We start from the raw sequence: 113,544 nt of genomic DNA, 5'->3' as shown, positions 1-113,544 counted from the left end.
GGGCCGTCCCTGGAGCGCCCCTTGGGACGCCCCGTCGCGGCACCGGCCTCCGTATGCCCTATGTTCGATGCGAACATTCGGCGATGAAGTGATGTGTGGGGCGTGCGGAGGAACCCTCACGGACTTCACCACCCGGGTACAGCAGGACCGCACGCTGGCCATCAAGGCGCGGACCGTGGAGATGAGCGGGCTGGTCACGCCCGTTCCGGGAGGCGGGAGCTGGGACCTGACCCGGATCATCATCTCGTGCTGCGCCGCCGACGCGCAGTCCGTGAAGGTGCGGATCTACGGCAGCAGCATCCCCGCCGCCAACACCTGGGTGTCGGTCACGGGCAACTGGCATCCCGGCGGGAAGCTGGGCACGAAGTCGGCGCCGGTCGCGCTGGACGCCCAGACCGTGAAGAAGATCCAGCGCCCGTCCAACGGCTATCAGGACGCGCTGCCGTTCCCTTCGGCCTGAAGGCCGGCCACCGCCTCGACGCCGGCCGCCGCCCGTCGGCCGCGCCCCACCTGGGTGCGGACCGCGCCGATGCTCGCCGCGATGACGAGGGCGATGGCGGCCGCCTGGGTGACGGTCAGGGCCTGGTCGAGGATGAGGAAGCCGGCGGTGGCGGCGATGGCCGGTTCCAGGCTCATGAGGACGGCGAAGGTGTGCGCGGGAAGGCGGCGCAGGGCGAGGAGTTCGAGGGTGTAGGGCAGGACGGAGGAGAGCACCGCGACCGACGAGCCCAGGACGACGGTGGTCGGGTCGAGGAGCTTGGTGCCGGCCTCGGCGATGCCCAGCGGCAGGAAGAGCAGGGCCGCGACCGCCATGGCCAGGGCCAGACCGTCGGCCTGCGGGAAGCGGCGGCCGGTACGGGCGCTGAAGACTATGTAGGCGGCCCACATGGCACCGGCACCCAGGGCGAAGGCGACACCTGTGGGGTCGAGATCGCTGAAGCCTCCGCCGCCGAGGAGGAAGACACCGGCCAGGGCGAGTCCGGCCCACACCGCGTTGACGGCGCGCCGGGAGGCCAGCACGGACAGGGCGAGCGGGCCCAGCACTTCGAGGGTGACGGCAGGGCCCAGTGGGATGCGGTCGACGGCCTCGTAGAAGAGGCCGTTCATCGCGCCCATGGTGATACCGAAGACGATCACCGTCCCCCAGTCGGTGCGGGAGTGGCCGCGCAGCCGGGGCCGACAGACCACGAGCAGGACGACTGCGGCCGCGAGTAGCCGCAGGGTCACCACGCCGAGCGCGCCCGCCCTGGGCATCAGGGTGACCGCGAGGGCACCGCCGAACTGCACGGAAATCCCGCCGGCCAGCACCAGACCGACGGGACCGAGCGAGCCGAGGCGACTGCCCGGCCCGCCTGCGGGTGCGGGTGCGGGCGCGGACACGACTGTGGAGGTGGGTGCCGGCTGCGAGGTGCTGGGGGTGGTCACGGGCGGTCCAGAGAGCTCGTTGTTCATTGCGGTGCACTGCTCAGTCCAGGGTAATGGACTTGGACAGGCACGTGAACCCCTTATGGAACTGTCCTGACCGCCGGCCGCCCGCACACCCGCCTTGCCGCCGGTCGCGGCCAATGAGGTCCGGCGATGGACCGCCGGGCCTCTTTTCCGCCGGTCCCCCCGGGGAGCCGGGGGACCGGACCCCGCAGCCGGGCCCCGCCGCCGAACTGACGGTCGGCCGCCCATGTCCGCGGGCTCAGATGCCGGGCCAGGGCTGGCCGGCTTATGAAGCGCGGCGGGCCATGTACACGTCGAACGCCTTGTGGAGCAGTTTGTTGAGCGGGAAGTCCCACTCCCCCAGGTACTCGACGGCCTCCCCGCCGGCGCCGACCTTGAAACGGAGCAGCCCCAGCAGGTGGTTGGACTCCTCCAGGGTGTCGGTGATGCCTCTGAAGTCGTATACCGCGGCGCCGAGTTCGTGGGCGTCGCACATCATCCGCCACTGGATGGCGTTGTTGGGCTGGACCTCGCGCCTGCGGCTGGTGGAGGCGCCGTAGGAGTACCAGATGTGCTCGCCGACGGTGAGCATGGTCGCGGCGGCGAGGACGTCGCCCTCGTGGTGGGCGAGGTAGAGGCGCATACGGTCGGGGTGTTCGGAGGTGAGGGCGGTCCACATGCGCTGGAAGTAGGAGAGGGGGCGCGCGATGAAGCGGTCACGTTCGGCGGTCTCGGCGTACAGCGTGTAGAAGGCGGGCAGGTCCTCGTATCCACCGCGGACGACCTTGACGCCCGCCTTTTCGGCCTTCTTCACGTTGCGCCGCCACTGCTGATTGAGCCCGCGCTGGATATCGTCCAACGCCCTTCCGGCGAACGGCACTTGGAACACATACCGGGGCTGTCCGGCCGCGAACCCGTCCTCCCCGCCCGCCTCCGCCTGCCGCCACCCCATCCGGCGCAGCCGTTCGGCGAGTTCGAGGGCACGGGGTTCCTCGGAGGTCGCCTCGGCGTCCCGCAGCCGCCGCGCCGCCGGATCCGCGATGGCCTCTTTCACCGCGTCCGCACTCCACCGTCGTACGACGACAGGCGGCCCCATCTTCACCGCGAACGCCCCGCGCCCCTTCAGATGGGCCAGCAGCGGATCGAGCCAGCGCTCCAGCCCGGGGTCGTGCCAGTCGATGACCGGCCCCTCCGGCAGATAGGCGAGATACCGCTTCACCTTGGGCAGCGCCCGCAACAACACCAGCCCGACCCCGACAACCCGCCCCTCCCCGTCGAACCAGCCCAGACTCTCCGCCCGCCAGTCGGGCTTCGCATCCCCCCAGGACGGCAACTGCATATGGCTGACGGACGGCCGGGAACCGACGAAGGCGAGATGCTCGGCACGGGTGATGGGCTGAAGGCGAAGGACTGCTGTCATCGGCGGGAACTCCTCGGCTGCGGGACCGGTCATTACGTCAAGGACAACAGACGCACCCCCAGCGGTTGTCTCCCCCACGCCGCCCGAGGACCGCGTGTCACGGAAACGCTCACCGCCGCTCCGGGGCGGTCAGCTCGGGCCACCGCGCCCGCCGACGGGCCGCCTTCTCCTCGCAGCCGAAGGTGCTAGGCCTCGCTCGCTTCGGAAGGTCCCTCGGGCCGCCTGGCGACGAAGGATCCGAGGCCGACCTCAGCACGGACAAGCCCCTCCGCCTTGAGGTGGGCCAACGCCTTCTGGGCCGTCGACGACGCAATCCCGAACTCCGCAGACAGTTCTACGACCGAGGGCACACGGGCACCCACCGGATACTCACCGTCAGCGATACGGCTGGTGATGACTGCAGCGACCTGGCGCCAGACAGGTCGGGTTCGGTCGAGCTGGGGAGTCATGCGGTTGACGCTAAAACTCTGCGGTAGACCGCGCGACCGCGGTAGACTGCGGTAGACCGCGACCACAAGACCCCCGCGACGGGTGGAGCCGTCCGGGGGCGCGGCCACCAGCTGACCTGAACGGAGCTGATGACATGACGGACTTTATCGGCCGCCTTATCACCTGGGTGAGGCTCCTGCCGGCTGGACGAGTAGCGCACCCCGCGCAACCGCCCAGCCTGTCGCCCACCATCCCTCCCCCGCCGGGGAATGCCCTTGTTCTTCCCTGTCTCCGAAGGCCGTACGGCCTCGACGCCGACACTCCGCTCGACGGTGCGGCCACCCGGTCCGTACGCCCGTACCTCACCGCCCACGAACAGCGCCGGCGAGCCCTGGCCGCGGGCGCCCTGAGGCTGGACGTGAGCGGCTCCTACTGGATTCACGGGGCGGAGGTCGCCTGATGAGACCGGCAGCCGAACCGCCGGAATCGCCCGAACCACCTCACGACCCACGCCTGCTGCCCTGGTCCGGCCCTGAGGGCAAGCCCTGCTTCCTGATCACCGACGATCACGGCGGACCCTTGTCCCGCCTGGCCGACGCGACGGAATCAATCCAGCTCGGCATGGGCACCCAACTTCTCGCCCACGCCCGTGACATGCTTCCGGACAGTCCGCGCGGCGACCTCCGCTTCCTCGCCGAACGTCTGGCGGAAGCGCTCCAGGACGCACTCAGGATCGCCGAAAGCCGCGGTCAACGGCTGAGCCGGCTGAACTGAAGGTGAGGGGCCACGGCTGCCGGGGCCCTTCACCTCCGTTCAGGGGGAGGTCGGCGGTGGGGAACGCTGCTGCCCTTCCCCGTAGCACTGGGGAAGTCGCTCCGCCACCGCGTCGTCGGGGGGCCGGCGGTGGCGGAGGTCATCCGGCATGGATGAGCCGAGCCCGCTGCTACGGAATCTCGGTGGCCACCGCCCTCCCGTCCCTCGGCCCGAACACCGCCAACGCCTCCGTATCGGTCACCCGGGAGTTGAGGTAGCAGTCCGCCCACTCCGCGATGTCCGGATACCCGCACTCGGCACGGAGCCGGGCCACCGCCGCCGGGATGTCGTACGACGTCAGGCGCAGGTCGGTCCCGGGGCCCAGGAGGCACCAGTGGGCGCCCGGACGGCCGTAGGGCATGCCCACACTGCCAGGGTTGACGACCAGGCGGCCGTGGGCGAGGCGGGTGAACGGCATATGGGTGTGGCCGCAGACGACTGCTGTGATGTCGGGGCCGACGCCGGCGAATACCTCCGCCCAGCGGTCCAGAGGGGAGTCGACCAGGACGATCTCCTCGTCGTCGCGGGGTGTCGCGTGGCAGAACAGGACCCGGCCCATGCCTCGAATCGTGAGGGTGGCCGTCTTGGGGAGGGCGGCGAGGAAGTCGACCTGGTCGTCGGTGAGCGCGTTCGCCGCGAACGGGCCTATCGGATCCGGGATTTGGGTGCGCCCGCCCCGGCGGTACTCGACCAACTCCCGGTCCGCGTTTCCCGACAGCCACAGCACCCGGTCGCCCAGTTCGCGCAACGCGTCGATCACCTGGCCTGGTTGCGGACCCGCCGTGATGTCGCCGGTGAGGACGATGCGGTCAGCCGTGGACACGTCCGGTTCCGCGAGGACCGCCTCCAGCGCCGGTAACACCCCGTGGATGTCGGAGAGAACCGCCACCCGGTTCAACGCAGCCTCGCGCACAGTCACTTCCCGTCCCCCTCCAACCCCTCCGCCAGTACCTCCGCCAGATGCCTCCCCCGTACCCCCGCCAGTTGCTCCAGCTGGGTGCGGCAGGAGAAGCCGTCCGCCAGGACCACCGCGTCGGGTTCCGCCTCCCGTACGGCCGGCAGCAACTGTTCCTCCGCGCAGGCCCTCGACACCTCGAAGTGGCCTTTTTCGAAGCCGAAGTTGCCGGCCAGGCCGCAGCAGCCGCCGGTCAGGTCGCCGGTGAGGGCGGCGGCCTTGCGGAGGCGGCGGTCGGCGGCGTCGCCCAGTACCGCGTGCTGGTGGCAGTGGGTCTGGCCGGTGACCGGGCGGTTCAGGTGGGGTGGGTTCCAGTCGGGGGCCAGGCGTTCCAGGGCCTCCGCGAAGGTGACCACGGCTCCGGCCAGGCGGGCTGCGCGCGGCTCGTCCGGGAGGAGTTCCGGCAGGTCCGCGCGGAGGGCCGCCGCGCAGCTGGGTTCCAGGACCACGAACAGGGGCGCGTCCCCCGTCTCCGGGGCCAGGAACGGCTCCAGCAGATCCAGGGTGCGGCGCAGCACCGCGCGGGCGCGGTCCAGTTGGCCCGTCGAGAGGTACGTCAGTCCGCAGCAGGCGCGGGAGGAGCGGCCGAGTCGGCTGGGGAACAGGCCGGACCGCCGCGGCTTCCGGTCTCGCGTCGGCAGCTCCAGGACTCCGACTCCCGCCGCTTCCAGCACCCGTACGGCGGCCCGGCCCACGGACGGTGACAGGTACTCGGTGAAGGTGTCCGGCCAGAGGAAGGCCCTGGGAGCCGGGGAGTCCGGGCGGTGACCCGCCCGCGCGTCCGCCGTCCGGCCGGGCAGGCGCCCTCGGTGCCGGCGTCGCTGCCACCGGCTGAAGGGTTCCCTCGCCAGGCGCGGGATGCGCCGCTCCGGTGCGATGCCGCCCAGGCGTTTGGCCAGCGCCGCCAGCGGCCCTACCGAGGCGAGCGCGTTGGCGGCCCACGCCGTGCGGGTGCGGGCCGTCAGCTCCAGCCACCTCGGCAGCCAGCCCATGCTGTAGTGCGACGAAGGCCGGCGGCGGCCCTCGTAGTGGTGGTGCAGGAACTCCGCCTTGTACGTCGCCATGTCCACCCCCACCGGGCAGTCCGACCGGCAGCCCTTGCAGGACAGGCACAGGTCCAGCGCGTCGCGGACCTCCGTCGAACGCCAGCCGTCCGTCACCAGCTCGCCCGCCAGCATCTCGTGCAGCAGCCGGGCCCGGCCGCGCGTCGAGTGCTCCTCCTCGCCCGTCGCCCGGAAGGACGGGCACATCACGGATGAGCCGGACACGGCAGGGGTACGGCACTTCGCCACGCCAACGCAGCGGCGGACCGCCGCCGAGAAGTCGCCGTTGTCGGAGGGGTAGGCGAAGGCCACCGGCAGCGGCTCGCGGGGGAGGACCGCGAAGCGGAGGTTCGTGTCCAGGGGGGCAGGCCTCACCAGCATGCCGGGGTTCAGCAGGTCGTCCGGATCCCAGATTCCCTTCGTAGTCTCGAACAACGCCACCATCTCCGGGCCGTACATCCTCGGCAGCAGTTCCGCCCGCGCCTGGCCGTCCCCGTGCTCCCCGGAGAGCGAGCCGCCGTGGGCGACGACGAGGTCGGCCAGCTCCTCCGAGAAGCGGCGGAAGCGGGCCACGCCCGCCTCGCTGAGCAGGTCGAAGTCGATACGGACGTGGATGCAGCCGTCGCCGAAGTGCCCGTACGGGGTGCCGCGCAGGCCGTGGGCCGACAGCAGGCGTCTGAAGTCCCGCAGGTACGCGCCCAGTCGGGCCGGCGGTACCGCGCAGTCCTCCCAGCCGGGCCAGGCCTCGCTGCCGTCCGGCATCCGTGTCGCCGTACCGGAGGCGTCCTCACGGATGCGCCAGAGGGCGCGCTGCCGGGCCGGGTCGGTGACGACCAGCGCGTCGAGGACGTCCGCCGCGCGGACGATCGACTCCGCACGCGCGCGTGCCTCCGCGGCCGATTCCGCGCCCGTCTCGACGAACAGCCAGGCGCCGCCGCGCGGAAGTCCGGCCGGGGACCGCACCAGGTCGGCGGCCATGCCCTCCACCGTCAGCGGGGCGGAGGCGAGGAGACCGGCCGCCGCCTCCGCGGCCGCGCTCTCGTCGGCGTACCCCAGCACCGCCAGCGCAAGCGCGCGGGGTGACCCGACTAGGCGGACGGTCGCCTCCGTGAGGATCCCCAGCGTGCCCTCGCTCCCGCAGAAGGAACGGGCCACGTCCGCGCCCTTCTCGGGCAGCAGCGCGTCCAGGGCGTACCCGGAGATACGGCGGGGCAGGTCCGGGAAGCCGGTGCGCAGGCGGCCCAGATCCCCGGCCACCAGCTCGCGCAGGCCCTCCGGTGCGCCGGCCCAGTCCTGTCCCAGCCGCAGCCGCTTCCCGCGCGCCGTGATGACGTCCAGTTCCCGGACGCTGTCCGCCGTCGTGCCCCAGGCCACGCTGTGCGATCCGCACGAGTTGTTGCCGATCATCCCGCCGAGCGTGCAGCGGCCGTGTGTGGAGGGGTCCGGGCCGAAGCGCAGACCGTGCGGGGCGGCGGCCTCCTGGAGGCGGTCCAGGACCAGCCCCGGCTGGACGACGGCCATACGGGTGGACGGGTCCAGGCCGAGCAGGCGGTTCATGTGGCGGGTGAAGTCAAGGACCACGCCCGTGCCCGTCGCCTGTCCCGCGATCGACGTGCCCCCGCCCCGGGCGACCACCGGCACCCCGTGGGCGCGGCACACCTCCAGAACGGCCGCGACGTCGTCCGCGTCCCGAGGGGCCACCACCCCCACCGGGACCCGCCGGTAGTTGGACGCGTCCATGGTGACCAGCGCCCGCGACGTGGTGTCGAACCCCACCTCGCCCCGGACGGCCCTGCGCAGCTCAGCCTCCAGATCGACCATGCCTCCCAGTCTGCCCGCCACCACCGACAGCGACGCGGACGGCTGTGGAACCGTCCCCACGGCCCTCGACTCGCGCCCCCACCGCCCTCGCCTCACGCCCCACCGCCCCGTCCCGCGGCACCGCACCCGCCCGTCTCACCCGACGGACTACATTTCGACCACGTTTCCCCCAACGACTACGCTCGCCCCGTGGCTGACATCCAGATCCCCGCTGACATCAAGCCCGCCGACGGACGCTTCGGCGCGGGCCCCTCCAAGGTGCGGACGGAGGCGCTGGACGCGCTCGCCGCCACCGGCACCTCTCTCATGGGCACCTCCCACCGCCAGGCCCCGGTGAAGAACCTGGTCGGCCAGGTCCGCGAGGGCATCAGCGCCCTGTTCTCCCTCCCGGACGGCTACGAGGTCGTCCTCGGCAACGGCGGTTCCACCGCCTTCTGGGACATCGCCACCCACGGTCTGATCGACGGCAAGTCGCAGCACCTGAACTTCGGTGAGTTCTCGTCCAAGTTCGCCAAGGCCGCCAAGCTCGCCCCCTGGCTGGCCGAACCCACCGTCATCGCCTCCGACCCGGGCAGCCACCCGGAGCCGCGGGCCGAGGCCGGCGTGGACGCCTACGCCTTCACGCACAACGAGACGTCGACCGGTGTCGCCATGCCGATCGAGCGGGTCGCCGGGGCCGACGAGGGCGCGCTCGTGCTCGTCGACGCCACCTCCGGCGCGGGCGGCCTCCCCGTCGACGTCACCGAGACCGACGTCTACTACTTCGCCCCGCAGAAGTCCTTCGCCTCCGACGGCGGCCTGTGGATCGGCCTCTTCTCCCCGGCCGCGATCGAGCGCGCCGAGCGCATCCACGCGAGCGGCCGTCACGTGCCGGAGTTCTTCAGCCTCCCCACGGCGATCGACAACTCCCGCAAGAACCAGACGTACAACACCCCGGCCCTCGCCACCCTCTTCCTGCTCAACCAGCAGCTGGAGTGGCTGAACGGCCAGGGCGGCCTCGCCTGGTCGACGGCCCGTACGAAGGACTCCTCGACCCGCCTGTACAGCTGGGCCGAGGAGAGCAAGTACGCCACCCCGTTCGTCGCCGACCCGGCCCAGCGCTCCCAGGTCATCGGCACGATCGACTTCGCCGACGAGATCGACGCGGCCGCCGTCGCCAAGGTGCTGCGCGCCAACGGCGTCGTCGACACCGAGCCCTACCGCAAGCTCGGCCGCAACCAGCTCCGCGTCGCGATGTTCCCGGCGATCGACCCGGCCGACGTCGAGGCGCTGACGAAGTGCGTCGACTACGTGATCGAGAAGCTCTGACTCCCCGGCGGCTACGACCGTGAAGGGCGCCCGGTGCACTGACTAGCACCGGGCGCCCTTCTGACACCGTCATTACGTCAGGACGTACGACGCTTCCGGTCCGTCCTCTCAGGTCGTGGGAGTGTCGACCGTGGCGGTGATGGAGTTGATCTCGCCGGCGGAGGTGACGGTGACCGAGACCGTGACGGGCTGGACCGGGTTCGGCGGGACGACCGGGTTGGGCGGGACGACGGGGGAGATCAGCAGGAAGGAAGGGCGGACCTTGAGGGTCGTGGTCGCCCCCGCCGAGAAGGGCAGGTCGTCCCTTTGCGCGCCGACGAGGTCGTATGCCTCGCCACTCGGGTCGCCGGTGCCGGTGGTGTAGTCCAGGCTGCTGACGATCTGGGCGGTGCCGCCGCCGGCGGCGTCGGGGACGGTGACGACGGTGACGTCGAGGGTGCCCCGGATGCGGACCTTCTCGCCGGGACCGGCGAAGGTGCCGCTGATCGGCAGGCTGACCGAACGGATCTGCGGGACGGCGGAGGCTGCGTCCCGGACCGTTCGAGTGGACTCGGCGGTGGCGGTCGCGGGGACGGCGGTCGCGGGGACGGTCAGGCCCAGGGCGGCCGTGACCAGGCAGACGTTCCCGGCCAGGCGCAGGGCGGTGCGGCGCATCGGTACTCCCATTCCGTGAGGCGGGACCCGGTCGCCTGTTGCCACTTCCGTCCCGCGGGACGCTTCCCAGCCTGCACGGACCGGCGCCCGGCCGCCCCGCCGGTGACCCGGATGGGTGAAGCGGGGCGGCGGATCAGTGCCGGCGGGTGGGGGTGCGCCGCAGCCGCCGCAGCCCGAAGAGGGCGAGTACGGCGACGCCGACGGCGATGGCGCCGACCTTGACCCCGCCGCTCGCGGCACCGCCGCTCCCCCCGCCGGCGGCCGAACTCCCGCTGCCGGACGGCGACTTGCCAGCTGCCCCGCCCGGCACGTCCTGGGCCTGCACCGGGCTGTCGGAGCCCTCGCTGCCGTACATCAGCCTGGTCCCGTCGGCGGAGTAGCTGACCGACTCGCCCTGCTTCTGGAGCGGCACGTTGAGCCGGCCCTTCCGCTTGATCTCGCCGCCGTTCCAGTCGTAGTAGATGCCGCCGAAGTAGCCGCGCACGGCGAGCTGCCCGCCGTCGGGCGAGAAGGCGGCGTCGGTGGCCCAGAGGTCGACGGTGGCGACGGGTTTGAAGATGTTGGTGCCGGAGGAGGACAAGGTCGCCGGGCCCTCGTAGAGATGCCCGCCGTCCTCCTTCTTGTCGATGATGTACACGCGCCCGGTCCTGGGATGGACGATGAGCGACTCCGCGTTCCGGGCGCCGTTCGAGTACTTGACGACGTACTGCGTGGCCCGGACGGTCTGGTCGACGAGCTTCGCGGGCTCGGGCAGCCGGTAGATCCACACGTACGGCCAGCTGCCGTCGAGGTTGTCGCCGATGTCACCGACGTAGATCTGGTTGTCGGGGCCGATGGAGATGGCCTCGACGTCACGGGGCCTGCCGACGCCACTGAGCGTGACCGTCGCGACGGTCTTCCCGGTCGCGCTGTCCACGGCGTAGATGTAGGGGCCGTCGTCGCTGTCGTTGTGGGTCCAGTAGATGCCGGGGTGCAGGTGGGAGGCGGCGAGACCGCTGGACTCGGTGATGCGCGGATCCTTGATCGTGAACCCTTCGTCGCCGGTGCCGTCGGCGGCGGAGGCGGGGGCGGAGGCGAAAGCCCCCGTGAGCAGGAGCCCGGCGAGAAGGGCTCCGGCGGGGAGGGCGAGCGATCGTCGGCGCATGGGCCCAAGCCTGCCATCCCGCCCCGTGTTCCCCTACGGGGGACGTGGCCGTCCTCACACCCCGCCGGTCCCCCTGATCGTCCATCATGAGCGGATGCTCAGGTTCATGCCCGTCGGGGACTCGGTGACCATCGGCAGCGCGGGCGAACACACATGGCGGTATCGCATGTGGCAGCACCTGTGCGCGACCTACGGCGGCCCGTTCACGCTGGTCGGCCCGCGCGAGACGCTGTACGACAAACTCGCCGAGGCACCCACGTCGTACGCCTACGCCGACCCCGCTTTCCCCCGGGCCCATCTGGCCGGCTGGGGCGAGGGCTGGCTGCACATGGCCCCGCTGATCGGGGAGGCGGTACGGGCTCACCGGGCCGACGTCCTGCTGGTCTCCCTCGGCCTGATCGACCTGGGCTTCTACACGAACGCGGAGCAGACGGCGGCGAACGCGCGGTCCTTCGTCGCGGCCGCACGGGAGGCCAACCCGCGCATCCGCATGGCGGTGCTGCCGGTGATACCGAACACCAGGGCCGCGTCGGACGCCCAGTTCGCGGAACAGGTGAACCTCTTCAACGAGTTGCTGGCGAAGGCGGTCGCCGACCTGGACGAGCCGCGCTCACCGCTCCTGCTGGCCTCGCCCCCGCGGTCGTACGACATCGACACCGACACCTACGACGGCACCCACCCCAACGCGAACGGCGAACACCGGATCGCCGAGGCGTTCGCCGAGGCGATGTGGCAGGGGTGGGACCTGGGCGAGGAGTACGGGGCCGGGGCGGATTGACCGGATCCGAGCGTTCCCCGGTCACCGTGCGTATCGTTGAACCGCGCGGTTGTGCACATACGGAGGCAGCCGGGGAGGAGCGCCAGGATGACCGTCCTCGAAGACAGGATCGCGATGGCCGAGAGCGACGACGAGATCACGCTCGACGAGATGTTCGAGCGGATCGAGAAGATGCCCGCCCCCGAGGGATACAAGGTCGAGATCGTCGAGGGGACCGTCTTCATGTCGCCGCAGCGGGACACCCACTGGGAGATCATCCTGGACATCGTCGAGCAGTTGCGGACCAAGTACCCCCGGAAGCGGGTCAAGTCCGACGTACGCATCGACTACCCGGGACATCTCAACGGGTTCGCGTCGGACGTGACGGTGATGGCCGAAGGCGCCGCCAGGACCGAGAAAGGGCTCTGGCGTCACCAGGACGTCGAGTTCGTCGCCGAGGTCATCTCCAAGGGCACCGCGGCCAACGACTACGGCCCCAAGAAGACCGCCTACGCGGTCGCCGAGGTCCCCGTCTACCTGATCGCCGACCCCTACCAGCGTCGCTGCCACGTCTACACCAACCCCAAGGGCGACGACTACGCGACCGAGACGAAGGTCGACTTCGGCGACGACATGGACCTCACGGCGACGGTCGTCGGCCTCACGCTGAAGACCGACGAGTTCCCCACCGACTAGGACCTGTCCCGCATGCCCCAGCCCTCGGCCTGCCCGGACGTCAATCCCGAGCTGGTCGCCGAACCTCGCGGCCAGGGCGGTCGACCGGGGCACTTGCCTAGAGCGCACTCCACGCCGTTGGCTGGGTGACCATGAAGTACACGCAGCTCGGACGTACCGGACTCAAGGTCAGCCGACTCGTCCTCGGCACCATGAACTTCGGCCCGCAGACCGACGAGGCCGACAGTCACGCGATCATGGACGCGGCGCTGGCCGCCGGCATCAACTTCTTCGACACCGCCAATGTGTACGGGTTTGGTGAGAACAAGGGGCGGACCGAGGAGATCATCGGCAATTGGTTCGCCAAGAGCGCCGCGCACCGCGACAAGGTCGTGCTCGCCACCAAGGTGTACGGCAACATGGCCGGCGACGGCGAGGCCTGGCCCAACCACGACAAGCTGTCCGCGCTTAACATCCGGCGCGCGGTCGACGCCAGCCTGAAGCGGCTGCAGACCGACTACATCGACGTCTACCAGTTCCACCACATCGACCGCCGGACTCCCTTCGAGGAGATCTGGCAGGCGATCGACACCCTCGTCACGCAGGGCAAGATCCTGTACGCCGGGTCCTCCAACTTCCCCGGCTACAAGATCGCCCAGGCGAACGAGATCGCCGCGCGCCGCCACGGCACCATCGGTCTCGTCAGCGAGCAGTGCCTCTACAACCTCGCCGAGCGGCGCGCCGAGATGGAGGTCATCCCGGCCGCTCAGGACTACGGCCTCGGGGTCATCCCCTGGTCGCCGCTGCAGGGCGGGCTGCTCGGCGGTGTGATCAAGAAGGAGGTGCAGGGTGGGCGCCGGGCCGGTGGCCGGGCCGCCGACTCCCTCGCCAACACCGCCGTCCGGGCCCAGATCCAGGCCTACGAGGACCTGCTCGACAAGCACGGGGTGGAGCCGGGCGAGGCCGCGCTGGCCTGGCTGCTGACGCGTCCGGGGGTGACGGGTCCGATCGTCGGCCCGCGCACCGGCGAGCAGCTGGAGTCGGCGCTCAGGGCCGTGGAGCTGGAGCTGAGCGAGGAGTTGCTGGAGGGGCTGGACGAGGTCTTCCCGGGCCCGGGTCCTTCTCCGGAGGCCTTCGCCTGGTAGCCGACGCCGACGTCAGGGGCAGCGCCCCGTAAGGGGCGCGGGGAACCGCGCGACCGGTCACGTTCGGCCCCCGGCCGGCGTCACACGGCCGGCCGCGGTTCCCCGGCCGCCCCTCATCTCATCGCCGACGCCACCGCGACCACGACGAACAACAGCACAAGCGCACCGGCCATGATCCGGTTCCGGGTCTTCGGGTCCACGGCAAGGAGCCTAACCGGCCGCCCCGAGCCCCCAGCGGCCGACCACCTCGTACCGCGGCTGCTCCCCCGGCACCCCCGACGTCGGCAGGTTGCTGCGCACCAGTGCCAGCTCCCCCACCGTCCAGGTCCGGCTCGCGAACTCCGCGAGCAGCGCGACATACGGCCGGACGTCGAACTCGTCCCGGCTGCGGGCCACCGTCAGGTGGGCCTTGTAGCGGCGGTGCTCCCCCATCGGTACGCCCGCCTTCCGGGCCGCCGCCTCCGCGCGGTCGGCCAGCAGGCGGAGGGTCTCCAGGTCGCCGTCGGCGCCCGCCCACAGGGCCCGGCCGTGGCCGAACTGGCCGCCGCCCGCAACGGACAGGCGGAAGGGCGGCGTGCGACGGGCCGCGCGGGCCAGCCGGTCCGACAGGTCCGGTACGGCCCCGTCGTCGACCTCTCCGTAGAACGCGAGGGTGTAGTGCCAGCCGGGGCGGCCGGTCCAGCGCAGCGCCTGCGCGCCCGGCAGTTCGCGCAACCGGTCGACCTCGGCGGCGAGTTCGGCGGCCACCTCGGGCGGGGGCAGCACGGCTGCGAAGAGTCTCATGCGGACCACCCTGCCATCATGGGGAGGTGGAGATCACCATCAGAGAAGGCGGGCCCGACGACCTTCCCGCGATACTCGGCATGCTCGACAGCTGTGTGGAGTGGCTGGTGGGCCAGGGGCGGACCGAGCAGTGGGGGACCACCCCGCTGTCGGAGCACGAGAAGACGGTGGAGTCGGTCGTCCACTGCATGGGCAAGGGCGTGACGTACATCGCCGAGGCCGACGGGGTACCGGCCGCCACGCTCACGCTCACCGACGCGCCCGGCGCTCATCTGTCGCATCTCCCGCCGCCCGGTGAGCCCGAGCGGTACATCCACTGGCTGGCCTCCGACCGCCGGTTCAGGGGGCATGGCGTCGGCAGCACCCTGCTGGCGCACGCGGCCGAGGAGGCCCGGCGGGCCGGGGTGTCGCTGCTGCGGGTGGACTGCTACGCGGGGGCCGACGGCAAGCTCGTCCGCTACTACGAGGGCAACGGCTTCCTCCGCACCGACACCTACACGTTCCAGACCGACTGGCCGGGACAGGTACTGGCCCGGAGGCTGTGATCCTCCGGGCCGGCCGTGTCGTGCGGTCTCAGGCCGCCGGTGCGAGCTGTTCCTGTGTCTCTCTCGGTACGAACCGCACCCGCGGGTGGCCGCCGTGCCAGCCGACTGCCAGACGCAGGTTGCCGACGCGGGCCAGGACGAGGCCGATCACCACGGCCGCCGCGGCGGCGATGGCGCCGCCCACCGCGAGGCCGGCGCGGACGCCGTACGCGTCCGTGATCCAGCCGGCGATGGGTGCGCCGACCGGGGAGCCGCCGAGGAAGACCATCATGTAGAGGGCCATCACGCGGCCGCGCATGGCCGGGTCGGTGCCCATCTGGATGCTGGTGTTGGCGGTGACGTTGACCGTCATGCCGAACATGCCGATCGGGATCATGAGCAGGGCGAACAGCCAGAGGGAGGGGGCGGTCGCGGCCACCAGCTCCAGCGCGCCGAAGGCTGCCGCCGCCGCGATCATCACCCGCAGCTTGGCCGTGCCGCGTCTGGCCGCGAGCAGGGCTCCGGCCAGGGAGCCGACCGCCATCAGGGTGTTGAAGAGGCTGTAGGAGCCGGCACCCGCGTGGAAGACGTCGTCCGCGAAGGCCGAGAGGTAGACGGGGAAGTTGAAGCCGAAGGTGCCGATGAAGCCGACCAGGATGATCGTCCACGTCAGGTCGGGGCGGCCGGCCACATAGTGGAGGCCCTCCCGCAGCTGGCCCTTTCCCTTCGGTGTGCGCTTGACGGCGTACAGCTCACGCGCCCGCATCAGCAGCAGACCGGCGATCGGGGCGACGAAGGACAGGCCGTTGAAGAGGAAGGCGTAGCCGGTGCCCACGCCGGTGATCATCAGGCCGGCGACCGCCGGGCCGACCAGGCGGGCCGACTGGAAGTTCGCGGAGTTCAGGCTGACCGCGTTCTGCAGCTGGGCGGGGCCGACCATCTCGGAGACGAACGACTGGCGGGCCGGGTTGTCGACGACCGTGGCGAGGCCGACGGCGAAGGCGGCGAGGTAGACGTGCCAGACGTGGACATGGCCGGAGAGGGTCAGCAGCGCGAGCGCGATGCCGGTGAGGGCCATGGACATCTGGGTGACGAGGAGTGCGCGCCGCTTGTTCAGGCGGTCGACGAGGACCCCACCGTAGAGGCCGAAGAGCAGCATCGGCAGGAACTGCAGGGCGGTGGTGACGCCGACGGCGGTCGCGGAGCCGGTGAGGCTGAGGACCAGCCAGTCCTGGGCGATGCGCTGCATCCAGGTGCCGATGTTCGAGACGACCTGGCCCGCGAAGAACAGGCGGTAGTTCCTGACCTTCAGCGAGCTGAACATCGAGGACCTGTGGGATGCGGGGATAGTAGGGACGGTCGGTGCGGGGGCGGAAGGTGCTCCGGGTCCCGAACTCAAGTGCGTTCGCCTCCTCGTTCTCTGGCTCGTTCGCCCAGGGGGCGCTTCCCGCCGGTGTCGGGAGACACCGGCGCGCCCCTTCGGCTCACTCGCGGTGTTAAGGGCTCTTACAGGTGTGCAAGCTTCTCGAGGACGGGGGCGGCGGCGCGGAGTTTCGCCCACTCGTCCTCGTCGAGGCCGTCGACGAGGCCGGCCAGGAACGCGTTGCGCTTGCGGCGGCTCTCCTCGAGCATCGTCTCGGCCTGCTCGGTCTTGGTGACGACCTTCTGGCGCCGGTCCTCGGGGTGCGGCTCCAGACGGACCAGTCCCTTGGCTTCGAGCAGCGCCACGATGCGGGTCATCGAAGGCGGCTGCACATGCTCCTTGCGGGCCAGCTCACCGGGGGTGGCCTGGCCGCAGTTGGAGAGGGTGCCCAGCACCGACATCTCGGTGGGGCTCAGTGACTCGTCGACCCGCTGGTGCTTCAGCCGTCGCGAGAGTCGCATCACGGCGGAGCGGAGGGAGTTCACGGCGGCAACGTCGTCGCCATGGTTAAGGTCCGGCATGTCTTTAGAGTAACTCATTACCCTAACTAAAGACCACCCGGACGCGCCAATGTGCCCGTGAGCCCGGCCACTGAACCCCTTCGTCACCCTTACGGGTGAGCCCAATCCGGAAAGTGACGCATCGGGCGCACGGATGTGGCGCCCTCGTAGGCATGGGGACCAGTGTGCTCAGCCTGCGGATAGACAAAGAGCTGCTCGACCGGCTCCGGCACCATGCGGCCAAAAGGGGAATGAGCGTCCAGGACTACGTGGTCCGGACGCTCATTCGCAACGACTTCGACGAGCGGTTCTCGGCCGCCGTCGAGGAGACGGAGAGGTTCTACGGCGATCAGGTCAAGGTCACATGAGATCCCGGCCCTATCAGGATCAGGATCAGGTGAGACCCAGCGCCGGCATCAGGTAGTAGAAGGTGAACACCGCCGCGACCGCGTACATCGCGACCGGGATCTCCTTCGCCCGGCCGGCGGCCAGCCGCAGCACGACGAAGGTGATGAAGCCCATGCCGATGCCGTTCGTGATCGAGTAGGTGAACGGCATCATCATCATGGTCACGAAGGCCGGGATCGCGAGGGTGTAGTCGGCCCAGTCGATCTCCTTGATCGAACCGGCCAGGATCAGGAAGCCCACCGCGAGCAGCGCCGGGGTGGCCGCCTGGGACGGGACCATCGTGGCGACGGGCGTCAGGAACAGCGCCACGGCGAACAGCGCGCCGGTGACGACGTTGGCGAAGCCGGTGCGCGCGCCCTCGCCGACGCCGGCCGTCGACTCCACGAAGCAGGTGGTGGCGGAGGAGGAGCTGGCACCGCCGACGGCGACCGCGACACCGTCGATGAAGAGGACCTTGTTGATGCCCGGCATATAGCCCTGGGCGTCGGTCAGCTTGGCCTCGTCGCTGACACCCATGATCGTGCCCATGGCGTCGAAGAAGCAGGACAGCAGGACGGTGAAGACGAAGAGGATGCCGGTCAGCACACCGACCTTGTCGAAGCCGCCGAAGAGGCTGACCTTGCCGAGCAGGCCGAAGTCCGGGGGCGAGACGGGGTTGCCCGGCCACTTCGGGGTGGTCAGACCCCAGGACGTCACATGGGCGACGGCGTTGATGATCAGCGCGAGCACGGTCATCGCGACGATCGAGATCAGGATCGCGCCGGAGACCTTGCGGACGATCAGCGCGAGGGTCAGCAGCGAGCCGAGCACGAAGACCAGGACCGGCCAGCCGTCGAGATGACCGTCGGTGCCGAGCTGGAGCGGGACGGTGGTCTGGGCGGCGTCCGGGACACGGCTGACGAAGCCGGAGTCCACGAGACCGATCAGCATGATGAACAGGCCGATACCGATCGAGATCGCCTTGCGCAGGCTGTAGGGCACGGCGCTCATCACGCGCTCCCGCAGACCGCTGGCGACCAGCAGCATCACGATGAAGCCGGCCAGGACCACCATGCCCATCGCGTCCGGCCAGGACATCCGGGGCGCCAGTTGGAGGGCGACGACGGAGTTCACGCCGAGACCGGCGGCGAGCGCGATCGGGACGTTGCCGATGACACCCATGAGCAGGGTGGTGAAGGCGGCGGTGACGACGGTGGCCGTGACCAGCTGGCCGTGGTCCAGCTGGTGGCCGTACATGTCCTTCGCGCTGCCGAGGATGATCGGGTTCAGCACGATGATGTAGGCCATGGCGAAGAACGTGGCGAAGCCGCCGCGCACCTCGCGGGCGAGGGTGCTGCCCCGCTCGGAGATCTTGAAGTAGCGGTCGAGCGCGCCGTACGCGGGGTTGGCACCCGGCTGTTCGGGGGCGGGGGCCTGAGTGGAAGCCGGGGTTGACATTGGAGGTTCCTACGAGCAGAAGTGGCCAGACACAAACGGTTTCAGTATGAACGTATGAGGCCCGGATCGCTATCTCCGCGCGTAGACCCGGGTGGTCCCACGGCTCGGCGGCGTGCCTCGTAAGCTGTGCCCATGGCGAAGTGGACCCCCAAGCACGAGGCGCCGGAGCCCCTGGAGGGCCCCGTCCTACCGACCGTCGTCGGCGGCACGATCGTCTGGTTCGTCCTCTTCCTGGTCCAGCTCCCCTTCTACGGCTGGTACGCCGACCACGGGCACACCTGGTGGGTGTGGACCTGCCTGGCCGGCGGCGGTCTCGGGCTGATCGGCGTCTGGTACGTGAAGAGGCGGGACGCGGCCATCAAACGAGCGGAAGCGGCCCGCGCCCTCTAGGCCCTGTGCAGGGCGCCAAGGGGCCGCTGTACGACCAGGGCACGACCTCCCTCCTCCCCAGGTCGGATCTTCCGGGCACTCGGCAGGTGAACGTGCAAATCCGCACGTACCGTCGAACGTATGACGCACATCGACGCGGGCGCCGAACTCGACCCCGTGCATCCGGTCCCGCTGCCGGCCCCGGCCAGGACGAGCGGGCTGACCACCGCCGAGGTCGCGGAGCGGATCGCGCGCGGCCAGGTGAACGACATACCGGTGCGCAGCAGCCGCTCGCTCGGCGAGATCGTGCGCGCGAACGTCTTCACCCGGTTCAACGCGATCATCGGTGTGCTGTGGGTGATCATGCTTGTCGTGGCGCCCATCCAGGACAGCCTGTTCGGCTTCGTGATCCTCGCCAACACGGGCATCGGCATCGTCCAGGAGTGGCGGGCGAAGAAGACGCTGGACTCGCTCGCGGTGATCGGCGAGGCGCGGCCGACCGTGCGCCGCGACGGGGCCGCGGTGGAAGTGGGCACGAGCGAGATCGTGCTCGACGACCTCCTGGAGGTAGGGCCCGGCGACAAGATCGTCGTGGACGGGGTGTGTGCCGAGGCCGACAGCCTGGAGATCGACGAGTCACTGCTCACCGGTGAGGCCGATCCGGTCGTCAAACGCCCCGGGGACCAGGTGATGTCGGGGAGTTTCGTGGTGGCCGGCGGTGGCGCGTTCGCGGCGACGAAGGTCGGCCGGGAGGCCTACGCGGCTCGGCTGGCCGAGGAGGCCTCCCGCTTCACGCTCGTCCACTCCGAGTTGCGCACCGGTATCTCGACCATCCTCAAGTACGTGACCTGGATGATGGTCCCCGCCGCGATCGGCCTGGTCGCCACCCAGCTCGTCGTGAAGAACAACGGCATCAAGGACGCCGTCGCCCGCACGGTCGGCGGCGTCGTCCCGATGGTCCCCGAGGGGCTGGTCCTGCTCACCTCCGTCGCCTTCGCGATCGGCGTGATCCGGCTGGGCCGCCGACAGGTCCTGGTCCAGGAACTCCCCGCGATCGAGGGTCTCGCCCGCGTCGACACCGTCTGCCTCGACAAGACCGGCACGCTCACGGAGGGCGGCATGGACGTCACCGAGCTGCGGGCGCTGGACGGCTTCGACGAGACGTACGTACGCAAGGTGCTGGGCTCGCTCGGCGAGTCGGATCCCCGCCCGAACGCCTCCCTCCAGGCGATCATCCACGCCTACCCCGACAGCGAGGACTGGCGGTGCGTCGAGTCGCTGCCCTTCTCCTCAGCCCGCAAGTACAGCGGGGCGACCTTCAGCGAGGGCGACGGGGAGCTGAGCACCTGGCTGCTGGGGGCGCCGGACGTGCTGCTCGCTCCGGACAACCCGGCTTTGGCCGAAACCGTACGCCTCAACGAGCAGGGCCTGCGGGTGCTGCTGCTGGCCCGCGCCCGCCGGGACCTCGACGACCCGGAGGTGGCGAAGGGCGCCGGGCCGACCGCCCTGGTGGTCCTGGAGCAGCGGCTCCGCCCGGACGCGGCGGACACCCTGCGCTACTTCGCCGACCAGGACGTCCGGGCGAAGGTGATCTCCGGCGACAACGCGGTGTCCGTCGGTGCCGTGGCCGCGAAGCTCGGTCTGAACGGTACGACGGTGGACGCACGCCACCTGCCCGCCGGGCGCGGCGAGATGGCCGACGCCCTCGACGAGGGCACCGTCTTCGGCCGGGTCACCCCGCAGCAGAAGCGGGACATGGTGGGGGCGCTGCAGTCACGCGGGCACACGGTCGCGATGACCGGGGACGGCGTGAACGACGTACTCGCCCTGAAGGACGCCGACATCGGTGTCTCGATGGGCTCGGGCTCCGAGGCCACCCGGGCGGTCGCGCAGATCGTCCTCCTCGACAACAGCTTCGCCACGCTGCCCTCGGTGGTGGCCGAGGGGCGGCGGGTGATCGGCAACATCACCCGGGTCGCCACCCTGTTCCTGGTCAAGACGGTCTACTCGGTCCTGCTCGCGGTGCTCGTGGTCTGCTGGCAGGTCGAATACCCCTTCCTGCCCAGGCACCTGACCCTGCTGTCCACCCTCACCATCGGCATCCCCGCCTTCTTCCTGGCTCTCGCCCCCAACAAGGAACGGGCCAGGCCCCACTTCGTCCGCCATGTGATGCGCTACTCGATCCCGGGCGGGGTGCTGGCCGGCGCCGCGACCTTCGTGACGTATCTGCTCGCCCGTCACTACTACACGGGCCCGGGCTCGCTGGACGCGGAGACCAGCGCGGCGACGCTCACGCTGTTCCTGATCTCGATGTGGCTCCTGGCGATCATCGCCCGCCCCTACACCTGGTGGCGGGTTGCCCTGGTGGCCTCGATGGGCGTCGCCTTCGTGTTCGTACTCGCAGTTCCGGCACTGCAGAGCTTCTTCGCGCTGAAGCTGGTGGGCGAAGTGATGCCGTGGACCGCGGTGGGCGTGGCGGTGGTGGCGTCGGCGATGCTGGAGTTCCTGTGGAAGTGGGTCGAGCGCCGCTTCCCGGTGTGATGCGGTTGCGGGGGACTGCGAGGGCCGCTGAAGGACGGCCGCCCCACCGGTGGGACACCGGTGGGGCGGCCGCTCGGTTCCGGTGGGACTACTGCACGTCGACGTAGTCGCCCGTGGCGCTGACCGCCGGGGTCGTCGAGGTGCCCGCGAAGGAGTAGCGGTAGTAGCCGTCGACCGTCGCCGTGGTGGTCGTCTTCAGGGCGCCCGTGGAGGACGACTTGATGGTCTTCAGCGTGGTGTAGGTGCTGGAGCTCTTCTTGCGGAACTGCAGCTTGACCGACTGGCTGCCGTAGCCGCCGTACTTGTGGGTGTCCCAGTTGGCGCGGGTCAGGGTGCCGGTGACCGTGACGGTCTTACCCTTCTTGACCGGCTCGGGGGTGGCGTTGACCGTCAGCTTGGCGGCGCGCAGGACCTTGGTGGTGCCCAGGTCGCCCTGCCACTTGATGGGGCCGTTCTTGTCGGCGGCGAGACCGCCGACCTTCCAGGAGCCGGCCTCGGAGTTGGCCAGGTCCCAGTCCCCGTTGACCGTGAAGATCAGGCTGGCCTTGCAGTTGAGGACGGTCGTGGAGGCGGCGGTGCAGGTGCCCGGGTCCTCGGAGATGAACATGTCGCTCGGCGACGTGATCGAGGTGCCGCGGTAGATGACCGGGCCGGTCTGGAAGGTGCTGGCGCTCAGGCTCGACGGGTGCGTCACGGTGTACGTCACCGAGAAAGACGCCTTGGTCGTGCCGACGACCATGCTGCTGCCCTTGTTGACCTTCATGTTGGAGAAGGTGACGTTCGGCGAGCTGCCGGCGGCGTGCGCGGCCGGGGCGACGAACGCGGAGAGGGCCAGGGCGCCGGAGACGGCGGCCACGGTGGCACGAATGTGCATGGATTCCCCAGTGGGAACAGTGGGCGCGGGGCCCAAGTGATCTAGGGAGTCTGTTGACTCGGGTGATCAGATCCACGAGGGGTGGGAGTGGTTGTACGCGTGAGACGTAATCCGGTCAGATTTTGATTCCTTTGCAACCGGATTACGTCCCCATGGGATTACTCCACGGCCGGAGTGGTGCCGGGACTGCTACTTCACGTCGACGTAGTCACCCGTCGCGTTGACCGCCGGGGTCGTGGAGGTACCCGCGAAGGAGTAGCGGTAGTAGCCGTCCACCGTGGCCTTGGTGGTCGTCTTCAGCGTGCCGGTCGAGGACGTCTTGATGGTCTTCAGCGTGGTGTAGGTGCTGGAGCCCTTCTTGCGGAACTGCAGCCGCACGGACTGGGTGGCGTAGCCGTGGTACTTGCCGTCGTCCCAGTTGGCGCGGGACAGCTTGCCGGTGACCGTGACGGTCTTGCCCTTCTTCACCGGCTCCGGGGCGGCGTTGACCGTCAGCCTGGACAGGCGCTGCACCTGGGTGCTGCCGAGGGCGCCCTGGTCGGCGTACCCGACCTTGGTGATGTCGAAGTCGTCGCTGGCCGGGTCCTGGCCGTTGTACGCGATGGCCAGGGCACCTGCGTGCCAGAGGCCGGCGTCGGAGTTGGACAGCTCACCGTCTCCCGGGTAGATGTCGATGTTCCCCTTGCAACTGGCGGTGGTCGCCGAGGTCACCGTGCACTTCGCCGGGTTGTCGCCGATCAGGAAGTTGGCCGGGTCGGTGTAGGAGCCCTTGTAGATGTAGGCGCCCGAGAAGAAGTCGGCGGCGGTGACGTCCACGTCGGCGGCGTGCGTCAGCGTGTAGGTGACCGACGTCGCGACGTGGGCGGTCGTACCGACCTTGACCGCCTTGGCGATCTTCACGTTGGAGAAGGTGACGTCCATGGCGTACGGAGCGACGTCCGCCGCGGTGGTGGCAGTGAAAGCGGTCTTGCCGGACGTCGAGTGAGCGGCCGCGAAGAGCTTCGCGGCGTCCGTACCGAAAGACGAGCCGCCGGCGGCCTGCGCCGCGGGCATGGCGAAAGCGGAGAGGGCCAGGGCGCCGGAGACGGCAGCCACAGTGGCGCGTATACGCATGCGTTCCCCCATGAAAGTGATCGGGGAGTCTGTTGACTCGCCCGATCAGATCCATGGATGGGGGGAAAGGTTGTGCGAGATTCGAAAGTTGTGTGACGAACTTTCATGGGCATGGTTGCCGTCTTACTGGTGCCCAGACCAAGCCCACGGACGGAACCCGGAAGGTGACCCCATGAGATACCTCGTCGCCCGCTACGCCAAGGACGAGGACACCCCCGAGTCGGTCACCGACGTCTCGTCCGTGGGCGCCGACGCCTTCGCCGGGCTGCTGGCGATGCCGGCGGACCGGCTCACCGACGTGTATCCGCTGGGACCGGAGCACGTGGCCGGTTTCCACCGTCTGACCGGCATGGCGCTCGACCTGGACCGCTTCGAGTACTTCCTGGAAATGGAAGCGGACTGACCGGCCTGACCGGTGATGGCCCGGGCACCTGCGGGGGACCCGGGTCATTCTCATTCGCCTCTCAGTCGAACCAGCGGTCCCGCGCCAGCTCCTCCGTCCGCGACGGGTCCTCCAGCAGGGCCGCCACCTCGAAGCGGCGCGGCCACTGGCCGGCCGCCCAGGCGAGGCCGGCGGCTACGCCCTCCAGGGTGGCTGCGTGCAGGACGCCGTCTGCGGTGAGCCGCCAGTCGATCTCGACGCCGTCGACCACCAGCTCCTCGTGTTCGACGTACGTCTCCGGGGTGCGCGGGCCGAGCAGGACGTGGACCGGTTCGGGGACCTCGTGTTCCGTGCCCTCCGAGTCGACCGACCCCGTCACCGACTCGCTCAGCCGCCGTACCTGGAACAGTTCGGCCAGTTCGGCGGCGCGCGCGGGCCGTACCGGAAGCAGCGGGACACCGGTCGTGAACGGCAGCAGGTCCGGCGAGTCGACGACCACCGCGTCCGCCGCGTCCACGACCTCCACCCGGCCGTCGATCACGGCCCGGAGTTCGTCGGGCAGGGTCACCTGCTCGGGGTCCAGCTCCGCCAACGCGCTGTAGAGGGCATGCAGTTGGGTGCCGCTGACCTGCCGGTCGGGGTCGGCGAGGCGGTCCAGGAGTTCGGCCGCGCCGCCCGGCTCGTCGAGGAGGGCGGCGACCGAGGTCCGCACCCCCAGCGCCCGCAGCACCTGCTCGTCCTCGAAGCCGGTCGCGTCGGCCTCCTCGTAGAGGCCGCGCAGCAGCGGGTCGCCGCCGGAGGCCAGCAGGCCGGCGGGGCGGCGGCCGTCGAGGACCGGGTGGCCGCGCAGCCACCACGCCGTGTACGGCCGTACGACCTCGTGCGTGCCGTCCGGCAGCAGGATGCGCACCGGCTGGGTGAGGGCGTCCCGCAGGGGCGGCTGGGCGAGCAGGGCGAGGGCCTCGGGCCAGTGGTCCTCGTCGACGAGGTCGAGGTCGCGGACGGCGATCAGCTCGGTGGCGACCGGGGGGACGGGCGTGTCCGGGAAGCGGTCGAGGATGTCCTCGCACCAGACGTCGACGGCGTCAAGGAGGCCGGCGTCATCAGGTTCCGCGAAGTCGCCTTCGCGCGGCTCCAGTTCGTCGGGGTCCAGGACGACGTCGGTGGCGCGGACGAGGGCGAAGTTCGCGAGCACTCCGCAGGCGGCCAACGGCTGTTCGCCCCACTTCTCCGCCAATTCGGCGTCCACAGAAGCCAGTTCGTCCTCGCGGATCACCCGGGCGAACGGGCTGCCCGGGAAGACGAGTTCACCGGCGGGGGCCGGCTCGCCGTCCTCGTCGGGCAGGGCGAGCGCGCCCAGCCACGGCTCGTCGCCGGGTTCCAGGCCCGCGTCCCGCACCAGGGCGAGGACCGTGTCCGCCAACTCCTCGGCGTCCGGGGCGTCCTCCTCCCAGTTCACGCCTCCCTCGTCGTCCAGGGAGGCGGCCACGGCAGCCCGCACCTGCGGGGTGGTGAGGACCGCGCGCGGGGTCGCGGGGAGGGCGCCGAGCTTCTCCAGGAGGGGGTGGGCGGCGTCCTGGTGGACGACCTTGAGGCCGAGCCGGGCGAGGACCTCGGGGTCGATGGCCGCGTCCGGGGTGGGGATCAGGACCTGGCGCGGACCGATGGTGGTCCGTCCTCCCCCAGTGCCGAAAGCCTGGGAGGTGCCCCCAGCCAGCGGCACGGGCAGGCCCGACAGCCGTTCCGGGTCGACGCCCGCGAGGCTGTCGTACAGCCGCCACCACCAGTCCAGGTCCTTCTCCAGCCCGGCCAGCCGGTCGATCGCGTCGGCGAGCGGAAGGCGGGCGACGGACAGCGTCCGCAGTTCGACCCGGCGCTCGAGGCCGGCGGGCAGGAGTGTGGGCAGCACCTCGGCGAGGACCCGCACCGTGTCGGCGCCCGCCCCCTCCACGATCTCGGCGTCACGCGGACGCAGCGCCTCGGGAAGTTCGCTGTCGTCGCCGCCCTCGACGGCGGGCGGCAGGAACGCGGTGCGCGGCAGCCGTTCCAGGATCGCCTGGCGCAGTGCGCCGTCCAGTTCCCCCTTGCCGAGCGGGCCGGGCACCAGATGGATGATCCCCTCCCCCACCGGCCGCCAGTGGGCGAGGAGTTCGGCGTACGCGTCGGCCGCGCGCTGCACCAGGAAGTCGGTGAGCGGGCCGGGGGCGGTGTGCCGGCGGGTGGTGTCGAGGGGGAAGGACGCGATGAGGAGGGCGGGGACGCCGAGAGGCTCGTCGCTGGGGGTGGGGGCGTGCAGGACGCCGGCGGTGCGGGGGCGGTCGGGAGCACCCGCGGCGTCCGTGGGCACGGCCCAGGTCAGCGACCAGTGCGGGCGCAGCCGCTCCTCCACCGGACGGTCGGCGAGCAGTGCCGGGGTGAGCGGGCCGTGCGCGGAGACGGTACGCCAGCGGGTCGTACCCTCCTGGGAGTCGTCCACGACGGTGAGCGCGCCGTCGGTGCCGCGGCGCAGGGTACGCACGGTGTCGCCGGTCTCGATCACGACCTCTTCCAGACCAGGCAGGGCGAGGAGCAGGGCGTCGTCGACGGCGTCGAGGAGACGCTCGGCGAGATCGGTGGCCGCCGTGTCCCTGAGCGGCAGGATGACGACCGTGTCGTACGGGTCGGGGGCGGTGCCCTCGGCGGCGAACGGGAGCCGGAGCAGCGGCACATGGCCGTCCCGCCGGCGGATCTCGTCCCCGAGCCCCGCGCTGTGCCCGGCACTCTCCTCGGCCAGTTCCCGGGCCTCGGCGAGCGACCAGCGCACCCCGCCGTGCCGCCCGACCACCGCCGGCTCGTCCGTCACCGCCAGCACGGCGGCGAAGCCGACGCCGAACCGCCCGACGGCACTGTCGGTCTCCTCCCGCTTCGCGGAGGCGCGCAGGGTGGACAGGGACTCGACGCCGGCCGCGTCCAGCGGGGCGCCGGTGTTGGCGGCGAACAGGACACCGTCGCGGAGGGTGAGGCGGAACCGGCCGGGGACACCGGCCCGGGCGGCCGCGTCGGCCGCGTTCTGGGCGAGCTCGACGACGAGCCGGTCCCGGTAGCCGCCGAGGACCAGGTCCTCCTCGGCGTTGGCGTCCTCACGGAACCGGGCGGGGCTGGTGGCCCAGGCGTCGAGGACACCGCGGCGCAGGCGGGCGGTGCCGAAGGGGTCGGCGCCCTCGGCGGCGGGCCGCACGAACTTGCTCACGTTCACTCTCCTCGTCGACGTGAGGACGAAGGTACCGCGCGCCGGGCGCGCACCCGCCCGCCCACCCGACCCGATCAACCGAGAAGCGGACACCCGGCCCCCCGGCCCGATTGTCGGCCGGGGCCCCCTGTCGTACCTTGACGGGCAGGAATCGGGCGTGTCGGCGCCCAGGCGCGGATGCCGGAAACCGACAACACCATCGGCATCGATCTCGGCCTCACTCACTTCACGGTCCTGTCCGACGGCACGAAGATCCACTCCCCGCGCTTTTTGCGGCGCGCGGAGAAGAAGCTGAAGAAGGCCCAAAGGGAGCTGTCCCGCAAGCAGAAGGGATCAAAGAACCGCGCCAAGGCCCGTCTCAAGGTCGCCCGCGCCCACGCCAAGGTGGCCGACGCACGCCGCGAGTTCCACCACCAGCTCTCCACGAAGCTGATCTCCGAGAACCAAGGGATCGCCGTGGAGGACCTGTCGGTGGCGGGACTGGCCCGCACCAAGCTGGCCAAGTCCGTCCATGACGCCGGTTGGTCGTCGTTCGTGAACATGCTGGAGTACAAGGCCGCCCGGTACGGCCGCACCCTGGTGAAGATCGGCCGGTTCACACCGACCTCCCAGACCTGTTCCACCTGCGGTGCCGTGGACGGACCCAAACCCCTGAAGGTGCGGGAATGGACCTGTGCTGCCTGCGGCACCGTCCACGACCGGGACACCAACGCCGCGATCAACGTCAAACGGGCCGCCGGACTGGCGGTATCGGCCTGCGGAGCGCCGGTAAGACCAGGAGCAATCCCGGCACAGCGTGAAGAAACAGGAAGCCACGGATTCCCGACCGAACCCTGTGCCGCGTAGCGGCACAGCAACCAGTCGAGAAGGCCAGAATCCTCGCCCTTCAGGGCGAGGAGCATGTCAAGAGTGCCCCAGCTCCGCCGACGTCTCGTCCTCCGTCGCCGGTACCGAGCCGGAGTCGGAGGCGGGGCGGAGCGGGAAGGGGTCGACGCGGGTCTCGTCGATCACCGGGGGTGCCACCGCCGGGGGCTTCGGCATGACCGCGGCCTCCGAGTGGCCGCCGCAGCCGTAGGAGAAGGAGACGACCCGGCCGTCGGCCGGGGAGAACTCGTTGGCGCAGACGCCGAAGGCCTGGCCCAGGGAGCCGCCGATGGGGGTGAGGAAGCCGCAGCTGACGCAGGTCGCGGGGGCCGCCTGGGCCATCGGGGTCTTGGCGCCGAACGACTCCTCCCAGCGGTCGGCGGCGATGTGCAGGCCGTAGCGGGACAGGACGCGGGCGCGGCGCATGCCGAGTTCCTCGGCGACCGAGGCGATCGTGCCCCGGGAGGGGACGGTGGGAAGGTGCGCGGGCGTGCCCGCGGTGACCTCGGCGTCCTCCGCCTCCGCCAGCTCCTCCATCTCCTCCGAGACCGGGGAGTTCGGCTCCGGCCCGTCCTCGCCGGTGTAGCCGGGCTCCAGGCGCAGGTCCTCGGCCTCGGTGGGGAGCAGGTCGCCGGGGCCCATGTCGCCGGGGCGCAGCCGCTCGCTCCACGGCACCCACTCGGGGGCGAGGAGGGCGTCGGAGCCGGGGAGGAGGACCACCTCGTCCAGCGTGACGAGCTTGGCGCGGGAGGCGCGGGCCACCGTCACCGCCCAGCGCCAGCCGCGGTACCCGAGTTCCTTGCACTCGAAGAAGTGCGTGACGACGCGGTCGCCGTCCGCCACCGCTCCGGCGTGCTCGCCGACCACTCCGGGTGCGGCGGCCTCCTCGGCGGCGGTCCGGGCGAGGTCGACCGCCTCGGCGCACAGACGGTCGGGGGTGCGGCTTCGCGTTGTCGCTGCGCTCACAGGTATCGCTTCTCTCCTACGCCGTCTCACGAGTGCGGCTGCCTCCGGCGGTGGGGCGGACGGAGCGGACCTGTGGGCCGCATCGACGTCCGCGTCCGATCGCTCTCGGGCGCACCTCTGCCATCCATTGTGCTTTATGGCTGAGATAGGCACGCTACCCCGTCGCCGGTGGTGGGGGACAGTCCGGCACGGAGCCTGCGCGGCGGCGGGGCCGAAGGCGGTGGGTGGTGCCGGGTCGGGTCCGTCGGCCGGTGCGGGTGAGTGGGGCCGGGCGCGCCCACGCGGCGGAGCCGCAAACGATACGGCCCCGCGCCCCTGAGGGGCGCTTCCCGGCCGCGCCTTCCCGGCGGCTCCCGGCGGCTCCCGGCCGGCGCCGGTAAGCACTCGTGCCCTCTCCGACTCGCTCGGTCGCAAAGTGCACTAGGAACAGTCGTCTCAGGGCACTATGAACGACGTGGCAACCGCGAAGTCCCCCCAACGTGCCCTCGGGGTCGGTAGCGGTGCGGGCCGGATGCGCGGTGCCGTCCGCTCGGTCGGGCGTGCCCTGCACTTGCCGGTGACCGGTACCGCCCGGGGTATCCGCAAGGCCACGCACGCGCACGGCGCCGGTGAGTCCGGCCTCGGCAAGCTGATCGAACTGCACGCGGTCAACGGCGCGGGGGACGTGATGATCACCGTCGCCCTCGCCTCCACCGTGTTCTTCTCCGTACCCACCGACGAGGCCCGGGGGCGGGTCGCGCTCTACCTCGCCATCACCATGGCGCCCTTCACCGTGCTCGCTCCGGTCATCGGCCCGCTGCTGGACCGGCTTCCGCACGGCAGGCGCGCCGCGATGGCCGGCGCGATGCTCGCCCGGGCGCTGCTCGCGCTGATCATCTCGGGGGCGGTGGCGAGCGGCAGCCTGGAGCTGTATCCGGCCGCGCTCGGGGTGCTGGTCGCGTCGAAGGCGTACGGAGTGGTGCGCAGTGCCGTCGTGCCCCGGCTGCTGCCGCCCCGGTTCTCGCTGGTGAAGGCCAATTCGCGCGTCACCCTCGCCGGGCTGCTCGCCACCGGTGTGGCCGCCCCGATCGGGGCCGGGCTGCACGCCATCGGTGACCCGTGGCCGCTCTACGGCGCCTTCGTGATCTTCGTGGCCGGGACGTTTCTCTCCTTCTCCCTCCCCCCGAAGGTCGACTCGGCCAAGGGCGAGGACGTGGCGCTGCTCGCCGCCGACGAGGAGCATCTGCACGGCCCGCTCCGGAAAGGGGCGAAGCGGCCGGGGCTGCGGACGGTGGGGCCCGCCGTCACCCACGCGCTCGGCGCGAACGCGGCCCTGCGCTGTCTCTCCGGCTTCCTGATCTTCTTCCTGGCCTTCCTGCTCCGCGAGCACCCGCTGACCGGCGAGAGCGCGGCGGTGTCGCTGGGCATAGTGGGCGTCGCGGCGGGCGCGGGCAACGCGCTCGGTACGGCGGTGGGGGCCTGGCTGCGCTCCCGGACCCCGGAGATCATCATCGTGACGGTGGTGGCCGTGGTGCTGGGGACGGCGATCGTCGCGGCCCTGTTCTTCGGCGCCTTCCTGGTGGCCGTCCTCGCCGCGGTGGCCGGATTCGCGCAGGCGCTGGCCAAGCTGTGCCTGGACGCGCTGATCCAGCGGGACGTGCCGGAGCAGGTGCGCACCTCGGCGTTCGCCCGCTCGGAGACGCTGCTCCAGATGGCCTGGGTGTTCGGCGGCGCGGTGGGCATCGTGATGCCGCTGAACGGCACCCTGGGCCTGGTGGTGGCCGCCGTGATCGTGGCGGCCGGCTGGCTGACCACGCTGCGCGGCCTGCTGAGCTCGGCCCGGCACGGCACCCGTACCCGGCCGAGAGTGGCCTGAGGGAGGCGGCCGGCGTAACGAACCGGGCACGCCGTACCCCACATGGGGAGAGGGCCGAGAGCTCCCGATAGCCTTCGGCCATGACCACGCTGCAATCCCGCTCGCGACGCCGCCGCGTCGTCGCCGCCGCCGGCGCCGTTTCCGCCGGACTGCTCGTCCTGTCGGCCTGTGACAAGCCGTCGCCGATCGCCACGATCACCGTCGGTACGAACTCGGTCAACTCCGAAGCCACCTGCTACAACGACGGCAAGCCCCTGAACACGGCCTCCCTCGCGAACTGTCTGAAGGACACCGGGATCAAGTCCATCAAGGTGGATCCGGACGAAACCGTCCGCTTCGGCGTGGACCCGAAGATCGCCGACAACGGCTGGACGATCCTGATGAACGGTCAGGCGCTCACCGACTCCAGCACCAAGACCTACCGCACCATCCCGGGCAGCGTGTTCTTCAACGCCCAGTACGGCGCCTCCGGCAACTCGACCCTGGTCTCCATCAAGGAGGGCGACAAGTCGGTGCTGGGTCTGTGGTCCTTCAAGCTCAAGAAGGACGCCTGACCACGTCCGCCGCACGCATCCTCGTAGCCACCGCGGTCCCGGCCGAACGGGACGCGGTGGCCCGGGCGTTCGCGGACGGTACGACCGTGGTGCGGCTGCCCGGCTCGGCCCTGCTACACCGCACCGGCGAGGGGTACGACCTCCTCGCCGCCGGGGTCGGCCCGGCCCTCGCCGCGGCCGGCACCGCGACCGCCCTCACCGCCGCCGCCCTCGACGGCCGGCCCTACGCCCTGGTCGTCTCCGCCGGGATCGGCGGCGGTTTCCAGCCGGAGGCCCCCGTGGGCTCCCTGGTCGTCGCAGACGAGATCACCGCGGCGGACCTGGGCGCCGAGACGGCCGGCGGGTTCATGCCGGTCACCGAACTGGGCTTCGGGACCGTCAGCCACCGTCCGCCGGATCCACTCGTACGAGTCACCGCAGGGGCGACCGGAGCGCGCCCCGGCGCGGTACTCACCGTGTCCACCGTGACCGGAACCGCCGCCCGCGCGGCCGAGCTGCGCGCCCGGCACCCGCACGCCCTCGCCGAGGCCATGGAAGGCTTCGGCGTGGCCGAGGCGGCCGCCGGGCACGGCGTACCCGTGCTGGAGATACGCGCGGTCTCCAATCCCGTCGGCCCCCGCGACCGCGCCGCCTGGCGCATCGCGGACGCCCTGGCCGCCCTGACGGAAGCCTTCGGGAAGCTCGCGCCTGCTTTGGAGAGTTGGAACCCACATGACCAGTGACCTTCTGCGGATCGCGTTCTCGCCCTGCCCGAACGACACCTTCGTCTTCGACGCCGTCGCCCACGGCCGCGTCCCGGGCGCGCCCGCCCTCGACGTGACCTTCGCGGACATCGACATCACCAACGGCATGGCCGAGCGCGGCGAGTCGGACGTGCTGAAGGTGTCGTACGCCGTGCTGCCGTACGTCCTCGACGAGTACGCGCTGCTGCCCTGCGGGGGCGCGCTGGGCCGGGGCTGCGGGCCGCTGGTGCTGACCCGGGAGGCCGGGGTGGACCTGACCGGCCGGACCGTCGCCGTACCGAGCGAGAAGTCGACGGCGTATCTGCTGTTCCGGCTGTGGGCCGCGGACACGCTGTCGGACGGCGGGGTCGGCGAGATCGTGGTCATGCCGTTCCACGAGATCATGCCGGCCGTGCGGGACGGGAAGGTCGACGCGGGGCTCGTGATCCACGAGGCGCGCTTCACCTACCAGAACTATGGGCTGCACAAGCTCGCCGACATGGGCGAGCACTGGGAGGACACGACGGGCCTGCCGATCCCGCTCGGCGCGATCATCGCGAAGCGCTCGCTGGGCGCGGAGACGCTCACACGTCTCGCCGACGCGATCCATACGTCCGTCCACACGGCCTGGGACGACCCCGAGGCCTCCCGGCCGTATGTGATGGCGCACGCCCAGGAGATGGACCCGGCCGTCGCCGACCAGCACATCGGGCTCTACGTCAACGAGTTCACCTCGGAACTCGGCGAGGACGGCTACGCGGCGGTACGCGGACTGCTCACGCGGGCGGCGGCCGAGGGACTCGTCCCGCCCCTCGGTCCGCACGCACTCGATTTCCCGTAAATGCACTTACCGGACTTGCACGCTCACGCGACTTGTCCGTCTCTTACATGTTTACACGTCAAGCTGGTCGGCGACCGCGCGCAGCAGCCCGGCGATCTTCGCGCCGGCGGCCTTGTCCGGGTAACGGCCGCGCTCCAGCATCGGCGTGATGTTTTCGAGCAGGGTCGTCAGGTCCTGCACGATCGAGGCCAGCTCGTCCGGCTTCTTGCGCTGGGCGGCGGCGACCGACGGGGTGGGGTCGAGCAGGACCACCGAGAGTGCCTGGTCACCGCGTTGACCGGCGACGACGCCGAACTCCACGCGCTGTCCCGGCTTGAGTGCGTCGACCCCGTCGGGGAGAACCGAGGAATGGACGAAGACGTCACCGCCGTCGTCGCGGGAGAGAAAGCCGAAGCCCTTCTCGCTGTTGAACCACTTGACCTTGCCGGTAGGCACGTCTGTCCTCGTCCTCGTATCTCGTCGGAAACTGCTCTGGAAACTTCTGAATGCAACAGCTCTGGAACGGCTCTTGATAGCACTCGGGCGGGTCGACCATGACCCGCCGGTACCAAGGCTAATGGTCTTCGGGCGCGTGACAAGACGTCGCCCGGTTGTTCCTTCGGGCAGGGAACTACCCTGGTCGAGTGCGTGACAAAACCCAAGCGAATTCCGCCGCGCCCGGTGACCGACTGATCCGCGCCGGTGCCGTGGTCTTCTTCATCGGTACGGTGGCCACTCTCGTCACCGTGATACCGCTGTTCCTCGGTGCGAAGCCTTTTCCGACCTACATGTACGTACTGAGCATGCTCATGGGCGTCGGCTTCCTGGTCGCGGGCGCCGGAGTGCTCCAGTCGATCGCGGCGGGGCGCCGTCAGGCGCGGGAGGCGTCCTCCAGGTAGCCGGCCAGCCAGGCGGGCAGCTCGGTGAGGTCGCCGAGCACCACGTCGGCGCCGGCCGCGCGCAGCTCCTCGGCATCGCAGGGCCCGGTGGCCACGGCCACCGACAGGGCTCCCGCCCTACGAGCGCCGCGGACGTCTCCGACGTGGTCGCCGACGTACACGCCGGCGCCGTGCTCGCGCAGCGCCTCGGCCTTCTGCTCGGCCCACAGGTCTCCGACGACCGCGTCGGGGACTATGCCGAGGTGGCCGAGGTGCAGCTTCGCGTTGGGCTCGTACTTGGCGGTGACCACGACGGCCCTGCCCCCGGCGTCCCGGACGGCGGCGATCGCCTCCCGCGCTCCCGGCATGGCGGGCGTCGCCGCGATGGCGATCTCCGGATACATGGTCCGGTACAGATCACTCACCTCCGCGATCCGCTCGGCCGGAAACCAGTGGATCAGCTCGTCGGCGAGGGGCGGTCCCAGCCGGGTGATCGCCAGATCGGCGTCGATGTACGCCCCGGTCCGCTCCGCGAGCGCCAGATAGCAGGCGTGGATGCCGGGCCGGGAGTCGATGAGGGTCATGTCGAGATCGAAGCCGACGGTGAGGGCGCGAGAAGTCATATGGGCCATTGTGCCCGGGCGGCCGCGGGCCGGTGGGGGCCGTTCGCACAGTTCCCCGCGCCCCAAGAAGGTGGTCCCACCTGAAGGGGCGCGGGCTGCGTCGACTTGCGGCTCCGCCGCGTGGGCGCGACACGCCCCGACGCAGCCGCAGCCGCAGCCGCCCGACGGCGGACCGCGGCGCCCCCTACCGCGATCTCTGTGACCGCCACACCAGATAAAGCGCCGACGCCACCGCCGCCCCCCGCACCACCCAGGGCCAGGTCTCGCCGATCGCGTCGCTCATGTGTCCCTGGGCGATCGGGGCGCCCCACCGGCCGGCGGTCCGGCCCCACAGCCACACCACCCCGGCCGCCACGGACAGCCCGGGTACCCACATCACGGCCAGCTTGGTCTCGGTCGGGGTGAGGCGTCGGGAGCCGTAGGCGATGAGCCAGCCGAGGAGCAGCGCGAACCAGTTGCCGAGCACCGCGCCCACGACCAGCCCGGCCGCGGCGAGCAGCAGGAGGGGGTTGCTCCAGCCGGCCGCGGGACGGGGCACCACGCGGAGGCGGCGGCGGGCGGGCGGCACGGTCTCCTCCGCCTTCGCGGCCGGTACGACGGCCTCCCCGGCCTCCTCCGGCTCCTCCTTCCGCAGCCGCGGCTTCCTGAGCATCTCCGGGATCTCCACGCCGCCCACGAACCCGGGCACCGTGTCCCCGTCCCCGAACGGGCTGCTGTCCACCCGCCACCAGTCGGGCGGCGTCGGACCGTCCCCGGCGCCGTCCGGCTCGGCGGGCCGGGGACGCGGTACGACGCGACGCAGGTCCTCGGTCCCGGCGGGCGGCCCGGACTCCCGCTGGGCGGGAACCGCGGCCGCCGGCGGCGGTGGCGCGGTGTCCGTCGTACCCCCCGCCGCCTCGACGACCTCGTCGGGCGTGCCCAGCCGGTCCAGGATGCGCCGTACGGCGGCGGGGCTGTCGACGGTCGTCTTCGCCCGGTGCCGGTCGATCTCGTTGCGCAGCCCTGACACCAGCCGCATGCGGTCGGCCGACGACAACTGGCGCTGGTGCGCGATGTCACCGACGCGGCTCAGATACTCGTAGACGACCTGATCGCTCTCGATACCCACGAAGTCCCCTCCGGGGCCGCTGCGTCGGATACCCCGTCGGAACGACGGTAGCGCAGGCCAGGGCTCACGTCGGCCGGCACACCAGCGGGTAACGCGTCTCCGAGCAGGGCCGGTTGCCGTACTCGCGCAGGATGTCCTTGCCGCCCTGGTCGGTGAGGTAGCGCAGGAAGGCCGCGGCGACGGAGCCGGCGGGCGGATCGCCGAAGGTGTAGGCGTACTCGGTCTGCCAGTACGGGTAGGTGCCGTGCTCGACGCCTTCGAGGGTGGGCGGCATGTCGCCGATGTTCAGCTTGACCAGGTCGGCGGAGGTGACACTGGCCGCCTCGCTGTAGCCGAGGGCGCCGCGCTGCGCGGCCGTGGTGTCCAGCATGGTGCCGGTGCCGTCGACCTCGCAGACGCCGGGCCTGGTCGGGTCCAGGGCCGCGCAGTCGCCGTTCGCGGCGCCCGGCACGTGCCGGCCCGCCAGGACGCGCTCTTCGAGGGCGTTGCGGGTGCCGGAGTCGGAGTAGCGGTTGACGAGGTGGATGGGGAGGTCGGCGCCGCCCACCACGGACCAGTTGGTGATCTTCCTGGCGTAGATGTCGCGGATCTGCTGGAGGGAGAGGTTGCTGACGTGCGCGTCCTTGTTCGCGACGAGGGAGAACAGGGAGTAGACCACCGGCCGCGGCAGATCCTCGGGGTGGCCCTTGCCGGCCGGGCCGTCGGTGAAGGCGATGTGGTCGCCGAGCCCCTCGTTGCCGGAGATCCCGGCGTGTTTGCCGGCCTTCTCCAGCGTGGTGAGTCCCGCCCCGCTGCCCCGGAACGAGCCGTCGCTGACGGGGATGGCGGCGCCCTTGGCCGAGCACAGCCTGGCGTACTCCTTCGCCGCCGCCCTCACCGCCGGCTCGAAGGCGGTCGAGCCCGACAGGTGCAGGGTGCCGCCGACGCAGTCCAGCGGCGCGGGCCTGGCGGGGAAGAACAGGGTGATGCTTGCCTGGAGCACGACCGCCGCCGCCAGCAGGGCCATACCGGCCAGCGCCGCCCCGGAGGCGAAGATGTGGCCCTCGGTGTGCGCCAGCTTGAGCCGGGCCAGCCAGCGCAGCCAGGCGAAGGAGTGGTCCATGTCCCCGGTGACCGCGGCCTGGAACTCCGGCTCCGGGAAGGGCGCGTGCGAGCTCCCGCCCCGGCGCTCCAGCACCGCCAGCACCTTGTAGTGGGCGCCGGGGTTCAGCGTCACCTTGGGCAGCCGGATGACACCGGTGCCGTCCTCCCAGTCCTTACCGAAGCCGTCGGTCTCCTGGGTCCTGCCGTCGCGGGTGGTGACGAAGAAGTGCCGGAGCGGGGGCTGGCTGAGTTCGGTGACCGCCATGCCGACGACCCGGCGGTCCCGGAACGTCACCCGGATGCCGGTCTTGTCCTCGGGCGGGGTCAGATAGTCGCCGGGGACGATCTCCCGCCAGCCGGCGTTCTCGATCCGCACCAGCACGAACGACGGCTCCACCAGTTCGTGGCCGTCGTCGCGCATCCGCGCCAGCACGTCGGCGCTCGGCGCGTGCGCGGTGTCCGTGGCCAGGGTGTCCATCTGGAGGCGGTAGCCGAGCCGCTTGCGGCGGATGACGACGAACTCCCAGAAGAAGGCCAGTACCGGGATCGCGACGCTGACGATCGCGACGAGGTTGTTGAAATCGAGTTCGGCACCGAACGCTCTCATGACCACATCCCCCGAATCCCCATGGCCGGGCGCATAGTTGACTTCCCGCGGTGGCCAGGGAGCCCAGGGTGGCGAGTGCGTGGCGAGTGTTGCCGGAACTGCCGTGATCCTCCTGCCGAAGTTCATGCGGGGGACATCTGCGCAACGTTCCGTTCTCCCTGTGGCTGCCCTCTACACAGAAGCGGCCCCGGGACAGTGATCCCGGTCCCCGCCCCGCACCCGCTACCGTGGGTCGGATGAGCAACCCGGCCACCCCGCCGCGTTCCCTCGCGGAGGCGCTTCGCGCCAGGGACGACGCCTCCCTGGCCGTACTGCTGCGCGCCCGCCCCGACCTCATCACCCCCGTTCCCACCGACCTCACCCAGCTGGCCACCCGGGCCGGCACCCGCGCCTCGGTACTGCGCGCCCTGGAGCGCCTGGACCGCTTCGCCCTGCAGACCGCGGAGGCGCTCGCCGTGGCCGGCGACCCGGCGACGTACCCGGAACTGCTGGGCCTGCTGGCCGGGGACGGCGGGGACCCGCTGGTCGCCGCCGCCCTGCCCCGCGCCCTCGGCGTGCTCCGCGACCAGGCGCTGGTGTGGGGCGACGACGACCGGCTGCGGCTGGTGCGGACCGCGCGCGAGGTGCTCGCCCCGTCCCCGCAGTACCCCTCGCCGACCGGGCTGGGCCCGACCGTGCGGGAGGCCACTTCGGGCATGTCGCCGGGCCGGATCCAGGAGATCGTCACCACCGCCGGACTGCCCTCGACGCACGACTCGGTGTCCGCGGTGGACGCGCTCAGCAAGCTGTTCGGCCACCGGAAGAAGATGGCGAAGCTGCTCGCCGCCGCACCCCCCGAGTCCCGCGAGGTCCTCTCCCGGCTCGTCTGGGGGCCGCCGTACGGCCACGTCACCCCCGAACCGGCCGCCCATCTGCGCTGGCTCCTCGACCGCGGCCTGCTGCTGCCGACCGGGCCGGGCACGGTCGTCCTGCCCCGCGAGGTCGCCCTGCATCTGCGCGAGGGCCGGGCGCACCGCGAGCCGGAGCCGGTGCCGCCCGCGGTCGAGCCGGCGGCCACACACCGTCCACAGGTTGTGGACGCGACGGCGGCCGGACAGGCGTACACCGCCCTCGCGACCGTCGAGGAACTGCTGAAGGACTGGGACGAGGGCGGCCCCGCCGTGCTGCGGGCCGGCGGGCTCAGCGTCCGGGATCTGAAGCGGACGGCCGTGGCCCTGGACCTGCCCGAGCCGATCGCCGCCTTCTGGGTGGAGCTGGCGTACGCGGCCGGCCTGCTCGCCACCGACGACGAGGCAGACGAACGCTACGCGGCCACCCCCGCCTACGACGAGTGGCTGGAGCGCCCCCCGGCCGAACGCTGGACCCAGCTCGCACAGGCCTGGCTCACCGCGACCCGCACCGCCGGCCTGGTCGGCGGCCGGGACGCCAAGGACCGCGCCCTGTCGGCGCTCGGCCCCGGCCTCGACCGCTCGGCCGCGCCCGCGGTACGGCACCGGGTGCTGTCCCTGCTGGCCGGGCTCCCGGAGGGCACCGCACCGGCCGCCGGTTCGCTGCTGGCCCGGCTGCGCTGGGAACGCCCGCTGCGCGGCCCGCAGCAACGCGACGACGATCTGCGCGGCCGGCTGGCCCGCTGGACCCTGTCGGAGGCCGAGCTGCTCGGCGTGACGGGACGCGGGGCGCTGTCGGCGCACGGCAGGGCGCTGCTCGGCGCGCCACCGGTGGAGGCGGACAAGGAGCAGGAGTCCTCCGGCCCCGGCGACAAGCTCCCCGTGCACCACCACCGCCCCGCCGAGCTCGAACCCCTCTCCCCGCCCGGACAGGCCGTCGCGGCCGCGGCCGCCGGCCGTCTCCTCGCTCCACTCCTGCCCGAGCCCCTGGACCATGTGCTGCTCCAGGCCGACCTGACGGCGGTCGCCCCCGGCCCGCTGCACCGCCCGCTCGCCGAAGCGCTGGACGTACTCGCCGACGTCGAGTCGAAGGGCGGCGCGACGGTCTACCGCTTCACGCCCGCCTCGGTCCGCCGCGCCCTGGACGCCGGCCGCACCGCCACCGATCTGCACGCCTTTCTCGCCACCCACTCCCGTACGCCGGTCCCGCAGCCGCTCGCGTACCTGATCGACGACGTGGCCCGCAGGCACGGCCATCTGCGGGTGGGGGCTGCCTCGGCGTACGTCCGCTGCGACGACGACACCGTCCTGAACGAGATCATGGCCGACAAGCGGGCCGCCGCCCTGCGCCTGCGCCGGCTGGCCCCGACCGTGCTCGCCACCCAGGCCGACCCGGCCACCCTCCTGGAAGGCCTGCGCGCGATGGGCTACGCGCCCGCCGCCGAGTCCGCCGAGGGCGACGTCCTGATCACCCGCGCGCACGCCCACCGCACGCCGCCGCGCACCGCCCCGGCGCCGGTCCCGGACGGCCCGCCGCCGCCGGACGGCACCCTCCTCTCCGCCGCGATCCGTGCGGTCCGCGCCGGCGACCTGGCCGCCACCACCCCGCGCAAGCCCACCGGCACCGCCGTCAACGGCGGCGAACTCCCGCGCACCGCCCCCGCCGAGACCCTCGCCACCATGCAGGCCGCCGTCCTCACCGGCGGCACCCTCTGGATCGGCTACGTCAACGCCGAGGGCACCGCCAGCCAGCGCGTCATCGCCCCGATCCGCGTCGAGGGCGGCTTCGTCACGGCGTACGACCACACGGCCGACGAGGTACGCACCTACCCCCTGCACCGGGTGACGGGGGTGGCGGAACTCGCGGAGGAGTAACAGGAGTGGGAGGTGTGGGAGGAATAGCGGAGCGGGCGGCTAGCAGTCCCGCACCTGTGCCTCCGCCGGCAAGCCGAAGTGGGCGCGGGCCACGGTCTCCAGCCCGGTGGACTCCATCTCCTGGTCGAGGCGGGACTCGGTGTGGCGGCTGAAGTGGCTTTCCGTCCACTCGCCGTAGCCCGCGCCGTCCGGCGGCTCCTCCTGCGAGACGACGCGGTAGCCGCCGCTCGCCGAGTCCCGCTCCAGCCGCACCACCTGCGGTATCTGCGCGCCGCCGCACTCCACCAGGGTGCCGGCGCGCACGCCGTACTCCAGGCACAGGGTGTTGACACCGGCCCGCACCTGGCCCCCGCTCTCCGCCAGCTCCAGGGCCTCCGCCCGGCAGAACCACCGCGACCTGAGAGCGGGCTCGCTCTCCCCGGGCCCGGTGCCGGAGGTTTGCGCCACGAGCCGGGCCTCTATCGCGGGGCGAACCTTCGCCCACAGACCGCCGTCCACGCTGACCGATCCGCTTGCCCACACCCCGGTCACCACCAGCACCGCCACCGCCCCGGCGCCTGGCCCCCAGATACGTACGGACGTCACCCCACCCCTCCTCACCGAGCCGCGCGCGCTGCGTTGCTCCCCCTGGACATGACACCCGAAACGGACCCAAGGTTGTACGGGACGGTCATGTACGCCCCGAAAGCCGGGCGCGGGCGGTGCGCGTTCCGTGGAGCGGCGCATGTGATCGCCCGCGCATGAGGCAGACTGGAACTTTGGCCCATGACGATGGCCGCCATGGCGATGGCCGCATGGGCCGAAGGGAAAGGGTGCGCGCGTGAATGGTCCGCTGATCGTCCAGTCCGACAAGACGCTGCTCCTGGAAGTCGACCATGAGCGGGCCGACGACTGCCGTCGGGCGATCGCGCCCTTCGCCGAGCTGGAGCGGGCACCCGAGCACATCCACACCTACCGGGTGACCCCGCTGGGGCTGTGGAACGCGCGGGCGGCCGGGCATGACGCCGAGCAGGTCGTGGACGCGCTGGTGGAGTACAGCCGCTACCCGGTACCGCACGCGCTGCTGGTCGACATCGCCGAGACGATGGACCGGTACGGCCGGCTGACGCTCTCCAAGCACCCGGCGCACGGGCTGGTGCTCACCACCACCGACCGGCCGGTCCTTGAGGAGATCCTGCGCTCCAAGCGGATCATCCCGCTGGTCGGCGCCCGGATCGACCCGGACACCGTCGCCGTGCACCCCTCCGAGCGCGGGCAGATCAAGCAGACGCTGCTGAAGCTGGGCTGGCCCGCCGAGGACCTCGCCGGATACGTGGACGGCGAGGCGCACCCGATCGAGCTCGCCGAGGACGGCTGGGCGCTGCGGCCGTACCAGAAGCAGGCCGTGGAGAACTTCTGGCACGGCGGCAGCGGTGTCGTCGTCCTGCCCTGTGGGGCGGGGAAGACGCTGGTCGGTGCCGGGTCCATGGCACAGGCCAAGTCGACGACCCTGATCCTCGTCACCAACACCGTCTCCGCGCGACAGTGGAAGCACGAACTGGTGAAGCGGACGAGTCTCACCGAGGACGAGATCGGGGAGTACAGCGGGACGCGGAAGGAGATCCGGCCCGTCACGATCGCCACGTACCAGGTACTCACGACCAAGCGGAAGGGCGTCTACCCGCACCTGGAACTCTTCGACTCCCGCGACTGGGGTCTGATCGTCTACGACGAGGTCCATCTGCTGCCGGCTCCTGTCTTCAAGTTCACCGCCGATCTGCAGGCGCGCCGGCGGCTGGGGCTGACGGCCACCCTCGTGCGCGAGGACGGCCGGGAATCGGACGTGTTCTCTCTCATCGGGCCCAAGCGCTTCGACGCCCCGTGGAAGGAGATCGAGGCGCAGGGCTATATCGCGCCCGCCGACTGTGTCGAGGTGCGGGTGAACCTCACGGACTCGGAGCGGCTGGCGTACGCCACCGCCGAGACCGAGGAGAAGTACCGCTTCTGTGCGACCACCGCGACCAAACGGAAGGTCACGGAGGCGCTGGTCCGCCGCTTCGCGGGGCAGCAGATCCTTGTCATCGGCCAGTACATCGACCAACTCGACGAGCTCGGCGAGCACTTGAACGCCCCCGTCATCAAGGGCGAGACCTCCAACGCCCAGCGCGAGAGGCTCTTCGACGCCTTCCGTGAGGGCGAGATCAGCGTGCTGGTCGTGTCGAAGGTCGCCAACTTCTCCATCGACCTGCCGGAGGCGACGGTCGCCATCCAGGTGTCGGGCACCTTCGGCTCCCGCCAGGAGGAGGCCCAGCGCCTCGGCCGGGTGCTCCGCCCCAAGGCCGACGGACACCAGGCCCATTTCTACTCCGTCGTCGCCCGCGACACCCTCGACCAGGACTTCGCCGCCCACCGGCAGCGCTTCCTGGCCGAGCAGGGCTACGCCTACCGCATCATGGACGCGGACGAGATCCTCGCGGAAGGCGCGGCGGACGCGGAGGGCTGAGGATCCGGCAGGGCGCGGCTGTGCCGTCGTAGGGCGACGGCCGCGCCCGCCAGCAGCGCCAGCCCCAGGAGGGCGTACGGCGACGCGAACGGCTGTTGCCACCACGGCAGGTGCAGATCGAGGTCGCCCTGGTGGGGCAGCAGCCACATCGTGCGGGCCGTGAAGAGAGCGGCCGCGGTGAGCGCGAGGGCCGTTCGGGCCTCTGCCAGGAGCACCGCCAGCAGCGGGACGCACCACACCCAGTGATGGGACCAGCTGATCGGGCTGATCAGCAGCGCCGTGAACGCGGTGATCAGGATGCCCCAGCGGTCCCCGAGGTTTCCATGATCTCCATGGCCGCGGCGGGTGCGGGTCGCGAGCCACAGGCCCGTCGCCGCGAGCGCGGTCGCCGGGAGCGCCCAGGCCAGGCCCGGTGCCTCGGTGGCCGACACCCTTGCGATCAGGCCCTGGAGAGACTGGTTGTCGACGATCCAGGCCTTGCCGACCCGGCCCGGCTCGAACAGGCGCCGCGTCCAGAAGTCCACGGTGGCCGAGGGGAGGAGAAGGGCGCCCAGCAGTGCGGTAGCGGCGAAGGACGCCGTCGCGGTGGCCGCCTCCTTTCTGCGTGCGGTGAGGAACAGGTAGGCGATGAAGATCGCCGGGGTGAGTTTGATGCCCGTCGCGATGCCCAGGGCCAGGCCCTTGGCGCGGGCGCCGGGCGGGCGGGTGAGGTCCCAGAGGACCAGGCAGGCGATCGCCAGGTTGATCTGGCCGAAGAGGAGTGTCTGGAAGACCGGCTCCAGCCAGAGGGCGAGTGCGGTGGCCGTGCAGAGCACGGGGAGGGGTGGTGCCGTGCGGCCGGCCAGCCGGGCGGAGAGGGCGACGAGCCAGGCGAGGAGGAGCGCGTTGCCCGCGAGGAACGCCACCTTCAGGGCCGGGACGGGGATCCAGGTCGTCGGGACGAACAGGACCGCCGCGAAGGGCGGATACGTCGCCGGCAGCCGCCACTCGGTGACCGTGAAGCCGTACAGATCGGCGCCGTGGACCACGGCCTCGCCCTCGGCCCGGTAGACCACCAGATCGGCCATCGGGGCGCGGAGCAAGACGCAGAGGGCGGTGAACGAGGAAAGGGAGACTGCCAGGAGGGAGATGGACAGGAGAGGGATTGGTAGGAGGGAGGATGATGTCACCGTCCGGTTCGGCACGGAGGTGACCTTATGTCGTTACCTGCGGCGTATGCCCGCTTCCTCGCCGTACTCGCCGAGTATGACGACGCTGAACGCCGCGCTGACGAAGACCTTGATCGCGCGGAGGGCGTCGCCCAGGCGGTGATGGGGGGCTCCGTCCACGGCCGTCGCGCCCGGTGGACGGCTGGGGGTTGGTGTGATGGTTGCTGCGCTCATGCCTCAATAGTGGAACTTCGGGCATAAGGACGGCATCGGTCCACGGGTCCAATTTCCGGCATCCGCCGGTCCACCCGCGGATGGACCCGCCCCCCTACCTCCGCCCGACCCTCTCGGTGACGCTCCCCCTAGGGGATGTGGCACAGCCGGCGCCGCTCGGCGCGCCGCGGGAAATCCATTGGCCTTCCCCGCCCCCGCCTCACTAGACTCTCCGCTCTTGCCCGCCTCCTTTCCCGGAGTGCCGCCGCCCGGACGGAAACCGGTCGGCTGGTCGCCACCCGTGCGCCACCCACACCTGAGCGCCATCCACTCGCAGGCCTTCGGAGGCACCCCCTTGTCCACGCCCGCCCACGACCCGCTCGACACCCCGCTCGCGGACCCCCTCTCCCGCGAGCGCTCCCACCTCGCCGAATCCCGTGCCGCCCTGCGCGCCATGCGCGAGGACGTCGAGTCGCTGGACATCAGCGACGTCACCGCGAACTGGGTCAACGCCGAGGTCCTGGCCCGCCAGATCGACGAGCGCATCAAGGCGCTGGCCGACCTCAGCGACACCCCGCTCTTCTTCGGCCGTCTCGACTACCTGCACGCCCCCGGCGCCGACCAGGCCGAGGGCGCCGACGGGGAGCGTTTCTACATCGGGCGCCGGCACGTCCACGACCACGACGGCGACCCGATGGTCATCGACTGGCGTGCGCCGGTCTCGCAGCCGTTCTACCGGTCGTCCAAGAAGGACCCGATGGACGTCGCGCTGCGCCGCCGCTTCGGATACACCGGCGGCGAGCTCACGGCGTACGAGGACGAGCACCTGTCCGACCCCGCCGAGGCGGCCCGGACCAGCAAGTTGCTGCAGCAGGAGATCGAGCGCCCGCGCGTCGGCCCGATGCGCGACATCGTCGCGACCATCCAGCCCGAGCAGGACGAGATCGTGCGCAGCGGGCTGGGCGGGACGGTGTGCGTGCAGGGCGGCCCGGGGACCGGGAAGACGGCCGTCGGCCTGCACCGGGTCGCCTACCTGCTCTACGCCCACCGGGATCGGCTGGCCCGCACCGGCACCCTGGTCATCGGCCCGAACCGCTCCTTCCTCCACTACATCGAGCAGGTGCTCCCCGCGCTGGGCGAGTTGACGGTCCGGCAGGCGACCGTGGACGACCTGGTGGCGAACGGCGTCGACGTGCGCGGCACCGACACCGCGGCCGCCGCGGTCATCAAGGGCGACGCGCGGATGGCGGAGGTGCTGCGCAGGGCCCTCTACGCGCATGTCACGATGCCCACCGAACCGGTCGTGGTGGTACGCGGCTCCCGGCGCTGGCGCGTCCCGGCGTACGAACTGGAGACCATCGTCCGCGAGTTGCTGGACCGCGACATCCGGTACGGCGCCGCTCGCGAGGCCCTCCCGCAGCGCATCGCACACGCCGTGCTGGTCCAGATGGAGCGCTCGGGCGAGGCGCCGGACGACCGGGTGCAGGATGCGGTGGCCCGCAACGCGGCGGTGAAGGCGGCCGTCAAACGGATGTGGCCGCCGGTCGACCCGGCGAAGCTCGTCCTGCGCCTGCTCACGGACGCGGACTTCCTCGCGGTGCACGCGGACGGGGTCCTCACCGGCGACGAGCAGAAGACGATCGTGTGGGCGAAGCCCGTGCGCAGCGTCAAGTCGGCCAGGTGGTCGCCGGCGGACGCCGTACTGATCGACGAGACGACGGATCTGGTCCAGCGGACGCACTCGCTCGGCCATGTGGTCCTCGACGAGGCGCAGGACCTGTCCCCCATGCAGTACCGCGCGGTCGGCCGCCGCTGCACCACCGGCTCGGCGACCGTCCTCGGCGACCTGGCGCAGGGCACCACGCCCTGGGCGACCAGGAGTTGGGACGAGGCCCTGTCCCACCTCGGCAAGAGGGACGGCCTGATCGAGGAGCTGACGGCGGGTTTCCGCGTCCCGACGGACGTCATCACGTACGCCTCCCGGCTCCTCCCGCACATCGCCCCCGGCCTCACCCCGGTGGCGTCGGTCCGTGAGAATCCGGGCTTCTTCGATCTCCGGGAGATCGCCGGTACGGCCGAAGTCGTCGCGGCCTGTGCGGAGTTGCTGCGCAACGAGGGTTCGACCGGCCTGATCGCGGCGGACGCCCGGATCCCGGCGCTCGCGGAGGCCCTGACGACGGCGGGCATCGGCTATCTGGCGCCCGGCGAGGAGACGACGGCGCAGACCCGTCTCACCCTGGTCCCGGCGTCACTCGCGAAGGGCCTGGAGTACGACTACGTGGTACTGGACGAGCCGCGGGCGGTCGTGGACGGCGAACCCGACGAACGCACGGGCCTGCGCCGCCTCTATGTCGCCCTCACCCGAGCCGTCTCCGGCCTGATCGTGACACACACGGCACCGCTGCCGCCTCAGCTGGCCGACTGAGCCAGCTCGCGGAAGTAGCCGCGCAGGGTGCGCGGTTCGTGCCTGAGGACCGCGCGGAGGACCAGGGAGTTCCCGCCGGGGAAGCCATGGGTGTCGTAATGGCGCATCATCCGTACGAGCCCGTCCCGCTCCGGTCCCTCGGGCATCCGGGCCGCCCACTCCTCCAGCGGGATCACCTCCGCGCGGACGGGCCACCCCAGTTCCTCGCTCGCGATCGCCGCCATCTCGACCCGGTCGACCATGCCGGGGGCGCACAACTCGAAGGTGCCGTAGGAAAGTCGGTCGCCGGCCATGGCGAGGGCGGCGGCCTCGGCGACCCGCGCCGCCTCCACCATGGCGACCCCCGTGTCCTTGGCCGCTTACCCGGGCAGCGCCTGCACGACGTCCAGGGCCCGGCGCCAGTCCCGGACCGCCTCCTCCGACACGGGCCCTTCCCAGCCGGCCGGCCGCGCCGCGCCGCCGATATGGAACGCGTCGAGCCCGGCCGCCCGCAGCTCCGGCAGATGATCGAGCCGCAGCCCTCCCCCCACCAGGATCGTCTGCCCGTACCCCGGCTCGCCGCCCCGCCGGGCCTCCTCCAGCAGAGTGGGCAGGCCCTCGTCCACGCCCGTCGCCGCGCCCGCGGTGAGGTAGGTGTCGAGGCCCGGAAGGTCGGCGAGCTGCTTGCGCAGCGCGTCGCGGTCGGCGGCGCGGTCGATGGCCCGGTGGAAGGTCCAGCGGCAGCCCGTCAGCTCGGCCACCACGCGCTCCACGGCAGCGAGGTCCACATCCCCGTCCGCGCCGAGGAACCCGAGCACGAACTGGTCGGCCCCGGCCGCCCGCAGCTCCCCGGCCACCCCCACCAGGCGGTCGACGTCCCCCGCCGCGAACCCGTCCGCCAGCCGCAGCATCACGCGCAGGTCGATGTCGACGGCGGCCCGGATCTCGGTGAAGGTCCGGGGCGGCGGGGTGAGCCCGTCGGCCGCCATGTCGGTGACCAGTTCGAGGCGGTCCGCGCCTCCGGCCTGGGCGGCGACAGCGTCCTCGGCGTCGAGGGCGATCACCTCCAGGACTGCACGCGTGCTCATAGGGCCCCTTCCGTGGTGTTCCCCGGGTACCCCCGCACGGCCGGCCGACCGGCCCGACCGGCCGACCGCAGGAGGTCTAGTCCAATCCCAAGGGTACGGGGGGACCGTATACGGCCGCGAGACCGCCCCCGGCCGCTCACCCGAACAGATTCAGCTCCTTCGCCTCCGCCCCCGTCAGCTCGTACGACGCCCCGTCGAGCGCCCGCCCGGTGTACAGCCGTACAAGGGTCGCCGCGTCGCCGATGAAACGGGCCGGCGTCCGTGTCCCGCTCATCGCCCCCAGTTGCAGCGGCTCGTCCACGTCGTCCAGGTCGGCATGCACCCGCAGACGCCCCCGGTCCCGGGTGACCCGGCCCAGCAGTGAGAGCGCGTACGGCCGGCCCACGCCGGCGTAGGCCCCGGGCACCCCCAGGGAGTCACGGACGTCACCGGCGTGCACCCACTCGCCGAAGGCGATCCCGTCCATGCGCCCGTCGGCCTGCCCCGCGATCACCTCGCCGGCCTCGGTCATCCCGCGCTCCAGCTCGTCGAGGACCCGCGCGTTGGTCCACTCGGCGCGGTCGGCGATGTCCCGGTCGTTCGACTCGGGCGAGAACGCCCCCTTCTCGAGGCGGCCCTCCACCACCCGGATCAGCGCGGCCGAACAGTGTGCGAGCACATCCCGCACCGTCCAGCCCGGACACGCGGCGGTCGGGAGCGCGAAGTCCGCGTCGGACCTGGAGCGCAGGAGCGGGAGCAGCGCGTCGCGCTCGGCGGTGAGCAGACGTCCGGGGAGCAAGGGGTCACGTACGTCGTCAGCAGCAGTTGTCATGCCTTCCACGCTAGGGGCGATGCCGGTGGCGCGGGAGAATGGGGGCATGGCCGATATCCAGGACCTGCGCTCCCGCTGGCGGCGTGCCCTCCTCGTGGCGCGGGACGACGACTCGTCCCTCCCCGACCCCGACCCGTACGCCGACGAGTTGCTGCGCCGCTGGCAGGAGCCCCAGCGCCGGTACCACACCCTGGCCCACCTCACGGCGGTCCTCGACCGCATCGACGTACTGGAGGAGTACGCGGACGACCCGGATCTGGTCCGGCTCGCCGCCTGGTTCCACGACGCGGTGTATCTGCCGGACCGGTCGGAGAACGAGGAGCGCTCGGCCCGCCTGGCCGAACGGGCCCTCCCCGAGGCCGGGCTCTCCGAGGCCGGGACATCCGAGATCGCCCGCCTGGTCCGGCTCACGGTCACCCACGACCCGGCCCCCGGCGACCGCAACGGCGAGGTCCTGTGCGACGCCGACCTCGCGATCCTCGCCGCGCCGCCCTCCGCGTACGCCGCCTACGCGGCCGAAGTACGCGAGGAGTACCACTTCGTCCCCAACGACGCCTTCCGCGACGGCCGTTCCGCGATCCTCCGCCAACTGCTCGGCCTGCCACGGCTCTTCAGAACCCCGCACGGCCGGGCGGAGTGGGAGCCAACCGCCCGCTACAACCTCGCCGCCGAGCTGGAAATGCTGTCGACCGCACAGGATCCGGCGTCCTAGGGTGCAACCCATGCGCGAATTGGGTGGGGATCAGGTGGAAGAGGCCGTCGCGGGCTGTGTCGCGGCGCTGCGGCCGGCGGTGGACCGGGACTGGGCGGAGGTGAAGGCGGGCGGGCTGGACTGGAGCTGCCATGAGACGGCGGTCCATGTCGCCGACGCTCTCGTCGCGTACGCCGCCAATCTGGCCGGGCGCGCCCAGGACGCGTACATGCCCTTCGAGCTCAAGCTCGACGACGGCACCGACGACTCCGGTCTGCTGCACGTGGTCGAGACGACCGGCGCCCTGCTCGCCGCCACCGTCCGAACCACCCCGCGCGAGGTCCGCGCCTTCCACCCGTTCCCCTTCCGCAGCGCGGACCGCGTCGGCTTCGCCGCGATGGGCATCGCCGAAGTGCTGCTCCACACGCACGACATGGCGGAGGGGCTGGGGGTCCCCTACCGGCCGTCCGACGAACTGGCCGAGTCCGTCCTGTCGCTGATCTTCCCGCACGTCCAGCCCGGTCCGACGCCCTGGCAGACCCTGCTGTGGGCCACCGGCCGCGGCGAGCTACCCGGCCGCGCGCCGGTCACCGACTGGCGCTGGCGCAACAACCTCGTCATCCCCGCCGACCGCCTCGACCTGGTCGGCATCCGCCCCGCCGAGGCCCGTGATCTGGGCCTCGGCGGCGACGGCGGCTTCGGGTGGGTCGAGGGCGGCCCGTACGAGGGCACCCGGGAGGCCTCCGGCTTCCTGGTGAAGGCGTACGAAGGGGGCGTGCACCGGCCGGAGTTCGGGGTGTTCGCCCTGGTCCGCCGGGAGGACGGCCGCGCGGTCGGCGGTATCGGCTTCCACTCCGCGCCGGACGAGGAGGGCCGGGTGGAGATCGGCTACGACCTGAGCGCGTCCGCCCGCGGCAACGGCTACGCGACGGAGGCGCTGCGCGCACTGGCCGGCTGGGCCCTGGCCCGCGACGACGTACGCTCCCTGTTCGCCACCGTCGAGCCCGCCAACCTCCCCTCCCAGGCGGTCGTCTCCCGCGCCGGCTTCACCAAGGTGAGCGAGGACGGCGAGGGGCTGGCCTTCGAACTGCGGGCCCTGTAGAGGCGGTTATGGGGTCACGTCGCTCTTGCGTCTGCGCAGCCCCGCCCCGTGCAGCAGCCGTACCACCTCGCGGCTGCTGACCTCCACGGCGCCGGCCCGTACCGCGTCCGCGTAGCGGTGCGACGGGATGTCGTAGTGGTCGCGTTCGAAGCCGCGGCGGGGTACGCCCATGTCCTCGGCGAAGACGTGCAGTTCGGCGTACGAGACGTCGCTGACCAGGTGGGACCACATGCGGCCGTGGCCAGGCCAGTTCGGTGGGTCGATGTACACCGTCATGAGAGCACCGTCATGAGGACGCCATCCCGCCCGTCGCCCGGCCCAGGGAGCCGACGGAGGCGACCTTCACGCCCGCCTTGTGGCACACCCAGTGCGGGTCCGGGCCGAGCTCCGGTTCGACGTCCAGGGCGTGCGGGTCGCCGGTGCCGCACACCGGGCACAGCGGCCAGCGCCCGTACCGCTCAAGGAGCGCGTCCTGTACGTCCTGGGCGACCAGCCCCGCCACGTACCCGGCCCCCTCCGGCCACTGCTCGACCCACCAGCGCCGCTGTACGACGGAGTCCTCGACCAGCGAGACGACGTCCGCCTCGGCGACCTCACCCGCGACCAGGTCGGCGAGCACGAGGGCGCGGGCTGCGTGCAGCGCCTGTTCCAGGGGGCTTACGGGGTCCATGGTCCCATTGTGCGCGGTCTTGACCGGGCGCCCGAAACGAAAATATCTTTCAGGGGTGACCGAGAACGTGAAGGAAATTTTCGGCAACAGTCCGGGCGGGACCCCGCCCTCGGGAAGCGCGCCGCCGGCTCCGGCCGCCCTCGCGGCCAAGGTGCGCACCCTCGCCCCCTCCATGACCCGCTCCATGCAGCGCGTCGCCGAGGCCGTCGCGGGCGACCCGGCCGGCTGCGCGGCCCTCACGGTCACCGGACTCGCGGAGCGCACCGGCACGAGCGAGGCGACCGTCGTACGCACCGCCCGGCTGCTCGGTTACCCCGGCTACCGCGACCTGCGGCTCGCCCTCGCCGGGCTCGCCGCCCACCAGCAGTCGGGGCGGGCGCCCTCCATCACCACCGACATAGCCGTCGACGACCCGATCGCCGACGTCGTCGCGAAACTCGCCTACGACGAGCAGCAGACCCTCGCGGACACGGCCGCCGGCCTCGACACCGTGCAGTTGGGGGCCGCGGTGAGCGCGCTCGCCGGGGCCCGGCGGACCGACGTCTACGGCATCGGGGCGTCCGGGCTGGTCGCCCAGGACCTCACGCAGAAGCTGCTGCGAATAGGGCTGATAGCGCATGCGCACAGTGATCCGCATCTGGCGGTCACCAATGCGGTGCAGTTGCGGGCGGGTGACGTGGCCATCGCCATCACGCACTCCGGGTCGACCGGAGATGTCATAGAGCCGTTGCGGGTCGCGTTCGAGCGGGGGGCGACGACCGTTGCCATCACCGGGCGGCCGGACTCCTCGGTGACCCAGTACGCCGACCATGTGCTAACCACGTCCACGGCTCGGGAGAGCGAGCTGCGGCCCGCTGCGATGTCCTCGCGGACCAGTCAGTTGCTGGTCGTGGACTGTCTGTTCGTGGGGGTGGCGCAGCGGACGTATGAAGCGGCGGCTCCCGCGTTGGCGGCGTCCTACGAGGCGTTGGCTCATCGGCATCGGAATGTGCCTCGATAGACCGTAGTACTTGATCGTCGTGGGCGTGTGCGGGCCGGATGTGGCTGGTCGCGCACACGCGGCGGAGCCGCATATTCGGTTCAGCCCCGCGCCCCTGGTGGGCGCACTCGACCGAGTCAGAAAGAACCGTTCTCCATGACCACCGAACACCGCGCCCTCCGCTCCGAGTTGGAGGCGCTCACCACCGAGGCCTTCCGGCCCGAGCTCGCCGAGATCGACATGCTCCCCACCCTCGACATCGCCCGTCTCATGAACGGCGAGGACGCCGGGGTCGCCGCCGCCGTCGCCCTGCGCCTGCCCCGGATCGCCGCCGCCATCGACGCGATCGCCGCCCGTATGGCCCAAGGCGGCCGGCTCATCTACGCCGGTGCCGGTACCGCCGGGCGGCTGGGCGTCCTTGACGCCTCCGAGTGTCCGCCCACCTTCAACACCGCCCCCGGTCAGGTCGTCGGCGTCATCGCCGGCGGCCCCGAGGCCCTGGTCACGTCCGTGGAAGGGGCCGAGGACTCGGCGGAGCTTGCCCGGAAGGATCTCGACGCCCTCGGGGTGCACGCCGCCGACTCCGTCGTCGGCATCTCGGCCTCCGGCCGCACCCCCTACGCCGTCGGCGCCGTCGGGCACGCCCGCGCCCTCGGCGCCCTGACCGTCGGTCTCTCCTGCAACGAGGGCAGCGCGCTCGCGGCCGCCGCCGAGCACGGCATCGAGGTGGTCGTCGGCCCCGAGCTGCTCACCGGCTCCACCCGCCTCAAGGCCGGCACCGCCCAGAAGCTCGTCCTCAACATGCTGTCGACGATCACGATGATCCGGCTCGGCAAGACCTACGGGAACCTGATGGTCGACGTCCGTGCCTCGAACGAGAAGCTGCGCGCCCGTTCCCGACGGATCGTGGCCCTCGCCACCGGCGCCGGGGACGCGGAGATCGAGGCGGCCCTCACCGCCACCGGCGGCGAGGTGAAGAACGCCATCCTGGTGATCCTGGCCGACGTCGACGGGCCCACCGCCGCCCGCCTTCTGGAGGAGTCCGGGGGCCATCTGCGCGCCGCGCTCGCCACGGCGGCCGGCTGACCCGCACGCTCGGGGTGTGCAGAGATCGTCGTACGACACCGCCACCGCGCTGCTGCCCCTCGTCGGCGGCCCCGCGAACGTCACCTCCGTCGCCCACTGCATGACCCGGCTGCGGCTGCGGCTGAGCGATCCCTCGCTCGCCGACGGGGAGGCGGTGCGGGCGGTCCCCGGCGTGCTGGGGGTGGTGGCCGACGGGGACAGCTTCCACATCGTCATCGGGCCGGGGGCCGTGGTCGCCGTGGCCAGCGAGTTCGAACGGCTGCTGGCCGCCGAGCGGCTAGCGACACGCGGGGCCGAACTGCGGACGGCCCGCGCCCGGCGCAACGCCACCCCCGTCAAGACCGCCCTGCGCCGGATCGCCGACGTCTTCGTCCCGCTCATCCCCGCCCTGATCGGCTGCGGAGTGCTCGCCGGCCTCAACGGGCTGCTGGTGAACGCCGGCTGGCTGCCCTGGCTCACCCCGGCCCTCGCCGCCATCGCCTCCGGCTTCATGGCCCTGATCAGCGTCTTCGTCGGGTACAACACGGCGAAGGTGTTCGGCGGGACGCCCGTGCTGGGCGGTGCGGTGGCGGCGATCGTCGTCTATCCGGGCGTCGCGAAGGTGACCGCCTTCGGGGTGGCGCTCGCACCGGGCCAGGGCGGGGTGCTGGGCGCGCTGGCCGCCGCCCTGCTCGCCGTCTACGTCGAACGGTGGTGCCGAGGCCGGGTCCCCGACGCCCTCGACGTCCTCCTCACCCCCACCGTCACCGTCCTGATCGCCGGACTGGCCACCCTGTACGGCCTGATGTACGCCGCCGGTCTCGTGTCCTCCGCCATCGGCACCGCCGCCAACTGGCTCCTCGCCACCACCGGCCCCCTCGCCGGACTGCTCCTCGGCGGCCTCTTCCTCCCTCTCGTGATGCTGGGCCTCCACCAGGCCCTGATCCCCATCCACACCACCCTCATCCAGCAGCAGGGCTACACCGTCCTGCTCCCCCTCCTGGCCATGGCAGGCGCGGGCCAGGTCGGAGCCGCCCTCGCCGTCTACGCCCGCCTCCGCCACGACACATCACTGCGTACGACCATCAAGTCCGCCCTCCCGGCAGGGCTGCTGGGTGTCGGCGAACCCCTGATCTACGGCGTGTCCCTGCCGTTGGGCCGCCCCTTCCTCACCGCCTGTGCGGGCGGCGCGGCGGGCGGGGCCTTCGTCGGTTTCTTCGCGGTGCTCGGCGACCGCGTCGGCGCCACCGCCATCGGCCCCTCGGGCTGGGCCCTCTTCCCCCTGCTGACGGGAAACAGCGGCCCGGCCCTGGCGGCGGCGATCTACGCGGGCGGCCTGCTCACCGGCTACGCCGTGGGCTTCCTGGCCACGTACGTCACCTTCACCGGCGGTGACCCGAAGGCCCTCTCGAAGCAGGCACTCGAACCCTCCTCGTGACCGAGGGGACTCGGACTGTTCTCAGCGATGGTCGCGGGTTGGCACACTGCTCTCTACAAGCCTGCGATCACGGGGAGTTGCCATGGCGACCATCGGCTTGGCCGCGGCCATCGAGGAACTGCGACAGGAGCTGTACGAGGCCCAGGACCGGGGCGCCCGGGAGCAGTTCGCCTTCGAGATCCAGGAGGCCCAGCTGGAGTTGCTGCTGGAACTGCGCGACGACGTCAAGGGCGGCGGGAAGCTGCAGTTCGGGGTGGCGACGGCGAGCGGAGGCGCCGAGCGCTCGTCGGCCCGGTCGCACAAGCTGACGCTGAAGCTCCAGATCAAGGACCGGGCCACCGGCGGCGGCAGCCCCGAGATCGGCGGACAGCGGTCCGGTTCCTGGAACGAGGAAGGCTGAGGTGGACCGGCGACGGCTCGCCCTGGTCCGGGCCGGCGAAGACACGGGGTTCCGCCGGATCGGCAGCGGATACCTGGTGGCACCGCGTCTGGTGCTCACCGCCCGGCACGTGGTGGAGACGGCGGGATCGTCCTGGCCCCGCCTCGACGTGCGCGTGGGACACCCTCAGGACGACACGCACCGCTGTGGCGCACAGGTCTGCTGGACCCACCCGGACGGCCGGGACGTGGCGCTGCTCCTGCTCGACGACCCCATTGAGGTGCCCGGCGCGGTCCGCTGGGGCGACCCAGCCGGCACCGACCCGCTCCCCTACGACGCCCTCGGCTTCCCGTCGGCGACGACACGGGACGGTCAGCACAGCGTCGAGCACCTGCGGGGCGAACTGCCTCCGCTGGGCGGGGGCAGGGGCGACCAGGACCGGTACGTCCTCGATCAGGGGCACGCGCCGGACGGTGCGAAGGCGTGGGCCGGTGCCTCCGGCAGCGCGGTCTTCTGCCGGGACCGTCTCGTCGGGGTCGTCATCCACGACGACGAGGCGTTCGCGAACCGCCGGCTGCACGCGTGTCCATCCCGGTCGTTCGCCGGGGATCCCGGCTTCGCCGACCTGCTGGAGCGGCACGGGGGCGGGCGTCCCCGGCTGAGCCAGGTGGGCACGGACCTGGGACGGTATCTGCGCGCGGCCCGGCTCGCCGCCGCCGAGCACCCGTACCCCGGGGCCGTCCCGGGCACCAGGCCGCCACTGTCCCATATTTACGTACGCCAGCAGGTGGTACCCCAGAAGCTGCCGCACGCCCCGTCCCCGCCGCGGCCGGTCGACGAGGTCCTGACCGGTGACGGGATCTGCCTGGTGGTCGCGGGACCGGGCGGCGGCAAGTCGAGCCTGCTGCGCACCCGCCTCGCCCACGGCGTCACCCAGTGGCTCGACGGCACCGACGACCCGGGCCCCGCACCGGTCCTGGTGCCAGCGGCCGCCCTGCTGGGCGCTCCCCTCAGCAGAGCCCTCGCCGACACCGTCAACGCCCAGTTGCGCCCGTACGGCCTCACGACCCCCCTGCCCGCCACCTTCTTCCAAGACCGCCCGGGCCCCGGACACAGCTGGCTGGTGCTGGTCGACGGCCTCGACGAGATCACGAGCGCCGAGGGCCGGGAGGACGTCCTCAGGACGGTGGCACACGCCGGTGCCGACTACGCGTTCGTCGTGGCCACCCGCCCCGTGCGCGAGGTCGAACCCGGCATCCCCGGAATCCTCGGCCCGGACGTCCCGCGCCACGAACTGGAACCGTTCGGTACGGACGAGAGGGAGCGCGTAGCGACCGGCTGGCTCCGGGTCCTCGGCGCCGCCGAACCCGAGGAGAGCGCACGGCGGTTCCTTCGCGGGCTCGACAGGGTCGGCCTGACCGGCCTCGCCCGTGTCCCCCTGACGCTGTCCATGCTCTGCCAGCTCCGGGCCAGCCCCGGAGAATCGCTCCCCGAGGGGCGCCGCGACGTCTACCACAGCTTCGTGAACCTGCTGCACGAACGCCAGTACGCCGCAGGCGCCGTGGAACAGGCCCGCACCGCCATGCGGCAGTACGGCTCCGAGGCGGAGGTCCGCGCCGAGCGGACCGTCCAGAACCTCCGGCCCATACTCGCCGACCTGGCCCACCGGCTCCTCCTCACGCAACACGAGAAGCGGCCCGTCCTCGACATCGCGCGAGACCACGAGTGCGCCGAACGGCCGGAGGCGGTGCCGGAGAGGCGCTGGCGGGACTTCCTGGAGTCGGTCCTGTGCGGCACCGGACTGCTGATCCGGCGCGCGGACGACCTCGTCTTCATCCACCAGACGTTCCTGGAGTACTTCGCCGCCCGCCATGTCGTCGACGACGAGGAGAGACTCCGTACCGTCTTCCGGGAGACCTTCTTCCGCCCCGCCCGGCACACTCCGGGCAGGTCGCTTTCTGCGGGGGTCAGCCCACGCCTGTGGTTCGCCAGATACTGGATGCCACCCGAGTACGACCCGTTCAACGGTTTCCTCCTCGACCTCACGCCCGACGACCACCCCCTCAAGACCGAGTTCCTGACCCGTATGGCCTCGCGCCGTGCGGGCCTTGAGGGCTACAAGTTCCTGATCAACCAGATGACATCGGGAACCTCTCTTCCCAACGAAGTCATCAAGAACTGCGTAGACCCACTCAGCCGGCTCGCCCGGGACCGGTCATTGAACCCATTCGGCCGCCTGCAGGCAGCCACGCTGGTGATCTTCGTCGACGTCGCGAGCGGCGTCGAACTCCTCCGCGAACTCGCCGCGGATCCCAGCATGGCCGGATTCGGCCGGGTGGCCGCGGCAAGAATGTTCGCCGGATTCGCCCCGGACGAACCCGCCCGATTCCTCGGGGATCTCGTCCAGGAAACGGGCCTGGAAGGCTACGACCGCACAAAGGCCACGGAGACGGCGACCGAGATCGATCCGGCACATCCCCGCCGCACGATTGCGGACAGCAGGTACCAGCTGAAAGCAGCGCTAGCGTTGACCGACATCGATCGGGTGGCCGGCGTCCGGCGACTGCACGCTCTTGCCCGCGACGGCAGTCTGCTCCCCGGGGCCCGATTCCAGGCGGTGACCGCCCTGAAGTGGCTCGACGGGGGGCCGGGGCAGGCGGAACTACTCCACTTCCTGGCCGATGACGCCACCCTGGGTGTCGGCCAGCGCATCGGGTCGGCTTGGATGCTGGCCAATGCCGACCCCGACGGCGCCGCACGACTGCACGAAAGGTTCGCCCGGGACCCCGAGGTGAAGGCCTCCGACCGCCTGCAGGCCGCACAGTGCCTCTCATGGACCGACCCGCAGCGAGCGTGGACCGTACTTCGCGAGCTCCGCGACGACACGACCCTCGGCCGCAGGCATCGTCGGCAGGCCGCCAAGCTGCTCTCCAAGTCACGCGGCCCGGACCAGCGCTGAGGAGAGGGCTGCCCTCAACAGGGCAGCCGTCCAGCCCTGTTCGCCCGCTTGACCTGCGCCCGCAGCACTTCCTCCGACGGCGCCCGGCTCCAGCGACTCCGCCGGACAGTCCCACTCCCGCCCACCGGCGACTGGCCGCAGCTGCACCCTGCCGCCGACGTGCCCCATCCCCTCGCCGATCCGTCCGTCGCGCTTGTCCGTCACATACGCCCCGACGGGTGGCCGTTCGCCGCGCACCACCGAGGCCAGCCGCTCCGCCACCCGGACGTTGCAACGCCCCAGGTCGACCAGAGCGAAGGGTTCATCACTCGCACCGGTCACCGGATCGACGCACAGCGACGGCAGCACAACCCCGGCCCCCTTCAAGGCCATCCGCAACGACTCCACGACTTCTTCGGTCGGCCGCACCTTTCCCCACCTCCACGCTGAGTTCGCCATTCGCAACACAGCGTGTCGGCAGCGGCTCTAACCTGGCCAGACAGGACGTCCCAACAACCTCGTCTGTGGAACTGGGGGTTGCCCATGGCAGGACCGAAGGACCTGGACCCGTCGTCGTCGCCACGAGCGCTGCTGGGTGCGGAGTTACGGCATGCGCGCGAGCGCAAGGGGCTGAGTCAAACGCAGTTGGGCCAGAGGCTGTTCGTGAGCGGATCGTTCATCGGGCAGTTGGAGGCGGGGACGCGGCGGATGCTGCCGGATATCGCGCGGATGCTGGACGAGGTTCTGGAAACGGGGGGCTTCTTCACACGGAACTGCAAGGCGTCTGCCGCCACCTTTAAGTATCACGAGCACTTCGAGGAGGTGGCAGAGGCGGAGGCTCAAGCTACGGCGATCCGGCAGTACGCGCCGCTGCTGATTCCCGGGCTGCTCCAGACACCTGAGTACGCACGGGCCGTGGACCGCGCTTGCGAACCGACAGCGCCGGAGAAGACCATCGAGGAGTGGGTGGACGGCCGCATGGCGCGGGCCCGCCTGCTGGACCATCCAACAAAGCCGTTGTTGTGGGCGGTGCTTGAGGAAGCAGCGTTGCGCCGGGTGTGCGGTGGCCGGGCAATCATGTCAAAGGCCCTGCGGCACCTCGCCGGCCTGATCGGTCGGGGCCGGGTCATCGTGCAGGTACTGCCGTTCAGCGCAGGCGCGCACGCGGCGATGTCGGGTGCGCTCAAACTGATGGAGTTCGCCGACGCACCGGCGCTGGCCTATTCCGAAGGAGTACGCCACGGGCGGCTTGAGGACGACCCAGCCACGGTCGCCCAACTGAGGTTCGTGTTTGATCTCATCGTCGCCTCCGCCCTCTCGCAGGAGAAGTCTCTGGCCCTTATCGAGGCGCTGGCGGAGGATTACGCCTATGAGGAACATCCCTGACGACGGCCTGACCGCGGCCGTATGGCGTAAGTCGACGTACAGCACCGGTGACGACAACTGCCTCGAAGTGGCCTACGGTCACGCCCCCCTCATTCCCGTCCGCGACTCCAAAACCGCCCCCCACGGCCCGAAGCTCGCGTTCCGGCCGGAGGCCTGGTCGGCCTTTGTGGAGGGCGTCAAGGAGTAACCCCCTGGTCGTGGCCCGGAGGGCGCCGCGCCAGGGTCTGGGCGCGTGCGGTGACCTCGTCCGTGGACACGGCGTCCACACCGACCAGTACGTCTTCCAGCGCGCCAGCCACAACTTGGGCGTGCCGGAAGGCGTCCGTGTTGACTCCGCCGGACGCGGCACGGCTGGAGAGAATCGCCAGCGCGAACGCCCGGCGCTGCCAGGGCTCCGCGAAGATCGGTTCGTCACGGGCCGGGGCATGCACGGGACCCCATCCTGGTGTGCCACCCAGGTCGGCAGGACCATCCATGACAGAACTCAACCTGCGGGGGGCTTGACCAAAGAGATCGGACAGAACGATCCCCATGGCTGACAGCCAGCTTAGTGCCGCCCTCCTGCCCGCGCACGCCTCCCCGGCCGCACACCCCATGGCCAACCCGGGGTACGGGAAGCGCACGGCGCCCGACCAACGTCCCCGCACCACCCACGACTTCGCCCATCTCGCGCCCCGCGAAGCAGCCATCGCCGCGTACGTCGACCGCCTCCCCGGCGGCGCCGACACCTCGGTGAAAACCCTGGCCAACCAGCTGCCCTACGGCCAGTGCGCCCTCCGCACGGCCCTCAACACCAGCGCCGGCTCCCCGACTCGGCGAGATGGCTCCCGGCCGCGCCTCAAATGGCCCGCGCGCTGGAGGCTGTGCCTCCGGCAAGGACCGCATGAGCCTGCTGGCGGCTCTGGTCCTCTCGCTCCTCGACGTGCCGGAGCAGGCGATCGTCGAAGAGTTCCCCTCACGCAACGGGCCACCCCGCGCCTACTCGCCGACCCACGGAAACGCAATCCGGGCCGTACCGCTGCCTGGCCGGCCCGGGGCCAGACCTCGCCGAAGGAGACCCGGGGACCGGCGTGAGCAAGGCCCCCGGCGTACAGCCGGGGGCCCGGTGCCTCAGAACTTCTCCGCGTCAGCCCTTCACACAGACGACCTGAGTGAGCTTGGCCATGGCGGCCGCGTCCGGCTGATGATCGGCTCTACCTGCAAGACTTCGGCTTGGCGGCCTTCAGGATGAGCAACCGGGGACGTCGCCAGCACAGTTGTTCGGGAGGTTGTTGGAGATTTTGCTGTCCTTGCGAATGACCTCGGCACCCGTCCAGTTGTTGATGCCGCCGCCGTCGTGGGCGGCGCGGTTCCCGGTGACCGTCGTGTGGTCGAGGGTGAGCACCGTGGGGTCGTCGCCGTCCTCCTCGTTGTTGATGCCGCCGCCGTCCCTGCCGGCCTGGTTCTCCTCGATCTTCGTCTTCCTCAGGGTCGCCGTGCCCTCGTTGTTGAGCGCGCCACCGTCACGGCCCGCGACGTTGCGGGAGAACGAGGAGCCGATGACCTGCAGCGTGTTGGTCGCCGCCGGGTCGTTGTTGATGGCGCCGCCCTCGAGGCCGGCGTGGTTCTCGACGAACTTGCTGTCCTCGATCCTGGCGTTGCCCAGGTTGTTGATGGCGGCGCCGTCGTCGTCACGAGCCTCGTTCTTGGAGAACAGCGTGCCCTCGACGGTCAGATTGCCCTGGTTCTGGATGCCGCCGCCGTCCTCCTCGGAGGTGTTGCCGGCGATGGTGGACTTCTTGATCGCGAGGGTACCGGCCGCGTTATTGCTGAGGCCGCCACCGTCGCCGGCGCCGCCGCCCTGGTCGAAGGCGATGTTCGCAAGGACGCGGCTGTCCACCAGCGTCACGTTCCCGCCCTCGTTGGAGATGCCGCCGCCGTCACCGGTGACCTGGTTGCCGATGACCGTGCTCTTCTCCAGTCGAAGCGTGCCTTCGTTGGCGATCCCACCACCGTCCGCGGCGCCCTCGTCATCGTTGGGGTCCGCGGTGAGGAAGCCGCCGGTCACCGTGACGCCCTTGAGGGTGAGGCTGCCGCCCTCCTCGACGCGGAGGATCCGGAATTCTGTGCCGTTCATGGAGCGGATCAGCGTCGACTCGTAGCCGATGATCTTGACGTCGCTGGTGATTGGGGGCAGGGCGGTCAGGGTGCCGTTGAACGCCTCCTCAAAGCGGTAGGCGCAGCGCTTGGCCAGCTTGATCGTGCCGCCGTTGTTGCTGTTCGCTTCGTTGATGGCGTCGATGAGGTGCTGGGATCCGTTGTCGTCGCAGGCGATGGTCACGTCGATCTGGGCAGCCACGGCCGGTACCGCCGACACACCCAGGCCGAGGCTTGCCACCAGGGTCGATCCGGCGAGCACCAAACGGTTCTTCATGAATGTCCTTCCTCACGGATAAGCGGCCCGCCAACCATCCCCACCATTCATCTGTCCCGAATGAATGAAAATGAGTAATTGGGTCGCTTGTTGGGCGCGATACAGGTACCACTCGGCTCCACTGGCTTCGCACAGCACGGCCTGGCGGACGCGGAAATGCATACGGATGGCCGCGAGGATTGCCCCGCACGGCCGAAGTGACGGGCGAACAGACCGCGGATCACAGACGGGGCCCCCGCCAGAACACTCCGGCGGGGCCCCGACCACGGAAAGGGCCGAACGTCAGCCCTTCACACAGACGACCTGCTTGAGCTTGGCCACGACCTCCATAGGAAGGCCGAGTCGACCGGCGCCACGGACCATCTGTTCATCGACTTCGAGCGCGTGGTCTCGTACGACAACACGGTCTCCGACGACAGCCGCGCCCATGAGGTGTACGCCACCAAAGCGACTGCCGCAGCAGTACGAGCGCTTACCGAAGACCCACGCCCCAAGGCGGCTCGCGCCCTGGGGACATCCGGGTACTACCGCCTGCACGTCGGCACTTGGCGAGTGCTCTACCGGCCCGACGGCGACGCCGTCACGGTCCATGTACTCAATGCCGGTCGCAGCACCTGACATCACGTCCTGGCGGCGTTGTCAGCGCCGTATGCCACGCTGGTTCGCATGAACCACTCCCAGCTGACCGCTCTGGGCCGTGCCCTTCGCCTCATCGGCGAGCATGGGGAGGCCCTGACCGCCGGCACGCCCGACGCCAAGCTGCACGAGGTCAAGGACGACCTCCGCCGCGCTCTCGACCTGCTGGAGGAGGGCGTCAGCGCGGCCGCGCCCAGTACCCGGTGTGCCGAGCATCCGCAGGGACCTGTGGACAAGAGCGCTCCGGATCTGTGCCTGTTGTGCGAGACGCGGCGGCGGGCCGCACGGCGGTCGGAGTTCGGGGGTGGGCCGCGGCCGGTGCACGGTGAGGCGGCCGCGGTGCCTTCGATGTCCCGTTACGGGGTGCGGGCCGACCGGCCGCAGCCCCAGCAGCGGTGGCTGCCGGAGGCGTGGAACGGCCGGGAGTGGGAGCTGTGCGGCACGCCCCGTCGCGACCGACGCGAGGCGGAGCTGTATATCGCGGCACAGCGACGCGGGTCCCGGCCGGCGATGGCCTACCGGCTCGTCCACGAGTTCACCGACTACGAGGTGCTCCGGGTGTGGGGCACTCCGGTGCACATGGACATCGAGCCCCTCGGCAACCTTTAGCGGCTGCCCCTGGCCCGGGCGCGGTTCTCTGACTAAAGTCAGAGAATGGATGGGGCGCAGATCGAGCAAGTACGGCGGTTCAACCGCACCGTCACCGAGCGCGTGGGCGTGCTCCACGACCGCTACCTGGGGCGCGACCGGCCGATCGGCGAAGCCCGGCTGCTCTGGGAGGTCGGTGATCAGGGCCAGGACGTACGGCGCCTGCGCGAGCGACTCGGGCTCGATTCCGGATACGTCAGCCGGCTGCTGCGCTCCCTGCAGTCCGCCGGCCTGGTGACGGTGGAGCCGCAGCCCGAGGACAGGCGGGTACGCACCGTACGGCTCACCGAGAAGGGCCGGGCGGAACGCGCCCTGCTCGACGACCGCAGCGACGAACTGGCCGGCTCCCTCCTGGATCCGCTCAACACCGCACAGCGCGCCCGGCTGGTCGCGGCCATGGACGAGGTCGACCGACTGCTGACGGCCGCGACCGTCACTCTGGACGCCGTGGACCCCGACCATCCCGACGCCCGGCGCTGCCTGCTGGCCTACTTCGCCGAACTGCAGGAGCGCTTCGACACCGGCTTCGATCCCGCACGCAGCCTGCTGCCCGACGCGGGTGAACTCCGGCCGCCTCGCGGCCTGTTCCTCGTCGCCCGGCTGCATGGCGAACCCATCGGCTGTGCCGGTGTGAAGCTGCCGCCCGGAGCTCCGGCGGAGATCAAGCGCATGTGGGTCGCCCCCCATGCCCGCAGACTCGGCCTCGCCCGCCGGTTCCTGACCGAACTGGAGGCGCGGGCCGCCCAGCACGGCCGCGACACACTCCGCCTGGACACCAACAAGGCACTCACCGCCGCGATCACCCTTTACCGCTCCTTCGGCTTCCAGGAGATCCCCGCCTTCAACGACGAGCCGTACGCCCACCACTGGTTCGAGAAACGGATCACCGCACCGCAGCCGAAGTGACGCTGGAGACCGCGCAGCACATCACCTGTGCGTCGGTCACCGTGGCGCGTGTAGCGCGCGGGCCCGCCCGGATCCGAGTGGTCAGCCGAGCAGGGGGGAGGGGGTGAATTCGTAGCCCTCCCAGAGCTTCCTGCTCCGCTCCTCCGGGTACGGCGTCACCGTCGGTGTCACGTCCAGTACCTGGGTGGGGCGGTCCTGAATGTCGAAGGCCGGCCAGCCCGGGTCTCCCGTCCTCGCGAACGCCGTCCACGCCGCGCGGAAGCGGGTGGACAGGGCCTCCGCCTCAGGGGTGACGCCCGTGCCCGCCCAGAGGAGGTTGGCGAGGTCCGCCTCGAACGTGCCGAACAGCAGCGGGATGTCCAGGCCGTGGCAGGCGCCCAGCAGCCCGTCGCTTCCCGGGGCGCCCCAGGTCAGTTCGTACAGGTGGGCCCGGCCGCCGCCCGCGGTCTGTGCCTCCGCCAGGCGCAGGGACGGTATGCCGAAGAGCCAGTCGGTCTGCACCCGTTCGTACAGCTCGCCCGCCGACGCCTCGGGGAAGGCCGCGCGGTAGGCCCGCACCCCCGCCTCGCCGCCCGGCGCGAACAGGCGCAGGGCGCCGGTCGCCTGCTCGTCCGTGATCTTGCCGTACATCCCGCCCATGACCAGGAAGAGGCGGTACTCGTCGCGGTTGTGGCCCACGAGGAGATCAACGTCCCGAGCGGAGCCGGAGGCCAGCGCCTGCCAGGGCGTGGTGGGCAGCACCTCGCCGTCGACCACCGGCGCGAACGGCGTCACCGTCGGCGCGATCTGGCCCCAACGGCCCATGTACTGGGGCATCTTGACGCCCAGCGACTGCCCCACGTCCGGCAGCCGGCGCGGGTCGGTCGCCGCGAGGTCGGCCAGCGTGGGGCGCAGGCCGGCCTCCGCCGCGAGGGCCTGCGCGATGTCATCGGCCAGTTCGGTGGAGAAGAACGTGCCCGGGACGCTCTGGGCGATCGCCCGCCGGAACAGCCCCCGGGCCCTCGGCATCGCCAGCAGCGAGGCCACCGACCCGCCGCCCGCCGACTCCCCGAAGACCGTGACCTGGTCGGGGTCGCCGCCGAAGGCCGCGATGTTCTCCCGCACCCACTCCAGCGCCGCCACCTGGTCCAGCAGGCCCCGGTTCGCCGGCGCCCCCTCGATCTGGGCGAAACCCTCCATGCCGACGCGGTAGTTGAGGGAGACCACGACCACATCACCGTCGCGTGCGATGTGCTGGGCGTCGTAACCGGGGCTGCCGGAGTGGCCGAGCTTGTAGGCGCCGCCGTAGATCCAGACCATCACCGGGCGGCGGGCCGCCGGGTCCGGGTCGGGTGTCCATACGTTCACCGTCAGCCAGTCGTCGCCCTCGGGGGCCTCCAGGACGCCCGTGCGCGCCTGGACGCCCAGGTCCTGCGGGGGCGGCGGTCCGAAGGCGTACGCCTCGCGCGTCCCGTCCCACGCGCGTGCCGGGCGTGGCGCCGCGAACCTCGCCTCCCCGACCGGGGGCTCGGCGAACGGTATGCCCCGGAAGACCGCCAGCCCGTCCTCCCGCAACCCGCGCACGGCACCGGCGGCGGTGCGGACCACCGGCCCCTCGGTCACGGGGGCCGGGTCCTGGGGCACGCTTGTCGTCATGATCGCTCACTTTCGACAGCTGATCGCTGCCACGCTCGGGGGCTGACTCACTCCTGCTGCCGCCCTGGACGGCTGGTCGCTCCCGGCTTCACGGCCGGTCACTGATGGAACGTCCGGCACTTCGCACGAGTGCCGAACACCCCTCACCCGAAAGGGTGAAAGCTGCCCTGTCCCGGGAGAACCCGCATGTCAGCCGTGCTCGGCGACGACGCCCTGGCCTCCGCCCAGTCGATCTCGTACACCGTCTCATGGGCCCGCGGATCCCGCGCATGGAAGGTATGTGGAAGGTATATCGGGGCTGCGTCGCCCTGCGTACGCGTTCGCCCTCGGGTTCTTCCGGCTGGTCGCCGGATGAACCCGAGGGCGAAGGGGGTGGCTCAGATCAGGGTCTTCAGCGATGCCGCCTCGTACGGGTTGAGCTCGTCCGTACGGCCGCTGAGGACCTTCGCGGCCCACTCGGGGTCCTGGAGGAGGGCGCGGCCGACGGCGACCATGTCGTACTCCTCGCGCTCGAGGCTGTCGAGGAGGTCCTCGATGCCCTTGACCGAGGAGCCCTCGCCCCGGAACGCGCCGATGAACTCGCCGTCGAGGCCGACCGAGCCGACGGTGATGGTGGGCCTGCCGGTGAGCTTCTTGGTCCAGCCGGCCAGGTTGAGGTCGGAGCCCTCGAACTCGGGGAGCCAGTAGCGCCGGGTGGAGGCGTGGAAGACGTCGACACCGGCCGCCGCCAACGGGGTGAGGATCGCCTCCAGCTCCTCGGGGGTCTCGGCGAGACGGGCGTCGTAGTTGTCCGACTTCCACTGCGAGTAGCGGAAGATCACCGGGAAGTCCGGGGAGACCGACGCGCGCACGGCGGCCACGATCTCCGCCGCGAACTTCGTACGGGCGACCGGGTCACCGCCGTACGCGTCCGTACGGCGGTTGGTGCCCGCCCACAGGAACTGGTCAAGGAGGTAGCCGTGGGCGCCGTGCAGCTCGACCCCGTCGAAGCCGATGCGCTCGGCGGCGGCCGCGGCCTCGGCGAACGCGCGGATGACGTCGTCCAGATCCTCCCGGCTCATCGCCTTGCCCTCGCCCTCGGTGCCGTCCAGGCGGATGCCGGAGGGGCCGACGGCGGGGGCGTCCGCGTACGGAGGCTGGCCCTGCTTGCGCACCATGCCGATGTGCCACAGCTGCGGGACGATCGTGCCGCCGGCCGCGTGCACCCCCTCGGCCACCTTCGCCCAGCCCGCCAGCTGCTCCTCGCCGTGGAACCGCGGGATACTGCTGCTCTGCCCGGCGGAGTCATGACCGACGTACGTGCCCTCGGTGACGATCAGACCGACACCGGCGGCGGCCCGGCGGGCGTAGTACGAGACCACGTCCTCGCCGGGGACGCCGCCGGGGCTGAACTGCCGGGTCATGGGGGCCATCACGATCCGGTTGGGGACCGTGAGCCCGTTCAGGGTGATCGGACGGGAGAGGATCTCGGCCGCGCGGGAGGCGGGGGGCGTGGTGACGGTCACGTGGGGGGCTCCTCGTGAGTAGGCAGTAGACCGAACGGTATGTGCACACGCATCCAGTGCGCACAGAAGACAACGACCTACCCGGACGTGCCCATTCCCGCTTCCGCGCGGATGCTGTGTGACCCGGGACACGGGCCCGCCCCGGCCCCACGGCCGCCCCGGCCGGCCGACGGGCGACTCCCGCTTCGGCGACCGCGGTTCCTTGCCGTCGACGCCCCCGTCCGGACCGGCCGAAACGCCCGAGGGCGGCACCCCCTGTGAACAGGGAGTGCCGCCCTCGGCAGGACAGGCGATCAACCAGGGGTCGATCAGAAGTCCATGTCACCGCCCGGCATGCCGCCCGGAGCGGCCGCGGCGGCCTTCTCCGGCTTGTCGGCGATGACGGCCTCGGTGGTGAGGAACAGCGCGGCGATGGAGGCCGCGTTCTGCAGAGCGGAGCGGGTCACCTTCGCCGGGTCGATGATGCCCTCGGCGATCATGTCGACGTATTCGCCGGTCGCGGCGTTCAGACCGTGGCCGACCTGAAGGTTGCGCACCTTCTCGACGACGACGCCACCCTCGAGACCAGCGTTGATGGCGATCTGCTTGAGCGGGGCCTCCAGGGCGAGCCTCACGGCGTTGGCGCCGGTCGCCTCGTCACCCTCGAGCTCCAGCTTCTCGAACACCGCGGAGGCCTGGATGAGCGCCACGCCACCACCGGCGACGATGCCCTCCTCGACGGCCGCCTTCGCGTTGCGAACGGCATCCTCGATGCGGTGCTTGCGCTCCTTGAGCTCGACCTCGGTCGCGGCACCGGCCTTGATGACGGCGACGCCACCGGCGAGCTTGGCCAGGCGCTCCTGGAGCTTCTCGCGGTCGTAGTCCGAGTCGGACTGCTCGATCTCGGCGCGGATCTGGTTGACCCGGCCCTGGACCTGCTCGGTGGAGCCGGCACCGTCGACGATGGTGGTCTCGTCCTTGGTGACGACCACCTTGCGGGCGCGGCCCAGCAGGTCGAGCGTGGCGTTCTCGAGCTTGAGACCGACCTCCTCGGAGATGACCTCGCCGCCGGTGAGGATGGCGATATCGTTCAGCATCGCCTTGCGGCGGTCGCCGAAGCCCGGGGCCTTGACCGCGACGGACTTGAAGGTGCCGCGGATCTTGTTGACGACCAGGGTCGACAGGGCCTCGCCCTCGACGTCCTCGGCGATGATCAGCAGCGGCTTGCCCGACTGCATGACCTTCTCCAGGAGCGGGAGCAGGTCCTTGACGGAGCTGATCTTGGAGTTGGCGATCAGGATGTACGGGTCGTCGAGGACGGCCTCCATACGCTCCATGTCGGTGGCGAAGTACGCCGAGATGTAGCCCTTGTCGAAGCGCATACCCTCGGTGAGCTCCAGCTCCAGACCGAAGGTCTGGGACTCCTCGACGGTGATGACGCCTTCCTTGCCGACCTTGTCCATCGCCTCGGCGATGAGCTCGCCGATCTGGGTGTCGGCGGCGGAGATGGAGGCCGTGGAGGCGATCTGCTCCTTGGTCTCGACGTCCTTCGCCTGCTCGAGGAGAGCACCGGAGACGGCCTCGACGGCCTTCTCGATACCGCGCTTGAGGGCCATGGGGTTGGCGCCGGCGGCGACGTTGCGCAGGCCTTCCTTGACCAGGGCCTGGGCGAGGACGGTCGCGGTGGTCGTACCGTCACCGGCGACGTCGTCCGTCTTCTTGGCGACTTCCTTGACCAGCTCGGCGCCGATCTTCTCGTACGGGTCCTCCAGCTCGATCTCCTTGGCGATGGACACACCATCGTTGGTGATCGTGGGGGCGCCCCACTTCTTCTCAAGGACGACGTTGCGGCCCTTGGGGCCGAGGGTGACCTTGACGGCGTCGGCGAGCTGGTTCATACCGCGCTCAAGGCCGCGCCGCGCCTCCTCGTCGAACGCGATGATCTTGGCCATGTGAAGTGGTCCCTCCAGGACTGGGGGTGAGTCTTCGGACCGCGCCCGCGCCCGCGACGGACGGCTCGCCGACCCGTGGGTTCCTTGCCCCACCCGGCCTGCGGGCCTCACCGACCCGGTCCATCTTTGTCACTCTCACCTTCAGAGTGCTAACGCCAATGATTAGCACTCGCCCATCGAGAGTGCAAGGCGCGCTCGCGAAGCGAGTGTTCGTTGAGGAGTGGCGGTCGGGCGACGGGCGGGCGCAAGCGCCTCCCGAGGACTGGGCCGCCCCTCGACCGCACCTCGACTCCGGCACCGCGCCGCGCGCCCGGTGGCGCGCTCGCGCGCTCGCCCCGGGCATGCCAAAGGGCTCGTAACCCATGGCTCCCATGGGTTACGAGCCCTCCGACAAAGAAAGAAGAACGACGCTGTCAGTCGGCGCGTGCTTCAGCTGGTCGCGAGCCGGACCATGTCCGCCTGCGGCCCCTTCTGGCCCTGCGAGATCTCGAATTCGACCCGCTGACCTTCCTCCAGGGTGCGGTAGCCGTCCATCTGAATCGCGCTGTAGTGGACGAAAACATCCGCACCACCGTCGACCGCGATGAAGCCGTACCCCTTCTCCGCGTTGAACCACTTGACGGTGCCCTGAGCCATGCCTAACTCCCCTATTACTGGCCCTTGCACAGATCCACACTTCGCGGATCCGGGTCAGACCTCACCCCCCACAGGTTGGGGGCGTGCGCCGGAACGCGTCGACCGCGGCTGAATGTATCTGTCCAACTGCCGTCTGCAACAGGTCAATCGGACGAGAATTCTGGACCGGAAGGGTCCGGAATGTAGTGAGAATTCGGCCGACTTCAGGGCAAGTCGGGCCGCATAAAAGCCGCAAAAGCCGCATATAACCCGCACACTTTGGCTACTTATTGTCGGGCCTGCGGAATGAATCCGGGGCTTCCACCCCGGAGATCAGGAGCGCGTTCCCCAACTCTACCTCGCTCAACCACACTGAATTGCCCCCTCCGCTTCTCTCACGGAGGGGGCAATCGGATGAACAGTCGGTGATGGGTATTACCGAAGGTAATGTTCGGTCATACGGCCATCACGACAGCCAGGTCAGCGGGGTCACCGGGGCTCAGCCGCCGGCGACGGCCGGGATGATGGACACGCCGGCGCCGTCCGGGGTGGCCGTCTCCAGGCCCTGTTCGAAGCGCACATCGTCGTCATTGACGTACACATTCACGAACCGGCGCAGCTTGCCCTGGTCGTCGAGGACGCGGGCGGCGATCCCGGTGTGGTTCTTCTCCAGGTCGGAGATGACCTCGCCGAGGGTGGTCCCGTCAGCGCTTACTTCGGCCTGGCCACCGGTGTAGGTGCGCAGGATGGTGGGGATGCGAACGGTGACGCTCACGTTTCAAACCTCCGGTTAGAGCAACGCCCTGCTTTTGGACGACTGCCTGCTAGGCCAGCCCAGCCTCGCGGAACGACTCGAGAGTGGGCCGGATAGTCGCCGTAAGCCCGGTGCCCGCCACGGCGTCCAGCGTCTTCAGTCCATCACCGGTGTTCAGTACAACGACCGACTTCGCCGGATCGATCAGCCCGTTCTCAATGAGCTTCTTGGTGACTCCGACCGTCACCCCGCCGGCGGTCTCGGCGAAGATTCCCTCGGTCCGCGCGAGCAGCTTGATCGCGTCGACGACCTGCTCGTCGGTGACGTCCTCCACCGCACCGCCGGTACGGCGCGCGATGTCGAGGACGTACGGCCCGTCGGCCGGGTTGCCGATGGCGAGGGACTTGGCGATGGTGTTGGGCTTCTGCGGCCGCACCACGTCCTGGCCCGCCTTGTAGGCCACCGACACCGGCGAGCACCCCTCTGCCTGCGCACCGAAGACCTTGTACGGCTTGTCCTCGACGAGCCCGAGCTTGATCAGCTCCTGCAGCCCCTTGTCGATCTTCGTGAGCTGCGAGCCGGAGGCGATGGGAACGACCAGCTGGTCGGGGATCCGCCAGCCGAGCTGCTCGCAGATCTCGTACGCCAGCGTCTTGGAGCCCTCCGCGTAGTACGGCCGCAGGTTGACGTTGACGAAGCCCCAGCCCTCGCCGGCCGAGTCACCGATCAGCTCGGAGCAGAAACGGTTCACGTCGTCGTAGTTGCCCTCGATGCCGACGAGTTCGCCGCCGTAGATCGCGGCCATGACGATCTTGCCCTGCTCCAGGTCGTGCGGGATGAACACGCAGGAGCGGAAACCGGCCCGGGCGGCGGCGGCACCGACCGCGCCGGCGAGGTTGCCGGTGGAGGAGCAGGAGAGCGTGGTGTAGCCGAAGGCGCGGGCGGCCTCGACGGCCTGGGCGACGACGCGGTCCTTGAAGGAGTGCGTCGGGTTGCCGGAGTCGTCCTTCACATACAGGCCGCCGGTGACGCCCAGTTCCTTCGCCAGGTTGTCGGCCTGCACGAGCTTGGTCCAGCCGGGGTTGATGTTCGGCTTGGTCGCCACGTCCGCCGGGACGGGCAGCAGCGGCGCGTAGCGCCAGATGTTCGCGGGACCCGCTTCGATCCGCTTGCGCAGCTCCTCGGTTTCGTAGGCCGAGAAGTCGTACGCGATCTCGAGCGGGCCGAAACACTCCTCGCAGGCGAACACCGGGCCGAGCGGCACGCGGTGACCGCATTCGCGGCAGCTCAGGGCGGCGGCGGGACCGAGGTCGACGGTCGTAGAGTTGGTGGTGGCAACAGTCTGCGCAGCCATGTGAGGCGAGGCCCTTTCTCCTCATCTTCCTCACGACGCATCTCGCCGTGAGACGGATTTGGCACCTTCCCTAGCCGGGAGCCTCGCGAGCGATCGACAGTGATCAGCGATCCACGAGTAACCGACTGGAGGGTTGCCGGGGCTTCATCGGGCCGTGTCCCTCTGCCCCTCTGGATGAGCGGTATGCAGTTGTCGACGCACGGTGACTCACGACATGCGATGGTCATCGGCGTTGTTCAAGACTGTAACCGAAGGCCAGGACAGTTGAGAGAGTCGTCCGAACCGCGAGATGGATCACACCTCGCAGTGTGACCGTGACAGTGAGGAGCCGCTGACTGTGCTGGAAGAAGTCGAGCGCTGGCTGGCCACCCGCTCCTGGTCCCTGAACGATCGCCCGCTGCACCGGATACTCGCCGCCAAACAGCGTACGGGTCAGTCCGTCTCCGTCGTGCTGCCCGCCCTCAACGAGGAGGAGACGGTCGGCGACATCGTCGCGATCATCCGTCACGACCTCATGCGGCAGGCGCCGCTCGTCGACGAGATCGTGGTCGTCGACTCCGGCTCCACCGACCGTACGGCTGCGGTGGCCGCGGCGGCCGGCGCCCGGGTCGTCCACCGCGACACGATCCTGCCGCGCGTCCCCGCCGTCCCCGGCAAGGGCGAGGTCCTCTGGCGCTCCCTCCTGGTCACCACCGGGGACATCGTCTGCTTCATCGACGCCGACCTGAAGGAGTTCTCCTCCGACTTCGTCTCCGGGATCGTCGGCCCGCTGCTGACCGACCCGGACGTCGACCTGGTCAAGGCGATGTACGACCGCCCGCTGGCCGGGGCCTCCGGCCAGGGCGGCCGGGTCACCGAACTGATGGCCCGCCCGCTGCTGAACATGCACTGGCCGCGGCTGGCCGGGTTCGTACAGCCGCTCGGCGGCGAGTACGCGGCCCGCCGCTCACTACTGGAACAGCTCCCCTTCCCGGTCGGCTACGGCGTGGAACTGGGGATGCTGGTGGACGCCCTGCACCTGGTGGGCCTGGATGCCCTCGCCCAGGTCGACGTCGGCGTCCGCAAACACCGCCACCAGGACGGCCAGGCCCTCGGCCGGATGTCCGCCGCGATCTACCGCACCGCGCAGCTGCGGCTGGCCCGCGGGCACCTGATCCGGCCCGCCCTGACCCAGTTCGAACGGAGTGAGGACGGCTTCGAGCCGCGCACCTACTCCGTGGACACCGAGGAACGGCCGCCGATGGCGGAGATCGCCGAATACGCCGAGCGCCGGGTGGCGTGAGCGTGGCCTGACCTGGCCGTACGGCCGTACACGTTGGCGCGCCGGGGCGTACCCGTACGTTTGAGCGTTTCCGGGCCGGGCTAGGTTGAGGCGTATGGCTTCCACCGGCGGTGCACAGGTGCTGGTCGCGTCGAATCGCGGCCCGGTTTCGTACGAGATGCGCGAAGGCGGTGCGCTGCACGCCAAGCGCGGCGGCGGCGGACTGGTCTCGGGCCTGTCTGCCATCGGGACGGACGCGAACGCGGTGTGGGTGTGCGCGGCGCTGAGCGACGGGGACCGGGAGGCGGTGCGGCAGGCCGAGGGCGGCCGGCTGCCGGCGCGGGACACCGGCGGGCAGCAGGTCCGGATGCTCGACATCGACGCGGACGTGTTCTCGGACGCGTACAACGGCATCGCGAACTCGGTGCTCTGGTTCGTCCACCACATGCTCTACCAGACCCCGCTGGAACCGGTCTTCGACGCGGAGTTCCGGCGGCGGTGGGGTTCGTACCAGGCCTACAACCAGGCGTTCGCTCAGGCGCTGGCGCAGGAGGCGGGCGAGGGCGCGGTGGTCGTCATCCAGGACTACCACCTGGCACTGGCCCCGCGGATGCTGCGCCGCCTGCGGCCGGATCTCCGTATCGGCCATTTCTCCCACACCCCGTGGGCGCCGCCGGACTACTTCCGGCTCCTGCCCGACGACATCGCGGCGGAGCTGCTGAGCGGGATCCTCGGCGCCGATCACGCGGCGTTTCTGACCCGGCGGTGGGCGGACGCGTTCGTGGACTGCTGCCACGCGGTGCTGGGCCCGGGGGTTCCGGCGGCCGGTGAGACCCGGATCGGGGTGCACGGGCTGGGGGCCGACGCGGAATTCCTGCGCAAGCGGTCGCACGAGCCCGATGTGGACGAGCGGATGCGCGCGCTGCGGGAGGAGATCGGGGAGGGCCGCAAGACGATCGTCCGGGTGGACCGCACCGAGCTGTCGAAGAACATCGTGCGGGGACTGCTGGCCTATCGGCAGCTGCTCGACGACCACCCCGAGTGGCGGGAGCGGGTGGTGCATGTCGCGTTCGCGTACCCGTCGCGGCAGGACCTCGCGGTGTACCGCGACTACACCGCCGAGGTGCAGCGGGTCGCGGACGAGATCAACTCGACGTACGGGACGGCGGGTTGGACGCCGGTCGTACTGCATGTGAAGGACGACTTCGCGCGGTCGCTGGCGGCTTACCGGCTGGCCGACGTGGCGCTCGTGAATCCGATCCGGGACGGCATGAACCTGGTCGCCAAGGAGATTCCGGTGGTGTCGGACGAGGGGTGTGTGCTGGTGCTCTCGCGGGAGGCGGGGGCGTACGAGGAGCTGGGCGAGGACGCGGTGGTCGTGAACCCGTACGACATCGGGGGGACGGCGGAGGCGTTGGCGCAGGCGTTGGCCGTGCCGGGGGCGGAGCGGGCGGAGCGGTGCAAGCGGTTGGCCGCGGCGGCCACCGCGTTGCCTCCCGCGCAGTGGTTTCTTGAGCAGCTGAGGGCACTGGGCCGGTGAGTCCCGCCCCCGCCGGCCCTGCCTTCGCGTACCTTCGCGCCCCTTACGGGGCGCTCAGCTGAGCCAGGCTACGCAGTAGCCGTACCACTCCCTCCGGGCCGTCCACCACCAGGTCGGCCCGGTCCGCCAGCTCTGTCACCTCTGTGCTGCCGCTGCAGACCAGCAGCCCCGGTACGCCCTCCGCACGGAGCTTTTCCACGGCGGCGAAAGCCGGCAGGTCGCCCAGGTCGTCGCCGGCGTAAAGCACTGAACCAGCGCCGATCTCCCGCGCGTACTCGCGCAGCGCCACGCCCTTGTCCATGCCCGGGGGGCGCAGTTCCAGGACCAGGCGGCCCGGTTCGACGATCAGCCCGTGGCGGGTGGCCAGATCGGTCAGGGGGGCGCGGAGCGCCTCGAAGGTGGCCTGGGGGTCGTCGGCTCGGCGGGTGTGGACGGCTACGGCATGGCCCTTGTCCTCGATCCAGGTGCCACGCGCTGCTCCTACCCGCTCGAGGAGGGCCGGGAGTTCGGCGCGGACGGCGGCAATGCCGGGGTGCGGGGGCGGAGCGGTGATCTCGCCGCTGGCCGCGTCCCAGCGTTCGGCGCCGTAGTGGCCGAGGACGACGAGGCGGTCCAGGCCGGGGACGCCGGCGAAGCCGCCGTAGCGGACGGCCACCTCGGCCGGGCGGCCGGTGATGACGGCGATGGCGGCCACCTTCGGGGCGAGGGCGGCCAGGGCCGGTACGGCGTCCGGATGAGCCCGGGCCTGCTCGGGGTCGGCGACGATCGGCGCGAGGGTGCCGTCGAAGTCGAGACCGACCAGGGCGCTGCGCGGCCGGGACAGGAGAGCGGCGAGGCCGTCGCGACCGGCCGGGGTGCGAGGCGTCGGGAGGGGTTCCGTGGTGTGGGTGCCCATACCGCGACCCTATCGGCGACGCCCTGGGAACCGCGCGACAAGCCCCCACCGGCCCGCACGCGCACCCCGTCCCAAGGCCCCCTCAGCGCTCCGACCGCCGTGCGTCGCGCACCCTCCGCAGCCTGTTCACCGTCACCGGATCGTGGGCCAGCGCCCGTTCGTCGTCGAGGAGGGCGTTGAGGAGCTGGTAGTAGCGCACGGGCGCCAGGTCCAGTTCCTCGCGGATTGCCCGTTCCTTCGCGCCGGGGCTCGCAAAGCCCCGGCGTTCCAGGGCGAGGATCGCCTGTTCGCGCGAGCCCAGTTCTTGCCGGTCCATGTCGAGAACGGTAACGCTCAGTCCGTCTTCGTACGGCTGTCGGCCGCCGTCGCCTCGGCCTTGAGCCGGGTGAGAACGGCGGTCGGGTTGCCTGTCGGCGTGACCGCCGTGCCTATCTGCTTCTTGACGTCGGCGCTGACGGCGGCCCAGGAGGTCTTGCCGGCCGGGTACAGCTCGGAGGTCGGCAGCTGTTCCAGGAAGGGCAGCAGCTGCTTGTCCTGGGCCCGGGGGGAGTCGGTCATCGTCTGGGAGGCGGACGTGGTGACCGGCAGCAGACCGTACTCGCGGGAGAAGTCGAGGACGTTCTTCTCGCTGTAGACGTAGTCGAGGAAGTCGCCGGCCTGGTCCGCGTGGCCGTTCTGCCTGAACGCCGCCATCCAGTCGGTGACGCCCATGGAGGCGGTGGTGGTCTGGCCGGTGCGGGCCGGCATCGCGACCATGCCGAACTTCACGCCCTTCTTCTCGGCCTGCTTGATGAGGGCGGGGTGGCCGTTGAGCATGCCGACCTGGCCGTCGGCGAAGGCGGCGAACGCGGTCGCGCGGTTCAGCTTGCCGGGGGCCGTCGGCCCGGTCAGGCCCTTGCCCACCAGCTCGTCCTTGAGCCAGGTGAAGGTGTCGATGTTCTGCGAGGAGTCGATCGTGTACGTGCCGATGTCGTCGGTGTAGCCGCTGCCGCCGCTGAGCAGCCACTGCATGGTCTCCGCCTGAGCCTCCTCGGGGCCGAGCGGCAGCGCGTAGGGATACTTCACCCCGTGCGCCTTGAGCGCCTGCGCGTCGGCCGCCAGCTCCTCCCAGGTGGTGGGCGGTGTGATGCCCGCCTCGGCGAAAAGGGTCTTGTTGTAGAAGAGGACGCGCGTAGAGGCGGCGAAGGGTATGCCGTACTGCGCGTGGTTCCACTGGCCCGCCTCGGCGAGCTGGGAGGGGAAGTCGGCCTGGACCGGGATGGAGAGCAGCTCACCGGCCTCGTACAGCTTGCCGGCGGCCGCGTAGTCGGCGTACGCGCCGATCTGCGCCAGGTCGGGCGCCTTGCCGGCGTCGACCATCTCCTCGACCTTGCGGTCGACGTCGTTCCACGAGTAGACGGTGACGTCGATCTTCACGTCGGGGTGCTTGGCCTCGTACGCCTTGGCCAACCGGTCCCAGTACTTCTGGGAGCTGTTGGCGGCGGAGTCCCCGTAGTCGGCGGCGACGAGTCTGAGGGTGACGTCCGAGGATCCCGTCGTCCCACACCCACCGAGGACCGCCGTCATGCCCGTTGCGGACATCACCGCGACCATTGCTGTCCTACGCCGCCGCACGTGAACTACCCCTGCCCAACTGTCTCGCCGTTCAATATGTGGACCCGTTAGGTCTACACCACGCAAGTGGACTAGACCTCTTGCGGGTCGGCGGGCCACACTGTTCCCGTGAGACATGTCATCGCCCTGGACGTGGGCGGCACCGGAATGAAGGCCGCGCTGGTCGGCCCGGACGGCGAGCTGCTCCACCAGGACCGCCGGGCGACCGGACGCGACCGCGGCCCCGGCGCCGTCGTCACCGCCATCCTCGACTTCGCCGCCGATCTGCACGCGTACGGCGAGAAACACTTCGGCGGGGGCGCGGCCGCGGCCGGCCTCGCCGTACCCGGCATAGTCGACGAGCCGAACGGCATCGCGGTCTACGCGGCCAACCTCGGCTGGCGGGACGTACCGCTGCGCGCGCTCCTCGCCGACCGCCTCGGCATCCCGGTCGCCCTCGGCCACGACGTGCGCACCGGCGGCCTCGCCGAGGGCCGGCTCGGCGCGGGCAAGGGGGCCGACCGCTTCTTCTTCGTGGCGCTCGGCACCGGTATCGCGGGCGGCTTCGGCCTGGACGGCCGGGTGGAGTCGGGCGCGCACGGCTTCGCGGGCGAGATCGGCCATGTCGTCGTACGGCCGCAGGGCGTGCCGTGTCCGTGCGGGCAGCGCGGCTGTCTGGAGCGGTACGCGTCGGCGGCCGCGGTGAGCGAGGCGTGGGCGAAGGCCACCGGTGACCCGGACACGGACGCGGCGCACTGCGCGAAGTCCGTCGCGTCCGGCGACCCGAACGCCGTCCGGGTCTGGCAGCAGGCGGTGGACACCCTGGCGGACGGCCTGGTCACGGCCCTGACCCTGCTGGACCCGCGCGTCCTGATCATCGGCGGCGGCCTGGCGGAGGCGGGCGACGTTCTGTTCCGGCCCCTGCGGGAGGCCGTGCAGAGCCGGGTGACCTTCCAGAAGCTGCCGGCCATCGTCCCGGCGGCACTGGGAGACACGGCGGGCTGTCTGGGCGCGGGCCTGCTCGCGCAGGACTTGTTGGCTACGACGACACCGGAGGTAATGCCCTGATGGCCGCCAAAGAGCAGGACAGCAGAGCCCCGCACGGGGCGCGGGGCGTGATTGACTCCGCGGCTACCGCAGCGCGGGCCGGGACGCACGGCCTGGTCCTCGACGGCGCCCGGGTAGTCCTCCCCACAGGAGTGGTGGAAAGTGGCCGCGTCTCCGTCGAGGGCACGAAAATCACCGCCACCGCCCCCGAGAACGCCCAGGTCATCGACGTCACCGACCACTGGCTCCTGCCCGGCTTCGTAGACATCCACAACCACGGCGGCGGCGGAGCCTCCTTCAGCTCCGGCACGGCGGAAGAGATCCTCACCGGCGTCCACACGCACCGCGTGCACGGCACGACCACCCTGGTCGCCTCCACCGTCACCGAGGACATGGACGTCCTCGTCCGCCAGGCCGGCCTCCTCTCGGAGCTCGCCGAGCAGGGCGAGATCGCCGGTATCCACTTCGAGGGCCCGTTCATCTCCCCGTGCCGCAAAGGCGCCCACTCCGAGGCGCTGCTCCGCGACCCGGACCCGTCAGAGGTCCGCAAGCTGGTGGACGCGGCGCGCGGCCACGCCAAGATGGTCACGCTCGCCACCGAACTCCCCGGCGGTATCGAGTCCGTACGGCTGCTCGCCGAGCACGGCGTGATCGCCGCCGTCGGCCACACCGACGCGTCGTACGAGCAGACGGTCGAGGCGATCGACGCGGGCGCCACGGTCGCCACCCACCTCTTCAACGCCATGCCGCCGCTCGGCCACCGCACCCCCGGCCCGATCGCCGCGCTCCTCGAGGACGGGCGGGTGACCGTCGAGCTGATCGACGACGGCACCCATCTCCACCCGGCCGCACTGCAGTTGGCCTTCCACCACGCGGGCCCCGACCGGGTCGCGTTCATCACGGACGCGATGGACGCGGCCGGCAGCGGCGACGGCCGCTATCTGCTGGGCCCGCTGGAGGTCGACGTCACCGACGGGGTCGCCCGGCTGGTGGACGGCGGTTCCATCGCCGGCTCCACGCTGACGCTGGACCGCGCGCTGCGGCGGGCGGTGACCATCGACCGGCTGCCCGTCGAGCACACCGTCGCCGCCCTGTCCGCCAACCCGGCCCGGCTGCTGGGCCTCTACGACAGGGTGGGCTCCCTGGAACCCGGCAAGGACGCCGACCTGCTCGTCCTGGACGCCGACTTCACGCTGAAGGGCGTGATGAGGCAGGGCGCGTGGGTGGTCGTACCCGAACTTCCGTCAACTGCCCTTCGGTGAAGCGGCGGGGTCGTCCTGGTGCTGCCTCCTCAGAGGCTGCGGGCGGTGATGACCAGGAGGCGGAGATCGGGGCCGGGGGTATTGAGCTTCTGCATCATGTCCTCCTGTGACCCTCTGTTTCCGATGAATGAAAAGCTACGTTGCGTTCACTTCTCTAGGAAAAGAATCGTTGCGCGCCAGCATCAAAAGCACAGACCTCTAGCCCGGAAAGTATTGCATTGACTTTCAAGTTGATGCAACGATGACCATGCGTTCGTTGCAATGAATTGGGAGTGAACGCTAGGCTGGAGGGAGCAGGGACCGCCGAGGGGCACGAAGGGGACCGCGATGCCGGGAGGCAGGCTCACCCAGCAGGAACGCCAGCAGATCGCGCTGGGACTGGCCGACGGCCTCGCCTACGCCGAGATCGCCAGACGCCTTGACCGCCCGACCTCGACGGTCACGCGCGAAGTGATGCGCAACGGCGGCCCCACCGCCTACCGCGCCGACCTGGCCCACCGCGCCACCGAACGCCGCGCCCACCGGCGCAGGCAGACCGCGCCCCGAGGGGCCGGGGCGCCCTTGCCGGCCCACGGACGCGACCCCGAGGCCGTGCGAGAGTACGAGGAGACGCTGACCACCGTCATGATGGCTTCGGGCATGACCACGATGCCGGCCCGGGTGATGGCCTCCCTCACCCTCACCGACACCGGCAGCCTCACCGCGTCCGAACTCGTCGAGCGCCTGAAGGTCAGCCCGGCGTCCATCTCCAAAGCGATCGCGTTCCTCGAGAGCCAGGGCCTCGCCCGCCGGGAACAAGGCGAGGGCCGCCGCGAGCGCTACATCGTCGACGACGACATCTGGTACCAGTCGATGATGGCCAGCGCCCGGTCCACCGCCCAGATCGTCCAGGTCGCACGGCAGGGCGTCGGCGTCCTCGTCCCCGGCACCCCGGCCGCCACCCGCCTGGAGAACATCGCCCGCTTCCTCGACTTCGTCAGCGAGAGCATCGCCCGCGCCGCGGAGCAGGCCCGCGAAGTCCTCCACACCAAACCCGAGACGGCCTCGGACGAGACAAGCGCCGTTTCTCACAGCCGGCCTGATCCGCCGGACAGGCCCTAGGCCGGTCGCCGTCTCTTTGGCATGATCGAGGCCCCAAAACGTACGGCATTGCGAGGGAGGTCGCCCGGTGATCCTCACGGTCACGCTGAACACCGCTCTCGACATCACCTACCGGGTCGGCGCACTGCGCCCGCACACCTCGCACCGCGTCTCGGACGTCACCGAGCGGCCGGGCGGCAAGGGCGTGAACGTGGCCCGGGTGCTCGCCGCCCTCGGGCACGAGACGACGGTGACCGGCTTCGCGGGCGGCGCCACCGGGCGGGCGGTACGGGAGCGCCTCACCGAGACGGCGGGGGTACGGGACGCGCTGCTGCCGGTCGCCGGGCCGACCCGTCGCACCATCGCCGTCGTGGACGAACTGAGCGGTGACACGACCCAGCTGAACGAGCCGGGCCCGCAGATAGAGCCCGCCGAGTGGGGTGCCTTCCTCGACCACTACCAGGAACTGCTGGGCGGCGCCGCGGCCGTCGCGCTGTGCGGGAGTCTGCCGCCGGGGGTGCCGGTCGGGGCGTACGCGGGCCTGATAAAGAGTGCCCGGTCGGCCGGGGTCCCGGTGCTGCTCGACACCAGCGGGGAGCCGCTGCGGCGCGGAGTGGCCGCCCGCCCGGACCTGGTCAAGCCGAACGCCCACGAACTGGCCGAACTCACCGGCTCCCACGAGCCGTTGCGCGCCACCCAGGACGCCCGGCGGCGCGGGGCCCGGGCCGTGGTCGCCTCACTGGGCGCACAGGGCCTGCTGGCCCACACCCCGGAGGGCCGCTGGCGCGCCGCCCCGCCCGCCCGGGAGCACGGCAACCCGACCGGCGCGGGCGACTCGGCGGTCGCCGGCCTGCTGTCCGGCCTGGTGGAACAACTCCCCTGGCCGGACCGCCTCTCGCGCGCGGCAGCCCTGTCGGCGGCGACCGTACGGGCCCCGGCGGCGGGCGAGTTCGACCGCACGGCTTATCACGAGCTGTTGGGACGGACAGTCGTGACCAGCGCAGTCAGCATGGCCTAGCCCGCATTCCGGGGCTCAGCCGCCGGACTTGACCCAGCCCTTCACCAGCCATACCTGGTCGAGGAGCGCATCGCACTGGTTGCCCTGCTCACACGAGATCTTGATGGTGTTGGTGCCCTTGTTGAGCTGGACCCAGTTGTAGGTCCGCGTCCAGCCCTTCGTGTAGTCGCCTTCGGCGGCGTGCGCGTAGTTCTTCATGCCGACCGGTGTGGTGGATGCCGTGCCGTTGACCGTGAGGGTGGCGGTGGCATCCTTGCCGGGGACGCTGTAGCCGATGTACACGCTGTACTTGCCGCTGTCGGGAATGCCGTTCACGGTCCATGTGACTGAGGCTCCGGCCTGGTTGAAGCCCGTCACATAGGTGCCGCCGTCGGCCGTCGCGCCCTTGACGTCCGACGCGAGGGACGCGCCGCCGTCCACTCGGAGGGCCTTCGCATCTGTTTTCGGCAGTTCGCCCGACACCGAGCTCGTGCTCGACGGCGTCGGCGAGGCGTCCTGGGACTGGTTCGCGGAGGCGGAGGCGTGGGCGCCCGCGTTGTTGTCGTTCGAGTTGCCGTTCATCATCGCGACGCTGATGCCGATGACGACGGCGGCGACCACCGCGATGGCGCCGATGAGGAGACCCTTGGTGTTCGGGCCCCGGCCACGGCCGCCGCCCGACGGCGGCATCTGCTGGCGGGTGGTCGGCGCGCCGCCCGGGAAGGTCTCCGGGGCCTGGTAGGCCGCGCTCTGCGGCTGGCCGTAGCCGCCGGGCTGCTGCTGCGGGATGGTCTGGCCGCCGCCGTACTGCGGTGCCTGCTGCTGTCCGCCGTAGGTGCGCTCGCCGACCGAGCGCACCCTGCTGACCGAGTTCGGGTAGCCATAACCACCGGAGCCGGACGGCGGCTGGGCCCCTCTGGCCTGACCATCGGCGTACAGGTAGCCGAACGGGTCGTCGTCCTCGGGCGTGCTCGCGCCGTTGTCGCCGGGCGTCATCCCTAGGTACTCCTCAACAGGTGCGGGCGGATGCGGTACAGGTATTGAGAGTCGAGCCTACCCGGTCTGACTGAGCCAAACGGGTGACCTGGACCGCATCAGTGCGATGACCTGGGGATCATCCGGCACGGCGGTGCTGTTTGGGACGAGATCGTTTCTCTACGTACATCCGCTCGTCGGCGGATTTCAGGACTTCGTCCGCCGTCATGCCGCAGTGCGCCCATCCGATGCCGAAGCTGGCGCCCACCCGGACGGCCCGGTCCTCGGCGCGGATCGGCTGGATGATCTCGTTGCGCAGGCGTACGGCGAGGTCCTGGGCGTCTGCCTTGCCGAGGCCGTCGGCGAGGATCACGAACTCGTCGCCGCCGAGGCGGGCCACCGTGTCCCCGTCTCGCACCCCCCGGCTGAGGCGCCTGGCGACCTCGATCAGGACCGCGTCGCCCGCGTTGTGCCCGAAGCGGTCGTTGATCGACTTGAAGCCGTCGAGGTCGCAGAAGAGCACCGCGAGCCCCTTGGCTCCGTCGTCGCGGCCGTCCTCGGGGGCGACGGTGTGCACATGGTGGTCGTAGCCCTCGTACGACGGTGGTCCGCCCGGTGCTGTCGCGAAGTCGAAGCCGTGGCCGTTGGCGTCGAAGGCGGGGTGGCCGTAGGCCGCGTCCAGGGATTCCAGTTCGGCCGCGTGTCCGGCGCGCTGGCAGAGCCGGGCGGAGAGGCGGGAGCGGAGCTCGGCGGAGTTCGGCAGGCCGGTGAGGGAGTCATGCGAGGCGCGGTGGGCGAGCTGGAGCTCGCGGCGCTTGCGCTCCTCTATTTCCTCGACGTGGGTGAGGAGGAAGCGGGGGCCGTCGGCCGCGTCGGCGACGACCGAGTTGCGCAACGACACCCACACATAGGTGCCGTCGCGGCGGCCGAGGCGCAGCTCGGCGCGGCCGCCCTCCGCCGAGGTACGCAGCAGGGTGCCGATGTCCTCGGGGTGGACCAGGTCGGAGAAGGAGTAGCGGCGCATCGCGGAGGCGGGGCGGCCCAGCAGGCGGCACAGGGCGTCGTTGGTGCGCAGTATGCGGCCGTGCTGGTCGCCGCCCATCTCGGCTATCGCCATGCCGGAGGGGGCGTACTCGAAGGCCTGCCGGAAGGACTCCTCGCTGGCGCGCAGGGCCTGCTGCTCGCGCTCCAGTCTGACCAGTGCCCGCTGCATGTTCGCACGTAGACGCGCGTTGCTGATGGCGATCGCGGCCTGGAAGGCGTACATCTGCAGGGCCTCGCGGCCCCAGGCGCCGGGGTGGCGGCCGTTGCGCGGGCGGTCCACGGAGATCACGCCGAGCAGTTCGCCGCAGGAGCTGCCCGATACGCCGGGCGTGTACATGGGGGCGAAGAGCCGGTCCGAGGGGTGCCACTCGTCCTCGAAGCGGGGCGCGGGGCCGTCGGTGTACCACTGCGGGACATCGTCGTCGTCGAGGACCCAGCCCTCGGTGTGCGGTATGAAGACGAGGTCGCCCCACTTCTCGCCCATGTTCAGCCGCCGCTCCCAGGAGTCACGGGAGCCGACCCGGCCGGTGATCAGGGACTCGGCGGCGGAGTTGCCGGCGAGCGCCGCGACCACGAGATCGCCGTCGGGGCGTACGAGATTGACGCACGCCATCTCGTAATTGAGGGCGGTGATCACTCCGTCGGCGACGGTCTGCAATGTGTCCGCCAGGCTGCGGGCCGTGTTCATCTCCGCCATGACCTGGTGCAGTTGTCGCAGGGACGCAAGACGGACGTAGGGTTCCGACTCGGTCTCCATGTTCGCCCTCCCCCCGAGACCTCGCAGCGAATCAAGGGTCTGCTTCGGCGCTACTTTTCCCTGCCACTGAATCACAGCGCGCTGCCCACTCGGTACACAGGGTCAACAATTAATGCTCCTTGTGACTCAAGTCACAGGAGAACGTGAACAATTGCGTGGAGCTTCTGCGTTTTCCCTGTGCGTTTATTGAAGAGAGCCTTTGGGGTGTGTGGGCATGATGCACATCATCTCCGGCGACCGTGATCCGCCGGCCCCACACCGGCCGTGGTCCTCGGGTCCTAGGACCCGGCTCGGGCGGATGGCCGATGCGGGCACACAGGGGCCGAGATTAGCGTTTCCGGCGTGCTGAAGACTCCCTCCTCCACCGCCGCAGTAGCCACCGGGCATGCTGTGGGGGTGAGCAACGAAGCGTTCAAGGCGGCCATGGCCCGACTGGCCTCGGGCGTGGTCCTGGTGACCGCGCAGGAGCCGCCGCTCGACCCGGACGACCCGCTTGCACCGGCCGGTGAGGACGTCGGCATGACCGCCACCGCGTTCATGTCGGTGTCCCTGGACCCGCCGTTGGTGCTGGTCAGCCTGCGTACCGGCGCCCGCATGGACGATCTTCTCGACGAACAGCCGCTGTGGGCGGTCTCCGTGCTCACCGAGAGCCAGCGCCATATCGCCGGCCGCTTCGCGATGAAGGGCCGCATCAGCGACCGGCTGCTCTTCGAGGACATCCCGTACGTGCGCGGCGAGGTCACCGGCGCCCCGCTCGTCGGCGGCGCCCTCGCCACGCTGGAATGCCGCACCGAGCAGCGGATGACGGCCGGGGACCACACGCTGGTCATCGGCCGCGTCCTCTCCGCCGCACTGCCGAGCGCGGAAGGCGGGCCGCTGATGTATTTCCGGGGGCGGTACCGGCAGCTGGGATGAAACCGCACGGTCCGTTTCTCAATTTCCGCGGGCACTTGCCGAAAGGCGGTTCCGAAGCGTGTGGTCGCCCCGGTCGAGGTCTTCCGGCGAAGAAGTCACGGCCGCCAATTCCGCCGGTCCGCCACCGCCCTGTCACGGTGCATTCCCTGACCGAGACCCAGACCGAGTTCCGCGGCCGCGCCGGCTCGGACCCGACGTCCATCTCTGCGATGCGATCGCGAACGAATCGCGAACGAATGCAAAGGGCATGGCCCGTTCCGGGCGACAGTCGGCCGGTTGCGACCGAGGATCCCGCGATCCCCTCAACCACCACGAGAACAGCCAGCCCGTGCGACACGGCCCCCCGAGACACCGACTCCCGGCGGGGACGGGAGGTCCGCCGGAGGGCCGGGGGTTCCGCCAGCCGGCCGAGGCGCTCCGCCTCACGACCCGGGGCAGTTCCGCCAGAGGTGCTCCGCCAGGGGTGGCTCCGCCGGGGGGACTCCTGGCGGGCCGGGGGTTCCACCCGAGGTGGCTCCGCCGAACGGCCGAGGCCCTACCGGACGACCCGCGGTGGTATTGCCGGACCACCGACGTGCTCCACCGGACGACCCGGGGCAGTTCCGCCAGACGGCCGAGGCGCTCCACGAGGCGCTTCACCCGACGGCCGGGGCGCTACCGCCGGACCACCGAGGCGCTCCAACGACCCCGGGGGCTCCACCGGGCGGCCGGGGCAGTTCCGCCAGACGGCCGAGGTGCTCCGCCCGACGACCTGACCTGGGGAGGCTCCGCCGCACCACTGACGTACTCCGCCCGACAGCCCGGGTGGTTCCGCCGGATGGCTCGGATGCGACAGGGAAGATGCTGAGGCGGCCGTTACGACCAGTCGCGGCCCGAGCGTCCGCGCTTGGTGTCGGAGCGCTGCTTCTTCTCGCGCAGCCGGCGTTCGTTGATCCCGCGCGGGATCCGGGTCGGCCTGCGGGGCTTGGGCGGGGGCGCGGTGGCCTCCGCGAGAAGCGCCGCGAGGCGGACCGCGGCGGTCTCGCGGTTGCGCCACTGGGAGCGATGCTCGGACGCCCGTACGACGACCACGCCGTCGGTGAGCCGCCCGGCCAGCCTCGCCAGCGCCCGTTCCTTCCACACCGGCGGCAGCGCCTCGGTGTTCGCGAGGTCGAAGCGCAGCTCCACCTGCGAGTCACTGGTGTTGACGTGCTGTCCACCGGGCCCCGACGACCGCGAGAAACGCCAGTTGAGCTCGGCCTCGGGGAGCGAGACGGAGCCGCGGATGACATACGGACCGGACATGCCCCCATGGTCGCGCGGCTGACCGGCACACGTCACGCGAATATCGCCCATCACCCGTTCGGTAAAGAAAGTAAAGCGAGCTGGAACCTTCGGTACCCCTCGTGGCGTTCATACAGGTAGCTGTAGCTTCAAGCCCGTACGCCGCACGGCCGTACGCAAACGAGGAAAGGACTCCCGACCATGGCTGTAAGCCTGTCCAAGGGTGGCAACGTCTCGCTCACCAAGGAGGCTCCGGGCCTGACCGCCGTCACCGTGGGCCTCGGCTGGGACGTCCGCACCACCACGGGCACGGACTTCGACCTCGACGCCTCCGCCATCGCGGTCAACACGCAGGGCAAGGTCTACTCCGACGGACACTTCGTCTTCTTCAACAACAAGCAGACCCCGGACAACTCGATCGTCCACACGGGTGACAACCGCACGGGCGAGGGCGCCGGCGACGACGAGGCGATCAACGTCAACCTGGCGGCCCTGCCCGCCGACATCGAGAAGATCGTCTTCCCGGTCTCGATCTACGACGCCGAGAACCGCAGCCAGAACTTCGGCCAGGTCCGCAACGCCTACATCCGCATCGTCAACCAGGCCGGCGGCGCCGAGATCGCCCGCTACGACCTCTCCGAGGACGCGGCCACCGAGACCGCGATGGTCTTCGGCGAGCTGTACCGCAACGGCGCGGAGTGGAAGTTCCGCGCGGTCGGCCAGGGCTACGCCTCGGGCCTGGTCGGCATCGCCCAGGACTTCGGCGTCAACGTCTGACAGCCACCTGCCCGATCGGAAGCCCCGGGCGTCCGCCCGGGCGTCCAGCAGACCGCCCGGCCCTCCCTGCGGAGGGCCGGGCGGTCGTGCTTGACCCGGATCCGGCAACCGGGCGGTTGTGAGCGCTGTCGATCGACGGCCTTCAGCCGTCGTCGCAGCGGATCGGTGCGCTGTCAGAGGCTGAACGGCACGCCTGTGAGCTTCTCCGAGGCATCCCAGAGTTGGCGGGCCAGCTTCGTGTCCTGCGCGGTCTTGGACCGGCCGATCAGTTCGGCACCGTCACGCATGTGCATCCAGTGTTCCGGTCCGGTGAAGCTGTCGCCGGGGACGTCGCCGGTGGCGGCGAACAGCACCGGCAAGGCGCCCTGTTCCGGGCCCTGCGCGAGCAGGCGGACCATCAGCCTTGTGACAACTCCCGTCGACCGGTCGTAGATGTTCGTCGCGACGAGGCCGGGGTGCGCCGCCACCGCCAGCACGCTCGACCCGACGGCCTTCAGCCGTCGTTGCAGCTCGGACGAGAACAGCACGTTCGCCAGCTTCGATGTTGCGTAGGCGCGGGACTGTTTGTACGGGGTGTGCTCCCAGTGGAGGTCGTCGAAGTTGATCTGCCCCATTCGCTCCGCTTGTGACGCCAGCGACACCACTCGTCCGGTGATGTGGGGCAGGAGCAGGTTCGTCAAGGCGAAGGGACCGAGATGATTGGTGCCGAACAGAAGCTCGAATCCATCGGCGGTCCTCTCGAGCTCGGGGACCGAGACGCCCGCGTTGTTGATCAGTAGGTGGACCGGGCCCCGCCAGTCGGCGGCGAAACGCCGTATCGATGCCAGGTCGGCCAGATCCAGTTGCCGCACCTCTGTGTCACCGGGCACCGCTTCGGCGGCGCGCCCGCCCTTCGCCGTGTCGCGCACCGCGAACACGACATGTGCGCCGTACCCGGCGAGTGCCTTGGCGGTGGCGAGACCGATTCCGCTGTTCGCGCCCGTCACGATGACCGTCTTACCGGTCAGGTTGGGATTCATGACGCCAGACTAGGCACTGTCTAGTATCTAGTCAACGTCTAGTAGCCAACGTCTAGATCCCTGTAGGATGAAGGGGTGAACCCTAGGCCCTTCCATCACGGGAACCTGCGAGCCGCCCTGCTCGACCAGGCGGAGCGAACCTTGCGTGAGGACGGAATCGACGCGCTGTCGCTGCGTGACCTGGCACGGCAGGTCGGCGTCAGCCACGGCGCGCCTCGAAGCCACTTCATTGACCGGCAGGCACTGCTGGACGCGCTCGCCGAGCGCGGCTTCAACCGCCTCGCCGACGAAGTGGGAGTAGCGATCGGTTCCGATGCCGTGGACTACAAGCAACGATTCCGCGCCGCCGCGGCCGCGTACGTGCGCTTCGCCGTCACCGACAGCGCACTCCTGGACCTCATGTTCACCGCGAAGAACGGCAACGCCCCCGAGGGGCTGCGGGTCGCCTCAGAACGACTCTTCGCAACCTTGCGCGACCTGATCGACCGCAGCACCGAGGCCGGAGAACTCAAACCTCAGGACCCGTACCGACTGCAACTGCTCCTCGCCGCCGTCATGCAGGGAATCGCGGTCCTCGTCAGCACCCGCCGAATCTCCACGGAGGACGGCGCCTCCCTCATCGACGACGCGATCTCTCTCCTGGCCCGCGAACAGGACGGCTGAAGCGCCAACGCGGCCCGCGCAACACGCATGGGCCCCTCCGTCACGGCCGGGCCGGCTTCCCGTCCCCGTACAGCCAGTTCTTCCAGATCGCGTCGAAGTCCCTGCCCGGCGCCTTCTTCTCCACGTACGCGGTGAACTCGGCGGTGTCCGCGTTGCCGTGGCGGTGGTCGGCGGCCCAGCCCTGGATGATGTCGTAGAACGTGTCGTCGCCGACCGTCTGGCGGATCTTCTGCAGGACCATCGCGCCCCGGACGTACACCGGCCGCTCCGAGATGTAGGCGATGCTCGGCGGCTTCGCGGGCGGGAACCCCCAGAGCGTCGAGTCGTCCGCGGGGGTGGCATAGACCTTGTCGAAGGTCTGCTGGGCGCTCGGCCCGCCGTTGTCCTCGGCCCAGAGCCACTCGGCGTAGGTCGCGAAGCCCTCGTTGAGCCACATGTCCCGCCAGGTCCTCGGGGTGACGGAGTCGCCGTACCACTGGTGGGCGAGTTCGTGGACGAGGGTCTCGGTGTCCGGGGCGCCGGGGAAGACGGGCCGGGTCTGGGTCTCCAGGGCGTACCCGGAGTCGCCCGGGCGGTCGACGATCGCGCCGATGGAGGAGAAGGGGTAGGGGCCGAAGTTGTACTCCTCCCACTCCATGATCTCGGGGATCTCCGCCAGTACCGCCCGGCTCGCCTTCACCTGCGTCGGGTCCACGGCGACATACACCGGCAGCCCGTCGGCGAGGGTGGACCGGGTGATCGTGTAGCGGCCGACGGCGACGGTCGCGACGTAGCTCGCCATCGGCTCGGCGATGTGCCAGACGAAGGTCGTACGGCCGTTCTTCGTCGTCTCGCTCTTCAACTCCCCGTTGGAGACGGCCTGGAGGCCCTTCGGGACGGTGACCGTGATGTCGTACGACGCCTTGTCGGAGGGGTGGTGGTTGCCGGGGAACCAGGCCATGGCGCCGACGGGCTCGCCGAGGCCGAGCGCGCCGTCGGCGGTGCGCAGCCAGCCCTCCTGCGAGCCGTCGGGGTCGGTGATCGTCTCCGGACGGCCCGAGTAGCGCACGGTCGTGCTGAAGATCTCCCCCTTCTCCAGGTCGTCGTGCGGGCGGACGGTCAGCTCCTGGCCCGCCCGGTTCCAGCGGGCCTCCCCGCCCTCGACAGTGACCTTGTCGACCTGCAGCCCCCGGAGGTCGAGGTCGAAGGCGGACAGGCCCTGGGTGGCCCGGGCGGTGATCGCGGCGGTGCCCGTGAGGCGGCGGGCACCGGGGTCGTAGCCGATGTCCAGGGCGTAGTGGCTCACGTCGTAGCCGCCGTTGCCCGCCTTCGGGAAGTACGGGTCGCGCACTCCCGTGCCGCCCGGCGTGCCGTGGACCCCGCCGTCGCACGCGGCCAGCGTGAGGCAGAGCAGGACGGACGGGAGAAAGAGCACGGATCGGGGCACGCACGTGATCGTAAAGCCATGACACCATCGACCGCGTGCTCGACATCGGCTACGCCCTCTCCAACCGCTTCCCGGACCCGCCCCAGACCGACTACCGGCGCGTTGACGTCCACGCGCTGCGCCACGACCTGTTCTGCGGGGACGTCTACCTCGCGGACACCAAGGCGGACCGGGAACTGTCCACAGCCTGGGGATGGGTGCCGGTGCTGGACTTCGCGTGGGCACTGTGCGACATCGTGGAACGGCTGGACCGCGACCCGGCGGGCTCCCGGGCCGCACGCCCCCAGCACGCGGAACTCGACTTCACCGAGTCCACCGACCGCATGCTCTTCGAGCGCCGCTTCGGCTGGGTGGACGTCGAGGCGGACTGGATGCCCGCCGAGGAGCCTGCCCTCACCTTCTCCCACGCCGAACTGCGCCGCGAGGCCCGCGACTTCCTCCACGACCTCCTCGCCGACCTGATCGACATGCACGAGGACCTGGCCGACAACCCGGCGATCTGGGCCCTGCAGGCGCGCTTCCCGAGACTCTCCTGACCTCCGGGGCGGTTGATCGACTCCCGGATGTACGGAAGTTGACCGCCCGCAGAGGCAGGAGTGACAAGTGGGGCGCGAGCCGGCGGAGGGCGTTCCGCCGCTCCCGGCCGCCCGTACGTTGACTCCGTGCGGACGCAGCGACAGGCAGGCGACAGCGGAAAAGACGCCACTCCCGAGACCTTGCGGGCACCGGTCACCGCCAGGCCCATCGGCTCCGCAAAGCCCGCCCGGCCCACGGAACACGCTCTGCTCGCCCTCCAGGGGAGCGCGGGGAACGCGGCCACCACACGGGCGCTGCGGGAGGGGAAGGGGAAAGGCGTCTTCCGGCCGCCGGCGAGACGGAACCGGCCCACGCCGCCGCCCCCCATCGAGGAGGAACGCACCGAGCCGGGGCTCGTGCTGCCGCCATACCTGATGGACTTCCAGGCCGCCGGTCTGTCCACGGCGTACGGGCTGACCGGGCACGAGTTCGTACGCAACGCCGTGGCCGCCGTGGTCGGCCACGGCGACGGCACCGTCGCCACCCTCGCCGCCGACCTGGCCGGGCGCCCCGAGTCCTTCTACGGGCGGGGCCGCGCCTTCGCGGTCCAGGGCAAGAACGGCAAGGAGTGGTTCGACGTCACCGTCAGCATCTCCCGCGCCCCCGACGACAGGCCGCCGGCCTTCCATCCCAAGGACCTGCTCGCGAACACCGTGCCGGACCCGGACGGAGCGCCGCTCGCCGCGGTGGACGAGGCCGAGGGCAAGGACACCAAGGTCGACGTCCAGCACAACACCGCCGCCACCGTCGCGACCACCGCGAGCGGCGGGTCCAGCACCGGTCTGGGCGGCATGGCCTTCGGGCTTGCACCCGTCGTGCCGGGGCTGTGGCTGGGCGGCGCCGGCCTGGCGAACGCGCAGCCCTGGCAGTCCTCGCGGGAGACCCGCAGCCAGCGCAACGTGGCCGAGCCGCGGGTGCTGCGCAGCGACAAGGGGTCGGTCGAGGCGCCGCGCAAGGTGCGGTACGGCGTACGGATCAAGAAGCACGGCGCCGCGCACGAGCAGACCTTCCACGGCTCGGGCACCCTCACCCAGCGCGTGCCCACCGAACACCTCGTCCCGGCCGGCACCCTGACGCCCGCCGCCCCGCAGCCCGTCGCGGCGGACACCGCCCGGCGCGTCTCGCTCGCCGACTCCATGGCCCCGGTCGCGGTGACCGACGGCGCCGCACCGCACCAGGGCGGCGGCGGGCTCTTCGACGCGGTCGCCGCCGTCCTGCACCCCTCGCTCACCGCACCCGGGGCACCCGGCCGTTCCCGGCTCTACGAGGCGACCTCCACGGCAACCGTCCTGGAGGACATGCCCCGGCTGCTGCGCGACGGCGTCGTCGGCGAGGACCTGGCGTCCAAGGACGGCAGCAGCGTGGGCAGTTACCGCATGCACGCCGAGATCACCGGTATGTCGCCCGCCTGGGGTACCGGCGGGACCCAGCTGCGCACCCATCAGCAGACCCAGCACACGGTCACCGAGAGCGCGGGCAAGGGGCGCGCCGTCACGGGCGGCCTGGGCCCGGCCATCGGCGTCGGAGCGGCCGGGAACGCCGCTGTCCTGAGAGCCACGGCCATGCCGGTCGCGGCGGCCCGCAAGGCGCGGTTCACCGTGGCCGAGCAGACCGTGTCGAGCCGCCAGGGCGCCGAGGTGCGGGGCGACAAGGTGCTCTACTTCGGGACCGTGCGGTTCACCGTGGAGGGCACGGGTCCGCGCTCGGCCGAGATGATCCTGCGCCCCGGGACCCGGGTCGCCCGGCACTCGATGCGGGTGTGGATGAGCCTGCGGGCCGACGAGGCGCAGTCGCTCGGGCTGCCGCTGCCGCCCGGCGTCGAGGCCAAGGAGTTCATCGAGAAGCCCAAGCGGACCGACGAGAACGGCGACGAGGTCGACGTCGAGCGGCACCTCCCCTTCGGCGCCATGGGCTCCAGCGTCGCCCTCAGCCAGCTCGACACCGGCCCCATGGTCCGCGCCGTACAGGAGCTGTTCGCGACCGATACCCGGCTGGCCGGCTACCTGCCCGCCTTCGGCAGCGACGCCCCCGCCACACTCCCGTCCAAGGAGGAGGCCGCCCTCCAGCGGCGCAACCACCGCGAACTGATGGCCGCCCTGTCCGAGACCAACCTGCGGGTCAACAAGGGCCAGCTGACCTCGACCGGCATCCGGGTGCGGCTGCGCCGCAAGACCATGCTGCACGCGCACGACGTGCAGATCCGCGTCACCGGGCAGCTCCGTGAGACCGGCTACCTCGGCGACACCGACGACTGGCTGGTGCGCAGCCACTCCGGTGTCACCGGCAGCACGCAGAGCGGACGCAGCAGTTCACGCTCGATCGGCGGTCTCGTGCTCGGGCAGGCCAGGATCGTCCCCGGCGTCCTGACCGGCTCGGCCCGCTACGAGAAGCACCGCTCCGGCACCCGCCGCAACCAGGCCGGCCCCACCACCCGCACGGACGTCCTCACCAACGGCTCCGAGAAGGCCAGCACCTTCGGGGCGGCCCTGCGCCTCGACGTCGACGTCACCATGACCTCCCGGCAGCGCAAACTCGGCCGCGCCCTCACCCCCGGCTCCCCGGGCCAGGACGCGCCCGAGCCGAAGCGGCTGCCCGGCGTGCATCTGGACGAGCAGGACGTACGGCTGGTCACCCCGACCGAGTTCACCCTCGACGAGGAGGGCAAGCGACGGCAGGACGCGGTGGGCAACGGGCGGCGGGCGCAGGCCCCGCGACCCGAGTACGCCGTCGCCGCCGAGGGCATCGGCGATCTGGCCACGCTGGTGCCCCGGCCGTCCGTCGGGCAGGCGCTGCGGGACTGGCAGCTGGTGGAGACGGTCGGCGACGGACAGGCCGTCCGGGACCTCGCCTTCCAGCTGCTGTCCCGGGCCGCCGCCCGCAACAAGGGCGTACGCGAGGATCCCGCCCTGCAGACGGAGGGGCTCGCGCCACGGCTGGCGATCGAGGAGCGGTTCGGCCCGCAGGCCATCACGGCGTCGCTGCGGCAGGCCGCGTCCTCCGGGTGGGTGGTGAAGAACCTGCGCCATCCGCGGCGGCTCGCCGCGCTGAACGGGGCCGTGGGCACCCGGCTCACGCTGACCAACCCGAAATTCCTGCACCGGGGCCCGGGTCCCGGCACGGAGACCTTCGTGCTCGGCGGCCACCAGGCCGCCGGTCAGGAAGGAGAGGGCACCACCCGCACGGTGCAGGTCGGCGCCACCGGCTCGGAGAACGCCGCCGAGTGGCGCCTGGGCCAGGGCCTGTCCGGGAGCCGCACCACGAGCGAGGGCGACGCCCGGTCCGCGACCCTGTCCGGCACGGTCGAGCGCAACGCCCACACCCCGAAGAAGGCGCCGCTCTACCTGGTCCAGTGCGATCTGCTCGTCACCATGGTCGCCGAGGTCAAGGTCACCGGCGGCGGCCCCTACGTGGCGACGGACGCCCGTACCCTGCCGGCCGAGGCGGCGGTCTGGCTGACGGAGGCACAGCTGCCCGCGCCGATCCGCAGACAGCTGAAGCTCGACCCCGAACCGGCGCCGACGACGTCGTCGTCCCGGCCGGGGCAGCGGCCGGCCGAGAGTTCCCACGCGGGCGCCGAGCGCGAGGCCCGGGAGGGAACCCGCGCCACGCGTACGACGGAAACGGCCGGGTCCACCACGTCCGCGCCGACGGGCACCGGCCCGTCCCCGTCCTTCGGCCGCTCGCTGCCCCTCGGCTTCGGCATGATCGAGAACCTGCCGAACTTCGTGCCACTGCTGGCCCGGCTACGTACCCGCCTCGCGGAGAGCGGGCAGCAGAGTCTGGCCGACGACCTGCTGCCCCGGCGGCAGCTGACGGACCGCAACGACAACGTGCAACGACTGCTGCGCGTCCTGGACCGCGACGGCAGCGCCGGGCTGCTCTCCGGCGCCATGGACGGCGGGGTCACCGTCGAACTGTTCGACGGCCGCAAGACCCCCTACTGGGCGGTGTTCAAGGTCAACCGCCTGGGCGACGGCACCAAAGAAGGTACGGCGGACGACGGCCGGGACCTGGAGTACATCACCGCGGCCGTCGCCCAGCAGGCCACCTCCCACGACGAGGGCGTGAGGGCCGGCGCGGAGGGGATCTTCGCCGGCTCCGGCAAACCGGAGGGCGGGGCCGGACAGCTGAAGAGCACAGGCGGTGCGGCGGGGCTCGGCGTCGGCTCGGGCGGCTCGCGGCGCTCCGGCGCGGTCGGCCGCGGCCAGCTCGGCATGAAGACGGTCGCCGAGGCGAAGACCGCGCCGTCGTCGAAGATGCGGATGCCGATCGAGGCCACCCTCGAACTGCACCGGGGCGACCGCCGGCTGGCACTGGTCTCCCTGGGCCGCCAGGCGCTGACCCACCGCGTCCTGGAGAAGGACCTGGCCGCCCTCGGCCGGGTGAGCGCGCCGCGCCACCAGCCGGTGGCGCCCGCTCCCGGCCCGCAGGACGACCGCCCGGCCGCGCTCGGCACCTGGCGCTCCGGGGGTGTGCGGCTACCGATGGAGGCGCAGGTGAACGGGTTCCAAGGAGCCCCGCAGATACGGGAGCTGGTCAGCTCCACGGTCCGGGAGGCGGGCGGCGGCGACCGCTTCCGGGCCAAGGGCCAGGCCGCCGCGTACACCCTGCACGAGGCCGTCTCCACCGAGTGGCTGATCGCGGCGCTGCCGCTGCTGACCTCCGCCGGGGCGGAGCTGCCGCCGGTGCACGCCACGGGAGTGGCGGGCCAGGACCTACGGGCGTCCCTGCACGCGCGGCTGCGGGACGGGCGGGTGCTGGGCGTCGGCGACAAGATGACCTTCGAGACGGTGGGGCAGAGCCACCTGGACGCGCCCCGTCCCACCCAGACGGACGGCCAGAGCTCCGCCGAGCACGGCAGATCGGCACGTGGTCTGGGGGGCGCCGGGCTGCTCAACGCCGACGAGTTCCGCCTCAACCAGCTGATGGGCAACGCCGGTGGCGCCGGCGGCGCGGCCGACACGGCGGTGAACGCGTCGGGTTCGATGCCGCTGCACAAGCCCAAGTCCGCGTCGGTCCTGGTGCAGTTCATGCTGGACGTGCGGGTGGTGGCGAAGGTGAGCAACCGGATGCGCTCCGGCCGTACCGGCACCGCCGTACGGGAGCTGACCCTGCCCCGGCCGGTGGTGATCCGCATGCCGGAACCGGTGGTCCGCCGTATGCTGGCCGCCCAGCAGGCTCAACTCCGGGATCCGGACGACCACATGGGCTTGAGAAAGGCGGCCGCGGCCACACCCCAGGACTGATCAGCGGGGCCGGCCGGGCTCACTCACCCCTCTACGCGGATCCCCAGCTGCACCGCCAGCACCGGTGCCAGATCGAGCAGTTGGGACATGCTGATCACCGCCCCGGCCAGTCGCTCCACCCCTCTCGTGATCTCCAGGGACGCGGCGCCCCGCAGATCGACGTCCTTCATCGTCACCCCCCTGAAGTCGGCCCCCTTCACCGTGCAGTCGGTGAATTCCACCCGCTCCAGGACGGCGTCGCCGAAGTCCGGTTCCACCAGGACACAGCCCTCGAAGACCACGTCTCTGAGCTTGGCCGTGCGCAGGTTGAGGTAGTCGATCTTGCCGCCGCGGATCACCACGCGCTCCAGGACGGAACCGTGCAGCTGGGTGCCGCCCAGGCGGGCGTCGACCAGCTCGACATCGCGCAGGGTCGCGTCGGAGAGGTTGGTGCCCACGCCTCTTGGCCCGGTGAGGACCGTGTCCAGCACGCGGGCGTGGCGCAGTCCCGTCTCGTCGAAGGCGCAGCCGGTCAGCGCGCAGTCCATGAAACGGGCGCCCGCCGCGTCCTGTCCGACGAAGTCCGCCTCCCGGAACTCCAGCCCGTCGTAGTCCCCGTCCGGCTCCAGCCCGCCGCCGCTCCAGGGCTCCAGCTCGGGCAGCCGCACCTCCGGCCGCCGCGCGCCCTTCACCTTGCCTCCGCCGGACCCGCCGGCCGCTGTCCTCGCCATGCCCCCATCTTGCAGGCCACCACCGACAACCGCCTTGACCTGCGGAAACGGCCGGAGAACGGCCCGCGAGAGGCGGCGATGTCACATTCCGGCCGCCTGAATCCGTCGTATCAGCGTCCTATCAACAAGGACAGCGCGGCCGCGGCCGGTCCGCCCTTGACCTCAAGCGCGCTTGAGGTCGAAGAGTCGGTCCGTCGGAGAAAAGTCAATCCGTCGGAGACGAGTCGACCCGTCGGATCGTCCAGTACCTGGGGGGAGTCCCTGTGCACGCCATCGTTCTGCACGCCTTCGGGCCTGCCGAGAACCTCGTTTACGAGGAGACCGAGGACCCGGTGCCGGGTCCGGGGCAGGTGCGGATCGCGGTCGCCGCGGCCGGTGTCCATCTGCTCGACACGTCCCTGCGCGAGGGCCACCAGGGCCCGGCGCCCCGGCCGACCGTCCTGCCGACGATCCCCGGGCGTGAGGTCGCCGGGGTCGTCGAGGCGCTCGGCGACGGTGTCGACGGGCTGTGGCTCGGCCGGCGCGTGGTCGCCCACCTCGGTTTCGCGCCCGGCGGCTACGCCGAGCTGGCGGTCACCGATGTCGAGCGACTGCACGAGATCCCGGGGAACCTCGGCTTCGCCGAGGCCGTCGCCATGATCGGGACAGGTCGTACGGCCCTGGGCATCCTGCAGTTCGTCGAGCTGGGGCCGGAGTCGGTGGTCCTCGTCCCGGCGGCGGCCGGCGGTATCGGCACGCTCCTCGTCCAGTACGCCAAACACGCGGGCGCGACCGTGATCGGCCTGGCGGGCGGCCCCGAGAAGACCGCCCGGGTCCGGGCCGGCGGCGCCGACCTCGCCCTCGACTACACCGACCCCGGCTGGCCCGCCGAGGTCCGCGCCCGTTCCGGGCCCGTCACCGTCGTCTTCGACGGCGTCGGCGGCGAGATCGCCCGGCAGGCCGTCGCGCTGCTCGGCGAGGGCGGACGGCACCTCATCTTCGGCTGGTCGTCCGAGGGCATCCGGGGAGGCGGCCGGGGTCACTTCGTCGACGGGCTGTCGGAGTCCGTGCTCGGCTCCACAATGCTCAGCCGCACCGGCGGCCCCGAGCCGCTCCGCACCCTGGAACTCCGCGCCCTCGCCGAGGCCGCCCACGGCCGGCTGCGGCCCGCCGTGACGCGCTTCCCGCTGGCCGAGGCGGCAGCCGCGCACCGTGCCCTGGAGAACCGGGCGACGATCGGAAAGGTGGTTCTGGAACCGTGACCAGGAACAGCACACCCCGGGATGCGACCCATCCTGATTCATGGTCTTCTGACCGAGTGAGCAGCGCCCGAACGGGTGACACGCCCGGCACGAGCACCGGCAAGGACGCGGCCGACCCCCACCGCTGGTGGGGCCTGGTGGTCATCGCGCTCGCCCAGCTGATGGTCGTCCTGGACGCGACGATCGTGAACATCGCCCTCCCCTCCGCACAGCGAGCCCTGGGCATGTCCGACGGCAACCGGCAGTGGGTGATCACGGCCTACACGCTCGCCTTCGGCGGACTGCTTCTGCTGGGCGGGCGGATCGCCGACCTGGTCGGCCGCAAGCGCACCTTCGTCATCGGGCTCGTCGGCTTCGCCGTCGCCTCCGCGTTCGGCGGCGCCGCACAGAACCCGGGGATGCTCTTCGGCGCCCGTGCCCTCCAGGGCGTCTTCGCCGCCGTCCTCGCGCCCTCCGCGCTCAGCCTGCTGACGACGACCTTCACCGACCCACGGGAGCGCGGCAAGGCCTTCGGCATCTACGGCGCCCTCGCGGGCAGCGGCTCGGCCATCGGGTTCATCGTCGGCGGGCTGCTCACCGAGTACCTGAACTGGCGCTGGTGCCTGTACGTCAACGTGCCCATCGCGATCCTCGCCGTCTTCGGCGCCTCCGCGCTGCTGCACGACCGCCCGGGCCATACCGGCGCCCGGCTCGACGTACCCGGTGTGCTGCTGGGCTGCGGCGGACTGGTCGCGATCGTCTACGGCTTCAGCGAGGCCCAGCCACGCGGCTGGAGCGACCCGCTCGTGCTCGGTCTGTTCGCCGCCGGGATCGTGCTGCTCGCCGGGTTCGTCTGGTGGCAGAACCGCGCACCCAGCCCCCTGCTGCCGCTGCACATCGTCAGGGACCGCAACCGCGCGGGCTGCTTCCTGACGATGGCTCTCGCGACCATCGCCCTGTTCGGCCTGTTCCTCTTCCTGACCTACTACCTCCAGGTCATCCTCGGCTACTCCCCGGTCAGGGCGGGCCTCGGCTTCCTCCCCCTCACCCTGGCGATCATCACCGGCTCCACCCAGATATCCGCGCGCCTGCTGCACCGGGTGGCGCCGCGCACGCTCATGGTCCCCGGGATGCTGCTGGCCACGTGCGGCCTGCTGCTCCTGACCCGGATGACGGTCAGCTCCTCCTACACCACCGAGATCCTGCCCGCCCTGCTGCTGATGGGCCTCGGCATGGGCCTGGCCTTCATGCCGGTCTTCGCCACCGCCACCGCGGGCGTCGCCCCGCAGGACTCCGGCGTCACCTCGGCCACCGTCAACACCTCGCAGCAGGTCGGCGGCTCCATCGGTACGGCCCTGCTCAACACCGTCGCCACCAGCAGCAGCGCCACCTATCTCGCCGCCCACCTCCACAACCCCGCGCAGAAGGCCGCCGTCGTCCCGGAGTCCGTGGTGCACGGCTACACGGTCGCCATCTGGTGGGCGGCCGGTGTGATGCTGCTGGCCGGGCTGGCCGCGGGCCTGCTGGTGACGGCGAAGCCACCGAAGCAGGACGCCCCGTCCGAGGCTCCGGTGGCGGAGCCGGTCAGCTGAGCAGGGTGCGGGGGGTGACGGCTCCATGGGGCACGGGGAGCCGCGCGAGCAGCCCAGCCCCTGCGGAATGTCAATCACCCGCACGACGTTACGACCGTGCATGAATCGCCTCATGCAAATTTTCCGGGGCCTCGGCGGCAAGGCGTGGGCGTATGTCCGCAGCGCCCCCGGCACATACATCTGGCTGGCGATTCTCTTCGTGACGACCGTCGCGCTGCACCACATGCCACCGCAGTTCGAACAGCAGTTCCTGCGGCAGCGGTCCACCAACATCAGTGAGCTGTCGGACAACCCGCTGCGGGTGCTGGTCGCCAGCGCGATGTGGATCGAGGGCGGGCACTGGGTGCCGTACGCCTTCCTCTACACCGTCTTCCACGCACCGGCGGAACGCTGGCTCGGTACGGCGCGCTGGCTGGTGGTGTGCGTGGCCGCGCATGTGCTGGCCACCCTGATCAGCGAGGGCGCGCTGCTGCAGGGGATCCACGACGGCATCGCCCCGCACTCCGCGGTCGACACCCTGGACATCGGGGTGAGTTACGCGCTGGCCGGGGCCATCGCGGTCCTCGCCTACCGGATCGCGACGCCCTGGCGGTATCCGTACATCACGCTCGTCCTGCTCGTCTACGGGCTGCCGCTGACCGAGTCGCCCACCTTCACCGACCTGGGACATTTCGTCGCCACACTGATCGGTCTCGCCTGCTATCCGCTGGCCAGGGGCCGGGGAAAAGCATGGAATCCGAAGGAGACACTGGCCGCCCTCAAGAGCTAACGTCCGGCCATGAGCAGCTCGGCAAGCACTGTCGTCAACGGCGGCATCTCCTTCTGGTACGCGAACGACGGCCTCCCGGCGGTGCGGGAGCCGCTCGCCGGCGACGCGTCGGCGGACGTGGTGATCGTGGGCGGTGGCTACACCGGCCTGTGGACCGCCTACTACCTGAAGAAGGCCGCCCCCTTCCTGCGTATCACCGTCCTGGAGCAGAAGTTCTGCGGCTACGGCGCCTCCGGCCGCAACGGCGGCTGGCTCTACAACGGCATCGCCGGCCGCGACCGGTACGCCGCGCTGCACGGCCGCGAGGCAGCCGTACGGCTGCAGAAGGCCATGACCGAGACCGTCGACGAGGTGGTGGCCGTCGCCGCGGCCGAACGGATCGACGCCGATCTGCACAAGGGCGGGGTCCTCGAAGTCGCGACCACCCCGGCCCAGTTGGCCCGCCTCAGGGCCTTCCACGAGCACGAGCTGTCGTACGGCGAGATGGACCGCGAGCTGTACGGCGCCGGGGAGACCCGGAAGCGGATCCGCGTCGCCGACGCGGTCGGCTCGACCTGGACCCCGCACGGGGCCCGGCTGCACCCGGTGAAACTGGTGAAGGGCCTGGTGGCGGCCGTGGAGGCGCTGGGGGTGCAGATCCACGAGTCGACGCCCGTGACCGAGATCCGGCCCCAGCACGCCGTCACCCCTTACGGCACGGTCCGCGCCCCTTACGTCCTGCGCTGCACCGAGGGCTTCACCGCGAACCTCAAGGGGCAGAAGCGCACCTGGCTGCCGATGAACTCCTCGATGCTCGCCACCGAGCCGCTGACCGAGGAGCAGTGGGAGTCGGTGGGGTGGCAGGGGCTGGAGACCCTCGGCGACATGGCGCACGCCTACATGTACGCCCAGCGCACGGCCGACGGGCGGATCGCGCTCGGCGGGCGCGGGGTGCCGTACCGGTTCGGGTCGCGGACGGACAACGACGGCCGGACGCAGGAGGCGACGATCGAGGCGCTGCGGGAGATCCTCGTGCGGTTCTTCCCGAGCCTGTCAGGTGTCGGGATCGAGCACGCCTGGTCCGGGGTGCTCGGGGTGCCGCGGGACTGGTGCGCGACGGTCACCCTGGACCGCTCCACCGGCCTGGGCTGGGCCGGCGGGTACGTCGGCTCCGGGGTCGCCACCACCAACCTCGCGGCACGGACGCTGCGGGACCTCGTCCAGCTCGACTCCGGCCAGGGCGGCCGCACCGAGCTGACCGAGCTGCCCTGGGTCGACCACAAGGTCCGCAAGTGGGAGCCGGAGCCCTTCCGGTGGCTCGGCGTCCAGGGCATGTACGCCACCTACCGCGCGGCCGACCAGCGCGAACGGCTCCACCCGAGCACCGAGTCGTCCCGGCTGGCCCGGCTCGCGGACCGGGTGGCGGGGCGGCACTGAGGCACCGCCGGGCGCCGGCGCCCTGGAAACCCGTGGAGACTGTGTCATACCTGTGTGCGATCATCGCCACAACGTCCACATTCCAGGGATTCCAGGGGGGAATTGATGTCCGGCACCGCCTACGGTACGGCGGCGAGACCCGGGCGGCTCACCGCCGTGACCGTCCTCGTCGTCACCCTGCTCGCCTCGCTCCTCACACTGACCGGCGCGGGTTCCGCCCGTGCTGACGACCCGGTGTGCGCACCGCTGGCCCTCGCGTACTTTGGCGACCCCGGGGACGCCGAGGCCCAAGTGTCGGTGCCGGCGGACGGCAGCATCTGTTTCACCGTCACCGCCGACGCGCCCGGCCTGCACCTGGTCTCCCTCGGCGCCGGCAGCAGCGACCTGTACCCGCAGCTGTCCACCGCCGACGGCACCCAACTCGACTGCTACAACAACGAGTACAGCGTCAAGGGCTGGTGCGACCTGCCCGCGGCGGGCACCTACACCCTCAAGGTCGTCAACACCGGCTGGGACCCGGCCGCCTCGACGCTCACCGTCGTCCCGCTCGGCTCGGCCACACCGGGCTGCTTCGACTCGGCCGGCACCGGCTGGGACCAGCCGCTCACCACGCGCACCAGCGTGAGCCCGGCCGAGGTCGACTGCCAGCCCTTCACCGCGCAGCCCGGCGAGCGCATCCGCCTCACCGCCGCCACCTCGGTCTACGGCAGCACGACCGCGTGGCTCACCGACGCGACCGGCGCCCGAATCTGCCCGCACTTCCCGGAGGACGGCGAGGACAGCTGTGTGCTGACCGGCAGCGGCCCGTACCGGGTGATCTCACAGGTGACCTACTCGGAGAACGGCTTCCCGGCCGACTACACGGTCGCGGCCCGCCGTCTGAACGACCCTCAGGGCTGCGTCACCGCCCTCGTGCGTCCCTACGGCGCCCTGGACCCGCAGGACCTCACCGCCGGCGGCTGCTACACCTTCACCACCGACAAGGCCGGCCCGTACACCGTCCACTACGTCAACGAGGACCGCGGCACCGGCCCGGTCCAGGTCTACGACACGGACGGCAAGACCGTGTGCCGCTCCGGCACCGATCCCTGCCGGGTGCCCGCGGCCGGCACCTACACCGCGATCCCCGAGGGCACCGCCCGCCAGGGGCTGATCGTCCTCGACCGCGCCTCCGGCGCGGGCTGCGGGACCACCGGGTACGGCCTGCACCAGGGCGAGCTGAGCACGGCCGGCCAGTACGACTGCCTGACCCTGCCCGCCCCACAGGGCGCCCGGATCGCCGCCCTCACCCCGCTCGCCTCCTCCGGCGTCGACGCCGAGGTGGAGGTCCTCGACCGGGACGGCACCGCCCAGTGCACCGCGCAGGAGATCGCCGACGGCGACTGCGCGCTCACCGGCAGCGCGCCCTACCGCGCGCTGGTGCACACCGAGTACCAGGCCGAGGGCGCGACCGGCTCCTACGCCGTCGCCCTGTACCGCACCGACGCCCCGAACGGCTGCCCCGTGCTGCCAGCCGGCAGCTTCAGGGCCGACGGCGCGAAGGCCGCCTTCGCCACCGGTGACGGCGTCTTCTCCCAGTGCCTGACCATCCCGGCCGACGCCCACACAGGCGCCGAGCTCCTCCAGCTGACCGCCACCTCCGGCGACGTACCGGCGGCGTTCTCCGTCCTGGACTCCACCGGCAAGAAGATCTGCAACCGCTACGCCACCACCAACGGCTGGACGATCTGTTCGCTCACCCCCGGCAAGGCCCACACCGTGCTGGTCACCGGCCGGGACAAGGCGGCCACGTATACGCTGACCCGCCGGGACGTCACCGCCACCGCCGCGTCGGCCGGCTGCACGAAGACCGCGGCGGCCAAGATCGGCGGCCCCTCCGCGAAGGGCTCCTACGGCGCGCCCGGCACCATCGACTGCGTCCAGGTCACCACTCCCGCCGCCACCGACGTCGTCCACGTCAACGTGCGGGACGCGCTGGGCACGGCGAACATCGCGGTGATCGGCGGCGACGGCAAGTCCGAGTGCTCCTACCGCAACAGCCCCTGCGCGGTCACCGGCTCCACCACCCACCAGGTGCTCCTCCAGACTCCGGCCGACCTGAAGGCCTCGCCCGAGTACCACCTGGACGCCCTGCGCATCGCGACCGCCGACGGCCCCGCGCCGGAGTGCACCAGGGTCCCGTCCGTGGCGTACGGGTACGGCCCGATCACCGGCGCCCTCGACGAGGCGCACAGCGCCGTCTGCGCGGTGCTGCCGACCGCCGGCCTCGACCGCTTCTCGGCCAGCATCAAGGACACCACCGGCGCGACCGCCACGGCCGTACCGGCGCTGTACAACACGGCGTCCTGGCGCAACGGCTGTATGCGCTACATCGGCGAGGGCGGCGAGGGCTACGACTGCGCGGCGCTCGGCTCGTCCACGGCGGCCACCCCGACGGTGTTCCTGCTCAGCCTGCCCGAGAGCGCGTCCAGCACCGCCTACAGCGCCCGGCTGGCCTGCGAGTCCACCCTCTGCGGCACCGACAGGGTCAGCGTCACGGGGATCAGCCCGGTCACCGGCGTGAGCGGGACGAAGGTCAAGGTGACCGTCACCGGCACCGCCCTCGGCCCGAACACGGAGGTACGGCTGAGCCTCGCCGGCAGGACCATCACCGCGAAGGCCGACTCCGTCGCCGCCGACAACCGCTCGGTGACGGCGACCCTCGACCTGACGGGCGCGGCGACCGGTGACTGGAATGTCAGCGTGTTCACCGCCTGCTGCGAGTACCCGCGCGGCTCCTTCGCGGTGACCCAGCCCCGGCTGACCAGCACGGCCGCCCCCAAGATCACCGGCACCGCCAAGGTGGGAGCCAGGGTCACGGCCACGACCGGGAGTTGGTCGGCGACCCCGGGCTCCTACGCGTACCAGTGGAAGGCCGACGGCAAGGCGATCTCCGGGGCCACCGCCTCGACGTACACCGTCCCGGCGTCCCTGGTCGCCAAGAAGCTCACGGTGACCGTGACGGCCGTGAAGAGCGGCTGGCTGAGCGGGTCGGCGACCTCGGCCGCGGTGACGATCGCGAAGGGGGACGCACCCAAGGCGACCAAGCAGCCGGCGATCACCGGCACGGCGAAGGTCGGCAGGAAGCTCACCGCGGCACACGGCACATGGAGCCCGGCGGCGACCTCGTACGCGTACCAGTGGTACGCGAACGGCAAGACGATCAGCGGGGCCACCAAGCCCACGCTGACCCTGAAATTGGCCCAGAAGGGCAAGAAGATCACCGTGAAGGTCACGGCCCACCGCACGGGCCACCGGGACGGCACGGCGACCAGCAAGCCGACCAAGGCGGTCACCGCCTGACCCTGCCGACGCCCACGAGCCCCTCCCCCACCGCGGCGGAGGGGCCTTGGAGCCCCCTGTCGGATTCGAACCGACGACCTACGCATTGCAAGTTGTCCGATCTTGGTCCCGGGGCGTCCCTGGGCGTCCGGTGCGCAGTTTCCATGCCTGGTCAGAGCGCAAGCACGACAGCGACGGACGTCACCGGACCGCCCTGGACCGAGCGGCGATTGAGACCGCAATCGAGACCACGGCTTCTTCGTCCCGAACATCAAAGCCGCCGACTTCGGCGCGGCGCTCGGTCGCCATGCGGCGGGGCCAGACCGATGCGGCGTCGCACGCGCGGCGTCTCAGCCCTCAGGGGAGCTGCTCGAGCAGTTCCTGGCGGTGTGCGCTTGCCCACGAGCTGAGGTGGATGGGCTCGCGGCCGAGCAGGTCCTGGATCGTGCTGGTGGTCACCGCGGTGTAGTCCATGCGCCCCTCATAGGTCTGGCGCGCCCAGGTCAGTGTGCTGGCGGCGTACGCGGCGTCCATGTTGGAAGGTGCGATGCTGACCCCGGCCTCGACCATGCGGAGCAGATCGTCCGGGGTCAGGACCCGCGCGGGGATCTCGCGCCCGAGGGCGGCGCTGAGGACTTCGGCCACCTGGGCGCCATTGAGGAGATCGGTGGACAGGAAGTAGTCCTTGCCCGTATGCGTCCTGGGGCCTTCGGCGAGGACCTTGGCTGCGACTGCTGCCGTGTCGTCGCTGGCGATCCAGCCGACCTGCTTGTCGCCCATCGGCCACACCATCTGGCCGTCGCGCAGGCGGTTGATGGTCAGCAGGTTCTCCATGAACATGTGCGGATGCAGATTCGCCCAGGCCAGCTTGCTGCCGGCGATGTAGCGCTCTACTAGTTCATGCCACGCGAAGTGCGGGTCGGTGGAGCGTCCGTCGCTGAACACTCCCAGATGCACAAGGAAACTGACCGCGGCGTCCTCGGCGGCGTCCACCAGCGTCTTGGTCTGGTGGTTCATCGCCGAGGTGTAGCCGGCCATGAGGAACACGCGGTCGATGCCCTCCAGCGCGCCAGGGAAGGTGTCGGGGTCGTCGAGGTCGATGTGGACCGCTTCCTTCCCCTCTTTGATCCACCGCTCGACGGTGGCCTGGTTGGCGTGCACATCTTGAACCCACCACTGTACGAACCGCGTGGCCAACGGGCTCGACCACTCAGCCGGACGGGAGATCGAGCACCATTCCGCCGACCGGAGAGCGGCCGCTGGCGCTCCAGAAATCCCAGCTCTGGCCATATTCTGCCAGCGCATCTCCTGAACAGAGCCTCGGCGGGGGCCAGCCGGGCGCGGGCCGGGCAGACAAGCTGGCGCGAGGGCTGGCCGCAACGCCGTACGGCGTTGGCGCTAGATCAGCGGCTTACGTTCGGGCCACCACCGCTGGACGGCCTCGGCGATCGTCGACGGGCTCACGTTGAAGCAGAGCTTCGCGCCTGGCGCCAGCTCGTGGGTGATGTTGACCAGCACCTCGAAGAGCGGGGTCAGCTCCGGGTCCAGCCGGACGCCGGCGCCGATCAACACGATGTCGTAGTCCTTGGCGGCCAGCGCGGCGCGGTAGACCGCCTCGGCTGTGCGGCCGTAGTCGAGCAGGCAGACGTCGACGGTGAAGCCGATCTCCTCGAGCCGGGCCCGGCCGGCGGCCATCCCGGACCGGACCGCTTCGGCGTCGACCTCGGGGAAGGCCGCCCGCGACGAGGGCGCGTCGTCCACCAGAGCGGGATCCAGTCCGACGTTGAGCATGGACGGGGACATGCCTCGGTACCTTCCTGTTGCCTCGGGTGTTTCGGATCGAGGGTAGGCGTCGGAAGGCCGTGCGCCCCTCCCACATCTCTGGGATACGGTTCGGTGGGTGAACTCTCCGATCGCCCAGCGCGAGACCGTGCGCGACATCGAGGCGATCTGCCGTCTCGACCTCGGCTCCCGGGAGCTGCGGCGCCGGATCGCCGACCGGCTGCTGCGGCTCGTCCCGGCCGACTCCTACTGTTTCGGCACCATCGACCCCGCGACGTTGCTGATCACCGACGACGTCAGCGTCGGGCTCACGCCGGAGGCGGCCGCGGCCGCCGCGCACAACGAGTACTTGGTGGACGACGTGCTGAAGTTCGCGGCGCTCGCCCACTCCGAAGTGTCCGCAGGCACGCTCAGTGCGGCCACCGGCGGCGACCCGCAGTCCAGCCACCGGTACCGGGCCGTGCTGCCGATGATCGACGCGCGGCACGAACTGCGGGCGGGCTTCGTGGCGGACGGCCGGTGCTGGGGCGCCATCGCGCTGTTCCGCGGCGGGGGCGGCCCGACTTCACCCCGGCAGCCGTCGGCGTTCTGCGACGGCTGTCCGCCCCGGTCGGTGCGGCCCTGCGCCGCGCCGCCCGCCGGGCATCCGGCGACGCCGCTCCGGGCCCGGCCGAGGCGGGTGTGCTCCTGCTCGATCAGGACTTGCGGCTGCTCTCGGAGAACCCGGCCGCGAAACTCTGGCGGGACGAGCTGGCACCGTTGGGGGCGGAACTGCCGATCGCGGTCCTGGAGGTCTCCGCGCGGGTGAGGGGTGCAGTGCTGCCTGCGTACGGTCGGGCCCGTGGCCGGTCGGGCCGATGGCTCTCGGTCCAAGCTTCGCCGCTGAGCGGTGGCCCGCACCCGGCGGCCGTCGCCGTGACGATGCACCCGGCGCCGGCCGCCGACGTGGCCGAGGTTCTGTTGCTCGCATACGGGCTCACGCCGCGCGAGCGGGACGTGCTGGCGCGGGTCGTCGCCGGTCTGCCTTCGCGGGCCATCGCCACGGAACTGCGCATCACCGCGGCTACCGTGCAGGACCACTTGAAGAGCGTTTTCGCGAAGACCGGCGTCCACAGCCGCAGCGAACTGGTGGCCACGATGCTGGACCTGTGAGACAGACCTTCAAGGCCGCCGAGACCGAGTGACCCCAGGCGCCCTGCCCGCGAGCGCCTCGGTCCGCCACACCTTCGGCCAGCAGGTCCTGGACGGAGCTCCGGTCCAGGCCGCCCTGCTCAACACCGTCGTGCGCCTCGGCACCCTGCTGCGCGAGCGGGGCCAGGTCGCCCAAGGGCTGAGCCTGCTATTGGAGTTCGCAGGCGGACCCTGTCATCCCGGGCATGAGGGAGATCATCGAAGCGCACGTAGCGGGGCTGGGCCTGGCCGTGGTGGAAGTCGCGGCCGCCGACGACCAGTCGGCGTTCGCCACCCGCTACGAGAAGACCGCCACCATCTACCTGGCCGGACTCCACATCGCAGGGATCTTCCTCTGGTCAGCCAGCTGATCCAAACGAGACCGCCTAGTGGCGTTCGGTGAGAAGAGCCTGCGCGCCCGTCAAATTGACGTCTTCCGGTGATCATCCGTGACGGCTGCGGCATTGCCGTCGTGGTTCCCGCAAGGGCCCGGTGGGCCGTGTGGTGTCAGAGATGCTCGTGGCAGTGAATTGGGTGTGCCCCCATGGGTACCGGGACGAGGATCGTCACCTTAGGCGGTCGCTGGCCCGCAGAGGTCTGCGTATCTCTTGCCTGGCCCTCCCGCTGCGGTGTCGCGTCCTGCGGGCGCCTTCACCGCGGCGGAAGCCCGTGGGGCTGCGGAAGCCCGTCGAGTTGCGGAAGCCCGCGGAGCTGCCGCGAACCCGCCCCAGGATGTTCGGAAATCCAACCGCTCCAGCGCCGCTCGTGACCGCGGCGATCGTGGGCACCGGAGGAACGATTATGAAGGCAGCGGTATACGAAGGGCCCCGGAACGTCGCCGTCAAGGACGTACCGGAGCCGAAGATCGAGCACCCCTGCGACATCCTTGTCAAAATCACCACCACCAACATCTGCGGCTCCGACCTGCACATGTACGAAGGCCGCACATCCTTCGAGACCGGCCGGACGTTGGGACACGAGAACCTGGGCCAGGTCGCCGAGGTCGGCTCCGCCGTCCGCAAGCTGAAGGTCGGCGACTGGGTCGTCCTGCCGTTCAACATCGCCTGCGGCTTCTGCAAGCAGTGCGAGAAGGGCCTGACCAATTACTGCCTCACCATGCAGCCGGAACCCTCCCTGGCCGGAGCAGCCTACGGTTTCGCCGACATGGGCCCCTACCAGGGCGGACAGGCGGAGATGCTGCGCGTGCCCTACGGCGACTTCAACGCGCTCAGGCTCGGCGAGGACGCCCCCGAACGCCAGCTCGACTACGTGATGCTCGCCGACATCTTCCCCACCGGCTACCACGCCACCGAGATGGCCAACGTCAAACCGGGCGACCAGACCGTCATCTACGGCAGTGGCCCGGTCGGCCTGATGGCAGCGTATTCGGCCATCCTGAAGGGTGCCGGCCGCGTGTGGGTGGTCGACCACCATCCCGACCGGCTGCGGGTTGCCGAGGAGATCGGTGCCATCCCGATCAACTACGCCGAGGAGAACCCCAGCGAGGTGATCAAGGAGGCCACGCTGGGCCTGGGCGCAGACAACGGCTGCGAGTGCGTCGGATACCAGGCCCACGACGCCGACGGTCACGAAGACGCCACGCTGACCCTGAACAGCCTGATCGACTCCGTCCGCTTCACCGGCGACATCGGCGTGGTCGGCGTCTTCCTGCCCGAGGACCCCGGCGGCGCGGAAGCCCAGAACGAGCTGGAGGCCCAGGGCAAGGTGCCCTTCAAATTCGGCCTGATGTGGTTCAAGGGCCAGAAGATGGGAACCGGCCAGGCCCCGGTGAAGAGGTACAACCGGGCCCTGCGCGACCTGATCGCCGGCGGCAAGGCCGAACCCAGCTTCGTCGTGTCCCACGAACTGAACCTGGACGAGGCACCCACCGGCTACGAGCACTTCGACGCTCGAGACGAAGGCTGGACCAAGGTCGTCCTGCATCCCAACAGCGGCTGACAGAACACGGCCGCAGGTGCCCGGCCGGGCCATGCACTGTACCCACGATGCGGACCGGCCGGGCTCCTGAGATCCGAAACGCTGGAGGCGACGCCGAGTCGTCGCCACGACTCGCCGGACAACGGAGTCGGCATGCCGGACTTGAACCAGCTCGTCGAGCACGTACGAGGGCCGGTCGCGTATCTGCGCTCGCGCATGTGGGTCATCCCGGTGTTGTGTCTCGTCGGGGGTGTGGGCCTGTCCCTGGGCACCCTGGCGATCGACCGCGCCACCGGCTACCGCCTGTTGAACACGGGTCTGCTGGGCACCTCCTCGAACGCGCAGACGATACTCAGCGCGGTCGCCGCCACGATGACCACCCTGATCCCCCTCGTGCTCACGATCACCACCGTGGCCGTGCAGCTGGCGATGGGGCAGTTCTCACCGCGCATCGTGGGCGCCCTGCTGCACGACCGCGTCAGCCAGTGGGCCATGGGACTGTTCACGGCCACCTTCGCCTTCGCCATCGTGGCGATGCGCAACGTGCAGGTAAGCCCTAACCGGGTACCTGGCCTGACCGTCCTCACCGCGTACGTACTCGTCCTGGCCAGCGTCGTCGGCCTCATCCTGTACGTCCACCACTCCAGCCGCTCGCTGCGTGCGGCCGGCCTCATCGACCTGGTCGGCGATCACACCCACCGTGAGATCGACCGTCTGTACCCGGTCGAGGCGGAGGAACCGCCCGGGCCGCGGCCGGACACCGAGACGCTGCCGACAGCTGAACCGGGCGTTCGGCACGAGGTGTTGAACGCCGGCGAGCCGGGGATCCTCGTCCGCTTCGATCTCGTCCGGCTGGTGCAGTTGGCCGCACGCGCCGACTGTGTGCTGGAGACCGTCCCGATGATGGGCGACTTCGTGCACGGCGACAGCCCTCTCTTCCGCGTGCGCGGCGACATCGGCCGCCTCGATCAGGCCGCCCTCCGCCGCGCGGTCGTCCTCGGCGACGAACGCACCCACGAGGACGACTGCGCCTACGGCATCCGCAAGCTGGTCGACATCACCGAGCGCAGCATCGCCGTTCCCTTCAACGACCCCACCACCGCCGTGCAGTCGATCGACCGGCTGCACGACTGCCTGCGCCAGCTCGCCTGCCGCCCCTTCCCCTCGGGCCGTCACCGCGACAAGGACGGCACGGTCCGGCTGATCACCCGAAGCCTCACCTGGGAGGGATTCGTCCGCCTGGCGCTGGAGGAGATCCGGCTCGCCGGCTGCTCCACCCCGCAGGTGACCCGGCGCGTGCGCGCTCTGATCGACGACCTCAAGCGACTGGCACCGCCCGAACGTCAAGCGCCGCTGGACCGGCAGCTCCGCCTACTGGAGGCGGGAGTCCGTCGGGCCTACGACGACGAGGAGGACATCACCACGGCCCTTACCGCCGACTACCAGGGGATCGGCTCCGGCAGCGACATCACCCGCTGAGCGTGCCGGACCGAGACCATGCGCCAGAGGACCGTCACATGCCTACGGCCGAGCAATGCTCATTACCTGTGGATCGGCTCCGGAGGGCTCACGCGGAGGGCGTACCTTCCCGAGTGATCGATTGACTGGTATCGAGTAGGCCCGCGTTGCCGCGCAGGTCGGGAAGGCACGCCCGTGCTCAGCGTAGTGAGCGCCGACGGCACTACCGCCAACGGCTCCTCTCCGATCGACGAGATCGTCCATGAGGGCGCAAGGCGGATGCGGGCCGCCGCCCTGGAGGTCGAAGTCAACGCATACATAGCCGAGTTGGCCGATCAGCGAGACGAGAAGGGCCACCGCCTGGTCGTGCGCAATGGCTGTCACCAGCCGCGCAAGGTGACCACGGCGGCGGGTGTGGTCGAGGTGAAGGCGCCGCGGGTGAACGACAGGCGCGTCGATGAGGCGTCGGGCGAACGCAAGCGGTTCTCCTCGGCGATCCTGCCGCCGTGGTGCCGCAAGTCGCCGAAGATCAGCTAGGTGCTGCCGCTGCTCTACCTGCATGGCCTGTCCTCCGGCGACTTCGTGCCCGCCCTGGAGCGAACGCGGCCAGCTCATCGAGCGCCCCGAGACCCGCGTGGCATGATTCACCCGGCCAATCGCATTGGCTGCCGCCGCGGAGAAAAGGCATAGCAATGGACGAAGACGAGTGCCTTCACCGCTACGGTCTGCATCCTGTCGGCGCGGGCCTCGACGAGGTTCGCGGGCTGCTCAGAGTACATATGCAGCTGGAGCAGCAGGCTCAGGGTGACGGCGACACCGAGCTGATGAAACTGTGCTGCGTTCAGCTGTTCAATGCCGGAGGTCTCGACGACGTATTGCTCATCTGGAAGGCCAAGTCCGCCAGCATGGACGCCGACTGCTCGATCGACATCCAGTTGTTGTGCGGGAGCGGACTGGCCAGAACCAAGGCATACCTGTTGTCTCAGCGTCTACCCGAAGCCGAAGCGGCGCTTCAGCGACTGCTCGACTGTGAGAAGGCCAGCGACTTCGAGGACTTCTCCGTCGAGGGACACTCTGCCCAGTACGCCGCCTACTACACGCCGTGAAGGAGGCTGTCGAGCTTCCGAACCCGGCTCACGCTCCATCACCATCTCGGAACCGGAGGAGACGCATCGACTTCGGACGTCGCATCCACAGGTCTTGACGATTGCTCTGGCCAGATACCGGTTCGAGTGTGGCGCTCTGGGCAGGTGATCTTCTGGCTGTGACCGAACTCCACGAAGTGCAGTTCCCTGTCGGACTCCTCGGATAGTGAGGTAGGTTCGGGCCCATGCCTGTCTACACCTGTGCAGTGCAGCGCAAGCAGATCTGGCCGGACGGCTCTGTCGTCTGGGCCACGCGCGACGAGCGTGTGAACGTCATCGGATGGGCTGGTGAGCCTTTCGATCTGGGGCAGATGCTTCTCGAGAAGTTTCTTGAGGAGAACAAGACAGGCATCGCTCCAGACGGATTTCGAGCGGTCGTCTGGGCAGGCGACCGACGTGGCGAGAACCTCGACGGAAATGTTGATGCGTTGGCTGTGGTCGAAGTCACTGTCGAGGCCGCCCGATCTACACGAGAGCCTCGCAGAAGTGCTGCGCGCCGCCGTTGGGGATGGTTCCGGGGTCATGCTGCGCCTGATGCGGAATAAGTTGCTGTTGTCGTTCCGATCTTGAGAGTTGTGCGTCGAACGGGAGTCTCGATCGGGTGATCGCAGTTGGTCGCGGGCATAAAGGCAGGGCCTCTTGGTAGTTCGGGGTTGCGAAGCCAACCGAGATCCAGGAGACCCTGTTGCCGCAGTTGTATGCGCTCGCGCCGGTGGAGTTCAACTCGGTTGCACCGACGTGTGATTGTGTCGCTCACCGGTTCGGGAATGCGGCGGATCACCCGGAACGTGTTCGACGGTACCCGTCGGACATGACGGACACGGAGTGGGCCCGGGTCCGGCCGCTGCTGCCGGTGCCCGGCTGGATGCGTGGTCGGGGCGGACAGCCGGAAGCGTACTGCCACCGCGCGATACTCGATGCGATCCGGTATCTCGTGGACAACGGGATCAAGTGGCGGACGATGCCCGCCGACTTCCCGCCGTGGGACCGGGTCTACGCCTTCTTCCGCCGCTGGCGTGACCACGGGCCTGGTCAAGGAGTTCCACGACCGGCTGCGCGGCCAGGTCCGCGAGAAGCTGGGCCGAAATACGGAGCCGACGGCCGGAGTGATCGACTCGCAGTCCGTCAAGGCGGACGCCGTCGTCGGCGCGGACAGCCGCGGCTTCGACGGCGGAAAGCTGATCAACGGCCGTAAGCGGCACGTCGGGGTCGACACCCTCGGCCTGCTGCTGGGCGTGATGGTCACCGCCGCGGACACCGGTGACCGCATCGTGCTCTGGGCGGACGGCTGCTACACCGGCAGTCTCGTCGAGTACTGCCTGGCCGCGTTCTCGCTGGTCCTGGCGATCGTCAAACGCAGCGACGACATGCGCGGCTCGTGGTGCTGCCCAAGCGGTCCTACCTTGTTCGTGGGTTGGACGGGCCGTCGTAAGGTCCAGAGACCCAGAGACACCGGGTATGGCTTCCAAGCGGTTGCCC

101 protein-coding genes, 6 pseudogenes and 1 riboswitch are annotated in these 113,544 nt (G+C 70.9%); of the genes and pseudogenes, 60 read left to right on the top strand and 47 right to left on the bottom strand.

Translation table 11 applies throughout. The annotated features are described in order from the left end of the window. Positions 1 to 67 precede the first annotated feature (67 nt). On the top strand, positions 68 to 460 hold the full coding sequence (locus ABZ396_RS07440) for a hypothetical protein (RefSeq protein ID WP_358916617.1): 393 nt from the start codon (positions 68 to 70) through the stop codon (positions 458 to 460). Here ABZ396_RS07440 and ABZ396_RS07435 read toward each other — a convergent pair. From ABZ396_RS07435 to ABZ396_RS07425, 3 genes are all read right to left on the bottom strand, one after another. Beyond that, positions 430 to 1,425 (bottom strand): EamA family transporter, encoded by a 996-nt coding sequence (locus ABZ396_RS07435; protein ID WP_358916615.1) that lies wholly within the window; start codon positions 1,423 to 1,425, stop codon positions 430 to 432. The two genes, ABZ396_RS07440 and ABZ396_RS07435, sit on opposite strands and share 31 nt — an antisense overlap. A gap of 289 nt (positions 1,426 to 1,714) precedes the next feature. Next, positions 1,715 to 2,848 (bottom strand): peptidoglycan bridge formation glycyltransferase FemA/FemB family protein, encoded by a 1,134-nt coding sequence (locus ABZ396_RS07430; protein ID WP_358916613.1) that lies wholly within the window; start codon positions 2,846 to 2,848, stop codon positions 1,715 to 1,717. 185 nt (positions 2,849 to 3,033) lie between these two features. After that, complete coding sequence (locus ABZ396_RS07425) at positions 3,034 to 3,297, bottom strand: winged helix-turn-helix domain-containing protein (RefSeq protein ID WP_358916611.1); 264 nt, start codon at positions 3,295 to 3,297, stop codon at positions 3,034 to 3,036. A 439-nt stretch (positions 3,298 to 3,736) separates the two neighbouring features. On the opposite strand from ABZ396_RS07425, the gene ABZ396_RS07420 reads away from it, so the two are divergent. Continuing rightward, positions 3,737 to 4,051, top strand: coding sequence for a hypothetical protein (locus ABZ396_RS07420; RefSeq protein WP_358916609.1), 315 nt, complete (start codon positions 3,737 to 3,739; stop codon positions 4,049 to 4,051). Positions 4,052 to 4,220: 169 nt separating this feature from the next. Here the strand turns inward: ABZ396_RS07420 and ABZ396_RS07415 are convergent, their stop codons facing one another. Together ABZ396_RS07415 and ABZ396_RS07410 are read right to left on the bottom strand one after the other, a co-directional pair. After that, on the bottom strand, positions 4,221 to 4,988 hold the full coding sequence (locus tag ABZ396_RS07415) for a metallophosphoesterase family protein (RefSeq protein WP_358916732.1): 768 nt from the start codon (positions 4,986 to 4,988) through the stop codon (positions 4,221 to 4,223). Positions 4,989 to 5,005: 17 nt separating this feature from the next. Beyond that, complete coding sequence (locus ABZ396_RS07410; protein WP_358916607.1) at positions 5,006 to 7,909, bottom strand: FAD-binding and (Fe-S)-binding domain-containing protein; 2,904 nt, start codon at positions 7,907 to 7,909, stop codon at positions 5,006 to 5,008. A 189-nt stretch (positions 7,910 to 8,098) separates the two neighbouring features. Here ABZ396_RS07410 and serC point away from each other — a divergent pair, with 189 nt between their 5' ends. Then, positions 8,099 to 9,217 carry a phosphoserine transaminase gene (gene serC / locus ABZ396_RS07405; protein ID WP_358916605.1) on the top strand — a complete coding sequence of 373 codons (1,119 nt, stop codon included), beginning with the start codon at positions 8,099 to 8,101 and terminating at the stop codon, positions 9,215 to 9,217. Between the two features lie 108 nt (positions 9,218 to 9,325). On the opposite strand, the gene ABZ396_RS07400 is transcribed toward serC, so the two are convergent. Then, positions 9,326 to 9,871 (bottom strand): hypothetical protein, encoded by a 546-nt coding sequence (locus tag ABZ396_RS07400; RefSeq protein ID WP_358916603.1) that lies wholly within the window; start codon positions 9,869 to 9,871, stop codon positions 9,326 to 9,328. A gap of 133 nt (positions 9,872 to 10,004) precedes the next feature. Then, a complete protein-coding gene (locus ABZ396_RS07395) occupies positions 10,005 to 11,015 on the bottom strand; it encodes a WD40 repeat domain-containing protein (RefSeq protein WP_358916601.1) in 1,011 nt (336 codons plus the stop codon). Positions 11,016 to 11,109: 94 nt separating this feature from the next. Between ABZ396_RS07395 and ABZ396_RS07390 the strand changes: the two genes are divergently transcribed. From ABZ396_RS07390 to ABZ396_RS07380, 3 genes are all read left to right on the top strand, one after another. Then, entirely contained in the window at positions 11,110 to 11,793 is a 684-nt protein-coding gene (locus tag ABZ396_RS07390; protein ID WP_358916599.1) for an SGNH/GDSL hydrolase family protein, read from the top strand. 87 nt (positions 11,794 to 11,880) lie between these two features. Beyond that, on the top strand, positions 11,881 to 12,468 hold the full coding sequence (locus tag ABZ396_RS07385; protein ID WP_358916597.1) for a Uma2 family endonuclease: 588 nt from the start codon (positions 11,881 to 11,883) through the stop codon (positions 12,466 to 12,468). Positions 12,469 to 12,599: 131 nt separating this feature from the next. After that, entirely contained in the window at positions 12,600 to 13,592 is a 993-nt protein-coding gene (locus tag ABZ396_RS07380) for an aldo/keto reductase (protein WP_358916595.1), read from the top strand. Between the two features lie 210 nt (positions 13,593 to 13,802). On the opposite strand, the gene thpR is transcribed toward ABZ396_RS07380, so the two are convergent. After that, positions 13,803 to 14,375, bottom strand: a complete 573-nt coding sequence (thpR, locus tag ABZ396_RS07375; RefSeq protein WP_358916594.1) for an RNA 2',3'-cyclic phosphodiesterase — start codon at positions 14,373 to 14,375, stop codon at positions 13,803 to 13,805. A gap of 26 nt (positions 14,376 to 14,401) precedes the next feature. Here thpR and ABZ396_RS07370 point away from each other — a divergent pair, with 26 nt between their 5' ends. Then, on the top strand, positions 14,402 to 14,920 hold the full coding sequence (locus tag ABZ396_RS07370; RefSeq protein ID WP_358916592.1) for a GNAT family N-acetyltransferase: 519 nt from the start codon (positions 14,402 to 14,404) through the stop codon (positions 14,918 to 14,920). A 28-nt stretch (positions 14,921 to 14,948) separates the two neighbouring features. Here the strand turns inward: ABZ396_RS07370 and ABZ396_RS07365 are convergent, their stop codons facing one another. Continuing rightward, positions 14,949 to 16,298, bottom strand: a complete 1,350-nt coding sequence (locus ABZ396_RS07365) for an MFS transporter (RefSeq protein ID WP_358916590.1) — start codon at positions 16,296 to 16,298, stop codon at positions 14,949 to 14,951. A 107-nt stretch (positions 16,299 to 16,405) separates the two neighbouring features. Further along, complete coding sequence (locus ABZ396_RS07360) at positions 16,406 to 16,843, bottom strand: MarR family transcriptional regulator (RefSeq protein ID WP_358916588.1); 438 nt, start codon at positions 16,841 to 16,843, stop codon at positions 16,406 to 16,408. A 152-nt stretch (positions 16,844 to 16,995) separates the two neighbouring features. Here ABZ396_RS07360 and ABZ396_RS07355 point away from each other — a divergent pair, with 152 nt between their 5' ends. Next, the gene (locus tag ABZ396_RS07355) at positions 16,996 to 17,190 is read left to right on the top strand and encodes a ribbon-helix-helix protein, CopG family (protein ID WP_352223476.1); all 195 of its coding nucleotides are present in this window, start codon (positions 16,996 to 16,998) and stop codon (positions 17,188 to 17,190) included. 25 nt (positions 17,191 to 17,215) lie between these two features. On the opposite strand, the gene ABZ396_RS07350 is transcribed toward ABZ396_RS07355, so the two are convergent. After that, a complete protein-coding gene (locus ABZ396_RS07350) occupies positions 17,216 to 18,667 on the bottom strand; it encodes an NCS2 family permease (protein WP_358916586.1) in 1,452 nt (483 codons plus the stop codon). A 132-nt stretch (positions 18,668 to 18,799) separates the two neighbouring features. Between ABZ396_RS07350 and ABZ396_RS07345 the strand changes: the two genes are divergently transcribed. Then, positions 18,800 to 19,057, top strand: coding sequence for a DUF2530 domain-containing protein (locus ABZ396_RS07345; protein ID WP_358916584.1), 258 nt, complete (start codon positions 18,800 to 18,802; stop codon positions 19,055 to 19,057). A 120-nt stretch (positions 19,058 to 19,177) separates the two neighbouring features. Beyond that, positions 19,178 to 21,577 (top strand): HAD-IC family P-type ATPase, encoded by a 2,400-nt coding sequence (locus ABZ396_RS07340; RefSeq protein WP_358916582.1) that lies wholly within the window; start codon positions 19,178 to 19,180, stop codon positions 21,575 to 21,577. Positions 21,578 to 21,665: 88 nt separating this feature from the next. Here ABZ396_RS07340 and ABZ396_RS07335 read toward each other — a convergent pair whose 3' ends face one another. Together ABZ396_RS07335 and ABZ396_RS07330 are read right to left on the bottom strand one after the other, a co-directional pair. Further along, positions 21,666 to 22,451 carry a hypothetical protein gene (locus tag ABZ396_RS07335; protein ID WP_358916580.1) on the bottom strand — a complete coding sequence of 262 codons (786 nt, stop codon included), beginning with the start codon at positions 22,449 to 22,451 and terminating at the stop codon, positions 21,666 to 21,668. A gap of 189 nt (positions 22,452 to 22,640) precedes the next feature. After that, entirely contained in the window at positions 22,641 to 23,564 is a 924-nt protein-coding gene (locus ABZ396_RS07330; protein WP_358916578.1) for a hypothetical protein, read from the bottom strand. Positions 23,565 to 23,736: 172 nt separating this feature from the next. Here ABZ396_RS07330 and ABZ396_RS07325 point away from each other — a divergent pair, with 172 nt between their 5' ends. Beyond that, on the top strand, positions 23,737 to 23,967 hold the full coding sequence (locus ABZ396_RS07325) for a hypothetical protein (RefSeq protein WP_358916577.1): 231 nt from the start codon (positions 23,737 to 23,739) through the stop codon (positions 23,965 to 23,967). Positions 23,968 to 24,028: 61 nt separating this feature from the next. Here the strand turns inward: ABZ396_RS07325 and ABZ396_RS07320 are convergent, their stop codons facing one another. Beyond that, the gene (locus ABZ396_RS07320; protein ID WP_358916575.1) at positions 24,029 to 27,175 is read right to left on the bottom strand and encodes a molecular chaperone Hsp90; all 3,147 of its coding nucleotides are present in this window, start codon (positions 27,173 to 27,175) and stop codon (positions 24,029 to 24,031) included. A 177-nt stretch (positions 27,176 to 27,352) separates the two neighbouring features. On the opposite strand from ABZ396_RS07320, the pseudogene ABZ396_RS07315 reads away from it, so the two are divergent. Beyond that, positions 27,353 to 28,021, top strand: a pseudogene (locus tag ABZ396_RS07315) (RNA-guided endonuclease TnpB family protein); the annotation flags it as partial. 57 nt (positions 28,022 to 28,078) lie between these two features. Here ABZ396_RS07315 and ABZ396_RS07310 read toward each other — a convergent pair. Beyond that, on the bottom strand, positions 28,079 to 29,005 hold the full coding sequence (locus ABZ396_RS07310) for a DUF3027 domain-containing protein (protein ID WP_358916573.1): 927 nt from the start codon (positions 29,003 to 29,005) through the stop codon (positions 28,079 to 28,081). 511 nt (positions 29,006 to 29,516) lie between these two features. On the opposite strand from ABZ396_RS07310, the gene ABZ396_RS07305 reads away from it, so the two are divergent. From ABZ396_RS07305 to ABZ396_RS07290, 4 genes are all read left to right on the top strand, one after another. Continuing rightward, complete coding sequence (locus ABZ396_RS07305) at positions 29,517 to 30,860, top strand: MFS transporter (RefSeq protein WP_358916731.1); 1,344 nt, start codon at positions 29,517 to 29,519, stop codon at positions 30,858 to 30,860. Positions 30,861 to 30,940: 80 nt separating this feature from the next. After that, positions 30,941 to 31,414: a DUF2771 domain-containing protein gene (locus ABZ396_RS07300; protein ID WP_358916572.1), complete on the top strand. Its 474-nt coding sequence runs from the start codon at positions 30,941 to 30,943 to the stop codon at positions 31,412 to 31,414. Then, a complete protein-coding gene (locus ABZ396_RS07295; RefSeq protein ID WP_358916570.1) occupies positions 31,384 to 32,136 on the top strand; it encodes a futalosine hydrolase in 753 nt (250 codons plus the stop codon). The genes ABZ396_RS07300 and ABZ396_RS07295 overlap by 31 nt, the downstream gene beginning before the upstream one ends. Next, entirely contained in the window at positions 32,126 to 32,977 is an 852-nt protein-coding gene (locus ABZ396_RS07290) for a 1,4-dihydroxy-6-naphthoate synthase (RefSeq protein ID WP_358916569.1), read from the top strand. Before ABZ396_RS07295 ends, ABZ396_RS07290 begins: the two co-directional genes overlap by 11 nt. 51 nt (positions 32,978 to 33,028) lie before the next feature. Here the strand turns inward: ABZ396_RS07290 and ABZ396_RS07285 are convergent, their stop codons facing one another. Next, positions 33,029 to 33,412, bottom strand: a complete 384-nt coding sequence (locus ABZ396_RS07285; protein ID WP_093501504.1) for a cold-shock protein — start codon at positions 33,410 to 33,412, stop codon at positions 33,029 to 33,031. Positions 33,413 to 33,600: 188 nt separating this feature from the next. Between ABZ396_RS07285 and ABZ396_RS07280 the strand changes: the two genes are divergently transcribed. Then, positions 33,601 to 33,855, top strand: a complete 255-nt coding sequence (locus tag ABZ396_RS07280) for a hypothetical protein (protein ID WP_352223493.1) — start codon at positions 33,601 to 33,603, stop codon at positions 33,853 to 33,855. Here the strand turns inward: ABZ396_RS07280 and ABZ396_RS07275 are convergent. The 3 genes from ABZ396_RS07275 to ABZ396_RS07265 all read right to left on the bottom strand — a co-directional run bounded on the left by ABZ396_RS07275 (position 33,828) and on the right by ABZ396_RS07265 (position 37,255). Then, positions 33,828 to 34,466 (bottom strand): HAD family hydrolase, encoded by a 639-nt coding sequence (locus tag ABZ396_RS07275; protein WP_358916566.1) that lies wholly within the window; start codon positions 34,464 to 34,466, stop codon positions 33,828 to 33,830. The genes ABZ396_RS07280 and ABZ396_RS07275 overlap by 28 nt on opposite strands. Positions 34,467 to 34,641: 175 nt before the next feature. Continuing rightward, positions 34,642 to 35,565 (bottom strand): hypothetical protein, encoded by a 924-nt coding sequence (locus tag ABZ396_RS07270; RefSeq protein WP_358916564.1) that lies wholly within the window; start codon positions 35,563 to 35,565, stop codon positions 34,642 to 34,644. 64 nt (positions 35,566 to 35,629) lie between these two features. Then, a complete protein-coding gene (locus ABZ396_RS07265) occupies positions 35,630 to 37,255 on the bottom strand; it encodes a substrate-binding domain-containing protein (protein WP_358916562.1) in 1,626 nt (541 codons plus the stop codon). Between the two features lie 236 nt (positions 37,256 to 37,491). On the opposite strand from ABZ396_RS07265, the gene ABZ396_RS07260 reads away from it, so the two are divergent. Next, positions 37,492 to 40,017, top strand: coding sequence for a helicase-associated domain-containing protein (locus ABZ396_RS07260; protein WP_358916560.1), 2,526 nt, complete (start codon positions 37,492 to 37,494; stop codon positions 40,015 to 40,017). 39 nt (positions 40,018 to 40,056) lie between these two features. Here the strand turns inward: ABZ396_RS07260 and ABZ396_RS07255 are convergent, their stop codons facing one another. After that, on the bottom strand, positions 40,057 to 40,602 hold the full coding sequence (locus ABZ396_RS07255) for a hypothetical protein (RefSeq protein WP_358916559.1): 546 nt from the start codon (positions 40,600 to 40,602) through the stop codon (positions 40,057 to 40,059). A gap of 235 nt (positions 40,603 to 40,837) precedes the next feature. Between ABZ396_RS07255 and ABZ396_RS07250 the strand changes: the two genes are divergently transcribed. Beyond that, positions 40,838 to 42,499: a DNA repair helicase XPB gene (locus ABZ396_RS07250; protein WP_358916557.1), complete on the top strand. Its 1,662-nt coding sequence runs from the start codon at positions 40,838 to 40,840 to the stop codon at positions 42,497 to 42,499. On the opposite strand, the gene ABZ396_RS07245 is transcribed toward ABZ396_RS07250, so the two are convergent. Together ABZ396_RS07245 and ABZ396_RS07240 are read right to left on the bottom strand one after the other, a co-directional pair. Continuing rightward, the gene (locus ABZ396_RS07245; protein ID WP_358916730.1) at positions 42,439 to 43,566 is read right to left on the bottom strand and encodes a glycosyltransferase 87 family protein; all 1,128 of its coding nucleotides are present in this window, start codon (positions 43,564 to 43,566) and stop codon (positions 42,439 to 42,441) included. The two genes, ABZ396_RS07250 and ABZ396_RS07245, sit on opposite strands and share 61 nt — an antisense overlap. Positions 43,567 to 43,701: 135 nt before the next feature. After that, a complete protein-coding gene (locus tag ABZ396_RS07240) occupies positions 43,702 to 43,881 on the bottom strand; it encodes a hypothetical protein (RefSeq protein WP_358916555.1) in 180 nt (59 codons plus the stop codon). 334 nt (positions 43,882 to 44,215) lie between these two features. Here ABZ396_RS07240 and ABZ396_RS07235 point away from each other — a divergent pair, with 334 nt between their 5' ends. Beyond that, complete coding sequence (locus ABZ396_RS07235; RefSeq protein ID WP_358916553.1) at positions 44,216 to 46,285, top strand: ATP-binding domain-containing protein; 2,070 nt, start codon at positions 44,216 to 44,218, stop codon at positions 46,283 to 46,285. On the opposite strand, the gene ABZ396_RS07230 is transcribed toward ABZ396_RS07235, so the two are convergent. The 3 genes from ABZ396_RS07230 to ABZ396_RS07220 form a co-directional block, all read right to left on the bottom strand. Then, positions 46,270 to 46,620: a hypothetical protein gene (locus tag ABZ396_RS07230; RefSeq protein WP_358916551.1), complete on the bottom strand. Its 351-nt coding sequence runs from the start codon at positions 46,618 to 46,620 to the stop codon at positions 46,270 to 46,272. The genes ABZ396_RS07235 and ABZ396_RS07230 overlap by 16 nt on opposite strands. Positions 46,621 to 46,644: 24 nt before the next feature. Further along, entirely contained in the window at positions 46,645 to 47,352 is a 708-nt protein-coding gene (locus ABZ396_RS07225) for a copper homeostasis protein CutC (RefSeq protein ID WP_358916549.1), read from the bottom strand. A gap of 136 nt (positions 47,353 to 47,488) precedes the next feature. After that, positions 47,489 to 48,163, bottom strand: a complete 675-nt coding sequence (locus ABZ396_RS07220) for a maleylpyruvate isomerase family mycothiol-dependent enzyme (RefSeq protein WP_358916547.1) — start codon at positions 48,161 to 48,163, stop codon at positions 47,489 to 47,491. 46 nt (positions 48,164 to 48,209) lie between these two features. On the opposite strand from ABZ396_RS07220, the gene ABZ396_RS07215 reads away from it, so the two are divergent. Both ABZ396_RS07215 and ABZ396_RS07210 read left to right on the top strand, forming a co-directional pair. Then, on the top strand, positions 48,210 to 48,875 hold the full coding sequence (locus tag ABZ396_RS07215; RefSeq protein WP_358916545.1) for a hypothetical protein: 666 nt from the start codon (positions 48,210 to 48,212) through the stop codon (positions 48,873 to 48,875). 10 nt (positions 48,876 to 48,885) lie between these two features. Then, positions 48,886 to 49,956 (top strand): GNAT family N-acetyltransferase, encoded by a 1,071-nt coding sequence (locus tag ABZ396_RS07210; protein WP_358916543.1) that lies wholly within the window; start codon positions 48,886 to 48,888, stop codon positions 49,954 to 49,956. A 6-nt stretch (positions 49,957 to 49,962) separates the two neighbouring features. On the opposite strand, the gene ABZ396_RS07205 is transcribed toward ABZ396_RS07210, so the two are convergent. Further along, positions 49,963 to 50,232 carry a DUF4031 domain-containing protein gene (locus ABZ396_RS07205; RefSeq protein WP_358916541.1) on the bottom strand — a complete coding sequence of 90 codons (270 nt, stop codon included), beginning with the start codon at positions 50,230 to 50,232 and terminating at the stop codon, positions 49,963 to 49,965. Positions 50,233 to 50,242: 10 nt separating this feature from the next. Then, positions 50,243 to 50,626: a hypothetical protein gene (locus ABZ396_RS07200; protein ID WP_358916539.1), complete on the bottom strand. Its 384-nt coding sequence runs from the start codon at positions 50,624 to 50,626 to the stop codon at positions 50,243 to 50,245. Between the two features lie 55 nt (positions 50,627 to 50,681). Between ABZ396_RS07200 and ABZ396_RS07195 the strand changes: the two genes are divergently transcribed. From ABZ396_RS07195 to ABZ396_RS07175, 5 genes are all read left to right on the top strand, one after another. Then, positions 50,682 to 51,626: a MurR/RpiR family transcriptional regulator gene (locus tag ABZ396_RS07195; protein WP_358916537.1), complete on the top strand. Its 945-nt coding sequence runs from the start codon at positions 50,682 to 50,684 to the stop codon at positions 51,624 to 51,626. Positions 51,627 to 51,761: 135 nt separating this feature from the next. Next, positions 51,762 to 52,691 carry an N-acetylmuramic acid 6-phosphate etherase gene (murQ, locus tag ABZ396_RS07190; protein WP_358916536.1) on the top strand — a complete coding sequence of 310 codons (930 nt, stop codon included), beginning with the start codon at positions 51,762 to 51,764 and terminating at the stop codon, positions 52,689 to 52,691. Between the two features lie 16 nt (positions 52,692 to 52,707). Continuing rightward, positions 52,708 to 54,108, top strand: a complete 1,401-nt coding sequence (locus tag ABZ396_RS07185; RefSeq protein WP_358916534.1) for a PTS transporter subunit EIIC — start codon at positions 52,708 to 52,710, stop codon at positions 54,106 to 54,108. Positions 54,109 to 54,190: 82 nt separating this feature from the next. Beyond that, positions 54,191 to 54,508 carry a trypco2 family protein gene (locus ABZ396_RS07180; RefSeq protein ID WP_358916533.1) on the top strand — a complete coding sequence of 106 codons (318 nt, stop codon included), beginning with the start codon at positions 54,191 to 54,193 and terminating at the stop codon, positions 54,506 to 54,508. 1 nt (position 54,509) lies between these two features. Next, the gene (locus tag ABZ396_RS07175; protein ID WP_358916531.1) at positions 54,510 to 57,446 is read left to right on the top strand and encodes a trypsin-like peptidase domain-containing protein; all 2,937 of its coding nucleotides are present in this window, start codon (positions 54,510 to 54,512) and stop codon (positions 57,444 to 57,446) included. A 14-nt stretch (positions 57,447 to 57,460) separates the two neighbouring features. On the opposite strand, the pseudogene ABZ396_RS07170 reads toward ABZ396_RS07175, so the two are convergent. Then, a pseudogene (locus tag ABZ396_RS07170) lies at positions 57,461 to 57,854 on the bottom strand (hypothetical protein). 114 nt (positions 57,855 to 57,968) lie between these two features. Between ABZ396_RS07170 and ABZ396_RS07165 the strand changes: the two are divergent. Together ABZ396_RS07165 and ABZ396_RS07160 are read left to right on the top strand one after the other, a co-directional pair. Then, complete coding sequence (locus ABZ396_RS07165; RefSeq protein WP_358916529.1) at positions 57,969 to 58,811, top strand: helix-turn-helix transcriptional regulator; 843 nt, start codon at positions 57,969 to 57,971, stop codon at positions 58,809 to 58,811. Beyond that, positions 58,795 to 58,998, top strand: a complete 204-nt coding sequence (locus ABZ396_RS07160; protein ID WP_358916527.1) for a DUF397 domain-containing protein — start codon at positions 58,795 to 58,797, stop codon at positions 58,996 to 58,998. The genes ABZ396_RS07165 and ABZ396_RS07160 overlap by 17 nt, the downstream gene beginning before the upstream one ends. Here the strand turns inward: ABZ396_RS07160 and ABZ396_RS07155 are convergent. Continuing rightward, complete coding sequence (locus ABZ396_RS07155; RefSeq protein ID WP_358916525.1) at positions 58,988 to 59,287, bottom strand: hypothetical protein; 300 nt, start codon at positions 59,285 to 59,287, stop codon at positions 58,988 to 58,990. The genes ABZ396_RS07160 and ABZ396_RS07155 overlap by 11 nt on opposite strands. Positions 59,288 to 59,405: 118 nt before the next feature. Between ABZ396_RS07155 and ABZ396_RS07150 the strand changes: the two are divergent. Continuing rightward, positions 59,406 to 59,603: pseudogene (locus ABZ396_RS07150) on the top strand (hypothetical protein); the annotation flags it as partial. 28 nt (positions 59,604 to 59,631) lie between these two features. Next, a complete protein-coding gene (locus ABZ396_RS07145) occupies positions 59,632 to 60,042 on the top strand; it encodes a tyrosine-protein phosphatase (protein ID WP_358916729.1) in 411 nt (136 codons plus the stop codon). Here ABZ396_RS07145 and ABZ396_RS07140 read toward each other — a convergent pair. Continuing rightward, on the bottom strand, positions 60,034 to 61,224 hold the full coding sequence (locus tag ABZ396_RS07140; RefSeq protein ID WP_358916523.1) for a hypothetical protein: 1,191 nt from the start codon (positions 61,222 to 61,224) through the stop codon (positions 60,034 to 60,036). The two genes, ABZ396_RS07145 and ABZ396_RS07140, sit on opposite strands and share 9 nt — an antisense overlap. 333 nt (positions 61,225 to 61,557) lie before the next feature. Between ABZ396_RS07140 and ABZ396_RS07135 the strand changes: the two are divergent. The 3 genes and pseudogenes from ABZ396_RS07135 to ABZ396_RS07125 form a co-directional block, all read left to right on the top strand. Next, positions 61,558 to 61,842: pseudogene (locus tag ABZ396_RS07135) on the top strand (type II toxin-antitoxin system RelE/ParE family toxin); the annotation flags it as partial. Positions 61,843 to 61,890: 48 nt separating this feature from the next. Beyond that, positions 61,891 to 62,469 carry a hypothetical protein gene (locus ABZ396_RS07130; protein WP_358916521.1) on the top strand — a complete coding sequence of 193 codons (579 nt, stop codon included), beginning with the start codon at positions 61,891 to 61,893 and terminating at the stop codon, positions 62,467 to 62,469. Between the two features lie 45 nt (positions 62,470 to 62,514). Next, positions 62,515 to 63,414 (top strand): helix-turn-helix domain-containing GNAT family N-acetyltransferase, encoded by a 900-nt coding sequence (locus ABZ396_RS07125; protein ID WP_358916519.1) that lies wholly within the window; start codon positions 62,515 to 62,517, stop codon positions 63,412 to 63,414. Positions 63,415 to 63,495: 81 nt separating this feature from the next. Here the strand turns inward: ABZ396_RS07125 and ABZ396_RS07120 are convergent, their stop codons facing one another. From ABZ396_RS07120 to thrC, 6 genes are all read right to left on the bottom strand, one after another. Next, the gene (locus ABZ396_RS07120) at positions 63,496 to 65,049 is read right to left on the bottom strand and encodes a carboxylesterase family protein (RefSeq protein ID WP_358916517.1); all 1,554 of its coding nucleotides are present in this window, start codon (positions 65,047 to 65,049) and stop codon (positions 63,496 to 63,498) included. A gap of 377 nt (positions 65,050 to 65,426) precedes the next feature. Beyond that, the gene (locus ABZ396_RS07115) at positions 65,427 to 66,554 is read right to left on the bottom strand and encodes an NADH:flavin oxidoreductase (protein WP_358916515.1); all 1,128 of its coding nucleotides are present in this window, start codon (positions 66,552 to 66,554) and stop codon (positions 65,427 to 65,429) included. 308 nt (positions 66,555 to 66,862) lie between these two features. Continuing rightward, on the bottom strand, positions 66,863 to 68,485 hold the full coding sequence (gene groL / locus ABZ396_RS07110; RefSeq protein ID WP_358916513.1) for a chaperonin GroEL: 1,623 nt from the start codon (positions 68,483 to 68,485) through the stop codon (positions 66,863 to 66,865). A gap of 429 nt (positions 68,486 to 68,914) precedes the next feature. Beyond that, positions 68,915 to 69,121 (bottom strand): cold-shock protein, encoded by a 207-nt coding sequence (locus ABZ396_RS07105; RefSeq protein WP_164304865.1) that lies wholly within the window; start codon positions 69,119 to 69,121, stop codon positions 68,915 to 68,917. 478 nt (positions 69,122 to 69,599) lie between these two features. After that, positions 69,600 to 69,875 (bottom strand): MoaD/ThiS family protein, encoded by a 276-nt coding sequence (locus tag ABZ396_RS07100; protein ID WP_358916511.1) that lies wholly within the window; start codon positions 69,873 to 69,875, stop codon positions 69,600 to 69,602. 49 nt (positions 69,876 to 69,924) lie between these two features. After that, the gene (gene thrC, locus ABZ396_RS07095) at positions 69,925 to 71,208 is read right to left on the bottom strand and encodes a threonine synthase (protein WP_358916509.1); all 1,284 of its coding nucleotides are present in this window, start codon (positions 71,206 to 71,208) and stop codon (positions 69,925 to 69,927) included. A gap of 18 nt (positions 71,209 to 71,226) precedes the next feature. Continuing rightward, positions 71,227 to 71,389, bottom strand: a riboswitch (SAM riboswitch). Positions 71,390 to 71,545: 156 nt separating this feature from the next. Between thrC and ABZ396_RS07090 the strand changes: the two genes are divergently transcribed. Beyond that, entirely contained in the window at positions 71,546 to 72,490 is a 945-nt protein-coding gene (locus ABZ396_RS07090) for a glucosyl-3-phosphoglycerate synthase (RefSeq protein WP_358916508.1), read from the top strand. A 94-nt stretch (positions 72,491 to 72,584) separates the two neighbouring features. Then, on the top strand, positions 72,585 to 74,009 hold the full coding sequence (locus ABZ396_RS07085) for a trehalose-6-phosphate synthase (RefSeq protein ID WP_358916506.1): 1,425 nt from the start codon (positions 72,585 to 72,587) through the stop codon (positions 74,007 to 74,009). Between the two features lie 43 nt (positions 74,010 to 74,052). Here ABZ396_RS07085 and otsB read toward each other — a convergent pair whose 3' ends face one another. The 3 genes from otsB to ABZ396_RS07070 all read right to left on the bottom strand — a co-directional run bounded on the left by otsB (position 74,053) and on the right by ABZ396_RS07070 (position 76,485). Next, entirely contained in the window at positions 74,053 to 74,904 is an 852-nt protein-coding gene (gene otsB / locus ABZ396_RS07080) for a trehalose-phosphatase (protein ID WP_358916504.1), read from the bottom strand. Between the two features lie 82 nt (positions 74,905 to 74,986). Next, positions 74,987 to 75,220: a DUF3263 domain-containing protein gene (locus ABZ396_RS07075; RefSeq protein WP_358916502.1), complete on the bottom strand. Its 234-nt coding sequence runs from the start codon at positions 75,218 to 75,220 to the stop codon at positions 74,987 to 74,989. Between the two features lie 17 nt (positions 75,221 to 75,237). Continuing rightward, positions 75,238 to 76,485 (bottom strand): extracellular solute-binding protein, encoded by a 1,248-nt coding sequence (locus tag ABZ396_RS07070; protein ID WP_358916500.1) that lies wholly within the window; start codon positions 76,483 to 76,485, stop codon positions 75,238 to 75,240. A 141-nt stretch (positions 76,486 to 76,626) separates the two neighbouring features. On the opposite strand from ABZ396_RS07070, the gene ABZ396_RS07065 reads away from it, so the two are divergent. The 4 genes from ABZ396_RS07065 (at position 76,627) to ABZ396_RS07050 (ending at position 80,904) form a co-directional block, all read left to right on the top strand. Beyond that, positions 76,627 to 77,565, top strand: a complete 939-nt coding sequence (locus tag ABZ396_RS07065; protein WP_358916498.1) for an ROK family protein — start codon at positions 76,627 to 76,629, stop codon at positions 77,563 to 77,565. Continuing rightward, positions 77,565 to 78,806 carry an N-acetylglucosamine-6-phosphate deacetylase gene (nagA, locus tag ABZ396_RS07060; RefSeq protein ID WP_358916496.1) on the top strand — a complete coding sequence of 414 codons (1,242 nt, stop codon included), beginning with the start codon at positions 77,565 to 77,567 and terminating at the stop codon, positions 78,804 to 78,806. The genes ABZ396_RS07065 and nagA overlap by 1 nt, the downstream gene beginning before the upstream one ends. A 327-nt stretch (positions 78,807 to 79,133) precedes the next feature. Continuing rightward, positions 79,134 to 79,907 (top strand): helix-turn-helix domain-containing protein, encoded by a 774-nt coding sequence (locus ABZ396_RS07055; protein ID WP_358916494.1) that lies wholly within the window; start codon positions 79,134 to 79,136, stop codon positions 79,905 to 79,907. A 67-nt stretch (positions 79,908 to 79,974) separates the two neighbouring features. Next, positions 79,975 to 80,904, top strand: coding sequence for a 1-phosphofructokinase family hexose kinase (locus tag ABZ396_RS07050; RefSeq protein WP_359184041.1), 930 nt, complete (start codon positions 79,975 to 79,977; stop codon positions 80,902 to 80,904). Between the two features lie 15 nt (positions 80,905 to 80,919). Here the strand turns inward: ABZ396_RS07050 and ABZ396_RS07045 are convergent, their stop codons facing one another. Together ABZ396_RS07045 and cdgB are read right to left on the bottom strand one after the other, a co-directional pair. Further along, a complete protein-coding gene (locus ABZ396_RS07045) occupies positions 80,920 to 81,879 on the bottom strand; it encodes a CBM35 domain-containing protein (RefSeq protein WP_358926136.1) in 960 nt (319 codons plus the stop codon). 118 nt (positions 81,880 to 81,997) lie between these two features. Next, complete coding sequence (gene cdgB / locus ABZ396_RS07040) at positions 81,998 to 83,659, bottom strand: diguanylate cyclase CdgB (protein WP_358926134.1); 1,662 nt, start codon at positions 83,657 to 83,659, stop codon at positions 81,998 to 82,000. 396 nt (positions 83,660 to 84,055) lie between these two features. On the opposite strand from cdgB, the gene ABZ396_RS07035 reads away from it, so the two are divergent. Then, positions 84,056 to 84,574, top strand: a complete 519-nt coding sequence (locus ABZ396_RS07035) for a flavin reductase family protein (protein WP_358926132.1) — start codon at positions 84,056 to 84,058, stop codon at positions 84,572 to 84,574. 855 nt (positions 84,575 to 85,429) lie between these two features. Here the strand turns inward: ABZ396_RS07035 and arfB are convergent. Next, the gene (arfB, locus tag ABZ396_RS07030) at positions 85,430 to 85,858 is read right to left on the bottom strand and encodes an alternative ribosome rescue aminoacyl-tRNA hydrolase ArfB (RefSeq protein WP_358926130.1); all 429 of its coding nucleotides are present in this window, start codon (positions 85,856 to 85,858) and stop codon (positions 85,430 to 85,432) included. 180 nt (positions 85,859 to 86,038) lie between these two features. Here arfB and ABZ396_RS07025 point away from each other — a divergent pair, with 180 nt between their 5' ends. Further along, positions 86,039 to 86,614: a TerD family protein gene (locus ABZ396_RS07025; RefSeq protein ID WP_358926128.1), complete on the top strand. Its 576-nt coding sequence runs from the start codon at positions 86,039 to 86,041 to the stop codon at positions 86,612 to 86,614. Between the two features lie 173 nt (positions 86,615 to 86,787). Here ABZ396_RS07025 and ABZ396_RS07020 read toward each other — a convergent pair whose 3' ends face one another. Continuing rightward, positions 86,788 to 87,633, bottom strand: coding sequence for an oxidoreductase (locus ABZ396_RS07020; protein WP_358926127.1), 846 nt, complete (start codon positions 87,631 to 87,633; stop codon positions 86,788 to 86,790). A 75-nt stretch (positions 87,634 to 87,708) separates the two neighbouring features. On the opposite strand from ABZ396_RS07020, the gene ABZ396_RS07015 reads away from it, so the two are divergent. Continuing rightward, complete coding sequence (locus tag ABZ396_RS07015) at positions 87,709 to 88,296, top strand: TetR/AcrR family transcriptional regulator (protein WP_358926125.1); 588 nt, start codon at positions 87,709 to 87,711, stop codon at positions 88,294 to 88,296. Positions 88,297 to 88,336: 40 nt separating this feature from the next. Here ABZ396_RS07015 and ABZ396_RS07010 read toward each other — a convergent pair whose 3' ends face one another. Then, entirely contained in the window at positions 88,337 to 89,722 is a 1,386-nt protein-coding gene (locus ABZ396_RS07010) for a M1 family metallopeptidase (protein ID WP_358926123.1), read from the bottom strand. Positions 89,723 to 89,757: 35 nt separating this feature from the next. Here ABZ396_RS07010 and ABZ396_RS07005 point away from each other — a divergent pair, with 35 nt between their 5' ends. Both ABZ396_RS07005 and ABZ396_RS07000 read left to right on the top strand, forming a co-directional pair. After that, complete coding sequence (locus tag ABZ396_RS07005; RefSeq protein WP_358926121.1) at positions 89,758 to 90,258, top strand: hypothetical protein; 501 nt, start codon at positions 89,758 to 89,760, stop codon at positions 90,256 to 90,258. Positions 90,259 to 90,384: 126 nt separating this feature from the next. Beyond that, positions 90,385 to 95,544, top strand: coding sequence for a hypothetical protein (locus tag ABZ396_RS07000; protein WP_358926119.1), 5,160 nt, complete (start codon positions 90,385 to 90,387; stop codon positions 95,542 to 95,544). A gap of 23 nt (positions 95,545 to 95,567) precedes the next feature. Here ABZ396_RS07000 and ABZ396_RS06995 read toward each other — a convergent pair whose 3' ends face one another. Beyond that, positions 95,568 to 96,254: a pentapeptide repeat-containing protein gene (locus ABZ396_RS06995; protein ID WP_358926117.1), complete on the bottom strand. Its 687-nt coding sequence runs from the start codon at positions 96,252 to 96,254 to the stop codon at positions 95,568 to 95,570. Between the two features lie 263 nt (positions 96,255 to 96,517). On the opposite strand from ABZ396_RS06995, the gene ABZ396_RS06990 reads away from it, so the two are divergent. From ABZ396_RS06990 to ABZ396_RS06970, 5 genes are all read left to right on the top strand, one after another. Continuing rightward, positions 96,518 to 97,495: a zinc-binding dehydrogenase gene (locus tag ABZ396_RS06990; protein WP_358926115.1), complete on the top strand. Its 978-nt coding sequence runs from the start codon at positions 96,518 to 96,520 to the stop codon at positions 97,493 to 97,495. A 56-nt stretch (positions 97,496 to 97,551) separates the two neighbouring features. Continuing rightward, a complete protein-coding gene (locus ABZ396_RS06985; RefSeq protein ID WP_358926113.1) occupies positions 97,552 to 99,066 on the top strand; it encodes an MFS transporter in 1,515 nt (504 codons plus the stop codon). Between the two features lie 112 nt (positions 99,067 to 99,178). After that, positions 99,179 to 99,835: a rhomboid-like protein gene (locus tag ABZ396_RS06980; protein ID WP_358926111.1), complete on the top strand. Its 657-nt coding sequence runs from the start codon at positions 99,179 to 99,181 to the stop codon at positions 99,833 to 99,835. A gap of 9 nt (positions 99,836 to 99,844) precedes the next feature. Then, positions 99,845 to 101,251 carry an FAD-binding oxidoreductase gene (locus ABZ396_RS06975; RefSeq protein WP_358926109.1) on the top strand — a complete coding sequence of 469 codons (1,407 nt, stop codon included), beginning with the start codon at positions 99,845 to 99,847 and terminating at the stop codon, positions 101,249 to 101,251. A gap of 105 nt (positions 101,252 to 101,356) precedes the next feature. Then, positions 101,357 to 104,593, top strand: a complete 3,237-nt coding sequence (locus ABZ396_RS06970) for a Tat pathway signal protein (RefSeq protein ID WP_358926107.1) — start codon at positions 101,357 to 101,359, stop codon at positions 104,591 to 104,593. 336 nt (positions 104,594 to 104,929) lie between these two features. On the opposite strand, the gene ABZ396_RS06965 is transcribed toward ABZ396_RS06970, so the two are convergent. Both ABZ396_RS06965 and ABZ396_RS06960 read right to left on the bottom strand, forming a co-directional pair. Next, positions 104,930 to 105,733: an NmrA family NAD(P)-binding protein gene (locus ABZ396_RS06965; protein ID WP_358926105.1), complete on the bottom strand. Its 804-nt coding sequence runs from the start codon at positions 105,731 to 105,733 to the stop codon at positions 104,930 to 104,932. A gap of 237 nt (positions 105,734 to 105,970) precedes the next feature. Further along, positions 105,971 to 106,375 carry a hypothetical protein gene (locus tag ABZ396_RS06960; protein WP_358926103.1) on the bottom strand — a complete coding sequence of 135 codons (405 nt, stop codon included), beginning with the start codon at positions 106,373 to 106,375 and terminating at the stop codon, positions 105,971 to 105,973. Positions 106,376 to 106,472: 97 nt separating this feature from the next. Here ABZ396_RS06960 and ABZ396_RS06955 point away from each other — a divergent pair, with 97 nt between their 5' ends. The 10 genes and pseudogenes from ABZ396_RS06955 to ABZ396_RS06910 all read left to right on the top strand — a co-directional run. After that, positions 106,473 to 107,162: a hypothetical protein gene (locus ABZ396_RS06955; protein WP_358926101.1), complete on the top strand. Its 690-nt coding sequence runs from the start codon at positions 106,473 to 106,475 to the stop codon at positions 107,160 to 107,162. Between the two features lie 113 nt (positions 107,163 to 107,275). Further along, a complete protein-coding gene (locus ABZ396_RS06950) occupies positions 107,276 to 107,506 on the top strand; it encodes a helix-turn-helix transcriptional regulator (RefSeq protein WP_358926140.1) in 231 nt (76 codons plus the stop codon). Positions 107,507 to 107,730: 224 nt separating this feature from the next. Beyond that, positions 107,731 to 107,895, top strand: coding sequence for a DUF6207 family protein (locus tag ABZ396_RS06945; protein WP_358926099.1), 165 nt, complete (start codon positions 107,731 to 107,733; stop codon positions 107,893 to 107,895). A 430-nt stretch (positions 107,896 to 108,325) separates the two neighbouring features. Further along, entirely contained in the window at positions 108,326 to 109,483 is a 1,158-nt protein-coding gene (locus tag ABZ396_RS06940) for a glutathione-independent formaldehyde dehydrogenase (protein ID WP_358926097.1), read from the top strand. Positions 109,484 to 109,615: 132 nt separating this feature from the next. Then, positions 109,616 to 110,941, top strand: coding sequence for a DUF2254 domain-containing protein (locus ABZ396_RS06935; protein ID WP_358926095.1), 1,326 nt, complete (start codon positions 109,616 to 109,618; stop codon positions 110,939 to 110,941). 174 nt (positions 110,942 to 111,115) lie between these two features. Beyond that, positions 111,116 to 111,520, top strand: a pseudogene (locus ABZ396_RS06930) (transposase); the annotation flags it as partial. A gap of 92 nt (positions 111,521 to 111,612) precedes the next feature. Beyond that, positions 111,613 to 112,026, top strand: a complete 414-nt coding sequence (locus ABZ396_RS06925; protein ID WP_358926093.1) for a hypothetical protein — start codon at positions 111,613 to 111,615, stop codon at positions 112,024 to 112,026. Between the two features lie 224 nt (positions 112,027 to 112,250). Continuing rightward, positions 112,251 to 112,610 carry a hypothetical protein gene (locus tag ABZ396_RS06920; protein ID WP_358926091.1) on the top strand — a complete coding sequence of 120 codons (360 nt, stop codon included), beginning with the start codon at positions 112,251 to 112,253 and terminating at the stop codon, positions 112,608 to 112,610. Between the two features lie 266 nt (positions 112,611 to 112,876). Further along, positions 112,877 to 113,032 (top strand): annotated as a pseudogene (locus tag ABZ396_RS06915) (transposase); the annotation flags it as partial. Between the two features lie 49 nt (positions 113,033 to 113,081). Further along, positions 113,082 to 113,544, top strand: a 463-nt coding sequence (locus ABZ396_RS06910) for a transposase (protein WP_358926089.1), incomplete at its 3' end; no start/stop codon positions are given.

The organism is Streptomyces sp. NPDC005866 (assembly GCF_040629895.1).
Lineage (GTDB): Bacteria > Actinomycetota > Actinomycetes > Streptomycetales > Streptomycetaceae > Streptomyces.
This window is presented reverse-complemented; position numbering and strand designations above follow the sequence as displayed.

Bases quoted from the DNA above. Each gene is read 5' to 3' on its own strand.
- ABZ396_RS07440 (WP_358916617.1), top strand. From the start codon at position 68: ATGCGAACATTCGGCGATGAAGTGATGTGTGGGGCGTGCGGAGGAACC.
- ABZ396_RS07430 (WP_358916613.1), bottom strand. From the start codon at position 2,848: ATGACAGCAGTCCTTCGCCTTCAGCCCATCACCCGTGCCGAGCATCTC.
- ABZ396_RS07425 (WP_358916611.1), bottom strand. From the start codon at position 3,297: ATGACTCCCCAGCTCGACCGAACCCGACCTGTCTGGCGCCAGGTCGCT.
- ABZ396_RS07420 (WP_358916609.1), top strand. From the start codon at position 3,737: ATGAGACCGGCAGCCGAACCGCCGGAATCGCCCGAACCACCTCACGAC.
- ABZ396_RS07410 (WP_358916607.1), bottom strand. From the start codon at position 7,909: ATGGTCGATCTGGAGGCTGAGCTGCGCAGGGCCGTCCGGGGCGAGGTG.
- ABZ396_RS07400 (WP_358916603.1), bottom strand. From the start codon at position 9,871: ATGCGCCGCACCGCCCTGCGCCTGGCCGGGAACGTCTGCCTGGTCACG.
- ABZ396_RS07395 (WP_358916601.1), bottom strand. From the start codon at position 11,015: ATGCGCCGACGATCGCTCGCCCTCCCCGCCGGAGCCCTTCTCGCCGGG.
- ABZ396_RS07390 (WP_358916599.1), top strand. From the start codon at position 11,110: ATGCTCAGGTTCATGCCCGTCGGGGACTCGGTGACCATCGGCAGCGCG.
- ABZ396_RS07385 (WP_358916597.1), top strand. From the start codon at position 11,881: ATGACCGTCCTCGAAGACAGGATCGCGATGGCCGAGAGCGACGACGAG.
- ABZ396_RS07380 (WP_358916595.1), top strand. From the start codon at position 12,600: ATGAAGTACACGCAGCTCGGACGTACCGGACTCAAGGTCAGCCGACTC.
- thpR (WP_358916594.1), bottom strand. From the start codon at position 14,375: ATGAGACTCTTCGCAGCCGTGCTGCCCCCGCCCGAGGTGGCCGCCGAA.
- ABZ396_RS07360 (WP_358916588.1), bottom strand. From the start codon at position 16,843: ATGCCGGACCTTAACCATGGCGACGACGTTGCCGCCGTGAACTCCCTC.
- ABZ396_RS07355 (WP_352223476.1), top strand. From the start codon at position 16,996: ATGGGGACCAGTGTGCTCAGCCTGCGGATAGACAAAGAGCTGCTCGAC.
- ABZ396_RS07350 (WP_358916586.1), bottom strand. From the start codon at position 18,667: ATGTCAACCCCGGCTTCCACTCAGGCCCCCGCCCCCGAACAGCCGGGT.
- ABZ396_RS07345 (WP_358916584.1), top strand. From the start codon at position 18,800: ATGGCGAAGTGGACCCCCAAGCACGAGGCGCCGGAGCCCCTGGAGGGC.
- ABZ396_RS07340 (WP_358916582.1), top strand. From the start codon at position 19,178: ATGACGCACATCGACGCGGGCGCCGAACTCGACCCCGTGCATCCGGTC.
- ABZ396_RS07335 (WP_358916580.1), bottom strand. From the start codon at position 22,451: ATGCACATTCGTGCCACCGTGGCCGCCGTCTCCGGCGCCCTGGCCCTC.
- ABZ396_RS07330 (WP_358916578.1), bottom strand. From the start codon at position 23,564: ATGCGTATACGCGCCACTGTGGCTGCCGTCTCCGGCGCCCTGGCCCTC.
- ABZ396_RS07325 (WP_358916577.1), top strand. From the start codon at position 23,737: ATGAGATACCTCGTCGCCCGCTACGCCAAGGACGAGGACACCCCCGAG.
- ABZ396_RS07305 (WP_358916731.1), top strand. From the start codon at position 29,517: ATGCGCGGTGCCGTCCGCTCGGTCGGGCGTGCCCTGCACTTGCCGGTG.
- ABZ396_RS07300 (WP_358916572.1), top strand. From the start codon at position 30,941: ATGACCACGCTGCAATCCCGCTCGCGACGCCGCCGCGTCGTCGCCGCC.
- ABZ396_RS07290 (WP_358916569.1), top strand. From the start codon at position 32,126: ATGACCAGTGACCTTCTGCGGATCGCGTTCTCGCCCTGCCCGAACGAC.
- ABZ396_RS07275 (WP_358916566.1), bottom strand. From the start codon at position 34,466: ATGGCCCATATGACTTCTCGCGCCCTCACCGTCGGCTTCGATCTCGAC.
- ABZ396_RS07265 (WP_358916562.1), bottom strand. From the start codon at position 37,255: ATGAGAGCGTTCGGTGCCGAACTCGATTTCAACAACCTCGTCGCGATC.
- ABZ396_RS07260 (WP_358916560.1), top strand. From the start codon at position 37,492: ATGAGCAACCCGGCCACCCCGCCGCGTTCCCTCGCGGAGGCGCTTCGC.
- ABZ396_RS07245 (WP_358916730.1), bottom strand. From the start codon at position 43,566: ATGGCCGATCTGGTGGTCTACCGGGCCGAGGGCGAGGCCGTGGTCCAC.
- ABZ396_RS07240 (WP_358916555.1), bottom strand. From the start codon at position 43,881: ATGAGCGCAGCAACCATCACACCAACCCCCAGCCGTCCACCGGGCGCG.
- ABZ396_RS07230 (WP_358916551.1), bottom strand. From the start codon at position 46,620: ATGGTGGAGGCGGCGCGGGTCGCCGAGGCCGCCGCCCTCGCCATGGCC.
- ABZ396_RS07225 (WP_358916549.1), bottom strand. From the start codon at position 47,352: ATGAGCACGCGTGCAGTCCTGGAGGTGATCGCCCTCGACGCCGAGGAC.
- ABZ396_RS07220 (WP_358916547.1), bottom strand. From the start codon at position 48,163: ATGACAACTGCTGCTGACGACGTACGTGACCCCTTGCTCCCCGGACGT.
- ABZ396_RS07215 (WP_358916545.1), top strand. From the start codon at position 48,210: ATGGCCGATATCCAGGACCTGCGCTCCCGCTGGCGGCGTGCCCTCCTC.
- ABZ396_RS07210 (WP_358916543.1), top strand. From the start codon at position 48,886: ATGCGCGAATTGGGTGGGGATCAGGTGGAAGAGGCCGTCGCGGGCTGT.
- ABZ396_RS07205 (WP_358916541.1), bottom strand. From the start codon at position 50,232: ATGACGGTGTACATCGACCCACCGAACTGGCCTGGCCACGGCCGCATG.
- ABZ396_RS07200 (WP_358916539.1), bottom strand. From the start codon at position 50,626: ATGGACCCCGTAAGCCCCCTGGAACAGGCGCTGCACGCAGCCCGCGCC.
- murQ (WP_358916536.1), top strand. From the start codon at position 51,762: ATGACCACCGAACACCGCGCCCTCCGCTCCGAGTTGGAGGCGCTCACC.
- ABZ396_RS07180 (WP_358916533.1), top strand. From the start codon at position 54,191: ATGGCGACCATCGGCTTGGCCGCGGCCATCGAGGAACTGCGACAGGAG.
- ABZ396_RS07165 (WP_358916529.1), top strand. From the start codon at position 57,969: ATGGCAGGACCGAAGGACCTGGACCCGTCGTCGTCGCCACGAGCGCTG.
- ABZ396_RS07160 (WP_358916527.1), top strand. From the start codon at position 58,795: ATGAGGAACATCCCTGACGACGGCCTGACCGCGGCCGTATGGCGTAAG.
- ABZ396_RS07155 (WP_358916525.1), bottom strand. From the start codon at position 59,287: ATGGATGGTCCTGCCGACCTGGGTGGCACACCAGGATGGGGTCCCGTG.
- ABZ396_RS07145 (WP_358916729.1), top strand. From the start codon at position 59,632: ATGGCTCCCGGCCGCGCCTCAAATGGCCCGCGCGCTGGAGGCTGTGCC.
- ABZ396_RS07140 (WP_358916523.1), bottom strand. From the start codon at position 61,224: ATGAAGAACCGTTTGGTGCTCGCCGGATCGACCCTGGTGGCAAGCCTC.
- ABZ396_RS07130 (WP_358916521.1), top strand. From the start codon at position 61,891: ATGAACCACTCCCAGCTGACCGCTCTGGGCCGTGCCCTTCGCCTCATC.
- ABZ396_RS07125 (WP_358916519.1), top strand. From the start codon at position 62,515: ATGGATGGGGCGCAGATCGAGCAAGTACGGCGGTTCAACCGCACCGTC.
- ABZ396_RS07120 (WP_358916517.1), bottom strand. From the start codon at position 65,049: ATGACGACAAGCGTGCCCCAGGACCCGGCCCCCGTGACCGAGGGGCCG.
- groL (WP_358916513.1), bottom strand. From the start codon at position 68,485: ATGGCCAAGATCATCGCGTTCGACGAGGAGGCGCGGCGCGGCCTTGAG.
- ABZ396_RS07105 (WP_164304865.1), bottom strand. From the start codon at position 69,121: ATGGCTCAGGGCACCGTCAAGTGGTTCAACGCGGAGAAGGGGTACGGC.
- thrC (WP_358916509.1), bottom strand. From the start codon at position 71,208: ATGGCTGCGCAGACTGTTGCCACCACCAACTCTACGACCGTCGACCTC.
- ABZ396_RS07085 (WP_358916506.1), top strand. From the start codon at position 72,585: ATGGCTTCCACCGGCGGTGCACAGGTGCTGGTCGCGTCGAATCGCGGC.
- otsB (WP_358916504.1), bottom strand. From the start codon at position 74,904: ATGGGCACCCACACCACGGAACCCCTCCCGACGCCTCGCACCCCGGCC.
- ABZ396_RS07075 (WP_358916502.1), bottom strand. From the start codon at position 75,220: ATGGACCGGCAAGAACTGGGCTCGCGCGAACAGGCGATCCTCGCCCTG.
- ABZ396_RS07070 (WP_358916500.1), bottom strand. From the start codon at position 76,485: ATGTCCGCAACGGGCATGACGGCGGTCCTCGGTGGGTGTGGGACGACG.
- nagA (WP_358916496.1), top strand. From the start codon at position 77,565: ATGGCCGCCAAAGAGCAGGACAGCAGAGCCCCGCACGGGGCGCGGGGC.
- ABZ396_RS07055 (WP_358916494.1), top strand. From the start codon at position 79,134: ATGCCGGGAGGCAGGCTCACCCAGCAGGAACGCCAGCAGATCGCGCTG.
- ABZ396_RS07045 (WP_358926136.1), bottom strand. From the start codon at position 81,879: ATGACGCCCGGCGACAACGGCGCGAGCACGCCCGAGGACGACGACCCG.
- cdgB (WP_358926134.1), bottom strand. From the start codon at position 83,659: ATGGAGACCGAGTCGGAACCCTACGTCCGTCTTGCGTCCCTGCGACAA.
- arfB (WP_358926130.1), bottom strand. From the start codon at position 85,858: ATGTCCGGTCCGTATGTCATCCGCGGCTCCGTCTCGCTCCCCGAGGCC.
- ABZ396_RS07025 (WP_358926128.1), top strand. From the start codon at position 86,039: ATGGCTGTAAGCCTGTCCAAGGGTGGCAACGTCTCGCTCACCAAGGAG.
- ABZ396_RS07020 (WP_358926127.1), bottom strand. From the start codon at position 87,633: ATGAATCCCAACCTGACCGGTAAGACGGTCATCGTGACGGGCGCGAAC.
- ABZ396_RS06995 (WP_358926117.1), bottom strand. From the start codon at position 96,254: ATGGCGAGGACAGCGGCCGGCGGGTCCGGCGGAGGCAAGGTGAAGGGC.
- ABZ396_RS06980 (WP_358926111.1), top strand. From the start codon at position 99,179: ATGCAAATTTTCCGGGGCCTCGGCGGCAAGGCGTGGGCGTATGTCCGC.
- ABZ396_RS06975 (WP_358926109.1), top strand. From the start codon at position 99,845: ATGAGCAGCTCGGCAAGCACTGTCGTCAACGGCGGCATCTCCTTCTGG.
- ABZ396_RS06970 (WP_358926107.1), top strand. From the start codon at position 101,357: ATGTCCGGCACCGCCTACGGTACGGCGGCGAGACCCGGGCGGCTCACC.
- ABZ396_RS06960 (WP_358926103.1), bottom strand. From the start codon at position 106,375: ATGTCCCCGTCCATGCTCAACGTCGGACTGGATCCCGCTCTGGTGGAC.
- ABZ396_RS06950 (WP_358926140.1), top strand. From the start codon at position 107,276: ATGCACCCGGCGCCGGCCGCCGACGTGGCCGAGGTTCTGTTGCTCGCA.
- ABZ396_RS06945 (WP_358926099.1), top strand. From the start codon at position 107,731: ATGAGGGAGATCATCGAAGCGCACGTAGCGGGGCTGGGCCTGGCCGTG.
- ABZ396_RS06940 (WP_358926097.1), top strand. From the start codon at position 108,326: ATGAAGGCAGCGGTATACGAAGGGCCCCGGAACGTCGCCGTCAAGGAC.
- ABZ396_RS06935 (WP_358926095.1), top strand. From the start codon at position 109,616: ATGCCGGACTTGAACCAGCTCGTCGAGCACGTACGAGGGCCGGTCGCG.
- ABZ396_RS06925 (WP_358926093.1), top strand. From the start codon at position 111,613: ATGGACGAAGACGAGTGCCTTCACCGCTACGGTCTGCATCCTGTCGGC.
- ABZ396_RS06920 (WP_358926091.1), top strand. From the start codon at position 112,251: ATGCCTGTCTACACCTGTGCAGTGCAGCGCAAGCAGATCTGGCCGGAC.